Raw genomic sequence first — 115343 nt, forward strand, 5'->3', positions numbered from 1 at the left:
TGCCCCTCGTCCAGTACCATGCTGGCAGCCTTGAGTTTGAACTCACTCGAATAAGATTTACGCATAACCCAACACCTCAGATTTGGGCGCCATCATAGCGCCCGATTGAAGTGTCCAAAATCATTAGGCCAGTTCAGCTTGCTCGCGATAGCGGTGTATCAGTCAACATTTGAGTCGACTGAAACGACGCCATCGCGAGCAAGCTCGCTCCCACAGGTTTTTTCAGTGCTTTTCAGATCGGTTGCAGCGGCATCGTCAGCTCGACCCGCAAGCCGTCAGGCCGGCTATCGAAATGCAACGTGCAGCCGCAACGCTGAACGATGGCCTGGACAATCGCCAGCCCCAGACCACAACCGGTGCTCTGGCCGTTGCGCCAGAAGCGCTGGGTCAGATGTTGCAAATCTTCCTCGGCAATCCCCGGCCCATGGTCGCGCACCACGAACTGCACTCGATTGCCGGTGGTTTCCAGGCTCAACTCCACGGCCTTGTCTGCGGGGGTATGGCGCAGTGCGTTGTCGAGCAAGTTGCGTAGAGCGGCAATCGACAGCACGGCGGGCATTTGTACCGGCGCGGCAGAAACCTTGCCCGGCGCCTGAAACCTGATGCGCTGACGATCGCCGCTCGCCGCGTCCTGGATCGCCAGTTTCGCCACTTGCTCGGCATTGCACTGCACACCGTCGTCAAACGACAGACTGCCCTCGACGCGTGCCAGCAACAGCAATTGTTCGAGGGTCCGGTGCATGCGGTCGGCGCCCTCTTCGGCCCTGGCCAGTGACTGGTCCCGGGCACTACCGTCGGTCATCCGTGCCACTTGCAGGTGGGTCTTGATCGCGGTCAGCGGGCTGCGCAGTTCGTGGGCCGCATCACCGGTCAGGCGACGTTCGCGCTCGATGGTCTTGCCGATGCGCTGGAGCAACTGGTTCTGGGTTTCCAGCAAGGGTTGCAGCTCGCTGGGCAGCGGCTGGATCTGCAAGGGTTCGAGGGAGTCGGCGCTGCGGCGCATCAAGGCATCGCGCATGCGGTTGAGCGGCGCCAGCCCCTGGCCGATGCCCAGCCAGAGCAGGCACAGGCACCCGAGCAAGGCCACGCCCACCGGTACCGAAGCGGCCAGCAGGATCGACATGTTCAACGCCTCACGCTCGATCTGCCGGTCAGCGGTGGTGATGCGCAGGTCACCCCGGGCCAATGTGAAGCTGCGCCACGGCGCGCCGTCGATCATCTGATCGTGAAAACCGAGTTTCTCGGCCTCCAGGGCCTGCTGCGGATCGGTGTGACTGCGGGCGAGGATTTCACCGCGCAACGAGCTGACCTGGCACGCCATGCCACCCGGAATGTTCAGTTGTTCGGCGCTGAAGTGGGTGCCCTCGCCCTTGCTCGGCACAGGCGGCAGTTGCTCCATCAGGCCGGCGACCATGCGCGCCGACGCCACCAGCCGCTGGTCGAGGGAAAACATCATTTGATTGCGCAAATCGCTGAGCATCCAGGCCGCGGCCAGGGCCCAGATCAAGGCAAAGGCGGCGCCGAGCGTCAGGCTCAGGCGCAAACGCAGACTCATCACTTCGATTCTTCTCCGCCATCAGCCGGCCCCAGGCGATAACCCAGGCCGCGCACGGTCTCGACAATACCGTTGCCGAGCTTGCGCCGCAGGTGATGGATATGGACGTTGAGGGCGTTGCTTTCCAGCTCGTCGTTGAAACCGTAGACGCTGTCCTTGAGTTGCTCGGTGGACAGCACCCGGCCACGGTTATGCAGCAAGGCTTGCAGCAATGACTGCTCGCGACGCGACAGGTCCACCGGCTGCCCCGCGAGCGTGGTTTCGCGGCTGCTTGGGTCGTAAGTCAGGGCACCATGCTCGATCAGGTTGACGCTGCGCCCCGCCACCCGCCGCAACAGCGTGTGCAAGCGTGCCGCGAGTTCGCGCAAGTCGAACGGCTTGAGCAGATAGTCGTCGGCGCCGGCTTGCAGGCCATCGACGCGGTCAGTGACCGAGTCCCGCGCAGTGAGGATCAAGACCGGCAACTCCAGGCCTTGATGGCGCAACTGCTGCAGCAGCTTGAGGCCATCTTCGTCCGGCAGGCCAAGGTCGAGCACCATGACATCAAACTCCGCCACCTTGAGCATCGCCCGGGCGGCGGACGCCGTGGCAACGTGCTCCACGGTCAGGCCCTGGGCGGTCAGGCCGGCGACAATGCCGCTGGCGATCAGCTCATCGTCTTCGCAAACCAGTACGTGCATGGGGAGCCTCGTAGAAATAAAGCTGATTAAGCCGTTGACCGATTAAGTCGACATTATGCCGCAAGTACCACCGCCACAAGGCCGGGGCGGTTAATCATCGGTTAATCGCCACCCGCCACTGTGCACCTCATTAGCACAGGGCAAAGGCTTATCCATGCGTCGTCTGTTTGTACTTTTTACCCTCTTGATCGCGGGCCTGGCCCAGGCGGGAACCAATCCGTTCGACACCAAACCTGAATTTCTCCCGGTTGATAAAGCCTTCACGTTTACTTCGGAACGCCTGGAAACCGGTGAAACCCAGCTCTATTGGCAGATCACCGACGGTTATTACCTGTACCAGAAACGCTTGAAGTTCGACGGATTGCCGGTCGGGCAGCATCCCGTGTTGCCGGAAGGTGAAGCCCACAGCGACGAGTTTTTCGGTGAACAGCAAGTCTACCGTCAGGGCCTGGAGCTGAAGATTCCGGCTGGTGCGAACGGTCAGGTCAAGGTCAGTTACCAGGGCTGTGCCGATGCCGGTTTGTGTTATCCGCCGCAGACCAAAGTCGTGGACCTGGGCAATGCCAATGCGCTGAATGCGGCCACTGAAGCACCGGACCAGGCGCTGGCCAGCAGCCTGCAACAACGGGCGCTGGGCTGGAGCCTTTTGCTGTTTTTCGGCCTGGGCCTGCTGCTGGCCTTCACACCATGTTCATTGCCGATGCTGCCGATTCTGGCCGGATTGATCGTCGGCAGCGGCGCCACGCCCAAACGGGGGTTTGCCCTGGCCAGCAGTTACGTGGTCAGCATGGCGCTGGTGTATGCGGCGATGGGTGTCCTGGCCGCCTCCCTCGGGGCGAACCTGCAAGCCTGGTTGCAGAACCCCTGGCTGCTGGGGAGTTTCGCGGCGATTTTCGTGCTGTTGGCGCTGCCGATGTTCGGCTTCTTCGAACTGCAACTGCCGGTGGCCGTGCGTGATCGACTGGAAAACGTCTCGCGCAATCAGCGCGGCGGCAATCTGATCGGCGCCGGGGTGCTGGGGGCGCTATCCGGTCTGCTGGTGGGTCCGTGCATGACCGCACCGCTGGCCGGCGCCCTGCTCTACATCGCGCAAAGCGGTAACGCGTTGCATGGCGGATTGATTCTGTTTGCCATGGGCATCGGCATCGGTGTGCCGCTGCTGTTGCTGGTGACCGTCGGCAATCGCTTCATGCCCAAGCCTGGCGCCTGGATGAACCTGGTCAAAGGCATTTTCGGCTTCCTGTTCCTCGCCACCGCATTGCTGATGCTGCGCCCGGTGCTGGATGAATCCCTGTGGATCGGCTTGTGCGGTGCACTGCTGTTGATCGCGGCCTACAGCGCCTGGAAACAGTCGGAAGGTTTTGACCGTATCGCGCACCTGTTTGGCGCCAGTTCGCTGTTGCTCGGTTTGTGGGGTGGTCTGTTGGTGATCGGTGCGGCCGGTGGCAGCGATGATCCGTTCAAGCCATTGCAGGTCTACCGCGCCTCGAACCAGGCGGTGGCCGCCGTGCCGGTTGGCCACGATGCCTTCACCACCATCAAGGATCCGCAGGCACTGCAACGGGAACTCGACGCCGCGCACGCTCAGGGCCAGTGGGTGCTGCTGGACTACTACGCCGACTGGTGCGTGTCGTGCAAGGTCATGGAAAAACAGGTGTTCGGCAAAGCCAACGTCATGCAAGCCCTGAGCGACGTGCGCTTGCTCCGACTGGACGTGACCGCCGACAATGCCGCCAGCCGCGAACTGCTCGGTCGTTACAAAGTCCCGGGACCACCGAGCCTGCTGTGGATTGGCGCTGATGGCGAGGAGCGTCGCAGCCAGCGCATCACTGGCGAGGTCGATGCCGATACTTTCCTGCAACGCTGGACCACCACCCGAGACGCCCGTTAATGCTGACCTTTACCCTCGGCACCTTTGCCATTGCGCTTAATCACCTGCTGTTGATCAGTGCGCTGGCGCTGGCCACGTTTGTCGGCTGGCGGGTGGCCAAGCGTGGCGGTGACAACCCCGAGTCGGTACTGTTCAGCCTGTTTCTACTGGGCATGCTGGCGGCCCGAATCAGTTTCGTGGCCGTCTATTGGGCCCACTATCGCAATGATCCGTGGCAGGTCATTGACCTGCGCGATGGCGGTTTCCTCGCCTGGCCGGGGGTGATTGTCGTTTTGCTTGCCACGCTGTATCGCGGCTGGCGTCGCCCGGGTTTGCGCCGTCCATTGGGCTTTGGCGTGGCCAGTGGCCTGGCGTTCTGGTTGTTGGCGACGTTCTCCCTGTCGATTTATGAACAAGGCACACGCCTGCCGGAAATCGCCCTGCGCAACGCCGCCGGCGAAACCGTGCAACTGGCCGACTACAAGGGCGGCCCGTTGGTGATCAATCTCTGGGCCACCTGGTGCCCGCCGTGCCGCCGGGAAATGCCGGTACTGGAAAACGCCCAGCAACACCGGCCGGACCTGACGTTCCTGTTCGTCAATCAGGCGGAAAGCATGCAAAGCGTCGCGACCTTTCTGGAAACCCAGGGCCTGAGCCTATCCAACGTGCTGTTCGACGGCGGTGGGCGTCTGAGCCAGGCCGTCGGTTCCATGGCATTGCCGACTACGCTGTTCTACAGCCCCGAAGGTCGCCTGCTGGGCAGCCATCTGGGCGAGTTGTCGGACGCCAGCCTGGCCCGCGCACTGGAAAATTTCGACACCGTACCCGCCACCTCTTCAAGGAAATTGCCATGTCCCGCCTCCGCCACCTGCTGACCCTGAGCCTCGGTGCGGCCCTGATTCACCTGCCAACGGTGCAGGCCGAAGAGTTGCCCGATGCGATCAAGAAAATCGAGGCCAAGGGCGCGAAAATCGTCGGCCAGTTCGACGCCCCCGACGGCTTGCGCGGTTATGCCGCGCAATACCAGAGCCGCGGCATGGCGCTGTACCTGACCCCGGACGGCAAACACGTGTTGCTGGGCAACCTGTATGACGCCGAGGGCAATGACTTGAGCAGCGCGCCATTGCAGAAACTGGTGTATGCCCCGATGGCCAAGGAAGTCTGGGCCAAGTTCGAAACCAGCAACTGGATCGGCGACGGCAAAAAGGACGCGCCACGCGTGGTGTACCTGTTCAGTGACCCGAATTGCCCTTACTGCAACATGTTCTGGGAACAGGCCCGGCCGTGGGTCAAGGCCGGCAAGGTGCAGTTGCGCCACATCATGGTGGGCATCATCCGCGAAGACAGCCCGGGAAAATCCGCCGCACTTCTCGCCGCCAAAGACCCGGAAAAAGCCCTGCAAGACCACGAAGCCGCCGGCAAGGGCAGTTCGCTCAAGGCCTTGAAGGAAGTGCCGCCAGTGATTCAGGCAAAATTCGCGGCCAACATGCAATTGATGGAAGAGCTGGAGTTGCAGGCGACTCCGGCGATTTTCTACATGGACGACAAGGGTAATCTGCAACAGCAGCAAGGCGCGCCGTCGCCGGACAAGTTGGCGAAGATTCTCGGGCCGAAGTAAGCAAGATCAAAAGATCGCAGCCTTCGGCAGCTCCTACAGAGACCATTCGATTCCTGTAGGAGCTGCCGAAGGCTCGGGCCGCGTTCGGACGATCTTTTTCGCAAACCCTACGCCGGATTGCGCCCAGCCAAAAATGCCAGCAGCGCTTGGGTGACAAACTCCGGACTCTCCAGATTGGAAATATGCCCCGCCTCCGGCACCAGCACCCACGGGCAGCCAATCAACTCAGCCATTTCACGGGCCTCACTCGGCGGCCGAGGCTTGTCCTGATCACCGCACATCACCAGTGTATTCGCTGCGTCCAGTTCACCCAGGCGCGACAACAGATCATCCCGCCCAAACGTAATCCGCCCCATCGGGACGATGCTTTCACGCAGGCGATCCGCAGGTAGAGCCGCGAGGGAAGCATGAAAATCCCGGTAGAGCGCCGACTGCGGATCGATGCCCGGACGGAAAAAAATCGGCACCACGATATCCAGCAGCGCTGGTGTGATGTGACCCGCCTCCTCGATCTGCTCCAACAGTGAAAAGTAATACTGGCGAGTCGGCTCCGGTTCGGCGCCGACGTAGGTGTCCATCAACACCAGGCCATTGAGCCGGTGCGCTGCCGACAGCGCCAGGCGCACGCCCCACATGCCGCCGACCGACAAACCGACCAGCGTGACCCGCTCGATGTCCAGATGGTCGAGCAAGACCAGGGCCTGACGCGCCAGGTCATCCAGCGACGTCGTACCGACAGGCAATGGCCCGGATTGGCCATGCCCCCACAGGTCCAGGGCTATCACCCGATACTGTTGCGACAGCGCGGCAATCTGCGGCGCCCACATGGCCTGGTCCCACAGGTAGCTGCCGGCCAGCAGGACTGCCGGGCCGGTGCCTTGATCGAAGTAGTGAAGTGCTTGTCCGTCTATCGTTACGAAGGGCATCGACTGTCTCCGCGAGTAAAAAAGGAGCCGGAAGACTGAGTGGCAGACAGTCCCTCGTCAATCGCGGGAATGTATGCGTTTGTGCCACCGCCTTCGCGGGCAAGTCGGATCGCCGCACCCCCGCTCCCACAGGGATTCATGATGATCACAGATGAGGTGATCGCCACAAACCACTGTGGGAGCGAGCTTGCTCGCGATGGGGCCGGTACTGACGCTAAAGAATCAAAGCTCCTCCAGCTCCGCCATCAGGTCATTCAAGCGATCCACCTTCTCCTCGGTGAGCTCACTGGTCGCCAACCCATCGATGTACCGAGCCAATTCTTCCACCGTGCTGCACTCGAACATCGCCCGCAACGGCACATCCCGTTGCAGGGTTTTCTGCACCCGCGAGGCGATTTGTGTGGCCAGCAGCGAATGCCCGCCCAACTCGAAGAAGTTGTCGCGAACACCCACTTTCTCGACCTTCAATACCTCGGCCCAGATGCCTGCCAGAGTCTGCTCCAGTTCATTGCGTGGCGCCTGGTAATCCTGGATTTGCAGCTGGCCGATCTCCAGCGCCGGCAGGGCCTTGCGGTCCAGCTTGCCGTTGGCGTTGAGCGGCAGCCTCTCCAGCCACAGCCAGTGCAGCGGCACCATGTATTCCGGCAACTCGGCACGCAGGCGTTGCTTGATGCACTCCAGGCGTTCAGCGGGATTGAGCGCAACATCCGCCGCGACCAGATAGCCCACCAGATGCTTGCCGTTCGCCCCTTCCTGCACACCCACCGCCGCATCGCGGACTTGCGGTTGTTCATGCAAGCGAGCCTCGATTTCACCCAGCTCGATGCGGTAACCACGGATCTTCACCTGATGGTCGACCCGGCCGACGTATTCCAGCACACCGTCGCTGCGACGGCGGGCCAGGTCTCCGGTGCGATACAGGCGCTCACCCGGAGCGCCGATCGGGTTCGGCACAAACACCGGGGCGGTGCGCAGCGGATCGCTGACATAGCCGCGGCCGACCCCGGTCCCCGCCACGCACAGCTCACCCACCGCGCCCAGCGGCACCAGTTCCAGCGCTCCATCGAGCAGATACAAACGGTTGTTGTCGGTCGGCGTGCCGATCGGCAGGTAGCTGCCGCGAGTCGACGCCATATCGACGCGGAAGAACGCCACGTCATCCGAGCACTCCGCCGGGCCGTAGGCATTCACCAGGCCGATCTGCGGATAGCGCAGTAACCATTGATGCGCCAGTTCCGGCGGCATCGCCTCACCCGTCGGCAGCATCCAGCGCAAGCCGTCGAGGCTCATGCGCTCTTGGGCGAGCATGCCCTGGATCAGCGACGGCACGCTTTCCAGCACGGTGATACCCTGGCTCTGCACATGGGCCAGCAAGCCCTGGGGATCGTGGGCGATGGTGTTTGGCACGATGTCCACCCGTGCGCCGAACAATGGCGAGGCGAGGAACTGCCAGACTGAAATATCGAAGCTTTGCGACGCGGTTTGCGCGATCACATCGGCGTCGCTCAGATTCAGGTACGGCACCTTGCTCAACTGGTTGTTGAGCATGCCGCGCTGTTCGACCATCACGCCTTTGGGCAATCCGGTGGAGCCGGAGGTATAGATCACGTAGGCGAGGTTGTCCGGGCCGCTGTAGATACCTGGATTGTCCGCCGACAGCGCAAGGGCCTGAGTCTCCTCCCAGACCAGCAGCCGTGGCCGGCTGGAGCAACCGAACTCGTCGAGCAAGGCCTGCGCCTGTTCACGACACGCTTGCGTGCACACCAGCAATGGCGTGCGACTCAGTTCGATGATCCGGCTCAGACGTTGACTCGGCAAACCCGGGTCCAGCGGCAGGTAACCCGCCCCCGCCTTGAAGCTGCCGATGATCATGCCCAGCAAATCGAGGCTGCGTTCAGCCAGCAAGGCTACCGGTTGATCGCGACCGACACCGGCGGCGATCAGCACATGACCGAGACGGTTACTGCGCTGGTTCAGCTCAAGATAGCTGTACTGCCGGTCAAGACAACTGGCGGCGATCCGCTGCGGGTGTCGGGCGACCTGGGTTTCAAACAATGCAACGTAGCTCTGCTCCAGCGGGTAATCCTGTTCGCTCTGGTTGCAGCCATGGATGAGGAAGTCCTGCTCCTCGGCCCCCAGCAACGGCAGGTCGGCCATGTCGCCATGGAAACCTTCCACCAACGCCAGCAGCAGACGCTTGAACTCGCCGAGCATGCGCTCGACCGTGGCTTCATCGAAATAACGCTGGTCGTAAGACAGGTGCAAGCCGAGGTCATCGCCCGGATAGCACACCGCCGTCAGCGGGAAATTGGTGTGTGTGCGGCCCGAATCCGAGGTCGCGTTGAGGCTCTGCGCACGGTCCAGTACCGAGACTTCCACCGGGGCGTTTTCGAACACGAACAGGCTGTCGAACAGCGGCTGGCCCTTGGGCAGTTCGCTTTGCTCCTGAATGTTCACCAGCGGCAGGTATTCGTATTCACGCAGTTGCATGTTGTGGTCGAGCAGCCCGCTGAGCCACTGGCGCACGCTGCAACGCTGGCCGTCCTCGGGCATTTTCACCCGCAGCGCGATGCTGTTGATGAACAGGCCGACGGTGCGCTGCATCTGCGGCATGTCCACTGGTCGCCCGGCCACGGTGACGCCGAACAACACGTCGCGATCACCGCTCAAGCGCCGCAGCACCAGCGCCCATGCCGCCTGGGCGAAGGTATTGATGGTCAACTGATGGGCCTGGGCCAGTTCGCGCAATTGCGCGCCGTCACGGGCATCGAGCCTTGTGTAGCGGTCGCCAACGATCATGCCGCCGCTGTCGCCGGCATGTTCACGCAGGAACGGCCGGTCGCTCGCGATCGGCGTGGTGCGTTCGAAACCTTGCAGGTTGGTTTTCCACCATTGCCGCGCTTCAGCCAGACTCTGGCGTTGCAGCCAGCCGATGTAGTCGCGATACCGCGACACAGGCCCAAGCTGCGCTTCCCGACTTTCGCCGAGGGCGCTGTAGAGCTCGAAGAAATCGTTCATCAGCAGCGAACGGCACCAGGCATCGATGAGGATGTGGTGGTTGCTCATCATGAACCAGTAACGCGCCGCACCGACCCGGATCAGGCGCAAGTGGAACGGTGCCTGGTTGAGCAGATCGAAACCCGCCTCGCGTTCGGTCTTGAGCAGGGTTTGCAGCTTCGGCTCTTGCTCGGTTTCGGCAATGTCGCTCCAGTCCAGGTATTCGATCGGCGTGCTGCCCGATTTGTGGATCACCTGCAGCATGTCTTCACCGACGTTCCAGCAGAACGATGCACGCAACGCTTCGTGGCGGGCGATCACCGCTTGCCAGGCCTGGGCGAAACGCTGCGGGTCGAGCTCGCTGTTGATGCGGTAGCGGTCCTGCATGTAGTACAGGCCGGTGCCCGGCTCCAGCAAGGTGTGCAACAGCATGCCTTCCTGCATCGGGGTCAACGGGTAGACGTCTTCAATGACCGCGGCCGGGACCGGCAGCGCATCCAGTTGCGTCTGATTGAGCTGCGCCAGCGGGAAATCCGACGGCGTCAGGCCACCCGCGTCGTCTCGCAGGCAATGTTCGATCAGGCTTTGCAGTTCGCCAAGGTACGCATCTGCCAGATCGTTGATGGTTTGTGGATCGTAGCGCTCGGCGCTGAAGGTCCAGCGCAGGACCAGCTCCCCCCCGTACACCTGACTGTCGACGCTCAACTCATTGGGCAACGGTGCATTGGCATCGTGGGCCGCGCCAATGGCTTCATCCAGCGGATGGAACAACGCGTCGGCACCAAAGCTCTGGTCGAACTGCCCCAGGTAGTTGAAGGTGATCGGCGCCACCGGCAATGCGGCCATGCTCCGGCGACTCAGGTCATCGGCGAGATAACGCAACACGCCATACCCCAGACCTTTGTGCGGCACGGCGCGCAGTTGCTCCTTGATCGCCTTGATCGAAGCGCCCTGCCCGGCTGCCTCCTCAATGTTCGTCGGCGTCAGGCGCAGCGGGTAAGCGCTGGTGAACCAGCCGACGGTGCGGGTCAGGTCGATCTCGTCGAACAGCGCTTCGCGGCCGTGGCCTTCCAGTTGAATCAGCGCTGATTGGTGACCACTCCAGCGGCACAGCACGCGGGTCAATGCGGTCAGCAGCAGGTCGTTGACCTGAGTGCGATAGGCGCTCGGTGCCTGTTGCAACAGTTGCCGGGTGCGCTCGCTGTCGAGGCGCACGCTGACGGTTTGCGCATGACGATTGTGCCGGCCCCCCTCGGGGCGATCACACGGCAGTTCGGCACTCGGCCCGGCCAGTTGCGCCTGCCACCAGCTCAGTTCCTCGCGCAGGGATTCGCTGCCGGCGTAGGCCTGCAAGCGTGCAGCCCAATCCTTGAAGGCGCTGGTTTTCGCCGGCAGTTTCACCGACTGCTGAGCGTCCAGTTGGCGATACACGGTTTGCAGATCGTTCAGCAGCACGCGCCAGGAAACCCCATCGACCACCAAGTGGTGAATCGCGATGAACAACCGTTGCTGGCCCTCAGGACCATCGACCAGCAGCACACGCATCAACGGCCCCTCTGCGAGGTCGAGGCTGCGTTGGGCGTCGGCGAACAGGGCGGCGCATTTGTCCATGGAAGTCACGCGCACCTGCCACAACACCGGCGCATCGGAAATCGTTTGATGTTCAGCGTGCCATTGGCCCGCCACGTTGCTGAAGCACAGGCGCAACGCATCGTGCTGCTCGATCACCGCCAGCAGCGCTTGCTCCAGGCGATGAGGCTCCAGTGGCGCAGTCGGTTGCAGCAACAACGCCTGGTTCCAGTGCTGGCGTTGCGGGATGTCGGTGTCGAAGAACCAGTGCTGGATCGGCGTCAGACTCGACTCGCCCATGATCAAGCCTTGCTCGGCGCTGACCTGCTCGCTGCGAGTGGCTACGGCGGCGAGGGTCTGCACGGTCTGGTGCTGGAACAGGTCGCGCGGGCTGAAGTGGATGCCCTGCTGCCGCGCCCGGCTGACCACCTGGATCGACAGGATCGAGTCGCCGCCCAGTTCGAAGAAGTTGTCGTTGAGGCCCACCTGTTCGACGTTCAGCACTTCGCACCAGATCTGCGCGAGGGTGACTTCAAGCTCGTTGCTCGGCGCCACGTACTGCTGACGGTTCAGCTCAGGGTCCGGTGCCGGCAGAGCACGGCGGTCGAGCTTGCCGTTGGTGGTCAGCGGCATGCTCGCCAGCAAGATAAGGTGCGTGGGCACCATGTAGTCCGGCAGTTGCGACTTGAGATGCGATTTGAGTGCTTCACGCAGTTCAGACTGCTGCGCCTCGCCAAACTCTGCGACGTCAGTCACCAGATAGCCAACCAGTTGCTTGCCGCTCGGTGCATCGAGGGCCAGCACCACCGCTTCACGGATCGATTCGTGCTCCAGCAAACGGGTTTCGATTTCACCGAGCTCAATGCGGAAGCCGCGAATCTTCACTTGATGGTCGATGCGTCCGAGGTATTCCACCAGGCCGTCGGCGCGCTGGCGCACCAGGTCGCCGGTGCGGTAGATACGCCCGCCGCCGGCGGCAAACGGATCGGCGACAAAGCGCTCCGCGGTCATGCCCGGACGCTGGTGATAACCCTGGGCCAGGCCCGCGCCGCCGACGTACAACTCGCCCGTCGCGCCTTGCGGCACCAACGCCAGGTCGGCGTCGAGAATATAGGCCACACGCTCGCCGATCACGCTGCCGATCGGTACGCTGCCGGCGCCCTCTTCCAGTACTTCAGGGGCAAGACTGGCCAGCGGCATGACCACGGTTTCGGTCGGGCCGTAGGCGTTGAAGAACTGGCTCGGATTGAAGGCCGCGCGAATGCGCGCCAGGTGTTCACCGGTCAGCGCTTCGCCGCCGGTGATGATCATGCGCACCGGCAGGGTTTCATTTTGCGTTGCCAGCCATTGCGCCAACTGGCTGCCGTAGCTCGGCGTGAAGCCGAGGACGTTGATGTGATGACGACGGATCAGGCCACAGATTTCTTCTGCGTCCCACTGCCCTTGAGCCCGCAGCACCACTTGCGCCCCGCTGAGCAATGGCACCAGCAAACGCTCGGTGGCGGCGTCGAAGTTGATCGAATAGAAGTGCAGTTCGCAATCGTCCGGGCGCATGCCAAAACGCTCGATCACCGCGCGGCAGTGCATGGCGATTTCGCCGTGGGACACCACCACGCCTTTCGGCTTGCCGGTCGAACCCGAGGTGTAGATCAGGTAGGCCTGATGCTGCGGCAGGCTGATCAACGGCAGCTCGGTGGCCGGGTAGCTGGCCAGTGCGGCGGTGTCTTCTTCAAGGCACCAGCGGCCGACGGTCGCCGGCAACTCGCCCAAAGCTTTGAACATCGCCGCATCGCTGAGCAGCAATCCGACGCCGCTGTCTTCGATCATATAATGCAAGCGGTCCAGCGGGTATTCCGGATCCAGCGGCACATAGGCGCCGCCGGCCTTGAGGATCGCCAGCAGGCCAACGACCATCTCCAGCGAGCGCTGCAGTGCCAGGCCCACGCGCATCTGCGGCCCGACACCACGTTCGCGCAGCATCCAGGCCAGGCGGTTGGCGCGGCTGTCGAGTTCGGCGTAGCTCAGGGTCTGCCCGGAGAAGGTCAGGGCCGGAGCGTCCTGGCGCATCAAGGCCTGCTCGGCGAACAGGTGATGGATGCACTGGTCCAGCCGATGTTCGCCCGGATCGACGCCGAGGCTGTCGAGCAGATGTTGTTGTTCGCCGCACGCCAGCAGCGGCAGCTCGCTCAAGCGCTGCTGCGGATCGGCAATCAGCACCTCCAGCAGGTTGCGCCAATGCCCGGCCATGCGCGCAATGCGCGGTTCGTCGAACAGATCGGTGCTGTAGGTCAGGCAGCAACCCAGGCGATGGTCGAGGTCGGTGACTTCCAGGTTGAGGTCGAACTTGGTCGCCCGGGCATCGTTGGCCAGATACTCGACCGTCATGCCGGCCAGGGTGCGGCTTTGCTGGAACTCCCAGCGCTGCACGTTGCACATCACCTGGAACAACGGGTTGTAGGCGGCGCTGCGGGGTGGTTGCAAGGCTTCCACCAGATGATCGAACGGCAGGTCCTGATGGGACTGGCCTTCGATCACCGTATGGCGCACCTGCTCGAACAACTCGCCCACGGACATCTGCCCGTCGAGCTGGCAGCGCAGCACTTGCGTGTTGAGGAACGCGCCGATCAGCCCTTCGCTTTCCGGACGAATGCGGTTGGCCACCGGCGCGCCGATGCGCAGATCGGTCTGGCCGCTGTAGCGGTACAACAACGTCGCCAGAGCGGCGGTCATGGTCATGAACAGGGTCAGGCCGTTTTGCGCGTTGAAGGTGCGGACCTTTGCCGCAAGCTCATCACTGAGGTCAAAGCGATACAACTCACCCTGATGGCTTTGCACCGGCGGACGCGGACGGTCGGCCGGCAACTCCAGCAGCGGGTGTTCGCGGCCCAGTTGCGTGGTCCAGTAATCGAGCTGACGCTGACGCTCGCCAGACTCCAGCCACTGACGCTGCCACACGCTGTAATCCAGGTACTGCACCGGCAATGGCGCCAGCGGTGAATCACGATCATCGATGAACGCTTCGTACAGCGCGCTGAGCTCCCGGGCAAAAATGTCCATCGCCCAGCCTTCGGTGACGATGTGGTGCAGGGTCAGAACGAAGTAGTGTTCCTGTTCGGCGGTCTTGACCAGGCAGGCGCGCAGCAACGGTCCGGTTTCCAGATCGAACGGCTGGTGTGCTTCGTCGTCGGCCAGTTGCTGGACCTGCCACTCGCGGACTTCGGCATCCAGCGCGGTGAAATCCTTCCACGCCATGCGCACGCCGGTTTGCGTGTGCACCTGTTGGCGGGCGACGCCGTCGATGCTCGGGAACGTGGTGCGCAGGGTTTCGTGACGCAGGATCAGGGCTTGCAGCGCCGCCTCGAAACGCACCACGTCGAGCACGCCGCGCAGCCGCGCCATGCCACCGACGTTGTAGGCGGGGCTGTCCGGCTCCATCTGCCAGAGGAACCACATGCGCTGCTGGGAATAGGACAGCGGCACCGGTTGGCGGCGGTCGACTTTTTCAATCGGCGGCTGCTTGTTGGTACCGCCGCTGGCCTGGATCAGGCGAACCTGTTCGGCAAACGCACCGAGTTCGCTGTGTTCGAACAGCGCCCGCAGCGGCAACTCGACGTCGCAGGCCTGGCGGGTGCGGGAGATGATTTGCGTGGCCAGCAGCGAGTGGCCGCCGAGGGCAAAGAAATCATCGCGCAAACCGACTTGCGCCAAACCCAGCACTTCGCGCCAGATGCCGGCGATGTGTTGCTCCAGTTCTGTCACTGGCTCGACGTGTTCGCGCACCTGCCACTGCGGCTCCGGCAAGGCGCGGCGGTCGAGTTTGCCGCTCGGGCCGAGGGGCATTTGTTCCAGGCGCATCAGTTGCGCCGGAACCATATATTCCGGCAGTTCGGCGGCCAATGCGCTTTTCAGGCGCGCGGTTTGCTCGGCTTCATCCCCGGCATTGCTCGCTGCGGTGTAGTAACCGATCAACTGCGCCCCGGCCACGGTGTCGCGCACCAGCACCACGGCTTGCGCAACATCTTCCTGAGCCAGCAGTCGTGCCTGGATTTCTTCCGGTTCAACGCGGAACCCGCGCAACTTGACCTGCTGATCGAGACGGCCGAGGTATTCGATCACGCCGTCCGCCGTCCAGCGCGCCCGGTCGCCGGTGCGATACAGGCGCGCGCCCGGATCGCCCAACGGATCGACCACGAAGCGTACGGCGGTCAGCGCCGGGCGACCGAGGTAACCACGGGCCAGGCCAACGCCGCTGATGCACAACTCACCCGGCACACCGACCGGAACGGGATTGAGATCGCTGTCGAGCACTCGGCAGATGACATTGCCCAACGGCCGGCCAATCGGCGAGCGTTCGCCATCGGCGCTGGAGCAATGCCAGTGGGTGACGTTGATCGCGGTTTCGGTCGGGCCGTAGCGGTTGTGCAGTTGCACTGCTGGCAGTTGCGCCAGCACCCGGTTGCGCAGTTCCGCCGGCAATGCCTCGCCCCCGGAGAACACCCGGCGCAGGCTGGTGCATTCAGCGCTGAGCGGTTCTTCGATGAACAACGAAAGCAGCGGCGGCACGAAGTGCAACGTGGTCACGCCGTACGCTTGCACAAGCTGCGCGATGCGATGCGGATCACGGTGTTCGCCGGGACCGGCGATCAACAGGCGTGCGCCTGTGATCAGCGGCCAGAAGCACTCCCACACCGACACGTCGAAACTGATCGGCGCCTTTTGCATCAGCACGTCGGTTTCATTCAGACGATAAGTGTCCTGCATCCATTGCAGGCGCTCGGCCAGCGCTGCATGGGTGTTGCCCACGCCTTTGGGCTGGCCGGTGGAACCGGAGGTGTAAATCACATAGGCGAGATTGTCGCCGTGCAGGTGCAGCCCCGGCGCATGACTCGGCCAGCTGTCCAGGTGCAGGGTGTCCATGGCGATCACGCTGACACCCTCAGTCGCAGGCAGGCGCTCGAGCGATCGGGTTTGCGTCAGCAGCAATTCCACGCCGCTGTCGCTGAGCATGTAGGCGAGGCGTTCGGCCGGGTAATCCGGGTCCAGCGGCACGTAGGCACCACCGGCCTTGATGATCGCCAGCAGGCCGATCAGCAGTTGCGGCGAACGCTCGCAGGCGATGGCCACGCAGACGTCCGGGCCAACGCCTTTGTCGCGCAGGTAATGGGCCAGACGGTTGGCCCGGGTGTGCAGTTCGGCGAAGTCCATCTGACCGCTGTCCCACACCAGCGCGGTGCGTTCAGGTGTCAGCCGGGCCTGTTGGTTGAGCCACTCAGGCAGCCATTGGCTGGCCGCTTCGCAGGGTGCGCTGGCCCAGCCCGATTGCTGACGGTGCTCGGCAGCCGTCAACAGTGGCAGGTCACCGATGGCGGTGTCCGCTTGCCCGCAGACAGCCTGCAGCAGGTTGCTGAAATGCTCGGCCAGGCGCTCGATGGTCGCGGCGTCGAACAATTCGCTGGCGTAGTCGAAGGACAAGCTCAGGCGACCGTTACGGTCTTCTTCGCTGTGCAACTGCAAATCGAACTTGGCTTCGCGGCTATGCCACGGCAGCTCTTCGGCCAACAGCCCCGGCAGGCGCTTCAAGGCGCCGAGGTCCCGTTGCTGATGGTTGAACATGACCTGGAACAGGCCCTGCTCGCGGGCTTGCGGAAAGGCTTCCAGCAGTTGCTCGAACGGCAGGTCCTGATGCGCTTGCGCACCCAACGCCGCCTGACGGGTCTGCGCCAGCAGCTCAACGAATGGCAGGCGTGAGTCCACCTCGGCACGCAGCACCTGGGTATTGATGAAGAAACCGATCAGGCCCTGGGTTTCCAGGCGCGGACGGTTGGCATTGGGCACGCCGATGCGGATATCTCGTTGGCCGCTGTAGCGGTGCAACAGGCACTGGAACGCTGCGAGCAGCACCATGAACGGCGTGGATTCATGGGCTTGGGCGGTCTGGCGGATGGCTTCGCTGAGGGGTGCTTCCAGCCGCACCGTGTGGCGCGCCGCACTGCGCAGTTGTTGTGCTGATCGTGGGTGATCGGAGACCAGGGTCAAGGTCGGGTGTTCGTCGCCCAACTGTGTTTTCCAGTACGCCAGTTGCCGCTCGCTCTCCCCTTGGGCCAGCCACTGGCGCTGCCAGCTGCCGTAATCGGCGTACTGCGTCGGCAATGGCGCCAGCGCCGCCTGCTGCCCCTGCGAAGCGGCCGCATACAGGCGCGAGAATTCGTCGATCAACACGTTCAAAGACCAGCCGTCGGCGATAATGTGGTGCAGTGTCACCAGCAATTGATGATCTTCGTCGTCGAGGCGTACGAGCGTCACCCACAGCAGCGGACCTTGTTCCAGATCGAATTGGGTACGCGCTTCGTCCTCACGGATTTGCATCGCTCGAGCTTCACGCTCGGCAGCCGGCAGGTCGCTGATGTCGATCACTTGCAGGTTGAACTCACCAACCGGATCGATCTGTTGCAACGCCACGCCGTCACGTTCGAAGAATCGCGTGCGCAGGGATTCGTGGCGCTCGATCAACTGCTGGAAACTGGCGCGCAAGGCGTCTTCATCCAGCTCGCCGCGCAGGCGCAAGCCACCAGGAATGTTGTAGGCGCTGCTGTGCGGGTCGAGTTGCCAGGTGATCCACAGGCGGTTTTGGGCCAGGGATTGCGGCATTGGTTGCTGGCGCGACAGCGACGTGATCGCGCCCTGGGCCAGGCCACCATCCTGTTGCAGACGGGTCACGACATCGGCGAATGCGCCGAGGGTTGGCGCTTCGAACAGCAGGCGCAGGTTCAACTCCAGCTCCAGTTCTTCACGCAGACGCGCGACCACTTGCGTTGCCGCAATGGAGTTGCCGCCGAGCAGGAAGAAATGGTCGTCCGCATCCACCTGCGCAACCTGCAACTGCTCGCACCAGATTCGCCCGATCAGGCTTTGCAGTTCCGAACCCGCTTCGATATGGCCTGCGCTTTCAGTGGTGGTCGACGGGAACACCGCGTAGCTGTCGAGGCTGCCGTCCGCCAGTCGATTGCGGCACGCCGAGCGTTGCAATTTGCCGCTGGAGGTCTTGGGCAGCGCGCCTGGATTGAGCAGCACCACCACGCTCGGTGCTTCCTGATACGCCTCGGCGACGGCCTGGCGAATGGCTTTGATCAAGGATTCCGACGGCAGGATTTTCTGCACGCTGCGGCTGATTTCGGCGGCGATGCCGATACCTTCCTGACCCTCAACCGTGACGGCGAAGGCGGCAACGCGTCCCTTGCGCACCACTTCCACTTCACGTTCGACGGTCTGCTCGATGTCCTGCGGGTACAGGTTGTGCCCGCGCACGATCAGCATGTCCTTCAGGCGCCCGGTGATGAACAACTCGCCGTTGCGCAGGAAACCCAGGTCACCGGTGCGCAACCAGGTCTGGCCGGCGTGACGGACGAAGGTCTTGGCAGTCGCCTCGGGGTTGCGCCAGTAGCCCGAGGCGATGCTCGGCCCGTTGGCCCAGACTTCGCCGACGACGTTGTCCGCCTGTTCGGTGAGCGAGACCGGGTCGATGATCAGCACCGCGTGCGCCGGTTGGCTGATACCGCAATTCATGATCGGGCTGCCCTCGCCCGCTTCGACACGGTTCTGCGCCAGGGCCTGATCGTCTACCCGCAGGTTGCCGATGCCTTGGCCGCGCACTGAGCCGGCCACGAACAAAGTGGCTTCGGCCAGACCGTAGGAGGCCATGAAACTGTCCGCGGTGAAGCCGCAGGTCGCGAACTTCCCGGCGAAGCGTTCCAGGGTGTCGAGGCGAATCGGTTCGGAACCGGAATACGCCACACGCCAGCCACTCAGGTCGAGCCGCTCCAGGGCCGACTCGCTGACCCGCTCGCTGCACAAGCGATAGGCAAAATCCGGCCCGCCACTGATGGTGCCGCCGTATTCGCTGATCGCCTCCAGCCAGCGCAACGGCCGGCCGAGGAAGTACGCCGGGGACATCAACACGCAGGGCACGCCACTGAAAATCGGCTGCAACAGGCCGCCGATCAGGCCCATGTCGTGGTACAGCGGCAGCCAGCTGACGATGACGTCGTCGGGGTTCAGGTCAATGCCAAAACCGTGGCGAATCAGCAATTCGTTGGCCACCAGATTGCCGTGGCTGACTTGCACGCCTTTGGGCATCGCGGTGGAGCCGGAGGTGTATTGCAAGAAGGCGATGTGATCGGCCTGCAAGTCCACCGCGACCCAGCACTCGGCCAGTGCACCGTCGAGGGTATCGACACACAGCAGCGGCGGCGCCCCTTCGATTTGCTGCAACCCTTCGCGCAGCCCGGCGCTGGTTAACAGCAAGCGTGGCTGGGCATCGCTGATGATCGACAGCAGGCGTTCCTGGTGATGCCGGCGTGTCAACTCCGGCGGGTAGGCCGGCACCGCGATCACGCCCGCGTACAGGCAACCGAAGAATGCCGCGACATAATCCGGGCCGCTGGGGAACAGCAACACAGCGCGGTCGCCAACATCCGTTTGGGCCTGCAATGCGCCGGCAATCGTCCGCGCCCGCAGGTCCAGTTCGCGATAGCTGAGCACCACAGCCTGATCCGGGGTCTCGGCGAGAAAGCGCAGGGCCACCCGATCCGGCGTCAGGGCCGCGCGGCGCTGAAGGGCTTGGACCATTGTGCTGGGGAGTTCGAACGCGTCGGTCATGAGGTTTCCTGCCTGAATTCGGCTGTAGGAGCGAGCTTGCTCGCGAAAAAAAGGAGAACGCCGCGGAGTGTCAGGCGCCCATCGCCATCGTTGACGACCATCGCGAGCGAGCTCGCTCCTACAGGGTTATGAGGATTGCGCTGTTCCATTCACCAATGAGAACGGATGACGTCTTGAAATAATTAGGTGTCGACAGGAACACAAGGCGCACTGAAGTGAGTCAGCGTGTCGCAGTTCTCACTCTGCACCGCTGTGTCGCATTAGTTCTATTTCTCATTTGACAATCATTATCATTAAGCCTAATTTGTCGCTCGATCTGTAGGACGGTCCCCCCGGTTTTTTCACCGTCCCACTAACCTTTTGGCAGCAGGGTGATTTCCATGATGGAACCAGTATCCACAAGCAGGTGCGATACACCGCTACTTCAGGCATTCGTCGACAATCGACTGATTCTGGTGAAGATCGCAGCCCGAATTACCGGTTGCCGCTCACGTGCCGAAGATGTTGTGCAGGACGCATTCTTCCGGCTGCAATCGGCCCCGCCCATCACCAGTTCGATCAAGGCTCAGCTCAGCTACCTGTTCCAGATCGTGCGCAACCTGGCGATCGACCACTACCGCAAGCAGGCGCTGGAGCAGAAGTATTCCGGCCCTGAAGAGGAAGGGCTGAATGTGGTGATCCAGGGTGCGTCACCGGAAACCTCGCACATCAATTTCTCGACGCTGGAGCACATTGCCGATGCGTTGACCGAGCTGCCGAATCGCACCCGCTACGCCTTCGAGATGTATCGCCTGCACGGCGTACCGCAAAAGGACATCGCCAAGGAACTCGGCGTCTCGCCGACCCTGGTGAACTTCATGATTCGTGATGCGCTCGTGCACTGCCGCAAGGTGTCGGGCAAGCGTGGCGATATGGCTGCTCGCCACTAAGTTCTGAAATCTGCATCGCGCCCATCGCGAGCAAGCTCGCTCCCACATTTGCCCTGTGTTCGCACCATCAACGCCGCGCGCTTGTGCGGGAAGTCGAACTCTTTCTCGCAGTGAAAGCACTGCTCCTGCATGTACCCGATCATCTTCGCGTTATCGGCACGAGGCTCGGCAACCACGCGCTGCGTGCGCGCATCATCGAGAAACAGGTAATGCACCAGCGCCGATAACCAGCTCGCCACCTTGTACGGACCGCGGTGACTTTCTTCGCCCACCAGCATGTGAATGCCACGGTCGTAATCGCCGGCCTCGTAGAACGGCGCGATGCGATCTTCCTTGGCCCAGTAGGCTTCGAAGTAAGCGAACGGCTGATCGTCGAAACACCCGATCAACGTCAGGGTGTGCGGGTCGGCCTCGAGTTTTCTGAGGTATTGGCGATGCTGTTCAAGACTGCCTTCCTCCTGCCAGAAACTCGCGACGCGCGGGCAGTTCTGCCATCGGTTGAAGCGTGCCAGGTCTTGCCCGATTTCCAGCGTGCGCAGGGAAACCCAGGCGCCCAGCCGCACATCGAAGCGTCGATACACTTCACCACGAGGTTTGACCGGCCGCAGCGGATGACGCTTGCCGCCGGTGATAACCATTTGCTGCGGGTAGCTGTCGGTCAGGGAATACCCCAGCCACGGCTGCGGCAACTGCCAGAACAAGGTGCGCTCGCAGAGATACTGGCCGCTGACGGGAGTCCGAATCAGCAGACCGCTGAACACGGCTTCGGTCGGTACGTCTTGCAGTTGCCAGATAAGGCGCTGACAGTCGGGGTCGCGAGCGAACAGCCAGTAACAGGCCGCCCACAACGCCTGCCCTTCAGGGCGACTGAATTGCTCCTCCAATTGCACCTGCAACTCGGGGCCACGCATCAGCCGCAGGGTGAGCAACGGTTGCCCTTCCAGGCTGAGGCTCAGGCGGCTTTGCGTTTCATCAGCGGCAAGACGACTGCCTGTCGGCAGGCACAGGGCAGTCAGGTCATTCAGATTGGACATGGGTCGGGCTCACGATAATCGTCGACAGTTCGACGAGGTGACGTGAGCCACGGCGGGAAATTTAGGCAATGACCGTCATTTGGCGACTTGTGGCACCGGTTCGTTGCGCGGGACCGGCACCAGCGCAATCTTGTACGGCTGGAAAATCCTCAGCATCTGGCCGTTGTCCCGCAAGCCTTGCAATAACTTGCCGAAGGCCTCGCCGCTGATGGGCGCGGTCGGACGCAGAATGGCGTAGTGGTGATAGATCTGGTCGACGCGCTGAGACACCAGCAATTCATCCGCGACTTTTTTATTGCGCAAGAAGTAGTCGCTCAGGTAGGAGCGCGTGACCAGGGCAATGTCGGCCCGGTCGCGTAATACCATCAGCAGATTGCTGTCATGGGAATAGGTCAGCGAGGCGTTGTAGTTTTTCGCGAGGTACTGGGGGTCGGCATTGAAGTTGGCAAACTCGTAGTGATAGCCGCTGAACAGTGCCAGGCGCTTGCCGTTCAGGTCGGAAAAATAGCTTTGCTGTCGATCGGGCAGGCGTTGCGCAACAAAAATCTCGGCGTCCTCCAGCCCCATGTCGACGGCCGTGTGGGGGATATCTTCCCACCCCCAGGCGGGATTTTCGAAGATGGCCATGTCGACCCGGCCCTGCTTGAAGTCACCAAAGCGCCGTGGAATGGACGTGGGAACCAGGACGAACTGGTAGTCACTTTGCAATGCGTTCAGGGCCTCGACCAGTTGCGGCAGCAACCCGGTATCGGCCCCGGATTCCGGGCGCACGGTGTAGGGCGGAAAGTGCGCGGCACCAATGCGCACCAGTTGTGCAGCCTGGGACGGCATCATCGTTGACGCTGCAAGCATCGCCAGCAAAAGCCGCGAGGCTGTCCGAATTGGCGAACCCATCAAAACGCCCCCACTCCCCAATAAAACGGTACCAATGCATTCAAGCTAGGCGGTTTCATCCAATTAGCCAGTTTAATGCTGGCCAATACAACTTTATTGCCGGTCTTCCAGCACCAGAATCAACGCCTCATCGGCCAACTGATCGAGGCTCATGTTGCCGTCGGCGCGAAACCAGGTGGTGGTCCAGGACAATGCGCCGGTCAGGAACCGCCGAGTGATGAACACATCGCCGCGGATAAACCCGGCGGTCTTGGCTTCGCCCAGTACTTGCAGCCAGATGTCTTCGTAGATATCCCGCAGCGCCAGGACCTTGGCCTGGCCCTCTTCGGACAGCGAGCGCCATTCGTAGACCAGCACGGCCATGGCCTCACCGCTGCCGCCCATGATCGACTGCAATTCACAGCGGATCAGTGCCAGCACCCGCTCGCGCACATTGCCGGCCTCGGCGATGGCCGCACGCATCAACGCGGTGTTGTAGCGTATGGTTTCTTCCATCACGGCGCGCAGGATTTCGTCCTTGCTTTTGAAGTGATGGAAAATACTCCCGGACTGAATACCCACGGCGCCGGCCAGGTCGCGCACGGTCGTGCGTTCATAGCCTTTATTGCGGAACAGGTGGGCCGCCACTTGCAGCAGCTTGCCCCGGGCGCTGTCCGGGTCGGTCAATTGGCCGTCGTCCACCAATTGGCGCATGACCCTCAGGGCTTTTTGCTCATCCACCCGTTCTCTCCTACAGTCGATCAATCAATAACGCCGATCCCCCGAAAACACCGGGGTTGCGCGGGCAATTTAAGCTCATGGATGCAACCAAGCAAGCGCTTGGGCAGAAGATAATCAAGCCATTTACAAACCAAGCGCTTGCTTGGTAATGTCGACGCACTTCGGTTGGAGGTGGCTATGGAATGGACTGCGCCTAAAACAATTCGCATCGGTTGCGCCAGCGCCTTCTGGGGCGATACCTCGACCGCTGCCGCGCAACTGGTGGAACACGGGCAGCTGGACTATCTGGTCTTCGATTACCTGGCCGAAATCACCCTGTCGATCATGGCCGGTGCGCGGATGAAAGATCCCCAGGCCGGCTATGCGGGCGACTTCATCGAAGTGCTCGCGCCCTTGCTGCCGCAGCTCGCGCAGCACAACATCCGGGTCATCAGCAATGCCGGCGGGGTCAATCCCCAAGCCTGCGCCGCAGCCCTGCAAGCGGCCTGCGACAAGGCCGGGGTGGCGCTGAAGATCGCCGTGCTGCTGGGCGATGACTTGCAACCGCAATTCAAACAGCTGGGCAAACTGGGCATTCATGAAATGTTCAGCGGCGCGCCCCTGCCCTCGATGTGCGTCTCGACCAATGCCTACCTCGGCGCACCCGGCATCGTCGAAGCCCTGCGTCTGGGGGCGGACATCGTGATCACCGGGCGCGTGGTCGACAGTGCGGTGGTCAGCGCTGCGCTGGTGCATGAGTTCGGCTGGTCGTGGCACGACTACGACAAGCTCGCCCAGGCGGCATTGGCCGGGCACATCATCGAATGCGGCGCCCAGTGCACGGGCGGCAACTTCACCGATTGGCGCGACGTGCCCGACTACGAACACATCGGCTTTCCCATCGTCGAGGTCAGCGCCGACAGCCAGTTCATCGTCAGCAAACCCGAAGGTACCGGCGGGCTGGTCACGCCGCTGACGGTGGGCGAACAGATGTTGTATGAAATTGGTGACCCCCGCGCGTATCTGCTGCCCGATGTGGTGTGCGACTTCACTCAGGTCAAACTGCTGCAACAAGGCAGGAACGCGGTACAGGTGCACGGCGCCAAAGGCCTGCCGCCGACCGCTCAATACAAGGTCAGCGCCACCTACCCAGATGGGTTTCGCTGCACCGCCAGTTGCCTGATCGCCGGCATCGATGCCGTCGACAAGGCGCGGCGAGTCAGCGATGCGATTATCAACAAGACCTCGGAAATGTTCCGCCAGCGCGGCTGGGCGCCCTACAGCGACGTGAATATCGAGTTGCTGGGCAGCGAGGCCACCTACGGCCCCCACGGCCAGCGTCAGGACAGCCGCGAAGTGGTGATCAAACTCGCGGTGCGCCATCCGGACAAGCAGGCATTGATCGTGTTCTCCCGGGAAATCGCCCAGGCCGCCACCGGCATGGCGCCGGGGCTGACCGGGATTGTCGGTGGCCGGCCGACGGTGTATCCGCTGATCCGGCTGTTCTCGTTCCTGATCGACAAAACCGCCTGCACGCTGGACATTGATTGCATGGGCCAGCGTCACCGGTGTGCCCTGCCCGCCCTCGATGTGCTCGACCCGCTGGACCTGCCAGCCCCGCTCGCGCCACCGAAACCGACTGGCCTGGCCGACGCCAGCGTGGCCCTGGTCAAACTGGCGGTCGCCCGTTCCGGCGACAAGGGTAACCACAGCAACATCGGCGTCCTGGCCCGCGAGCCCGAATTCCTGCCATGGATCGCCGAAGCCTTGACCCCGGAAGTGATCGTCGACTGGATGGGCCACGTCCTCGATCCAATTCACGGGCGAGTCGAACGCTGGTACTTGCCCGCCAGCCACAGCCTGAATTTCCTGCTGGAAAACGCCCTTGGCGGCGGCGGTATCGCCAGCCTGCGAATCGATCCGCAAGGCAAAGCCTTCGCCCAGCAACTGCTGGAAATCCAGATCCCGGTGCCGCAGCGCATCGCCGACCAGTTCAACTAGAGGATTGCCGCCATGGCCTACGACTCGATTTTCAAAGCCGATTTGTTTGCCGGTCAAAACATCATCGTCACCGGTGGTGGCAGTGGCATCGGCCGCTGCACCGCCCACGAACTGGCGGCCCTCGGCGCCCATGTGCTGCTAGTCGGGCGCAAGGCCGACAAGCTGAAAACCGTTGCGGCCGAGATCGCCGACGACGGCGGCAAGGCCGATTGGGCGGTTTGCGACATACGCGAGGAAGAACCGGTGCAGCACCTGGTCAGCGAATTGATCCGCAAGCATGGCCCCATTCATGGCCTGGTCAACAATGCAGGCGGGCAGTACCCGTCGCCCTTGGCCTCGATCAATCAGAAGGGTTTCGAAACCGTGATGCGCACCAATCTGGTGGGCGGTTTCCTGATGGCCCGGGAAGTGTTCAACCAGTCCATGAGCGAGCACGGCGGCGCCATCGTCAACATGCTCGCCGACATGTGGGGGGGCATGCCCGGTATGGGTCACTCCGGCGCGGCACGTTCGGGCATGGACAACCTGACCAAGACCGCCGCGTACGAATGGGGTCATGCCGGGGTGCGGGTCAACGCCGTGGCGCCGGGCTGGATTGCCTCCAGCGGCATGGACACCTACGAAGGCGCCTTCAAGGCTGCGATTCCGACGTTGCGCGAACACGTGCCGCTCAAGCGCATCGGTACCGAATCGGAAGTCAGCGCGGCGATTGTTTTCCTGCTCAGCCCGGCAGCGGCGTTCGTCAGCGGCAGCACCTTGCGCATCGACGGCGCCGCCAGCCTCGGCGGGCGCGCCTGGCCAATCCACAAGGCTACCAACAGCAAGTCGTATAACGGCTTCCACCGCGCCTACGTACCAGACGTGTTGAAGGACAAGGAATAACCCATGCCGGTGATTCAGTCGCAACTCGATCCCCACAGCGAGCCGTTCGCCCAGAACCGCGCGGCGATGCTGAACGCCATCGAGCAAGTTCGCGTGCTCGAACAGAACCTGCTGAACAAGGCTGCCGAAGCCAAACCCAGGTTCGAAAAACGCGGCCAACTGCTGCCCCGCGAGCGCCTCAATCTGCTGCTGGACCCCGGCGCGCCGTTTCTCGAACTGGCCAGCCTGGCCGGCTACAAGCTGCACGACGACAAGGACGGTAGCTCCGCCGGTGGCGGTTTGATCGCCGGTATCGGCTACGTGTCCGGCGTGCGCGTGCTGGTGGTGGCGAACAACAGCGCGATCAGGGGCGGGACCATCTCCCCCAGCGGCTTGAAGAAATCCCTGCGCCTGCAACAGATCGCCATGGAAAACAAACTGCCGGTGATCACCCTCGCCGAAAGCGGCGGCGCCAACCTCAATTACGCGGCGGAAATCTTCGTCGAAGGCGCGCGCAGCTTTGCCAATCAGGCGCGAATGTCGGCCATGGGGTTGCCGCAGGTCACCGTGGTGCACGGCTCGGCCACGGCGGGCGGTGCCTATCAGCCGGGGCTGTCGGATTACGTGGTGGTGGTGCGCGGCAAGGCCAAGCTGTTTCTCGCCGGCCCGCCACTGCTCAAGGCCGCCACCGGCGAAGTCGCCACCGATGAAGAGCTGGGCGGCGCCGAGATGCACGCACAAACCGCCGGCACCGCCGAATACCTGGCTGAAAACGACGCCGACGGTGTGCGTCAGGTGCGCGAGATTGTCAGCCTGCTGCCGTGGAATGAGCAGTTGCCCCAACCACCCGAACGTCGCTGGGAGGAGCCGCGCTACCCCATCGACGAACTGCTGGGCCTGATCCCGGATGACCCGAAAAAACCCTACGACGTGCGCGAAATTATCGCTCGTCTCGCCGACGCTTCGAACTTTCTTGAATTCAAAGGCGAGTTCGATCAGCAGACCGTTTGCGGCCACCTGAAAATTCAGGGCCGCGCCTGTGGCTTCATCGGCAACAATGGCCCGATCACGCCAAAAGGCGCGAGCAAGGCCGCCCAGTTCATCCAGCTGTGCGACCAGAGCCAGACGCCGCTGCTGTTTTTCCACAACACCACCGGATTCATGGTCGGCACCGAATCGGAACAACAAGGCGTGATCAAACACGGCGCGAAGATGATTCAAGCGGTGGCCAACGCCCGAGTGCCAAAACTGACCATCGTCGTCGGTGGCTCCTATGGCGCCGGCAACTATGCAATGTGCGGACGCGGCCTCGACCCGCGTTTCATCTTCGCCTGGCCCAACAGCCGCACCGCCGTGATGGGCGGCGCGCAAGCCGGCAAAGTGCTGCGCATCGTCACCGAGGCCAAACAGGCCAAGGACGGCCTGGTGCCCGATCCGAAAATGCTCGACATGCTGGAACAGGTCACCGCGCAGAAACTCGACAGCCAGTCCACAGCGCTCTACGGCAGCGCCAACCTGTGGGACGACGGTTTGATCGACCCGCGCGATACCCGGACCTTGCTGGGTTACTTGCTGGACATCTGCCTGGAGGCCGAAGTGCGGCCGTTGCAAGCCAACAGCTTTGGTGTCGCGCGCTTTTAATCAGCGCGAGAACAATCAGGATCAAAAGGAGAACAATAAAAATGATCTTCACCCAGGAACACGAAGCACTGCGCCGCACCGTGCGCCAATTCGTCGAGCACGAGATCAACCCGCACGTCGAGGAATGGGAAAAGGCCGGGCGCTTCCCCATCCACGACATCTTCCGCAAAGCCGGCGACCTCGGCCTGCTGGGCATTTCCAAACCGGAAAAATTCGGCGGCATGGGCCTCGACTACAGCTATTCGATCGTCGCCGCCGAAGAGTTCGGCACCATTCATTGCGGCGGCATCCCGATGTCCATCGGCGTGCAAACCGACATGTGCACGCCGGCGCTGGCACGTTTCGGCTCCGATGAATTGCGCGACGAATTCCTGCGCCCGGCCATCAGCGGCGAGCAGGTCGGCTGTATCGGCGTCTCCGAAGTCGGCGCCGGCTCTGACGTCGCCGGGCTGAAAACCACGGCGCGCAAGGACGGCGACGACTACGTGATCAACGGCAGCAAGATGTGGATCACCAACTCGCCGAGCGCCGACTTCATCTGCCTGCTGGCTAACACCTCCGACGACAAACCGCACATCAACAAGTCGCTGATCATGGTGCCGATGAACACGCCGGGCATCAGCTTGAGTTCGCATCTGGACAAGCTCGGCATGCGCAGCTCGGAAACCGCCCAGGTGTTTTTCGACAACGTGCGCGTACCGCAGCGCAATCGCATCGGCCATGAAGGTGCGGGGTTCATGATGCAGATGCTGCAGTTCCAGGAGGAACGCCTGTTCGGCGCGGCCAACATGATCAAGGGCCTGGAGTACTGTGTCGACAGCACCATCGAATACTGCAAGGAGCGCAAAACCTTTGGCAACGCGCTGATCGACAATCAGGTGATCCACTTTCGCCTGGCTGAACTGCAAACCGAAATCGAATGCCTGCGGGCGCTGGTCTATCAGGCCACCGAGCAATACGTCAAAGGCCAGGACGTCACGCGCCTGGCGTCCATGGCCAAGCTCAAAGCCGGTCGATTGGGCCGCGAAGTCAGTGACAGTTGCCTGCAATACTGGGGCGGCATGGGCTTCATGTGGGACAACCCGGTGGCCCGCGCCTACCGTGACGTGAGGCTGGTATCGATTGGCGGCGGCGCCGACGAAATCATGCTGGGGATCATCTGCAAACTGATGGGCATCCTGCCGGGGAAAAAGAAATGAGCAGCCTGCCGGTTTGCCAGACCTTGTTGCTGGAACTGCACAACGGCGTGTTGCACGTCACCCTCCATCGCCCGGACAGCCGCAATGCGATGAGCTTGAAGATGGTCACCGAGTTGCGCTCGGTGCTGGCAGCCGTGCGCGACGATCGAGGGGTTCGGGCACTGGTAATCGGCGGTGCCGGTGGCCACTTCTGCGCCGGCGGCGATCTCAAGGACATGGCCAACGCTCGCGCTCAAGGTTCGAGCGCTCACCGTGATTTGAACCGGGTGTTCGGTGCGCTGCTGCAAGAGGTGCAACACGCCCCCCAAGTGGTGATCACTGTGTTGCAAGGTGCGGTGCTCGGCGGCGGTCTCGGCCTGGCCTGTGTCAGCGATATCGCCCTGGCCGATCACCAGGCGCAATTCGGCCTGCCGGAAACCAGCCTCGGCCTGCTGCCGGCGCAGATCGCGCCGTTCGTGGTGCAGCGCATCGGCCTGACCGAGGCCCGAAGACTGGCCCTGACCGCGGCCCGTTTTGATGGCCACCAGGCACGGCGCATGGGGCTGGTGCATTTTGTCGAGCATGATCCGCAGGCCCTGGCCGAGCGTCTCGATGAGGTGTTGGCACATGTGTTGTGTTGTGCGCCCGAGGCGAATGCGATGACCAAGAAACTTTTGCTGGCGAGTGCCGGACAACCGACCGATGCCATGCTCGATCAAGCGGCCGAATGGTTCAGCGAAGCTGTGATCGGGGCAGAAGGCGTCGAGGGAACGATGGCCTTCGTACAAAAACGCAAACCGGGGTGGGCTTCATGAAAAGCATCGCGAGCAAGCTCGCTCCCACATTGGATTTGTGTCGTTCATAAACCCTGTGGGAGCGAGCTTGCTCGCGATGAGTCCCGACCAGACACTGCTAAAAATCAGAGAGCCAACCCATGCCCGGACTCAAAAAAATCCTCATCGCCAACCGCGGTGAAATCGCCTGTCGCATCCAGCGCACGGCCCAGGCGCTGGGCTATCGCACGGTCGCCGTGTTCAGCGATGCCGACGCCGATGCCCTGCATGTGCAGATGGCCGACGAGGCGGTCAACATCGGCTCGGCCGCGGTGCAACAGTCTTATTTGAACATCCCGGCCATCCTCGACGCGGCTCGGCGCACCGGCGCGGACGCGATCCATCCGGGCTACGGCTTCCTCTCGGAAAACGCCGGGTTTGCCCTCGCCTGCCAGGACGCGGGCATCACCTTCATCGGCCCCAGCCCCGAGGCCATCGAACTGATGGGCAGCAAGCGCCTGTCGAAGATCGCCATGCTCGAAGCCGGTGTGCCCTGCATCGAAGGTTATCAAGGCGCCGGACAGGACGACGCGACCCTGAGACGCGAAGCCGAGCGCATCGGCTATCCGTTGATGATCAAGGCCAGCGCTGGCGGCGGTGGACGTGGCATGCGCCTGGTGCACGACGCCAGCGATTTGCTGGAACAGATCCGCACCGCGCGCTCCGAAGCCCTGAACGGTTTTGGCAGCGGCGAACTGATTCTTGAACAGGCACTGGTCGAACCACGTCATGTCGAGGTTCAGCTGTTCGGTGACCGGCATGGCAACCTGATTTACCTCGGTGAGCGCGATTGCTCGGTGCAGCGCCGGCATCAGAAAGTCATCGAGGAAGCACCCTGCCCGGTGATGACGCCTGAACTGCGGCAGGCCATGGGCGAAGCGGCGCTCAAGGCCGGTCGGGCAGTGCAGTACGTCGGCGCGGGCACCGTGGAGTTTTTGCTGGATGCACGCGGGCAGTTCTATTTCCTGGAGATGAACACCCGGTTGCAAGTGGAGCACCCGGTGACCGAACTGATCACCGGGCTGGACCTGGTGGCCTGGCAGTTGAATATCGCCGAAGGGCAGCCGCTGCCCTTGCGCCAGGAGCAGGTGCAACTCCACGGGCACGCCATGGAAGTGCGCCTGTATGCCGAAGATCCGGCCCAGGGTTTCCTGCCGCAAACCGGGCGCGTCGTGGCCTGGGAACCGGGATTGCAGGACGGTGTGCGGATCGACCACGGCCTGATCGAAGGCCAGGTCATCAGTCCCTTCTACGACCCGATGCTCGGCAAGCTCATCGCCCACGGTGCCACCCGCGAAGAAGCCCGACGCAAATTGCTGCGGGCGGTACAAGACAGTGTGCTGCTGGGCGTGCAAAGCAATCAGTGCTTGCTCGCCAGCCTGCTGGAACACCCGCAGTTCGCCCGCGGTGAATTCAGTACCGGGTTCATCGCGCAGCATTTTTCCGAGCATCCTTGCCTGCATTCCCACACCCCTGGCGCGCACCATGTAGCCATCGCCGCCGCCCTGTTCTATCAGGCTGCGGCACAGGCTCATCCGGCCCCGCTTGGCGGTTGGCGCAACAACGCCAGCGTGCCGCTGCACTATCGCATCGGCCTTGAAGATCAGGACTGGCCGGTAGCGTTGCAGGCGACCCCGGGCCAGCCGATGCTCATTCAGGTCGCCAAGCGCAGCCTCGAACTGAAGATCATCCACAACGACGGACGCTGGGCCACCCTTGAGATTGATGGGATCCGCCAGCGCCACGCTTATCGCCTGGAGGCCGGGCAACTCTGGCTGTTTACCCGCCCAGGCAGCCTGCAGTTTGAGGATCGCACCCAGGCACAGGTGACCTGCCAGGCCGGTGCCAGCTCCGGCACCCTCAAGGCACCGATGGACGGGGCGATTGTCGACGTCCTGGTCAATGAAGGCAGCCCCGTGAGCAAGGGCCAGTTGCTGGTAGTACTGGAGGCGATGAAAATGGAACACCCGTTGAAATCGGGCATCGACGGTGTACTGAAACGCCTGCAAGTCAAAATCGGGGATCAGGTGAAAAACCGGCAGATTCTGTTGGAGGTCGAATAAGCCGCTAGGCGGAACCGCCGGGTTTGGCTACGCTCAAACCCTACAGGACGCGGATACCAGGAAACCTGCAATGCCTCACTGGCTGGTCATTGATCTGGAGGCCACCACCGATGAAGGGGGTTGGCCCGTAACGGATATGGAAATCATTGAAATCGGCGCCACCCTGGTGGACCGCAAGGGGCGTGAACTGGACCAGTTCCAGCGCTTCGTCCGCCCTGTGCGGCGGCCGTTGCTGACGCCGTTTTGCCGCGAGCTGACGCACATCACCCAAGCCAACATCGATGCCGCGCAACCGCTGGGCGAAGTCTGGCCGGAATTTGAACGCTGGCTCGGCCAACACCACACGCGACTTGAGGGCTGGGCCAGTTGGGGCGATTACGATCGCAAACAACTGCTTCAGGATTGGCAGCAACTGGGACTCGCCAGCATGCTGGCCAACGTGCCGCACATGAACCTCAAACAACGCTTTGCCAAGGCCCGACGACTGGAACGTCCGCTGGGATTAAACGGCGCGTTGCAACTGGCCGGCTTGCAGTTCAACGGCCAACAACACCGGGCACTGGAAGATGCGCGCAATACCGCACGCCTGCTGCCGCTGGTTCTGCCGCTTTAGACAGGTGACGACGCCAAGGGCCTTGTGCATACTGGCCGGCCCTTTTTAGCCCTTTTCGAGGAATCGCCCATGTTTAAAGTCAACGAGTACTTCGACGGCACCGTCAAGTCGATCGCCTTTGGCACCGCAGAAGGTCCAGCGACCATCGGCGTCATGGCTCCGGGCGAGTACGAATTCGGCACCAGCCAGCGTGAAATCATGCACGTGGTCAGCGGCGCATTGACCGTCAAACTGCCAGACAGCAGCGACTGGGAAACCTTCGCTGCCGGCAGCCAGTTCAACGTGCCGGCCAATAGCAAGTTCCAGCTGAAAGTCGCTGTAGACACCGCTTACCTGTGCGAATACCGCGGCTAAACCCGCGGGGTTTCACAGAAATAAAAATGCCCGTGTTTTTCGACACGGGCATTTTTTATTCTGCGGAAAATTATTCGAGGATCTCCACCGGCATGCCGACTTCGAGTCGACCATTGCCGTCGTTGACCAGGTTCTGGCCGAACATTGCGCCGTCCGCCTGCGAACGATATTTCTGCAAGGTTGCCAGGGGTTCGCGGTCGTCGCTGCGCTCCCCGGTTTGCGGGTCGATGGTGGTCAGGATGCAGCGTGAACAGGACTTGACCACGCGAAACTCGACCTCGCCGATACGGATACGCTTCCAGCCGTCTTCGGCGAACGCTTCACTGCCTTCGATCACCAGGTTTGGTCGGAAACGCAGCATCTCCAACGGACGCCCGACCCGTTGCGACAGGTCCTCGAGGGACGCCTGGCCAATCAGCAACAGCGGATAGCCATCGGCGAACGCCACCTGATCGTCATCCTTGCCGTAACCCGCCTCCGTCATCCGCGCCCGATCAAGCGGCACTTGCACCAGTCGTGTCGGTTTGCCAATGAACTGGCTGACCCAGGCCCCAGCTTCATCGCCTGCATCGGGGACTCGCAAGGTGTCGCGCCAGATCGTCACGCCACGCAGTGCTGCATCGCTGCCGGGCAAGGCAATGTCGATCGACGAATGACCGGGCGCGCTGAGGGTCAAGCCACCCTCGGCATTCCACAACGCCGACAACTGGCTCATCTGCGCCACTGCACGCTGGGTCAGGAAGCGACCGCTGGCCTCGTCCACCAGCATCCAGCGTCGATCGCCGTCCAGCCCGAGTTTATCGAGACCGATCTGTTGCAGCGTCTCGCCCCTGGCGGACTTCAACGGATAACGATACAGCGCGCTCAGACGCAACATGGCCAGCTCCCTGGTAGGCAAAAACGCCACCCTATACGAGCTTGATGATCGAATCAAAGAGCAAAATGTATGGGAGCGCAGGACCCGCTCAGGCCGGTACTTCGTCAAGCATCAGGCGCTGGCGTACCACGTCGACGAGTTTGTCCGGCTGGAACTTGGAGAGGAAATTGTCGCAGCCGACCTTCTTGACCATCGAGTCGTTGAAGCTGCCAGACAGCGAGGTATGCAGCACCACGTACAAGCCGCGCAGGCGCGGATCGTTGCGAATTTCAGTGGTCAGGCGATAGCCATCCATTTCCGGCATTTCCGCATCGGTGAAGACCATCAGCAGTTTGTCGTTCATGTGTACGCCGGTATCAGCCCAGGCCTTGAGCATGTTCAAGGCCTTCAACCCGTCGCTGGCGATGTGCATCTTCACGCCCAATTGCCCAAGGGTATCGCGCAATTGCGCCAGGGCCACGTTCGAGTCATCCACCAGCAGCACCTCACGGCCACGGGCACGCTCCAGCACCGGATCTTCGAGCTTGTCGCGGGAGACTTTGGCGTTGTACGGGACGATTTCGGCCAGGACCTTTTCGACGTCGATGATTTCCACCAGTTGATCATCGACTTTACTGATGGCCGTCAGGTAGTGCTGGCGGCCGGCACTGCTCGGTGGCGGCAGGATGGCTTCCCAGTTCATGTTGACGATCCGGTCCACGCCACCGACCAGGAAGGCCTGAACGGAACGGTTGTATTCGGTGACGATAATCGTGCTGCCAGGCCCCGGCACCAACGGGCGCATGCCAATGGCCTGGGACAGATCGATCACCGGCAGGGTCTGGCCACGCAGGTTGACCACGCCGCACACAAAAGGATGGCGCTGCGGCATCAGCGTCAACTTTGGCAGCTGCAAGACTTCCTGTACTTTAAAGACGTTGATCGCGAACAATTGCCGCCCGGCGAGCCGGAACATGAGAATTTCCAGGCGATTCTCACCCACCAGTTGCGTGCGTTGGTCTACCGTGTCGAGAATGCCGGCCATCAATGACTCCTGGTCTTGTTCGGATGATTTCACTTAAAGAAGGTTATCGGCTGTTTTTGCCGAAGCTTGACCCTCTCTAAAATGCCACGCCCAGGCATTGATGTCACATTAACATCATGCTTTACTGGCGCTGTGATTACATCTGCTGCACTTCTGCGCCACGCGACCCTGGTTCTCGCGAAAGGTTCCCCTGCGTAAGGGATTCCCCTATCAACAATCAGGCGCAACCTGATATTCGCAATATCCAATAGCCATTAATGTGACGCCATTCTCATTGCAGGAACGGAGTCAGGCTTTTGTGTGCGATCGCAAGTAAGTGGCCAACCACCCTCTCGTGTTCCCCAGCCTGCCTCCGGGCCAGCCGCGGCTCGTTCACCCGACGACTCGGCAATGCCGGGGTCCCGACCGCCCTCGTCGACACACACGATATCCCCTCATTTGACATGACGTTGTGGAGATAAGTATGCCGAACGACCGTAAAGAGTGGGCCCAGCGGCTCCCCGGTTTTCTCGTCGAAGCTGAAACACTCCTGGTTAAAACCGAGGAATGCCTGAGTCATCTGCAGCTGATCAGCAATGACAAGGACGCCATCGACTGTCTGCTCAGCATACTGCTCAAGCTAGCCAACAAGGCCGATGCCCTGGCGTTGGCGGCCGTGTCTGAATTCTCTCTGCATATTCATGGCCTGCTCAACCACGCACAGAACACCATGAGCCTGCACGACGACGCGCTGAGTGCCCTGAAAGACTGCCTGACCCTGATTGCCTGGCAGCTCGAACTCATCGACCAGACCACCGGGCAACTCAGCCTCGACGACAGCGAGCAGGTCACCCTGATCGAAGCCTTTGCCTTTCAGGTCGGGCAAAGCCGGTTTCAACCACCGGTCAATTCCAGACCGTTCACTCTCGTGTCCTATTCGGAACGACAGGCCTGAACTAACCCAACTATGCCGTATGGCGTGTCTTGGTTATCAATACCGCGCTGTAAGTTGAGTGCGCACATGTCGCAAATGAATATTTCATAGCTGTAAGCGACATCTTTAAGCAACCACTATTGCCCATCGACAATTGCGCGCCTGCCTTGACCAGGGTATTCGGGGCAATCGGCGTTTTGCGGCGGCAACAACCAACTTGTTCCATTATGGAAGCATTGTCCAAACGACTGGATTCCTGACTTTTCGGACATACATACAGACGCGACCAACGGTATCTTAAGTGCTACCATTCCGCCTGTTAGTTGACGCCAATTAATGGCAGTGTGAATTGCAGCCGGATACAGCTCGCTGTAGTTCGCAGTTGAACTCTCCAACAAAAAAGTACATCCCGTTGAAGTCGGCGCTCCACATGAAAAAACAGGGGCCTGTCAGCCAGCATGACCGGTCAGCCCGCAGCGAACATCCATTGGCTCCATCCGCTATGCACGCCAGCCTCAAGTCAATCGCCAAGTGGCCACCCTCCCGGGAAAATGCACGCACATTCACGCTGTCGCTATGCGCCTGCTCGACCCTCGGCAGTCTACTGGTCTATGGCTTGTCCATCCCGTTGCCCCTGTCATTGCTGGCGCTCAACGTTGCGGCGCTGACCGGTGTTGCCGTGCAGTACTGCCTCTCGCGCAAATCGATCAAATTCCAGCCCCAGGAATTGGCCGACCGGCTGTTGCAGGTCCAGGAAAACGAGCGTCACCGGCTGAGCCGCGAACTGCATGACGACATCGGTCAATTGCTGACCGCTGCAAAACTGCAAAGTGACTGGCTCAAACGCCGGATGCCCGAAGAACTCCAGGGGCAATGCTCGGTCCTCTGCGACACGCTGGAAGAAACCCTGACCAAAGTTCGTGACGTATCCGCCATTCTCAATCCCCGGCAGTTGACCAGCCTCGGGCTGGAAGCCAGTCTGCGCGCACACCTGCTCAAGACCCTGGCCAACACCCCGGTGCACTGGAGCCTGGAATGCCAGCAGCGCCTGACCGGCATACCGGAGGAAATGGCCGTGGCGGCTTTCCGTATTACCCAGGAAGCGGTCACAAACATCCTGCGACATGCCCAGGCCAAGAACCTGCTAGTGTGCCTGCAGCGTCTGCCCCAAGGCCTGAAGTTGCAGATCAGCGATGATGGTCAGGGCTTCGCGCCCGCAACAGACCCTGGTCGTGAAGGGCAACGCGGTATGGCCGGGATGTCGGAACGGATCGATCAACTGGGAGGCACACTGACCATTACCAGCGAGCCGGGCAAAGGCACTCAAATCGAAGCTCTTTTTCCCTGGGCGCCACGTGCGCTCGAACGGGCCAGTTCGAATAAGGTTATGCATTGACTTGTAATTTACTACTGGTGGATGACCACTCGCTGATCAGGGCTGGCGTGCGCGCCCTGGTAATGGATCTGCCCGGCTATGCCGTCATCGGTGAGGCCAGTGACGGCTCACAGTTGCTGGAAATGGTCGGGCATCTGTCCCCGGATATTGTCCTGCTGGATATTTCGATGCGCCACACCGGCGGCCTCGAAGCCTTGCAGCAGCTCAAGCGAGTGCGCCCGCAGAGCAAGGTCCTGATCCTCTCTATGCATACCGACCCGGCCCTGATCATGCAGGCGCTGGAGTCCGGAGCCCATGGCTACCTGCTCAAGGACACCACGGCGACCGAGCTCGAGCACGCGCTGGAGGCCTTGCGCAACAACGAGCGCTATCTGAGCCCGGCGATTGCCCACACGGTGATCAACCAGGCGCTGAACCGAAACCAGAAGCACCAACCCGAACCTGCCGACTCGCACAACCTGACGGCACGTCAGCTGGAAATCCTGCGGTTGATCGTTCGCGGAAAATCCACCCGAGAGATCGCCAACGGCCTGGGGCTGAGCGTCAAGACCGTCGAAACCCACCGCTCGCAGATCATGAAGCGTCTGCAGATCTACGATGTGGCAGGCCTGGTGCTGTTTGCCGTGCGCGAACAAATCATCAGCCTTGATGACTAGGTACTTCTCCAGCACGTAACAGCGGCGAATCGTCAGGCAGATGCACGAGTAACGCCGCTGGGCGAACCGAGAAACGCAGGTTGTCCCCTTCCAGGGCAGGCGCGCACGAATAAACATGCTGTCGACGCCAGAAGCCCCCCGTTAAAAGTCGCAAGAAAACGAATTACTTCCAGTCGGACAGTCTTGATCCCCCCACGCGGCAGGATTTTTCTTACAAAACGTGAGGAATCGGCTCAATTGACCGGAAATGTGAATTGGTAGACTTTGAGGCTACAGCAGGACATCACAAGGAAGTGCCATGCAAAGCCAAAACCTCGCATCACCGGCCATTTCGGTCTTGCCGCTCACAGATAATAAAAATGCAGGCCATCGAGCTGAATGCCGCAACAGCACAAAAACCACGGGAGAAGTCGATATGGAACCTCGCGTCACCGAGCTGGAAACACACCTCAAGCACATACGCAGGGACATGGACGAAGTCCGGGATGACGTCAAATCCATCAAGCACAGGCTTGCCTATTCCGCCTGCGGAACAGCCGTGATCCTCGGCCTGCTTGGCTGGATCGCCAATAGCCGTTTTGAGCAGGTTATTTCATTGCTTCTGGCGCATTAAGTTGCCATCAACACAAGACCCGGTTCAATCAACCGGGTTTTGTGTGACAAAGTCGCTGAAACTATCAGCTCAGGACTTCGCTCAGCGGAATGAAGAAAACGCTATCACCCTGAACCAGCGTGCGATCCTCCAGGACTTCTACCAGCCCATCAGCCCAGGCAGCACTGCGCAGCACACCAGAACTCTGGTTCTTGTAGATCGTCGCCCTGCCGTTTTCCAGCCGTCCGCGCAAATACTCACGCCGATTGCCTGGTTTGAGCCAGTCAAATCCTGCCGGCACCTGCACCTTCAGCGGCTCAACTTTTTTTACACCCTGACGACGCAGGAGATAGGGCCTGGTCAACAAAGCAAAAGTCACGAGGGTCGATGCCGGATTGCCCGGCAAGCCAATCACCGGCACACCGCGAAAATGTCCAAACGTCAGCGGTTTACCGGGCTTGATGGCAAGTTTCCATAACGTCAATTCGCCCTCTTCGCGCAAGGCGATGCCCAGAAAATCGGCTTCTCCTACCGATACGCCACCGGTCGAGAGGATCAGGTCGACATCCTTCAACTCACCCAATCTGGAGCGAGTGGTTTCCAGATTGTCCGGCAGAATTCCCGCGTCGACGACCTCACACCCCAAACGCTGCAACCAGCTACACAACAATACCCGGTTGCTGTTGTAGATTTGTCCCGGCCCCAGCATCTGCCCCGGCTCAATCAGTTCGTCGCCGGTGGACAGCACCGCCACACGCACCTTGCGAACGACTTCCAGCTCAGCGCATCCCAATGAGGCAGCCAATCCTTGCTCGATCGGCCCCAGCCGCGTACCTGCCGGCAGAATCAACTCGCCGACGGTGCTTTCCTGGCCTTGCGGACGGATGTTCTGGCCTTGGGTCAAGGCTTCGGTGAAACGTACTCGCTCATCCGCCTGGACCTCGGCGTTTTCCTGCATCTCAACGCAATCGGCACCAGCGGGAACAGGCGCCCCGGTGAAAATGCGCGCACAGGTTCCTGGCTGCAACGGATCGGGGGCCTGGCCGGCAAACACCTTCTGACTGACCACCAACGGCTCTCCCGTCCAGTCGGACATGCGCAAGGCATAACCGTCCATGGCACTGTTGGGCCAGGGCGGCAGATCAAGCGTCGACACCAGATTTTCAGCCAGTACACGCCCCTGTACCTGCGCCAACGGCAAGCGTTCACGCTCGACAATCCTTGAGGCCTCGGCCATTTCCAGCAAGCGCGCCAACGCCTGCTCGACAGGCATCAGACTGCCAGACTTACCAGGCTTACCCACGGGATTCACAAGGCGCTGCCTGTTTCAAGTGAGGCACAAAATTGCACGGGCGATGCCGCGAATCCAGCTGCTCGGCCAGTATGCCGTCCCAACCGGTGCGCACGGCATTGGTCGAGCCCGGCAAGCAGCAAACCAGCGTGCCGTTGGCCAGACCGGCCAACGCCCGGGACTGAACGGTCGAGGTGCCGATATCGGCAACCGAGATCTGGCGGAACAGTTCACCAAATCCATCAACCTGTTTGTCCAGCAGGCAACCGACGGCTTCCGGCGTGCTATCGCGCCCGGTAAAACCGGTGCCGCCGGTGATCAGCACCACCTGCACGACATCGTCGGCAATCCAGTTGGCGACTTGCGCGCGAATTTTGTAGAGGTCATCTTTGAGCAACACCCGGGCTGCCAGGTAATGACCGGCAGCGGTCAAGCCGTCGACAAAGACCTGACCTGAAGTGTCGGTTTCCAGAGTGCGGGTATCGCTGACAGTCAGCACTGCAATGTTCAGCGGTGCGAAAGGTACATCAGCCTTGGCTTTCATAGGCTCGTCCAGTTGTAGGAGAAACAGCCCGGTGTTATATCACAGCGCTCCGTTTTTTCGCCGCTCCCATGGAGACCTGCCATGACCACGAATTCACAATTGCCGCCCTGCTCCATTCTGCTCCTGGCGGGCGGTCGCGGCCAACGTATGGGCGGTCGGGATAAAGGGTTGCTGGACTGGCACGGCGAACCGCTGATCGCACACTTGCATCGCAAGACCCGTTCGCTGACCGATGACCTGATCATCTCCTGCAATCGTAACCTTGAGAAGTACGAGCCCTACGCCGACCAGCTGGTCCACGATGATGAAGGTGACTTCCCCGGGCCGCTGGCCGGAATTCGCGCAGGCCTGAAAGCGGCTCGCCATACTCATCTGCTGGTCTTGCCCTGTGACGTCCCGGGCATTGATGCGGCGCTGATCGGCAACATGCGCGAGACCGCCAACCTGCATCCGGACAAGCCGCTGATGATACGGCATGACGATCACTGGGAACCGTTGTTGTGCGTGATTCCTGTGCTGCACAGGGCAGCATTTGAAAATGCCTGGAACGAAGGTGAACGCAGCCCTGGCCGGTTGATGCGCAAGCTCGGCGCGACCACGCTGCAATGCCCCGACAAAGACCCTCGGCTGGCCAACCTCAACACGCCGGAACTGTTAAGCGGTCATGACACTGTGTCAGACTGAGATTAATCAGGAACTTGCGCGGACGGTGCACGTCTCAAGCTCAGTAACCAAAGATTTCTTATTCGGAGACACACACTCATGACTCAACGGACCCTCGCCACTTTCATGCTTGCACTCGGCCTCGCCACCCTCGCCGGTTGCGCCTCGCCTACGGTGATCACCTTGAATGACGGTCGCGAAATCCAGGCCGTCGACACGCCACAGTTCGACAAGGATTCCGGTTTCTACGAATTCGAACAGCTCGACGGCAAACAGACCCGCATCAACAAAGACCAGGTTCGTACCGTTAAAGAGCTGTAATCCTGGCGCCGCCGGATACAGAAAAGCCCGCTTGATGCGGGCTTTTTCATGCCTGAAGAACAGCGCTTAAGGGTAGCTACTTGTTCACCATTGCAGGGTGATTTCACTCTCGAACTCTCGCGTCTGGCCCGTGACCGGATCGATAAATTTCAGCCCCTGCGCCAGCAGTTTCAAAGGATTGGCGTAGTCATCCTGCGCATCCTTGAGCACCTCGGGGTAAAACGGGTCGTTGCAGATACCAGCCCCCAACGCCGCCATATGTACCCGCAGTTGATGTTTCTTGCCCGTCACCGGGTAAAGACCATAACGCCAGAGATCCCCCTGTTTCTCCCTGACTTCGACCGCCGTCTCGGTGTTGCTGGCCCCTGGCCCTTCCTGCATGCGGAAGAACGGTTCGCCATCGACCAGTCGGCTTTTATGAACCAACGGGAAAGCAAGGTCAGGCAACGCCTTTGCGATGGCCTCGTAGCGCTTTTCGATCTGCCGGGTTGGAAACAACGACTGATAAGCCGAACGACTCTGCGGATTGGCGGAAAACAGCACCAACCCTGCGGTATGCCGGTCGATGCGATGCAATGGCACCAGATGCGGATTGTCCAGGCGACGGATCAAGCGCCTGAGCAGCGTCTGTTCGACGTATTCGCCAGCCGGCGTCACGGGCAGGAAATGCGGTTTGTCGGCCACCACCAGATGCTCGTCCGCGTACAGAATCGACTCGATCACCGGGATCGGTTTTTCATCCGGCACTTCGCGAAAGTAATGAATCCGCAAACCTTCCCTGTAGGCCAGATCGAGGGCAATCGGCATACCCTGCCCATCGAGGACCCGGCCACGGGCGATTCTGTCCAGCCATTGTTCACGACCGATGGCGCTGAAATGCTCACTCAGGCAATCGACAACGGTCTGCCACGGACCTGGTGGCAAGTAGAGCGTACTGGCCTGGCTGTGTGCCGCGGAAAAAGAAGAAGTGGACATACGAAAGCTCTAACCTCAGTGCAGAGCGGCATTATCCAACAGCAAGGGGAATGAACCTAGGGGGCGTTCTCAATTAGTTTTCCCGTCGCGTTGTCGCCTTAAAGCGGGCCAGGAAAGGCGCAGGCCGCTGGAAATGGTTGTTCCCTTTCCAAGACCTGCAACGCAGCCTGGCCCGTTTTAAGGCACAACCCGAAGGGCCGGGCCTGCTGTTGTGCAGGGCTGCGTTGCTCGAAGCTTATTTGGAATGACCAAACCACGCTTCTCACGCCTTGCCCTGCACAACAGCAGGCCCGGCGCGGCGTGAAAACTAATTGAGAACGCCCCCTAAGATTCCTCAAGCCGGGATCTGCGTGCGCGCCGCCGCTTCGGTGTATTCCTTGAGCCAGCGCAGTACATCGACCGCCTCCCAGCGCGCGGGGTCATACAGGGCGTACAACAATCCCTGATAACCCACGACATCGAGTTGCCGGTGATATCCCGCGCGTTGAAACAAGGCTTCGATTTCTGCGAAACAGGTATTGAAATGCGTTTTGTTGAAGGGCGTTTTCCCCTCGGTCACCAGACCATCCAGACGCAACTCAAGGACGGCCTCGCGCACGACGTCTGCGGACATCCGGTTCACGCTGTTCTTCAACTGTTCGACATTGACCACGATTCATCCCTCTCACGCCCGGGCTTGCCTGCTCACTCCCGAAAATCACGAACGGCAAGGCAGGCACCGCGAATAACTGTATACGCATACAGTATCCGATCAACACTGAATAAGCCAAGGGGATCAATCGCAAAGTTCGACAGGCGGGACATGCCACCAGCGCAAAAGCCGCTCAACGCAGGAACGCCACCACCTGATCGGCACTGAACGGCCAGCCCAGTTCAGCACCGGTATCGACTCGCCGCAACACCGGAATTCGCAGGCTGTAGGCTGCGAACCATGTTTCATCGTCGGCAATGTCCACCAGTTCCACCAGCAGGCCGCGCTCGACGAACTCCATTAACATGGCTTCGGCTACTTCACAGAGATGGCATCCAAGGGTGCCGAACAGCTGACATTCGGGAGGCATGAGCGCTCAACCAGTAAATGAAGTGACCATTCTAGGCCTGCCCCGAAAAACCGTCGAGCCATTGAGGCCCCTGCCCTGATGCCACCGTCGATAAAAGACCCGAATCAGTCCTGGCTCACGGCGCCGATCTTGTGGATCGACAGGTCCGCGCCGTAATACTCCTCTTCCTGACTCAAGCGCAATCCATGCAACGCCTTGATCACGCCATACACGGCAAACCCGCCGGCCAGTGCCACAGTGATGCCCAGCGCAGTGCCGATCAACTGGCTGATCAGACTGACCCCACCCAGCCCGCCCAAAGCGCTCTGGCCGAAAATGCCGCAGGCAATACCGCCCCACACGCCGCACAAGCCATGCAACGGCCACACACCCAAGACATCGTCGATGTGCCATTTACCTTGGGCCGCGGTAAAGCACCAGACAAACAGGCCCCCCGCAATGGCACCGGTGACCAGCGCCCCCACAGGATGCATCAGGTCGGAACCGGCACAGATTGCCACGAGCCCCGCCAACGGGCCGTTGTGCAGAAAGCCGGGGTCGTTGCGCCCGACAATCAGCGCCGCCACCGTACCGCCAACCATGGCCATCAACGAGTTCACCGCCACCAGTCCGCTGACACCTTGCAGGGTTTGCGCGCTCATGACGTTGAAGCCGAACCAGCCAACAATCAGGATCCACGAGCCCAACGCCAGAAACGGGATGCTCGATGGCGCGAACGCGACCAGCCGACCGTCGCGATAGCGGCCATTACGCGGCCCGAGCAACAGCACCGCCGCCAGTGCCAGCCAACCGCCCATGGCATGCACCACCACGGAGCCTGCGAAATCATGGAAACCGGCGCCAAAGCGCTCCAGCAACCAGGCTTGCAAACCCAGGTTGCCGTTCCAGACAATGCCTTCGAAGAACGGATAGATGAACGCGACAATCAACGCGGTTGCACACAGTTGCGGGACAAACYGGGCGCGCTCCGCGATCCCTCCGGAAATGATCGCCGGGATCGCCGCGGCAAAGGTCAGCAGGAAGAAAAACTTCACCAGTCCATAACCATGGTCGGCATTGAGCACGGCCGCTGGCTGCATGAACGTCACGCCATAGGAAATCCAATAGCCTATAAAGAAGTAGGCCAGTGTCGAAACGGCGAAGTCGCTGAGAATTTTCGACAACGCATTGACCTGGTTTTTCTGTCGCACGGTTCCGACTTCGAGAAAGGCAAAACCGGCGTGCATGGCCAGAACCATGACCGCACCGATCAGAATGAACAGCGTGTTGGAGCTATGGACCAGGGTGTCCACAGCGCTTTGCAGATTTTCCATGGGATGGGCAGACCTTATGGCAGAAAAAAGCACCAAAGCAGTTCGCGACGACTGCCCATGCACCAAGTTGCAGCTTAAAGACATCAGCGGGCTGATCTCGTTGAACCACTTTGGCGCACAGACGCCGCCCAGGAAAAACGCGCCCCGGACGTTTACGCGAGTTTTTGATTGTTGGTCCTACGGTTTTACTGAAATCATGCCCGGCTATAGCGCAATGGTGCGGACCGGCGCACCACGACACAGCAAAAGTTGTACCAGTCATTTGTACTGAACCTTCGCCGAAGGCTCATACTCGAACGCATCAGAAAGCCACTTATGGAGATCCCCCATGGCCCGCACCCAGGCAAAGACTGCTCAAGAAATCCTGATAAACGACTTTCAGACGCTGGTCAGTGACACCGAACGGTTGCTGGAGCACACCGCGACCCTGGCCGGTGATCAGGCTGACGAGTTGCGCGAGCAGATTCACGACAGTCTCTTGCGTGCCCGTGAAACCCTGAAGCTGACCGAAGACTCCCTGCGCGAACACGGCAAGGCAGCTGTCACCGCCACGGAAGACTATGTCCAGGCCAACCCTTGGCAATCCGTCGGGATCGCGGCCGGTGTGGGTTTCCTGATCGGCCTGCTGGCTAGCCGGCGCTGATATGTCGATCGGTGAATCCGACCCGTCTGTAGCGGGAACCAGCTCCTCATCGCGGCGCCTGGGCGCTGCCTTCCTTGGATTGCTGCACAGCCATGTCGAACTGTTCGGCATCGAACTGCAGGAACAAAAAGCCCGCACCGTCAGCCTGCTGCTGTTTGCCGGGCTGACGTTGGTGTTTGCGTTGCTGCTGTTGGTAGGGCTGTCGACGCTGGTGCTGATCGTGTTCTGGGACACGTATCGCCTGACCGCCATCATCGGGCTCTGTGTGTTCTACACCCTCGCCGCCATATTCTGTGGAATGCGCTTGAGAGCGGCGATTTTCGATGAGTCCTCGCCCTTCCATGGCACGCTGGAAGAGCTGGCCAACGATCGGGAGCGTCTGCTGCCATGAGCCTGCCTGAATTGCCACACAACAGCTCACGCACGGAAATGCGCAAGGCCCTGATCCGCTTGCGCATGGAAATGCATCGTCAGGAAATCCGCCACGAATCCACGCAACTGCTACAACCCTTGCAACGTGTACGCGGGATCACACAAAACCTGAAGGACGGCTTCGGCATCAAGCACGCTCCACTCTGGGGCGTGGCCGCCGTTACCTTGCTGGGCTTTCTGACCGGCAAGGGTGCAAAAAACGGTGGCGGCCTCAGCAGCCTGACCCGGCTGATCCGCCTCGGCACCACACTCGGGCCGCTGATCACACTGATCATGCAAGGCTCTTCGCGCAAAGACTGATCAGTTTCTTTCTGGCTGCATTCTTGCCACGTCGACGGGATGCGCCCCTCTATCGAGGGGCCTCGATATCGACGCCGCCGGGTTGTAGTTCCGCTTGCAGGTCATGGCGCGAAACGGGAAGCTAGGCCATCAGTCACCTGACGGAGAGACCCCGCCTTGGATTGGCACACTCTGCTTACCCGCGAACGCCTCGGAAAGCCTCTGCACAGCCCTGAAGAACTCGGCCGCAGCCCTTTTCACAAAGACCACGACCGCATCATTTTCTCGGGGGCTTTCCGCCGCCTCGGGCGCAAGACCCAGGTCCATCCGGTGTCCAGCAATGATCACATTCATACGCGCCTGACCCACTCGCTGGAAGTCAGTTGCGTGGGTCGCTCACTGGGCATGCGGGTCGGCGAAACCATCCGCAACGCCCTGCCCGACTGGTGCGAACCCAGTGACCTGGGGATGGTGGTGCAATCGGCCTGCCTGGCACACGACATCGGCAACCCGCCTTTCGGCCACTCCGGTGAAGACGCGATCCGTCACTGGTTCCAGCAAGCCGCCGGCCGTGGCTGGCTGGACGCAATGAGTGAAGCCGAGCGCAATGACTTCCTGAATTTCGAAGGCAATGCCCAGGGCTTTCGGGTACTCACTCAACTGGAGTATCACCAGTTCGACGGCGGCACCCGACTGACCTATGCAACGCTGGGCACATACCTGAAGTATCCATGGACGGCCAAGCACGCCGACTCGCTGGGCTACAAGAAACACAAGTTCGGCTGTTATCAGAGCGAGCTACCGCTACTGGAGCAGATCGCCCATAAACTCGGCCTGCCGCAACTGGAGGAGCAACGCTGGGCGCGGCATCCGCTGGTGTACCTGATGGAGGCCGCCGACGACATCTGCTATGCACTGATCGATCTGGAAGACGGCCTGGAAATGGAGCTGCTGGAATACGCCGAAGTCGAGTCCCTGCTGCTGGGCCTGGTGGGCGATGACCTGCCGGAGACCTATCGCCAGCTCGGTCCCGGCGATTCGCGCCGACGCAAATTGGCGATCCTGCGCGGTAAGGCCATTGAGCACCTGACCAATGCCGCGGCCCGCGCCTTCGTCGAGCAACAGGACGCGCTGTTGGCCGGCACATTGCCCGGCGACTTGGTGGAGCACATGCACGGGCCCGCCAAGCGTTGCGTGTTGAACGCCAAGGACATGGCCCGCAAGAAAATCTTCCAGGACAAGCGCAAGACCCTGCACGAGATCGGCGCCTACACCACACTGGAAATCCTGCTCAACGCCTTTTGCGGCGCAGCGCTGGAGCAGCACAACGGACGTACGCCGTCGTTCAAAAGCCGCCGCATCCTTGATCTGCTGGGCAACAATGCACCCGATCCTCACGGCCCATTACACACTTCGTTTTTGCGCATGATTGATTTCATCGCCGGCATGACCGACAGCTATGCCAGCGACATGGCCTTGGAAATGACCGGACGCGCCAGCCACTGAGGTGTATCGATTGATCAGCCATTACGACATTCGTTATGGCTGATCCCCCCTACAAACTCCAACAGCACTCAAGTTTCGTCGAATCGCCCTACAGCACATGGCGAGCAAACTGATCGCTTCTCCGGCACTCTCGCGAAACAATCGCCCTCCCTTCTGTTCGACAGATGAAGTGCGCCCCATGGCCGAAGACGATCTACGCATCCTCGTGGTGGAAGACCATCCCTTCCAACTAATAGCCACTCAATACCTGTTGGAAAGTTATGGCTTCACCCGACTGACTACCACCGATAGCGCCAAAGGCGCCATGCAGCAAATGCTCGGGGCCGGCCAACCGTTCGACATTCTTTTATGCGATCAATGCCTGCCCGATCTGACGGGACTCGATCTGGTCCGGTTCGCCAGTCAGCGAGGGCTGATCAGACAGGCGATCATTCTGAGTAGCCTGACAACGTCTGAACTGGATGAGCTTGTGAAAACAGCCACTGATTACGGGCTGCCATTACTGGGTTACTTGATAAAACCACTGAAACAATCTGAATTTAGAGACTTGTTGACCTCAGTACCATTATAGAAAAAAGACACATATAAAAGCCGACAAATATACAGCGTAAAACTTACAAACAACTTCCTTCTAAAGTGCACCCAAGCGCTGGACTTTCTCAGCCTTCCTAATAAGAAATCTAGTTAATACGTAGTCCTATTCTTTTTAATTTGTAGGATTTTTCCTATATTGCTGCTACAGCTCGGTCAGTTCATGCGTCCCTTCAAGTATCTGAGCTAAGGTGCGCGCTTTATTTGAGCTCGCATGGGACTTGATTATGAACTCGAATATTTTTGTGGACATGGTAATAACGTCAAAATATTTATCCTCATAGATTTCAATTGGTTAACCAATCGAACGGCCAATTTTTGATACCGTAAATTTGACACCATCTTCAGCCCACCTATATTCAGGCAGAGCATCCTGAGGCTTCAGCCATGATCTCTTTCAAAATAGCCGCTGACGAAATTCTGTTTCAGCTCCCGTGGCCAAATAAGAAGCGCAGCAGAGAAATGGAACTACCAAGGCCGCCCCTAGCATCAGAAAGTAGTCTGAAGTCTATATGCAATGAAACGATTTTGATTTGTCAGAGATTTGCTCGAATTACAAAAACACATCGTATAAATGCACTCAAGAGAATATTAGGTTTCGCGACTGCTGAAGGAAAGGGCTTGCCAGCACTTGGCAGCTCAGAATGGAGAGCATTTGTTAGCGAGCACTACATATATCATCTTTCACACCCTGAAAAGCTGGACAAGAAAGGCGACAAAAAACTCGAAACCATGCGTATGGAATGGCGACAAGTACTCCATCTATATAAAAATCTCAAGCAAAGGCACATTATCCCCCTCGATATTGTCATTCCAACAATGAAGCAGCCCATAATCCCGGATGATGAAACAAGCGCAGATGTGTTGGACTCGGTTGAAGAAACACTATGGTCTTTGACGAATGTTGATGATTTATGGCCTAAGACGTACCTAGTAGACAAAAGCATCAATATCAGTACAGACAAATTCCTTGATAAGCTTCAAAGCGATCTTGAGACACGCACCCAAACGATTGTATTAGCTTGCGAGGGTTACTGGGAAAACGTAGTAATCTGCCAACGCATAGGCGAAAGCTTAATAAAATCTATACCTGTAGAAAAAATTGAAGCAGTTTTAGCATCAGGAAATTTCTACGTTAACCACCGATATATAGCTGACGCTTATAATCCAGACGGCGCCGCTTGGTTTTTAGCGATGATAGAGCATTTTTTTCTCCGGACAGGTGAGTTAGATGCTATTTCCTACAAGGCGATGAAAAAGATTCCATTTTTTCGCCCGTTCTGCAGAAACAGTTATATGCGAGCCAGAATGGATAAGGAGCTTAGAAAGATCGCTGGAGATTATGGTGCTCCAACTAGAAACATCAATGAGACGTTAAACAGACTATTGGGGTACCTTTCAGCGCGAGACTGCGGTGCAGCAGCCGCAATTCTAGCAGCTGAAAATCCGAAATTTAATCCCCACTCACTACGTACTGCAGATTATTTATCAGGGGACGACAAACCCATACATTATTACAATAGTGACCTGGATCGGCTAATGTGGAGTGTTAGTAAACCTCGGGCGATATCTCGAAAAGTCTCCGCGTTACCTCCCCGCAGCCATAAAATCTATGTAGAGCTTGTGAAAGCAACAATGAAAGCTCGAATACGACTAATGCTAGCTGGCGATATCAATTACAGAAAGATGTTTTTAACATCATCATATGAATGGGTTGGTTTAAGCAGCAGTCTTGATCAAATTTTCACTACTAAGTTAGGCGTTAGTCTATATCAAGCTTTGGAAAAAGAGCTTACTACCGGTGACGTATCAAGAAAAATATTTACATTAAAGCGAATTCGTGGAACTCAGGCGCTGATTAGCTTTTTAAAAGAAGGTACCTATCAGGCGGCTGCAAACACTTTAGGTAATTCTATTGCAGTCATCATAGTCAGGTACATTCCAAAGTGGTTGAAGCAGCGATGGAATGTGCGCATCCTCCGTACCTTCCAGACGAAACTGATTGTCTTGGCGACTAAAGGCAAGCCGTGGCATCTGGCAGCGAGCGATTTTCTAACAGAAAATGACTTATTTAACTTTATCATTAGAGAAGCGACAGTAAGTGTCGCTTCTGATCCAGTCTCAATTGATCTTAAACGCTATGCAGCTGAGCTTACGGAGGATGCCTTTCATCACCTGATCGAACGACTAGTGAATCACAAAGTAATTCTGAAACTAGATGCTGCCTCTTTAGCTGCCATATTTTTATTTTCAGAAATTCGTATAAACCCACGCATAAAACAATACGAAGATGTCACCTCGGGAATCACCGAAGAATCGATCACCACATTAGCCCGCCTATTACATTGCGCATACGATATAAGCAAAGACCCGAGCGCCAAAGGCACCATTATTGGGAATATTGCGGGTTTATCTATACCACATTTTCAGGCCGTGTACGTTGAAGCTTTAGACTTAAAATCTGAGCTAGCCAAAAAAGTCGTTAAAGTAGATGCCTTGATAAATGAGCTATAGTCATGCCAAAAATAAATATTAAACCAATGAGCTCCAGAGCAACATTATCTTTGCTTATAGAACAAGCCCGCCAGAACTTAGAAGGCACTATCACCTATTCCGCCTCTTGGCTAAAGGCGGGAGGTATCGGCTCGAGGGAATGGAAAGTAGTCGGCAAGAACAATGTAATAGTAACTATTAATTTTTCTGAATCTCTTCCTGACGGAAGCCTATTAACCGATCCGCATAACAAACTATTACTAGAAACGATTCAGAAGCAAGTTTTCTGCGTTCGAGCAGGATATCTGTCACCGCGAGTCGATCATTCTACATGGATGAAGTACGTACGCTTTTACATCAATATAGCAAGCTGGCAATGCCTATATAAAGAACGATACCAGCCACAGACATTCGGTTTCAAACTAATAAATGAGAACGCCTTTGAAGTGCTCATTGAACAATACTGCGAAGGCGGCTGGGCAGGGATTTTGCAAATAATTCCGAGGCTTTGTGAGTTATTTTGCGAACTGATTGACGAAGAATATCGTGATGAGAAACTCACACAACCCCAAATAGCAAAAATAATTAACCATTTGAAAACTAATAATCTATACGTTAGAAAAGGCAATATTAAAAATTGTGAAATTGGCTTGGTATCTAGAGACTACTTGGCAAAGATATTAGGCATTCACGTCACTGCTTTCAACCACATATATATCCGCACATTTCTACGACAGTTTGAAGTTTCCCTACAGCAGTCGATCTTGATTGAGGGAGTTAGAATAAGAGCACAGCACACATCTCATAAGACCGCCATTTTTGACAAGGACAAGACCGGGGAGATCACTAGGAAATCACTTATCCAGTTCCTGATTCTTCTGAAGTCACTTGCTGAAGGAAACTCAAACTTACCCGACGTCATGCCAAACTTTAAGTTTGACCATAAAGAGCACATGAAGAAATACAATATTAGAATGGATGGCCACACAAAGAAAATACCTTATTCCATTGGCATGTACGCTCTAGACAAAGCAGTACAATGGATTATGGTATATGGAAAAGCCATCGTAGGTGCGACGCTTGAAATCATTAACGCGTTTCATAACATCCCTCCTGGCGAATTAAAAGGGCGGAGCAATCGGCATCTACAAAGGCAAAAAATCTTTGAACAAATTATTTCTTCATATAACACACAACCCTTCGAAGGCCTACCTGCCCAACCATTGACCGACGCATTAAACATTTCTAAACTTACCAGCCAATCACACAGGGAAAGCACGAGCAAAAAAATGACATTTGCAGTTGCGCTTGAGTGCTTTGTAGCTGCGTGTGCGTTAGTAATCGGATTTACGAAACCCATTAGAATTAATGAGCTCGGTGCTATATTACGCGACTCGCTTAGTTATCAAACTAACGACGAGGGTGCTTTTATCAGGCAGCCTATACTTAAGAAGCGCGTTCCCATCGCACCCAACATCCGCCGCCCCATCCCTTACATAGCATCTGTTGCGGTTCAGCTACTAGCCGTGTTAGGCAACGGTCTGAAAGAAATATATCAAGATACGTCACCACACTCCGAACATCTTTTTTATTTCCCTTCTTCTAGAGGTTTTAATCAGCCAAGTGGAAAAAGAGTGGATTCACGAATCAATAATGCAATGAGGTCTTTCTGCGACATCATCGAAATTCCCGTGGATATTTATAAACGCCGTTGGTACATCAAAATCCACGAGATGAGGAAATTCTTCATTGTCACAATGTATAATCACGCAAAAGTATACGCAGACGATGCTATAAGGCATCAAGCCGGACAGGATGACCCACGTTACCTGCATGATTATCTTAGTGGCGACGTGCCAGAAGAAGAAATCATTAAATACAACATTGAAAACATCGAAGACAAACTAATCGAACTTGAACTTGGAAACCTTAATGAGAACGAAAACCAAGGGCTTGTAGCCTTATACAAACAAATATTGTCCACTATGAATATCACATCTTTAAAATCAAGAAACAAATTTGAATTTGACCAATTCCTCCAAGCGCTGCTGGCGAGCGACGGATTGCTCATTTCCACTTACACCATAAGGCTGACCACCTATGAGTCAGAAGTTTTCGATACAGAAATAGCTTTGAAATACGGGGAAGCTCAAGATGAAAAATTCCACCGTTGAAAACATACAAAGAAGACATGATTGGCTGCAGTCAGTTTTGGATGGAAAACTTAGCCTTACAAAATCTCACCAAGAAAAACTGGCCAACATGAAGACTTTTTGCACATTAGAGATCTTGAATGAATTCGATAAAATAAGTTACAACACCCTCAAGAACTTTTGTTTAGAACACACTCTTCCCGGCATCACTCATACTTCAGAGAATCTCTGGGAACACATGCGTTCGTTACGAGCAAAAATCTATTCCACTTACAGTCTAGTCACCCAAGATCTTATTGAGGACAAACCAACGCCTGAAATGATGATTAATGAAGCTTACAACCAAGCTCAGCTAGCTACATATGCCTATCTTGATTTATTTAGGTTTTTTAAAAACCTAGTGGAAACAGATACCAGCCTTAATAATGTAACCAAACTTCAGATAACCAACTTCTTATTCGAGTCAAATCTCAGATTTGAAGGCATTAGTACGAACCCAGCTTTGCCTCCGAAGGCGTGGAGTGTTATACAGGGAGGTAAGGTGGATGCCTAAGTTTCAGCTTTACCAAACAGGCATGGTATTAGAGATACCTTGGAGTGTGGTTTATTCTCGAAAAAAAGAAGCCGCAATCGTCAGAAAAAAAACTCTTTCGAAACAAGTCTATATGTTCTGGCCAAACGGCTCACCTTGCACTCTGATTAATATCTGGTTACAGCATGTAACTGTTCAGGCCACCGGCGACTCAGCCGAAACGTTTGCAATTCACATGACTCACTACATACGTTACTGCTTTAACCATGGTGCTCATTTACTCGCAGTTGACGATACGTTCCTCCTGGGCCTCTCAAATCATTTATTAGAAGGTAAAAAATTAAAAAAATCTGCCCTTACTGATGCTCGCAGTCCAAACCATGTCGCATATACCATTAGAAGAGTGATAGATTTTTTGATTTGGTATCAAGTGAATTATCGGCTCGTCTCGCAACCTAAGCTCATCGGGGAGTTAGGCACTGGTGCACAAGTGACAATTGAATGGAAGACTAACAGGCAAGGCCAGCTGATTCTGTACCACCCAGCGATTCCAACAGCGCGCCCCCCAGTGGGTGATAAAAAGCCCATGCCTGATAACTTCATCGGCAAGATTAGCGACACAATTTATAGGCTGAAAACCAGCCCCAGATATCCGTTCGATGTTACTGCTTCTCAACGGCGTGACGACTATATTGCGAAAAACGAATATTTATACAACCGTCGGCTAGCGACTCTTAAAATCGCGAAAATGACCGGCCTTCGTCCTGACGAGCTAAACAGCATCCCCCTAAACTTGAATCAACATCCGCTAGAAAAGAGAACCCTGTACATTCCAACATTGAAAACACGACAGGTACCTAGACCTATACGTGAATTCCCCCTATCGCTTGAGGAGGCGATCGAAATATCCATATACCTTAAAGCACGTACAACTTTCATAGCATATTTAAATATTGCACCCACAAAAGCCACATCCTTCATGCTTGCGCAAGATGGAAAAGCCATCGAGACACGATCCTTGGCGCGAGACTTCAGAAGGCTTTGTGAGTTATCTGGTCTCACAGATGTGCAAGTCTGCTTGTCCATGTTTAGACATCGTTTTATTACGACCCAGATAGCATATGAGATCGCAAAGGAATTGAAGCGAGATATAGCTCAGAAAGATTTGTGGATGGAGGCCGTCCAAAGAAGAATCTTAGCCAAAGTAGCCAAACTTACAGGCCATCGTGATCCGATGTCGCTGAAAAATTATTTCGATGAGGGATTTGCGATAGCGATAGCTAGTTTATCCGCGCCCTCCCCAAAACAAACAAAAATGCTTATACAACAACTTGAAATCAGGATACATGAATTGTCCAGGCACTCCACTATATATAGCGACCCAAATCTCGCCAAAGGAATTTCTGAGCTAGAACAAATCTTGTCAAAACTAAATTCCATTTAATAACTATTGAGTTATTCCAAGCATCTCTCGTTAATTGGGCTAGGCCACCCATAGCCCGCAGGATCGACTGCAACACCACCAGCTTTGCTTGGCTGACTAAGCCGGGCCTTAGGCTCGAATCAATAGCAGCGATCAACTTCAGCGACCATCGATGAGTGACCGCGCGATGAAGCTCAAGTTAGCGCCCGCTCACCAATCGACCGATAAGATCGAGGCCTGCTCCCGCTCCTAGACTCCTGCATTTCGAAGAGCCGTTTTCCTAGACAGGTCACAAAGCTGTGCTAATTTTAACTAATCGATTTCCTGGATCGAGCGGTCGGTTCGCAAAAGGCCATGGGCCTCAGGTTGTCATGATCTACTCCGTAGGCATTCGACAATAGTCAGAGGGCAGCCGACACCCTGACTATCGGAGAAATGCCATGCGCGTCCCGGTCTTCCCCTCAGATTTAATTCCCAAACGTCGATTCAAACACATTGCAAACGTGCTTCGCCGCCACTGGCCTAGCGCTAACGCCATCAGACTCATGACCGCTCAAGAGATTCTGGCTCAAGGGCTGGGCTATCGCGATTTTCACGATGTCTTGAGGTCATCAGAAAATTGGTTGCCGGATGCACCTGCCCCTACTCTTCCAGAGGTAAGGGACAGCGTCAGCACATCCATTTTTCAGTCTCTCAAGTCAAGCAATGCCGTAGGCATCGACGACCGCGATATCGAGCGTTTGGTCATGCTATTGCCGCTGCACGAACTTTTGGTCTTCCACAGCTTCCGGCAAGGGCAAACGGCCAACATCGGCAGGACAGACAGCCACAGTTCGAAAGTGCGTTCAGGGCAAAAATCCCAAGAAACGGCTCAAGGCGTACCCCATAAAGCATTAAATTCACCGGGTAATATGCCTTGGAAATCCGCGCGGCCCCTCGCATCCAGAAAATATTTGAGTGGGCTTGAGCTTGATGCCATCGCGAAGGTAGTCCACCGCAAAGCCATCCTGCGTGATCAGGTTTTGTGTTCGGTGCTGCTCTCTGGTATCCGTCAGTCTGAACTACTCCGGATCAAAGTCGAAAACCTAAACTACACCAACCATATGGTGATGCTGGACTTGCCAACCATCAAAGTTCGTACGTACCGGCAACGACGCGTTTTGACTGCAACCGAAGAATTGTTGGTTGCTACGTACGTTAAAGAAAGTGGGCTTTCTGACGGGGATTATCTGTTCCCATCCCGCAAGACCACTAGCCACCCAATGAACTCTCATGAGCTGAATAAGATCCTGCGCTCTTGGTTGTTGGAAGCTCAAATCGATCCGACGGGAGTGTCGACTCAAACAATACGGCGTTCTGTGATTTTTCGGTTCATCCAATCAGAGTCCACACAGCTGTCGTTGCTTAATTTGACAGGCCATAACCCGTCTGGATTGTGGCGTTACAACGGCTATTCGCGAAACAAGAAACCCAAAGCGTAAGGCATCGCTGGAAGGGGCCAAACTTCAGTCGGACGAAGCTTGGCCGCTCCTCAGTTGTCTAAATCTGAGTCAACAGCATTCTGACCTACCAAGGGAACCATCTCCATGCGACGTGCTACGACGTCAGTAGCTCTAGGCGCATGGATCCTATCAACTCGAAATACTGTCTCAAGGTGCCGTGCTGGGTAGATCTGCTTGCTTCGTGGATAGGCCCGCTAGAGTTTATTGATCGCCTCCTTCGGCCTGGAAAATTTCGATTAGCTTCTGGTTGTAGTCATCTAGGTAGCTCTGAAGCCCATCGCGGTCGATCAGACGGACGCCCGCTGTGCTGGCTAATTCCTTTGCTGACTTCGTGTAGTAGGAGTTGGTAACGACCATGGCCTCGTCGCACCCATAAAAGGCTTTTGCGGAAATGGCTTGCTGAACCGCCGCGTTGCCTACGGAGCCGGAGTAGTTCTTGGCCTGGATCACCATGTTTTTGCCGAAGCGGCTGACGAATAGATCAGCGCCTTGATCTGCAGTCTTCTTGGTTTCTTTTACGTCGTAGCCGATGGTCTGAAAAATCTCAACCAGGAAGGCTTCGAATTGAAACCCGTCCATGGCATCCACTAGGTACATGGTGATGAATTGGTTCGGATTGAAATGCTCGAGCTGTGATCCCAGCCGCTCAACGAGAATGTCGAAATAAATCTCCTCACAAAGGCTCAAGCCATTTCGAAAAGCCTGTAGCGGAAGGAGTGGTACACCAGATGTGGAGGCTGCTTGGGGATTGAACTGGACATTGGGAAATGGAACGTCATTTTCCCAAAGGTAGTAGTAGAACAAGGCCAAGTCAGACCTGAACGTTGTCCCGGCCTCTTCAATCCAGGAACGTAAGGTGTCGGCCAGATCAGCTCGAATGTGGCGTGTCAGCTCTCTTGAGAAACCCAGGTAGGCAGAGTTGAAGGCTGTGGTCTGCAGCAACTTGTCTAAGAGAGATGGAAGACCTTCAAGCTCGTCAAAGCCTTTGCGGATCAAGACCTCCCTGAAAAGCTCCCTCTCGCTGTACACACCCTCCAATCGCGGGCCGGGCACGCCCGCGTCTTCACTGCCCCCCGCGCTTTCACGAGTGGTATGAATGAAGTTTGTGAAGTAAGGCTGCTTCAGCTCCGCATATTTTCTCAACACGTTGTTCAGAAGGTCGTTGAGCTGAGCTTGCTCCTTCTTTTTACCGAGAAAGTCTTTTATCAGGCCTTTGGATCTGTATTGGAAATCCGGGTAGAACGACGGATCCAGAGGAGTGAGGTGCCGCAAAGTGAGCTCTGAAGACGGCGAAACTTGGGAGCCCATGCACCAAGGGCACGTTGTCTCAAAGGTCGTCCTGTTGCATCCATTGCATTGGTAAATCATCGATTTCCTTCCTGAACTGAAGATAGCGAGTCATGACGAGATAAATTGTTTTTAAGGCAAAAAATTCAAGCGGGCCAGCAGCCGATTGAGCACTCGCTTTAGACCAGTAACTGGAAGGTGTCTTCGTTTACTGAGTCGCTACGGTCGATCCTGGAGATGGGCCTTCGCTAAAGGTGTAGTTGATAACGACGTCATTTCTGATCAGGACATCCAGAGTTTTCTGATTACCTGTTGTCGTAACCTTCATCGTTACGACATAGCTTTGTGCATGAGCAGTGCCGTTCGTGTAGGTGGTCGACCGATCAGATAGAGGACTGCTTCTGTCTCTACTCTCGTGCCCAGCATTTCCAAGGGACACCTCGAACCCAGTCCTTGCACGGGTGACTTCATACTCGCTTATGACCTGAGCCAGATAACCACCTCCAGCTCACGATTTTTGAGGTTTCCACATTACGGATAAACGTAAGCATAGGTATTAATTGGTTTTTTTTGATTTCGTGCTTGACGCCTCGGCCGTAAAAAACGTTTAATTCCGCCGCGGCCCAGATAGCTCAGTCGGTAGAGCAGGGGATTGAAAATCCCCGTGTCGGCGGTTCGATTCCGTCTCTGGGCACCATTACTTCTAAACCCCTGACTCCTTATGGTTTCAGGGGTTTTCTATTTGCGGGCACCGCAGCTGTTTGTAAACACACAATCTATCTACCCCCTTTAAGAGCGCATGCATTTAAGTCTCCGATTCGAGGGCTTAGTGCTAGGCGTCCTGCTACGCTGGCCTCTTCCATGGACGCCGGTTCAACAGGAGGGCTGCAATGGATCTGAAGTTCAGTCACGTAGATGTACTGGTTAATAATCTCGACGAAGCCTGTGCTTACTACGCACAGATACTTAATGCCAGGATCTCCAAAACGCTCGTCTGGGAACGAGGTGGTCTGCACGTGCGCTACGCGATTGCGCTGATCGGCCAAGAGCGTTTCATGCTGGTACAGCCGTTGGCGGGGAACCTGAAAGAGCTATTGGATTCTTCGGGTGAAGGGATGATTTACCGCCACTGCTACTCGACACCGGACATCGAGAAAGCCTATGACAAATTGATGGTCGCCGGTGTTCAGCCAGAAGACGAAAATGGAGAACCATTGGCTCGCGCGAACCTGCAATCTCCGTCCGGGGCACGCATCATCTGGTTGCCCAAGCGCTTCGGGCACTTCTCTATCGAGATACTGGAAGACAAGGCGCTAGAGGCATTTATCGAGGCTGCGTTTATCTGAGAAATGCTGCGATGGGCGTGGGGCATCGTGAGTACAATGCGCCCCCCCTAACTTGCTAATGCTTTCCAATGAAAAAACTGCTGTCCGTAGTAACGCTTGCCCTCTCAGTAATTACCCCCGCCTTCGCAAGTCCTCCATCGACCTTTTCCGAAGCCAAGGTCATAGCCAAGCAAAAAATCTACCTCGACCAGGCGAACAGCTCCATGGGCGAATTGTATTGCGGCTGCAAATGGACTTGGGTTGGCATATCAGGCGGTCGTATCGATGCTGAGTCATGCGGCTATCAAACCAGGAAACAGCAGAGCCGTGCTGAGCGGACTGAGTGGGAACACATTGTTCCTGCCTGGACATTCGGTAATCAACGCCAATGCTGGAAGAATGGCGGTCGAGAGCACTGTGTGGACGATGATCCCGTGTTTCGAGCAATGGAGGCAGACCTGTTCAACCTCTACCCATCTGTTGGGGAGGTGAATGGCGACCGTAGTAATTTCAACTACGGCATGGCCTCCGGGGTAGCGCCGCAGTATGGGCAATGCAAGACGCGGGTTGATTTCGATCAACGAGCTGCGGAACCACGTGACGAGGTCAAAGGGTTAGTCGCCAGGACAACCTTCTACATGTTCGACAGATACAGCCTGAGCATGTCTCGGCAACAGCAACAGCTACTGATGGCCTGGGACAAACAGTACCCGGTTTCGTCTTGGGAGAAGGAGCGAGACCGACGCATTGCAGCAATCATGGGGCACTCCAATCCATTCGTGACTGGCGAGCGTCGATGGTCGCAAGGATACAAGGCAGTTGGTGACGGGGTGGTTAGCGCCGTTCCTGATAGCCCTACGCGAGCCGTAGCCCAAACAACTCTAGCAAGTGCGGCCGGTGTAGGGACGATCATAGGCAATAGGAAAAGCCAGGTGTATCACCTCGCCTTGGGATGCCCTGGCTATGGTCAGGTGTCTGAAAAAAATCAGGTCTCCTTCACGTCAGAATCTGAGGCCCAAGCGGCAGGATATCGAAAGGCAGGCAACTGCAAGTAATTGCTGCTTCTTGAAAGCCGGCCTCGCGAAACCAAGGCCGTCTCCCAGCGGGAGGCTGAGACATGCGATCTGTATTTTCCATTTCACACTTGATAACGTCATTGACCACAGGCGGTTGCTGCTAAGGCTTGGTAGGCTCACACATGCTTGTGTGGCTGTTAATCCATTATTGCAATTCCGCAATCTATATCGACGATTCCGCTCTCATCATCCAGCCAATGAGCCAATCGAACACTCAGTTCCTGACTGCCCACTAGGAGTACCAAATTGCTTAATCGTCCCGACAAAGACGCGCTACGTGCGATGCTGGAATCACAAGTTCAAGAAAAACTACAGCACGACCCAGACGCGGTAACGACTTATGCAGCCAAGCCAGTACCTGAACGAAAGCCGTACATCAGCAAACCCACGGTTCAGGACAAAGCATTTCACAGAGAACTCGAGCAAATGCGTACAGATGCAGAAACAGGAGTGATACACACGCCTAAGCGCAAGCCAGAGGACGGGGGTACTCCTAGCCTTAGGCTTGATGATTATCCGGATCTGTAAAACGTGCCACTGAGAATCTACAGGCAGGAGCGGCTTGCCGGTTCAAAGCAATGGAGACCACACGTGAGAAAGCCACCTATGAAAATCACCATCGAAGAATGGGACGGCGACGGCGCAATACGGATTCCTGATGAAGCACTACAGGAGCTGGAGCTTGATGTTGGCGACTCGCTGTATTTGATTGAGGAATTTGTCGGCAATACGCGATGCCTAGTTCTTTCAAAAACGGCTCATATCGCAGATCGAATAGATGAGCTCACTGAAACCTGGGATAGCGGACAGCTTGGCAACGCCGAGGTGAAATAAGGCAGTCGTAATGCGCTTCCGTGACTCGCCCAGGGCGTGAGAAGACTTGGGGTCGAGCCGGGCTTAAGCCCGAAGGAGCGATAGGCAAATTAGCTTTAGCTCCGCAGCCCAACAAGTCGCCTTTCCGTCTGCGTTTCAGCACGCCCCCTTACCCGCCCAGCTCAAGGCTTCCTTTTGCAATGTGATTCGCGCGCACCATATCCCCAAGTGATTATCGTCTCGGACTGATGCTCCCAAAGGGACTCATTGCGCCCAAGGTACTTGATGCTACTGCCACTTGGCTGCTGGTACATCAGCGATACGCTATCTCCACGCTCGGCGATTAATGTCGGCGGATCGGTTTTGAAGAACATGGCAGTAACCTCGTTAGCAGGGTTGCCGTCGCACTCGTAATAAACAGGCCCTGTGCCCGATACCAGTCGATACCGTGCCTGCAACTCGGCGATGCGGCGCTGGTATTCCATGCGTACGCATGCGCGGACGTCATCGTTCTTCCAGCAGTCGTCGCGCCCCTTGATCCATCCACGTTGCTCAGCTTTGAGCGTGGGAGGATGCTCGTTGCCGGCCTTGATACTCGCACTGGCATAAACTTCCGACAGCTTGCGATCAAGTGCGGATAAGGCCTTGTCCTTACATATCATCGCTTCGATACCACCGGGCTCCACCTTGCCGCAATCGTAAGAAGGGCCAGATTTCACACTGGCCGTCAGCGATTTTTCGGTGCCGCTCCCAGTCGGCTGCATCGCCTGGGTCTGCTGATCAATGTACTGGCACCACTTTTCAGAGCTTCGTTCAGGAACGTTTGCCCCACCGCGAATTCCTAACTTGAATTCGATCACCGATTTCCATTCGTCGGAGCCTACATCCGGCCCGTGTCCTTGCGCATCGGCAGCCGGCAGTTTCTTGTCGATCGCCTGGTACCATGCGTCAGAGCATATGGATTGCGCCTGAACAAAACCTGCGGTACCAACAAACAACAAGATCAGATACTTACTCATGTGAAGTCCTTTTTGATCTCAACAGTCGCCAAAGATCTGGGCATGAGTCGTTCCTTCAGAAGTGCGGGATGTCTCTATGAACCTTAGACCCTCTTGACGATGCGGGTTACGTGTCGCCTATTCAGGTGCAGAAGCAAGACTCACCCGCCGCCCAACAAGCACAAATCCAGCACAGGCAGTGGTTTGCGTGGAGTCAGACTGGGTCAGTGACATCTCGGCAACTGTGTGTATTCGGCATCGGCATGCCCTCTCCTTTCCCCTCTGCAACGCCCCCAGTCCACATACGATCCAACCGGGTATCGCGTCCTCCCTTGAAAGCCTACCATCTAGATGGTAGATTGCACTCAAGTTCACAACTTCCTCCCGTAAACCTACAGGGCGCCACGCCCAAGTGAGTATCCCATGCAAGATTGGAATCAAACTCGTAAAGACATCAACGCCCGCCTGGTACAGCTGAATGGCCTGTCTCCAGAGACCATGAAAGGTGTGGCTTCCCTAGGGGGCGCCGGCGCAAAAACAAACCACCTGGATGCCAAAACGCGGGAGCTGATTTCGTTAGCTGTAGCAGTGACTACTCGCTGCGATGGCTGCATCGCATTCCACGCTGCTGAGGCCAAGAAAATTGGCGTAACTGCTGAAGAGGTTGCTGAAGCCTTGGGTGTAGCAATCAACATGAACGCCGGCGCGGCTCTGGTTTACAGCACTCACGTGCTGGACGCCTTCGACAAAGAGTAATTGGGAGCGCTTATCTGAAGATAGGCTCTTACTGAGGCAGTCCGTCCGCTGTTCAAACCTGAGGATTGGCTGCCACGACCGAGAGCGTCTGACATGAGAAAGTCGCAAAATCCGATTCAAATTTATGTGTGTTCAGATTTCGTCTGCCCTTTATGCTGGATTGCTAAGCGGCGCTTTTAAGCAGCCCTTGAGCAGGTGTGTGCACAAGCATCTGGCAGAGAAAATCCTGCGCCTACCGGTTCACAGACCAAGTAGTAGAGCCGTTCAAGGAAAATTCATCATGAGCAAACAAAAGATAACGTTCCGAAACCCCCAGGGCATAAGCCTGTCAGGTCTGCTTGAAACGCCGGAGTCGCCCAGAGCCTACGCATTGTTCGCTCACTGCTTCACCTGTGGAAAGGATATTAAAGCTGCCGCCAGAATTGCTAAAGCGCTAGTCGACAATAATATCGCTGTGCTCCGGTTTGATTTCACAGGCCTAGGCAGCAGTGATGGCGACTTCTCCAACAGCAATTTTTCCTCCAACGTTGCCGACCTGGTAGCGGCAGCGGAGTATTTGCGTGATACATATCAGTCTCCATCCATCTTGATTGGCCATAGTTTGGGTGGAGCCGCAGTCATAGCGGCGGCGAAGCACATTCCAGAGGCAAAGGGCGTGGTGACAATCGGTGCCCCTGCTGAAGCGGCCCATGTAATGAAGCAGTTCAAAGGTCACGTAGAAGCGATCAGAGACATTGGTGAATATAAAGTAATGCTGGCCGGAAGAGAGTTTACTATAAAAAGACAGTTTCTCGATGATATTGAAGCCCAACAGCAGGATACAAATATCGGTAACCTACGACGCGCACTGCTCGTTTTTCACTCCCCGGTGGACAGCGTTGTTTCAATAGAGCAAGCCAAAAAAATTTACCTGACAGCTAAACACCCAAAAAGCTTCATTTCTCTCGACTCGGCAGACCACTTGCTTACTAACAATCAGGATGCGGATTATGTAGCGTCATGCATTACCGCCTGGAGCTCTAGATATCTGTAATCCTAGGTTTTGCTTCCCGCTGAAAATGCCATTACCAGGTCTACTCACATGTTAAATATTGACATCAAAAGGAGCCAGAGAACAAGAAAGAGAGATACCACTTTCCTGCGATAGTGAATCGACACAACGATGAGAGAAAGTTGCGACCAAAAGAAGTTCAAGGTCGATAATGCTCTTGATAATTATGAGTACAAGTTTCTCTCGGAGGTTGAGGTTTATCGACGATGGCATCGGCTAACGTTGTTAAAGTTGAGCGTCGCCATGCTGGGATCGGATTGAGGAACATACGCGAGCGCCTCGAGCACTTTGGTGCCGGATTTCATATGGCATCAGCACCTGGCCGGAGCAAGCTGGATGTCGTGATATCCATGAGTATTCCCTGTAAGAAAATCTGACTTATCTACATCGATAACGGTGGGCACCCTTAATGAACTTATCAACACAAGTCCGTTTAGCCTTGGTCGATGATCACACCTTAGTGCGCGATGGGATCAGGGCTCTACTATCCGTCATTCCGACTGTAACCGTGGTTGGTGAGGCTGAAAATGGCGAGGATGCTATGGTGATGGTTGAGCACTGCAATCCAGATCTTCTGCTGGTCGACATCAACCTTCCCGACATGAACGGTCTTGAGCTGACGCGACAAATACGCGACAAGTACCCCACCCTGAAGGTGCTCATACTCAGCATGTATGACAGCAAAGAGTATGTAAGTGAATCCCTACGCTCCGGCGCGAGTGGCTATGTATTGAAAAATGCACCCTCAAGAGAGATTGTCGCTGCGATTGAAGCAATTAAAAATGGAGGTACCTTCTACAGTCCTGAAATCGCACAAAAGTTCCTTCTAGATGATGGTACTACCAACACACTAACGCCCCGGGAAAACCAAGTTTTATATAAAATTATCCAAGGGTTGAACAACAAGGAAATAGCACGAGTACTGGATATCAGCGTCAGGACTGTAGAAACCCATCGTGTGAGTATTCGACGCAAACTCAACATAGACAAACCTGCTGCATTGATAAAGTATGCAATAGACCATGGAATAATTCCGAAATAAGGAATTTTAGCCCGTGGTTGTGGCGTGTTATTCAACTCATGCTTATGACTTCCCATCGGAACTGTATCGCTCATCCGGGACAGAAGCCACCTAACATATCCACCTGATGTGGGCGTCACTGCTCATGCTAGTGTTCGATATAAATGTCGACGAGAGTTGGCGAATTTGAGTGCTAATTGGTTTCTAAGTTCGCAGCCCGCCCCCTCTCCTCCCCCCCCATACCCCTCATACGATGAAACAAATCGGCTAGTCATTGCCAGCATACCAACCGAATGGTAGGTTTCGATCAACCTCTGGAAATTTCCAGGTAACCCTACGCGGCCTGTACTCGATGAGTTGCTGACTTCCTACGACAGTCAGGCCCGCTATTAGCCAACCAAGTCATCACTCTGGTTGCCTGCCACGGAGATTGAAAATGCCCTATGATTTTGACCTTTATGTAATTGGTGCAGGTTCCGGCGGTGTGCGGGCTGCACGTTTCTCCGCCGGTTTTGGCGCGAAAGTGGCTGTGGCCGAAAGTCGCTACCTGGGTGGTACGTGTGTGAACGTTGGCTGCGTGCCGAAAAAACTGCTGGTCTACGGAGCGCATTTCGCCGAAGACTTCGAGCAGTCGCAAGGTTTTGGCTGGACTTCGGGCGAGGCGAAGTTCGATTGGGCGACGCTGATTGCCAACAAGGATCGCGAGATCAATCGCCTGAACGACATCTATCGCAATCTGCTGATCAACAGCGGTGTCACCTTGCATGAGGGCCACGCGAAAATCGTCGATCCGCATACCGTCGAGATCAATGGCGAGCGCTACACCGCCAACAACATTCTGATCACTACCGGTGGCTGGCCGCAGATCCCCGAGATTCCGGGGCACGAACATGCGATCAGTTCCAATCAGGCATTCTTCCTTAAAGAGCTGCCCAAGCGCGTTCTCGTGGTCGGTGGTGGTTACATTGCCGTGGAGTTCGCCGGGATCTTCCACGGCCTAGGTGCCAAGACCACGCTGCTGTATCGCGGTGATCTGTTCCTGCGCGGCTTCGACGGTGCGGTACGCAAACATTTGCAGGAAGAGTTGACCAAGCGTGGTATGGATCTGCAGTTCAACGCCGACATCGAGCGCATCGACAAACAAGCCGATGGCAGCCTGAGAACAACCCTCAAGGATGGTCGTCAGCTTGAGGTGGACTGCGTGTTCTACGCTACCGGTCGACGTCCGATGCTCGACAACCTGGGCTTGGAAAACACTGGCGTCAAATTCGACAAGAAAGGTTTTGTCGAGGTCGATCAACAGTATCAAACCGCTGAACCGTCGATCCTGGCCCTGGGCGATGTGATTGGTCGCGTGCAGCTCACGCCGGTCGCACTTGCTGAAGGCATGGCCGTTGCTCGGCGCTTGTTCAAACCTGAGCAGTATCGCCCGGTGGATTACAAGATGATTCCGACGGCAGTGTTCAGCCAGCCTAACATCGGCACCGTCGGGTTGACCGAAGAAGAGGCGCGAGAGGCCGGGCGCGAAGTGGTGATCTTTGAAACCCATTTCCGGCCGATGAAATTGTCGCTGACCGAATGCCAGGAGCGCACTTTGATGAAGCTGGTGGTGGACGCCAAGACCGACAAGGTCTTGGGCTGTCACATGGTCGGGCCGGATGCCGGCGAGATCGTCCAGGGCTTGGCGATTGCCTTGAAGGCAGGCGCGACCAAGCGCGATTTCGACGAAACCATCGCCGTGCATCCGACGTCCGCCGAAGAGTTCGTCACCATGCGCACGCCGGTAGCGAGCTAATCGCTCTTCGGTATATCTAGTGCGTCCGGCTCAGTCGCAACGACAGCAGCCAGACGCACGCTTTAATCCTGGTGTACCTGCTGTGGAGATATTCCTCCCTGTTTACCTCTGAACGACTACGGTCAGAAACACCCATGTAGTAGGCGCGCAATCGTACCAGACGCATCGATTAAATAATTTTTTTACAAACCGCATAATTTTTGGAAACAAATTCTAAATTCGAGCCTCTTCTTGAAAAATACGGAAAATTTTTCGTTGGGAGATGCCCTATATTTTATTGAAGCCCATGTGTCGTTGATAGCTTGTAGCTGAGCACCACAATGAGTTTTTAGCCAAGCCGTGGGACGTTGAAACCATTAGCAACTATGAGAGGTGATCATGGAACAAATACCATTGTTTATTGGCGGTGTATGGCGTAACACGCATCCCAATGAATCGATCCCCGTAATCAATCCGGCAACAGAAGAGCAGATCGGACTCATTGCGAAAGCTAGCTTGGCTGACATCGAGGATGCGGCAATCGCTGCCGAAAAAGGTTTTGCCACTTGGAAGCAAGTATCTGCACTTGATCGCGCAACGATTATGCACAAGGCAGCAAACCTGATTCGGGAACGCGCAGAAAATATTGCTCTTGTTCTCACGACTGAGCATGGAAAGCCCTTGGCAGAGGCGATGGGTGAAGTCGCCGCGACCGCAGACACAATCGATTGGCATGCTGAAGAAGGCAGACGCGCATACGGTCGTGTCATCCCTTCCCGTGCATTAGGGATTCATCAGTTTACTTTGATGGAGCCTATCGGGCCTGTTGTGGGTTTCGCCCCATGGAATTTCCCGCTCATTCAAGCTGTGAAAAAGGTCGCAGGTGCTCTGGCCGCCGGGTGCTCAATCATTCTGAAGGGCGCAACCGAAGCACCAACGTGTGCTGTCGAACTCGTTAAAGCATTTGCGGATGCAGGTGTTTCGCCTGGCGCAGTTAACCTGCTGTTTGGCGATTCAGGGCAGATTTCCGAGTGTCTGATAGCTCATCCCTCGATCCGGAAAGTCACCTTCACCGGATCGACTCCAGTGGGCAAAAAGCTTGCGAGCCTCGCGGGGCTTCATATGAAGCGATCTACTATGGAGCTCGGCGGTCACGCACCGGTGATCGTTATGGACGACGCGGACATCGCTACAGCTGTGAAGATTTCCGTCGCTGCCAAATACCGAAACGCGGGGCAGGTCTGTGTATCCCCTACCCGCTTCCTGGTTCACTCAAAAGTGTTCGACGAGTTTGTCACCCGCTTCGTAGACGGCGCACGAGCAATCAAGGTAGGCGACGGTCTCGATCCGCAGGTAAATATGGGCCCTATGGCTCACCGTGGCCGCCTTAAGGCGACTGAGGAACTCGTGGCGGATGCTGTGTCGCGTGGAGCGACGCTAGAAACAGGCGGCAACCGCATCGGCGATAGAGGTTACTTTTTCGAACCTACTGTTCTGACAAACGTACCGGTGTCCGCCCTCGCCATGGTTGATGAACCCTTCGGCCCGATTGCAATAATCAACTCGTTCGATGACATCGACGAAGCCATCAAGGAAGCGAACAGACTGCCATACGGTCTTTCTGCGTACGCCTATACGCGATCGCTTAGCTCAGCCAACAAGCTGTTCAACGGTATCGAATCTGGTGCTATCTCGATCAACCATCACAGCGTTGCTCTGCCCGAGCATCCTTTTGGCGGGGTCAAGGATTCAGGATACGGAACCGAAGGTGGGCCTGGCGCACTGGACGCTTTCATGACCACGAAATTCGTTTCGCTCGCGAGCGTTCTTTAAGTTTTGGCAAATACGATTTTTTAGTTTTGTTACCGAGAATTGCTGCACTCAAGAAATAACGCGTCGCTAACTATCGGAACTTATATGCTGACTCCAAATATCATCGAGCGTCTTGTCGGCGCTAACGAAAATTCTCCCCTAGCGCTGGCGATTGCTGAGCGGGCAGAGATCATGGCACTCAGTCAAGCGAGCCATGATGCCGTGATCATTCCAAAGGAACCAGGCGGCCTCTCGCATGCGGAACGCGCAGCCCTTGCTGAACGAATCGCCCGGCTGAGCAACTCTGAGGAACTGGCTGATCATTACCATGCGTGCCTTGAGACCGCAGGCGGTGATGAAAACCTGTATGTCGCCGCCAATCCTGAGCAGGCTGCATTCGGGGACGAGCGCTTCATGGAGATCATCCGATTCACAGATCTGGTCACCAGAAAACCGCGAGAAGCTACTAAGCAAGATATCGATGCGTTGAAGGCAGTCGGGATCTCAGAGCCGGATATCGTCAGGCTAACTGAGGTGCTCGCGTTCGTTAACTACCAGCTTCGCGTCGTAGCAGGATTCAAACTCGCAGGAGACATGCAATGAGCCAGGTCGTGCATAATTTCACCGTATCAGTGCCTCACTGGTCGCCGTACATCAAACCAGTAGAGTTGGAAACCGCTAGTCAAGAACAGCTCGATGCGATGAAGGTGACCCCATCGAGCAAAAAGATTTCGGAATATGTGCTCACCCTTGCTCATGATCCCGAATCGCTTGCGGTACGCTCTCCTTTGTTCAACGCCATCATGTATGGCCGCGCCGGACTTCCTCCTGCTGAACGGGAACTTGGGGCAATTGGCTCTTCGATCGTTAACCGTTGCGTTTACTGCGCTGCAGTACACGGTGCCCGATACAATCAGCTGACTAAAAGTACAGAGCTGGTTGCAAAAATCTTTGCTGATGAAGCCGAGGCACAGTTGGACGAGCGCTCCCAAGCGTTGTTCGACTTTGCAGTGGAATTGGCCAAGTCACCTCCATCGCTAAAAGCCCAACATACCAATGCATTGAAGGAGCTTGGCTTTGACACGCTCGGGGTTGTTGACCTGGTACTGGCAACGGCCATCTTCGGATGGGCGAATCGTCTGATGCACGTTTTAGGTGAACCCGTAAAAATCTGATCCGCACATCAACCACTAACGGGCAGCCACGAACTGCCCGTTAGCAAAACACTTTGTCGCTGCACTCCCGCCATGCAACTCATCCCCCTTCGCCTCCCCTAGATCACCGACTCACTCCGTTTCGAAAGGCGTCCACGATAGCCGTGGAATATCCGCATCAGTCGTGCTAAATAATCATCGTATTACTTTGCTGAACTCGAATTCACAGTAGCAATACTGCGCCCGTACAGCGGCGTGTCTCTTCCAAACCACGCATAGCGCGTCGGCTAACGGGCATAAAATGACTCGACCTCTCACCGTCAGTGCCACTTGGCTTGTAGGGGTCATCGAGGAACTTTCTCGGCAAGGTATCGATCCTTCCCGTTTGGGAGCGCCTTGGGCTCAACACTTAGAAGACGTAGCGTCTACGCGACAGCTTCAACTCGTACAGGTGAGAAGGCTTTGGCAACGTGCCATGTACCTTTCGCAGGATCCACTACTCGGTTTGAAGGTTGGCATTGCACTCCCGTTGCAATCGATGAACGTCGTTGCCCTGGTCTTGATGCACAGCAGTTCATTACGTCAGGCGCTCGCCCACACTGTCAGACTGCAGCAACTGGTCAGCAACTCTGGTCGTTTTTTTACTGAACCGGCTTCCAACGATGGCGTTCAGCTGGTTTACCACGTAACACCTAGCCCAGTCGCGATGCATCCCGCCCAACTAGATTCGCTGTTTGCCGCGTATATGCGTCTTCTCTATAACTGTATGCCGGCTGACCGCAGGCCAACCCGAATTGAGCTACCTGGCACTGCCCCATATTTAGCCGAGCGCTATCGGCCCTATTTTGAATGTCCCGTCGCTCTTGGAGTAGAGCACGCTCGTATCGTATTTGACGCTGAACTGCTGGACTCACCCTGGCAGGCTGCCGATCCAACCCTGCTTCGCATCGTACTCGGTCGCGCAGAGGCGATGCTTAAAACCCAGGGTCGCTCCGACACGCTCGTTGATTACGTGACTGCTGCCATCGCCGCGCAGGGATTTTCGGAAGCGAATTGCGACAGCGTAGCGCGCTCGCTGGATCTCAGCAGGCGTACTCTTCAGCGCCGATTGGCTGAGCGCGGTTCATCCTTCCGCCAATTACTGGAAGCGGTGCGTATGAGCGAGGCATTGGAGGGCCTGGCTGATCCTGATCTGCCGCTTGTGATGCTGGCAGAACGGCTGGGCTATGCTGAGCCCAGCGCATTTTCGCATGCTGTGCGAGGTCACTTCGGTAAGGCACCTAGTGCACTGCGGCATGAGTTGGTAGGTAGCTTATTTGCTGAAGGAAAGGCTCTTGCAATCAACAGTACTAAGAGCTCCGATCATCAAAATACGACCTGTGAAGCCAAGTCGACCCGGTGCGAACTCGAGGGCTAAAGCTCCCGAAAAAGGTCACGTTCAAGAACGGCACTCGCCGCAACCAGCCCACTGACCATCGCGCCACTGACTCCGGCAGCCGTCACATCCTGTCCGCCGAAGTACAGCCCTTTAACAGGGCCGTGTGCGCGCATCCAGCGTTGTGCAAAACGAAGCGGTGTTTGCTCATATCCCATGAAATTACCGTGGCTACGGTTTAGAAAGTGATTGAAGGTTAGAGGTGTAGCCAACTCGGCATGAGCAATGCTTCTGCCGATCTGAGGATAATGTTTTAACGCTACGGCCATGAGGTCTTCGCTCAGTCTTGCCGTCATATCCTCGTACTCTGCACCTCTGTGCTTCCACTTCGTGCCAGTGAAACGCTCGAACACTGACCAATCAGTCAGGCCACATATATCCATCGTGCTCTGCTTAGGATGACGGTCAGGCCAACTCGGATCCCGCAGTGATGGGTGGGCTATGAAATGCAGAGGCATGGGCTGCCCCTCTGGATCGGCCTTGTACCGTGCGAGGTTCGCTGGAAGATCGTTGCTTGGATGCACCCAAAGATTGGCTGGATGAATTTTCAGATCAGCGTTTGCGATGTCGATGCCAAGGTTAAGCACAGCAAAACATTGAGTGGTACCAATGCTCTTACTTACCTCGCCCAAAGGCTGGCTCAGTTCAGGATCAGCATGAGCCAGAAGCGGTACTGTTTGAGAGATACCAATCGCACTGACGACTCTGTCCGCGCGAATCTGGCTTCCATCAGCGGTTTGTACACCCACCACACAACCATTACATATTTCGATGCTCACAACTTCTGCCGCCACCAGGCAAGCTCCTCCTGCAGCACGGACAGTGTCGGCCATTGCTGTGGCGATGCGTTGCGAGCCGCCAACGGGGTAGCTAGCACCATCGATGTAATGGCTGAAGACCATGGCATGGATCGCAAAAGAGGCCTCCGCTGGGGAATTGCAGTAGTCCCCGTAGTTCCCACACCAGACAGCCTTGAGGTCAGCGTTGTCAGTCAATTCGTCCAGAACATCCTGCACCGTGCGCTGTGCAAGTGGCATGAATGCAGTCTGAGCCCTGCTGAACGCTGCCTCAGAAGCTGAACGTGGCAATGCCCGCTCTCCGAAGAAGGATTTCGCAGCCCGGCTTGCTTCACCCACTAGCTCTACGTAACGATCGATCGCGCGCGCCTCCTTCGGAAAGTAGTCCTTGAGTCGATCCTTGTAGGCTTCTGCACCGGCCATATGATCGTAGCTATTGGCACCTACGATGATGCGATTGTAGTTTTCGGGCATGGACGCCCATTCAAGTTGCCCGCCTGAGACTTTGTCAAAAAGGCGATAGAGGCCACTCGTTTTGCGATGTACCTCACCCATATAGTGCAGGCCTACGTCCCATTCGAAGCCTTGGCGTTTGAAGGATTGCAAGCAACCGCCCAACACCGCGTGGCGCTCTAGCACCAAAACGCGCTGGCCTTCGAGAGCCAACAATGCGGCTGTGCTTAGACCGCCTGCGCCAGAACCTATAACGATCGTGTCGAACCTGCCGTCTAAATCACCACGGGCCAACGCACGCTTAAAACTCAGATCGTAATCACTCATCGCTCGTCCCCTTCCCTGCCCTTTCCGGGATTTTTATTGATCATTTGCGGCGCATTCGCTGCGCAGCTTGGCCCAGTGTGGGTGGGTGGGGAATTTGCGTGAATGGCACCACGCGCCAAAGATTTGTTACGACACGACAGTTCAAAAGGGGGAAACCACCGCTAAAGGTATTGGCATCTCAGATCAATTCTCTGTCGCACGGTAGCAACGACAGCACAGGACTGACATTAGAGAATCGCTCCACGGTCATCCTGTGATTTGTTTATAAAAACGAGAGAAGGGACTGCGATGATAGACAGCAACTTTAGGCATATTCAGGTGGAACCCGAGGCTCACGGTTTTGGAGCCAGGGTTACTGGTATTTCGATTGATAAGCCACTCACGGCGGCTGTGCTTGAAGAGGTTAAGAAAGCGTGGGCCAGGCATTCAGTAATTTTCTTCCCGGATCAGCCGCTCTCCCACGCACAACTAGAGGCGTTCACGCTTCAGTTTGGTGAGTTCGGAGTAGACCCATATATCGTTCCGATGGAGGCCCACCCACATATTCTAGAACTCAGGCGCGAGCCTGATGAAAAGGCGGTCAATTTCGGTGCGCAGTGGCACTCAGACTGGAGCTTTCAAGAACATCCACCGGCGGGCACCATCCTGCATTCCAAGATCACTCCACCAGTGGGTGGCGATACGCTTTTTGCAGATGGCTACCGTGCCTACGATGACCTTTCTGAGACCATGAAGGGACTTCTGAATCATCTCGTCGCGATACATTCTGCGAGCATGCCCTATGGTAAAAACGGCCTGTTCGCAAAAGAGACTGAAGCACGCTCAATGAAGATTGTGGTCAGTGAAGACGCCGACAAAACCTGGCCACACCCGCTGGTACGTGTACATCCCGTAACGGGTCGCAAATCCCTCTACGTGAGCCCTGTCTACACGCAGGGTATACAGGGTTTGACTCATGGAGAATCAACGGCGCTGCTGAGTTATTTGTATCAGCACATGGTGCAGGACACATATGTCTACCGTCACCGGTGGGCGCCGAACATGCTTACCCTGTGGGACAACCGCTGTACGCTGCACAATGCAGACGGTGGATACGATGGTCATTTACGCGTAATGCATCGAACAACCATCTCAGGCGAACGCCCTGTTGGTACTACCGCCATTAAATCACTGAACCAGGAATACGCCCTATGATCGACGTAAGCATTTTTTACCCGAATGAAGCTGGCTGCACCTTCGACTTTGATTACTATCGTGATCATCATATGACAATGATTCACGAGAAGATGGCCGGAGCCTGCAGTCACTTCACCATTGAAAAAGGCCTTCAGGGCCCAATACCTGAAAGCGATCCGGCCTACATTGCGATAGGCCATCTATTCTTCGAATCGCTCGACGCATTTGCCGTCGCATTTGGGCCGCATGCCAAGGCTATAGGGGCGGACATAGCTAATTACACCAGCATTAAGCCCATCATTCAGATCAGCGAAGTGCTCGTGGGTTAACACGTTGTGGGCATCTGGAATCAAAGCGCCAGATGCCTATCTCTGAAACACTGCATAAGAGACACCAGCATAAATAAATATGGATCAATTGATACCTAACTAATCGCTCCGTACATTTTTGCAAAGACTGATCAACGATTTGTCTAAACTCTTTCCATCAAGGAAATTATTCAAATATTCCTCGTATGGTTTTATGTCAATATTGGCTTCTTTAAGCCAGTCAGTATCGTAATAGGTGGAAGCATAGCGATCACCTGAATCGCAAATAACCGAGACGATTGATCCCGTTTGCTTCTGAGAGCGCATTTGTTCGGCTATGCAACATACGCCGAAGAAATTCGTTCCGGTAGAGCCACCAACGCGACGCGATAGCCGCTCTGAAAGCACATGCATCGCAGCAAGTGAGGCTGCATCAGGAATCTTGATCATGTGATCAATTACATCGGGGATGAACGAAGGCTCAACTCTAGGTCGACCGATACCTTCGATCCTGGACGGAGTCACACACGTGCTGCCCTTATTTCCACTCTCGTAGGATTCGTAAAAGGCGGAGTGTTCAACGTCAACGACGCAAAGTCGAGTATTCAGGTGTTTATACTTGATATACCTTCCGATTGTGGCAGAAGTACCTCCAGTACCGGCACTCATGACCACCCAAGTCGGCTCTGGATCCTGCTCCATCGCCATTTGGGAAAATATGCTTTCTGCGATGTTATTATTGCCGCGCCAGTCCGTAGCTCGCTCCGCGTTCGTGAACTGATCTAAATAATGGCCGTCAGTGTCACGAGCTAGTTGCTCGGCAACCATGTAAATCGATGCAGGATTGTCAACAAAGTGGCATTCTCCTCCTAGTCGGATGATAGCGTCGATCTTCTGGCAGCTTGTGGAACGCTGCATTACTGCAGTAAAAGGCAATTTTAATAGTTTAGCAAAATACGCTTCGCTAACCGCTGTTGAACCAGAAGATGCCTCAATCAAATGAGTACCTTTCTTGATCCAGCCATTGCAGATGCCATACAGGAAAAGCGACCTTGCCAACCGGTGCTTCAAGCTACCTGTAGGGTGAGTAGACTCATCCTTCAGATAAATCGATATCCCAGGTAGGCCGTTAAAATCTAGAGGAATCAGATGTGTATCGGCAGAACGATTGGCGTCCCCATGCAACACGCCGATTGCCCAGCGTGTCCAGTCTTTATCCTGATTTCCGAGATTAAGATTCATAAATATCCTGTATTTGGCTACTGATTCAACATTCAGTCCAGCGCGACAATCGCGTCTACTGCTACGAGGGCTCCTTTTGGTAGTGCGGAAACCTCGAATGTGGCACGAGCAGGGAATGGAGAAGAAAAATAGGTAGCATATACGTCATTTAACTTCGCAAAATCACTTAAGTTTGTGACCATTATTGTTGTTTTGATTGTCTTTGAAATATCGGTACCCGCTGCCTCAGCAATTGCTGAAATATTACTCAGGCACTGCTTCATCTGAAGCAAGGCATCCTCCGCCACTAGCTCTCCCTTGGAAGGGTCAATGCCGAGCTGTCCCGAAACAAATAGATACTCGCCATGACAGACTGCCTGGGAATATGGGCCAACTGCTGCAGGAGCCAACAAAGTGGAAATATTTTTCATAAAAGCCCACTATCCTTTGTTAAGAATAACAACAATTAAAAATTCTTTATTAGTAAAGGTATCGATTGCCGATACCTTTGACAAGGTAACCAACGACACCTAATTCAATCAGCGAAAGCTTTGCTAATTTGAGTTGAATTATTGAAGGGGACGACTCCCACCATCTCAAACTCGGCATAATCGGTGAACTTATTATAAATTTCTTCAGCATCCTCAAGGTATAGCGACTTTGTAATACCACGTACCGCACGAGGAACTGAATATCTAAAGCCGCTGATGGCCGAGCCGGAAAGTCCCATACTTACAAGTGCACTGTAGGTAAAATTGAATACCCGTGAAATGTATGGAGCTTCCCCGGGCCGTTTTTCGACGAACTCAAAATTTTCGCCTAAATAAGGATGACTGGAAATCTGAGCATCCTCCTCCCCATGAGCTGGATTATATTTGTCTTCCCAGAGCGCAATGTCATTAGCAATACTTGAAAGCTCTGGGCGTAGAGAAAAGTCATTAACAAAGCCGACGGCAACTATCAAGTAGTCAACCTTTAGCTTATCTCCAGACGCCAGGGTGACTTCAACTTGCTCCTTTCCGCCATCAACTACGAGCTTGACCCCTTCCCAAGCTGCATTAGTACGAACGCCTGCGCCCTCTAAACCTGACAAGCGATTATAGGCGTCTTGGGGAGCTGGAATGTTGTACCTGAACATATGCCGCATGTATTTCCACTTCAGGCAATCATCCATATCAGCGTAATGATTGAGAAATCCTGCTTTCGCCATCCATATCTGGGGATTGATTCGCTGTATATCCTTACGTCGAATACAGACGGTCGCTTCTAAAGCACCAGCCTCCAGCGCGGTAGAAGCGTTGTCGAATGCAGATGCACCAGCACCAAGAACAGCGATTTTCTTCCCTTCGAGCTTTGAAAAATCGATATGCTCTCCTGAAGACGCGTATCGATCTTTAGGCAATGCCGATGAGATGAATTTAGGTACATGCCATGCGCCACTGCCATCAACACCTGTTGCAACAACCACTCTGCGAGCATAAACAACATCATGAGCCTGTGCTTGCCCTTGCTCGTTGAATCTGGTTAGTTCCAGTCGAAACAGTTTGTCCTCGGGAATGACCTTCGATACCCCAGTAAGATTCTCGACTGGAATTTTCAAAGTATCCCGACACCAGGTGAGATATTCTTGCCAGTCCTCTTTCGGAATTTTGTTCAACAGCTCCCAAGCCTCTTCGCCGTACTTGGCTGTGTACCACGCTTGAGGTGCAAGACTGGTTAATGTTGCATCAATACCAGGCAAGTGCTTTACAGTACGCAAAGTACGCATACGCGCGGTATTGTTCCACGGGCCTTCAAGGCCCTTGGGCTGACGATCAAAAACAACGATATTATCAACCCGCTCGCGCATTAGGCCCGCAGCGATTGCCAAGCCGCCTTGACCTCCCCCGATGATGGCAACGTCATAGACATGCTCGCCGCTAGAGTGCGTTTTAGGCAGCACCCAGGGATCATGGGGAAAACGCAAAACGTGGAGATCGGCTTGCACCCTGGAAGCCAACTCATCTAGAGCACGGTACTCTGTTGATTTCACACTCATTTTTCTTCACCTATCTACATAGATCCGAAATATAGGTCATCTCGTTGCAAGCGGCCGACTGGAGGCACGCATATCGCTATTTCGCCAATTGGTTCGATAAAGTCAGTGTATTCTTCCTTTACCAAAATCAGTTTCCATTCTTCAATGCTTAGCGCATAAAAAACTAAAAAAACTTCTAAGAAACTCAAGAATGTTAGAATAAATTTCCTACATCTAAGCTGGCTGTGACTTCAGCGCCTCAGGAGACCGCCAAAGCCACGATTTTTTTCCGTTACTGATTACGTAAAAAGCAATGTATTACGATAGAAACGAATGCCAGCGTCATATGCCTCTAATGCAATTTCCCGCATAGGGTACTTAGCGGACTGTTTCAGTGGCAGCGGTGTGACTACATCCTCGCCGAGTGCGATTTTAGCCAGCATTTTTCCGAAATAAGCATTTGGCGCAATGCCTCGCCCGTTACATCCGATGGTTGCAAAGATGCCCGGGCGCGGTTCAACGAGATGCGGCAATCTGTCGACCGTTTGGCCAAGCGTGCCTGACCACCGATAGCCCCATTTGAATGTAGGCGCGAATGGGTAGACAAACTTCATTGCACGGTTTACCCAGTTATCCCCTTCCGAATGAATGGGAAGGAATCCAATAGATCCAACATGAAGACGCCCTACCGGGTCATATCTGAACCAAAGCGGTATCTTATGGGTGTCCCACATGGCGATGTAGTGAGGCAAAATTCGCTCTCTCCACTCAGGAGGTAGCGGATCTGCAGTGGCGATACCAAAAGCACCAAGAGGCATAATTTCCTCTTTAAAGCCTGGTACCAGATCGTTGCTGTATGCGTTGGTTGAGAGAATGACCTTGTCGGCTGTTATTGTCGTATTGCCGGTGGTAGCAACCCATCCGTTACCTGAAGGCTCCAGGGATGTCACTTTAGAGCCGGTGGATATTCTAAGACCTCTGGCAACTGCGGCTCGCGCTAACCCGCGAACGTAGGCAAGCGGTTGAAGGGTAAATCCGCGATGATCGATCAGCGCAGCTTTGTATCGGGTCGATCCGTTCATCTCTTCGAGTTCAGAGCCATAGACCATCTGAACATTTGCGCCCAAGGCTTGCCAATCCGAGGCCTGGGTTTCGAGTTCTCGTGTTTTCTGAGGAGACGTTGAACAGCGGATGATAGGCCTTTCGTCAGCAGCACAATCAATATCGTAATCGCGTATCAACTGACGGACGACGTCTGGGGCGCTACCCAATTCCTTCAAGAAGAGCTGGCCATAATCGGGGCCTAACGCGCGGAGGATTTGTTCGGGCGAGAGGAACTGGCCAGGATTCACTTGCCCAGCGTTCCGACCGCTCGCACCAGAACCAATTTCTTGGGCCTCAACCAATATCGTCTTAGCACCGCGCTCCGCACAGTGGAGTCCTGCCGTCACACCGTTAAAGCCGCCACCGATGATCAACACATCGCACGACTCTTGCCGTGCAAGGATCACGCTTTCTGGCTTTGCCCCACCAGTCGCAGACCACATTGAATGGTCGATCTCAGATTCTTGTCCGCTAATGAAAGGTCTATCGCCATTAAACATAGTCATCCTACTTCGCTACGAGCGCTTAAATTATTAACTGTTATCAATCGTTACAAAGTGTTTATTTCTTGCTCAACTAAATAGCCATGGTATGCAGAATTTTCCGCTCCAAGGCAGTAACTGCCCGGGTAATAGGAAATGCAATAACAAAATAGATTACTGCCGCTGCTGTCAAAAGCTCCACTGGGTGCCCTGTACGGTTAGATATGTTTTGACTGACAAACATTAAATCGGCCATACCAACTGCGGATACGAGCGCACTTTCCTTGAACAGGCTGGTGCAATTAGACAAGAGCGTTGGTGCAGCTCTGAGCATCGCCTGTGGAAGAAGGACGTACAACGTATGCACACGGTAAGTCAGCCCCAGGGCGATACCGGCATCATGCTGTTCTTTACTAACGAAGCTGAACGATGCACGGAACGTCTCACTTGTGATGGCGGCCATATACAATGTCAGCGCAATAACCCCGCAAGTCAGATTCGATAATTCTATACCCAGCACTAAAGGCAGGCAGAAGAACATCCAAAACAACTGGATCAAAACCGGTGTCCCACGAAACAGAGCGACATAGACGGTGCTGACCCCATAGAGGATCTTATTTTTTGAGCTCCTCGCAATCGCGACCAAAAAACCTAAAGCGCATCCCAACACAACGCAGATCGCTGTGAGCTTTAGAGTTAACAAAAGGCCGAAAAGCAACGCAGCCTTGTAATCGAAGATTACTGAAAAATCTAGTTCCATGGCCGCATCCTCACGAGTTTTCCGCTTTACGGCGGCGCTCTATGTATTCTACGAGCTGAGATATAGGAAACGATATTGCGAAGTATATAAGAGCGATAACGGTAAACACCTCGATAGGTCGATAAGTGTCGGTGGCTAGTATTTTTCCCATATACATAAGATCTTGCAAGGCGACGATTGCGACCAGCGCAGTTTGCTGGAATGCACCAATGCCATTTGCAACCAAAACAGGTAACGCCGAACGGAATGCTTGCGGAAGCACCACATACACAGTTCGTTGAAACGGAGAAAGTCCCAGAGCAACAGTTGCATCGTATTGATTGCTTTGAACTCCCTGGATGGCCGCCCTGTACGCTTCCGCGTTGAACGCAGCAAGGTTGAGTCCAATCGCCAAAATCCCCATCGTCAGTGCGTCTATGTAAACATCGAAGATGATTGGTATGCAGTAGAAAAACCATACGATCTGGACAAGCGCAGGGGTACAGCGGAAAAACTCGATGAACAGGGTAAACGGCCAGCGAAGAATTGGATTGGGGCTCATAACCAATAGCGCAATTACGAAACCCAGGGTCAATCCGATGATATTCGCCGCTACGGTGAGTTCAAGGGTTACGACTAACCCTTTGAGCAGCGGCCAGAGCCCATTCGCGATGAAGAACAAATCAAATTGATAGTTCACGTCCGACTCCTTCAGTCTCGCCAATATGAAAGACTCGCTGAATGAACTCTCTCGTTCGAGCTTCCTTCGGCCTACCGAGTACCTGCTCAGGAGGCCCATCTTCGACCACTACGCCGCCAGCGCAGAAGATCACCCGGGAGGCGATGTTTTTGGCAAAGTGCATATCGTGAGTCACTATCACCATAGGCATAGCCTGTTCAGCTAAATGCATAATGACTTGCTCTACCTCAGCAACCAACTCGGGATCGAGAGCTGAAGTAACTTCATCAAACAGCATTAGCTTTGGATCAAGCATCAAAGCTCTGGCGATGGCGACCCGTTGCTTCTGCCCGCCAGACAGGTGAGCTGGATAGGCTTTTTCCTTTGCCTCCAACCCGAATCTCGTCAACAAACCGCGCGCTCGAAGTTCTGCCGACTGCTTTGATTCACCTCTTACCTTGATCGGTGCGAGTGTCAGGTTCTGAAGGATATTGAGGTGGGGGAACAATGTGTAATGCTGGAAAACCATTCCAATATTACGACGGATCTCCTTATCAATTACGGTTTTTCCGTACTTGTCCGTCGTAATATAGTTTTTGCCCTGGAACAATAACTGGCCTTTATCAATATCCTCCAACCCCATCAATACGCGTAGCAGCGTGCTTTTTCCTCCACCACTCGGCCCAATCACGACAACACGGTCACCAGGGCACATGCTAATGTCCAAACCTTGCAGCACCGGCTTTACGCCGCCTGCATAGCTCTTGTGCAGCCCCTTCATCTCTACAAGATACTTTGTATTTGCCATTAGCTTCTACTCCAAGTTCAGACAGCCTCTAACACTCACTAAGACAAATTACTTAGTTTCGTGCGCGATCGCTTTATTGATTAGCTCATCCATATGACCGGTCGCGACGGCGTCATTGATATAAAGGTCTAATACTTGAAGATCAGCGTATGAGGTATCACGCCGTAGGCCGAACGAAACACCTTTTTTATCGATCGCTGGTACAGGTCTAAGAACTACCGCCCAGTCGCGGTGAGAAGCGGCGAAAAGGTCATTAGCTGCCGATGTATCGAAAATCACATCAGCTCGTTTGGACATAACAGCCAAACGGATTTCGTCCGGGCCAGGCAGACGCATGATCGATGCGTTTTTGATGATGGCCGTTAAAGACTTATCCTGAGCCGTGCCAGATGACACCGCGATGGTGACTCCCGGTTGGTCGATATCAGCAACTCCCTTAGGCTGATTCGTCTTGGGATTTTTCTGGTTGTAAATAAAGGTCGATTCGGTAGCTGAAAGGTTTTTAGAGAACACGATAGAGAGCGCACGTTGCGGGGTAGCCGTAAGTGCCGGTGCCAAATCCCATTTTCTGGATTGCAAGCCAGCGATCATGTTGTCCCAACTGGTGTCCACAAAGACCGGTTTGACCTTCAGTATTTCAGCGAACTCTCTGCATGCGTCGACAAAGAAACCTGAATACTCCCCGGTCGCCGGGTCTTTCATGATGTAGGGCGGAGCCTCTGCCGTGCCACATCGAATAGATCCAGATTTTTGGGCTGCGGCCCATATGCCATCCCCCTCACCCTCGGCGTAAACACCTGATGATCCGGTAACCACTCCTACTAGAACCAATGCCGGTAACAGACGCATGCCCATACGTTTGAAAATCATATCGGTATCTCCTAGTGATGCGCCGGCCATGCGCAGATTTGAGGGAATGGCCCTCTAAGCCTTTGTTGTTTTCAGTGCCTAGGCTCTCGGCTGGAAGGCACCTCTTTTTTTGTCCCTGGTGGAGCACTCCGCTCGATCCGTCTCGCTGTTGAAAAAAGACTACCATTTGACATTAGGTAAACAATTGCAAAGTTTCCACACCTCAGACCCTTGACATGGAAGCAACTTCCAAGGTTTTCTCTATCTGTGCAATATTTTTTCGAGGCTGTGTAAATGACCAGTTCTTCAAAGCTACCGGATCGATCCTCCCGCCTAGACCGAATCGATCGTCGGATCTTGGCGTGCCTTCAGCGCGACGCTACCCAGCCTGTAACGGAGCTCGCAGAGCAGGTCGGCCTCTCCATGACGCCTTGCTGGCGCAGAATTCAGCGCTTGGAACAACAAGGCTTCATCAAAAAGCGTGTGGCTATCCTCGACAGAACGACGCTCAATGCCAAAGTGACAGTGTTCATCATGATCAAAACAAGAGAGCACTCCATTGAATGGATAGATCGCTTCTATCAAGCGACCCGCGACATGACAGAAATTGTCGACATTTATCGGATGAGTGGTGAGGTTGATTATCTGATTCGCGCTTTCTTGCCTGATATCCAGGCTTATGACGTTCTCTATAAGAAAATCATTGGGCAGCTACCCGTGTCGAACATCACGTCTATGTTTGCAATGGAGGAAATAAAATCAACGAGCGAAGTGCCACTTGATTTCATTCCTGACTAAATCAGTGTTAGTGCCGGCTGGTTTGTTTCATGCCGGCTGCTGAGTCAACCGTTTACCACCTGAGGTGGCAGTGTTTTTCCTATTTCCAAACTTGGTTGAGCGTACTGCCATAGCATTGGGTAAAACTCTTGAAAGTCTGCACTCAGCGGCTCGTATAGCTCTGTCAGCTCTTCATAGGCACCACGCAAGCCTTCTGGTTGCGATAGCCGCTGGGAAATGACTTCAAGCCCATGCCCGATCATTGAAAAATCCCGATACGCACCAAGCCAGTCTTCCGAGATGATCAACGGTAAGACTCGAGCCAGACGTTCCGGTAATGCGGGCTCGCTCTCTAAAAGTTGATAGACGTTTTGAGAATAAACATCTAGGGGTACATCGGCGTACCGCTCCCAATCTCGCGCTAGGCAATGATCGAAAAACATATCCAGCGCGATTCCCGCATAACGACGCCTTGCTAACGGGAACCGACCGAGCGCCCGCTTCACCAGGGGGTGAGAATCCGTGAAAGCATCAATTCGGCGATGCAACCTGATCGCTTCTTCAGTTTGTGCAGAAAAATTTCCTGAAAGCGTCCCTTTTACAAAATCCCCATAGAGACTCCCCAGCAGCTGCTGCGGCTCCTGACCGCCCAAATGAAGGTGTGCAAGGTAGTTCATCAGAGATTCCTACTAGCTATATGGCTTTCTGAATGGTCGTCCGCCGGACTGATAAAACGGGCGCCTCCTGCTCGAAAGCGGCCCTCCTTAGCAAGGCTACCATTCACTAGGTAGGTCATCAATACCAGATTTTTAGCTGCTCAGCCAGCTTGGCGGGGCAGCTAAGGTCAACCGCCATCCTTCCCTAAAAATGACAAAATCACGCCGAATGTCGGATCATTCATTGCAAGCCTACCAACTAGATGGTAGCGTATGTCCAGATTAAAAATTAACCCCGTGAACCTGCAGGGCGTTAACGCCCACGTGAGTACCCTATGCAAGATTGGAAGCAAACTCGTCAAGACATCAATGCCCGTCTGGTACAGCTGAATAGCCTGTCCCCTGAAACACTGAAAGGCATGGCATCGCTAGGGAATGCCGGCGCGAAAACAAATCACCTGGACGCCAAAACTCGCGAACTGATTTCGCTGGCTGTCGCTGTCACAACCCGCTGTGATGGATGCATCGCCTTCCACGCTGCTGAGGCCAAAAAGCTCGGTGTAACAACTGAAGAGGTTGCAGAAGCTTTGGGCGTAGCGATCAACATGAACGCTGGGGCAGCGCTTGTGTACAGCACTCATGTTTTGGATGCGTTCGATAAGCCTTAACTCAAGGTATCGCTAGGACATCGTTACGAAGACTTGCCAAGTTTATCGCCCAGTATTTACTACGAGATTTTTTCATGAATAAGCTATTCACCCCTTACGATCTGTCAGGCATTGCGCTGAAAAACCGTGTTGTCATGGCGCCAATGACCCGCACCCGAACCCTGGATAACATTCCAAATGAGTCCAACGCGCTGTATTACGCGCAACGTGCTTCTGCTGGTTTGTTGATCACCGAAGGCCTGCCGATTTCCGACGAAGCTCGTGGCTATCTTTTCACCCCTGGCATTTACGCTGATGAACATTTGCCAGGCTGGCGTAAAGTCACCGACGCCGTGCATGCCAAGGGCGGGAAAATTTTTGCGCAACTCTGGCACGTTGGCCGCATGTCTCACCTCTCGGTGCATGGCATGGTGCCGGTATCTTCGGGTACGCAGCCAGCAGTTGATACCACGGTGTATGCCTGGATCGATCCTGGCAAATCCGGCCCGGTTCAACCCAGCGCCCCACGTGCATTGGAAACTGACGAAGTGAAACGCGTTATCGCGGACTTCGTGAAATCTGCGCGCATGGCGATGGACGCCGGTTTTGACGGTATCGAAATCATGGCTGCCAATGGGTTCCTGTTCGATCAGTTCCTGAGCAGCGCCCTGAATACTCGTACCGACCAATACGGTGGCTCCATCGCCAATCGCCAGCGTTTCTTGCTGGAAACCATTGACGCAATTGCTGCCGAAATCGGTGGTTCGAAGATTGGTGTACGGTTCTCGCCGTTTGGCCGCCTGTATGACTTCGGTGTTTACGAAGGCGAAGAAGAAACTTGGATGAGCATGGCGGCCGCCCTTAATGACCGCGAACTGGCGTTCGTTCACCTTAACTACCAACCGACCATCCTCGCTGCGCAAACACCTCCGGGTTTCGGCGCCGCATTCCGCGAAGCCTACAAAGGCACCTTGATGGCTGCCGGCGGCTTCACCAAAGAGATCGCAGAGTCTGAATTGGCCAAAGGTGAACTCGACCTGATCGCTTTCGGCACCGCCTACATTGCCAACCCTGATCTGGTAGAGCGTCTGCAGAACGACTGGCCATTGGCGGAAGGCGATCGCGCAACCTACTACGGCGTCAGCGATTCGATTGACAAAGGCTATACCGATTACCCGAACTACGTTAACGCTGCTGTTCCGGCTGAAGCGTAATTACGTTAAGGCACAGCCTACGTTCAGTTATGCGTGGGCTGGCCTGCTCTGAACCTTAACTAGGCTTTAAATATTAATTTGAAAAGTGTTAGGGAGAGAAGTTATGAACCGTAAGATTGTTTCCGGGTTATTTTTATCAGCCATTGGAATATACGTCTTGGGGCCTCAATCTCCGTTACGTGCCGAAGCGCAAGACCCGTCCTCCGCAAGCTCTGTGTTTGTCGTTGATAGCCAAGCCACACCTACCGCAGTCGCGTCTGATGGTTCGGATCATGTCGGTGCAGGCGCATTGGCTCGGAGCGGTGCTGAGCGTGACAAAGGCCAGGTGGCCGCCGACGGTGCTGATCATGTCGGGGCAAAAGGCGTCGCCGCTGATGGCGCTGATCATGTCGGCGCAAAAGGTATTGCCGCTGATGGCGCTGATCATGTCGGGGCAAAAGGTATCGCCGCTGATGGTGCTGATCATGTCGGCGCAAAAGGTATTGCCGCTGATGGCGCTGATCATGTCGGCGCAAAAGGTATTGCCGCTGATGGCGCCGATCATGTCGGCGCAAAAGGTGTCGCCGCTGATGGTGCTGATCATGTCGGCGCAAAAGGTGTCGCCGCTGATGGTGCCGATCATGTCGGGGCAAAAGGTGTCGCCGCTGATGGCGCTGATCATGTCGGCGCAAAAGGTATTGCCGCTGATGGCGCTGATCATGTCGGCGCAAAAGGTGTCGCCGCTGATGGCGCCGATCATGTCGGCGCAAAAGGTCTCGCCGCTGATGGTGCTGATCATGTCGGCGCAAAAGGTCTCGCCGCTGACGGCGCCGATCATGTCGGGGCCAAAGGTATGGCTGCCGACGGCGCCGACCATGTCGGGGCCAAAGGTATGGCCGCCGACGGCGCCGACCATGTCGGGGCAAAAGGTGTGGCCGCCGACGGCGCCGATCATGTCGGGGCAAAAGGTGTGGCCGCCGACGGCGCCGATCATGTCGGGGCCAAAGGTATGGCTGCCGACGGCGCCGATCATGTCGGGGCCAAAGGTATGGCCGCTGACGGCGCCGACCATGTCGGGGCCAAAGGTATGGCCGCTGACGGCGCCGATCATGTCGGGGCCAAAGGTATGGCTGCCGACGGTTCGGATCGTACGGGTGGAAATCAAGTTGCTTCCACTGAACCTAGAATTCGGGTCGGTGGTATTGGTTCCGATGCGGTGGCTTCATCTAGGTAGTTTTTTACCCAAACTATGTCAGCGCTGACCGAACCGTTCCGGCTGAAGCGTAATTACGTTAAACACGAAGCCTTCGATCAGTTATGCGTGGGATAGCCGGTCGTAATGCGCGCCTCGCCTGTCTGTGTGTATGTGAAAAAACTGGTATTGCAACCCGCTTTTCCAAAGTCACGAAGATATGGGCGTCTTCGAAACTGACCTATAGCCCTCATTGAAATGGAGCACACCATGCCGTTAGTAATTATTAAAGGTATCGAAGGCGTTTTCACGGAAGAGCAAAAAGCCGAAGTGATTCATAAAGTTACTGAGGCAATGGTCTCAGTTGAGGGTGAAAACATGCGCGCCCTCACTTGGGTTCTTTTTGAGGAAGTTAAAAGTGGTAGCTGGGGTATTGCCGGCGAGCAGATCACTGCTGAAAAGGTGCTGAAAATCCAAGCAGGTGGATAAAGCGCTAACATGATTACTCAGCCCTTCCTGGTTTTGGTGCATCAGGTCTTTCGAGACTCGTCCCCCACCTCCAAGGAGGGCTTTTTCATTGAAGGTGCTCCTATTGTCCTCATAGATTTGAATGGAAACCACCCGTTATGTGAATACTTTATTACTCATCGAACTAACGGACATCCTGGAGGCCATCATTGATTCTTATCATTTACGCCCACCCCTACCCAGAAAAATCACTTGTCAATCAAGCAATGCTCAAACGAGCATCCAGCAATCCCGACGTAGTCATACGCTCCCTGTACGACCTTTATCCAGACTTCAATATCGACGTTGAAGCCGAACAGCGAGCAGTCGAACAAGCACAGCTGCTCGTATTGCAACATCCGATGTTCTGGTACAGCTCCCCGCCCCTTCTGAAATTGTGGATCGATAAAGTTTTCACTCGCGGTTGGGCATACGGTAAAGACTCTGTCGCCCTCAAAGATAAGAGACTGTTGTGGGCCGTCACGACGGGTGGCGAACACGACCATTTCCAAATAGGCGACCACCCTGGTTTCTCAGTGCTGGCCCAACCTCTTCACGCAACGGCAATCTATTGCAACATGCGCTGGCTGAACCCGGTCGTGGTACACGGCGCGTATGCCGCTGTACCCGACTCCCTGCACTCACAAATCGAGCACTATTACGCGCGTTTGACCTCCTGGAAGGAAGATTGATATGGAGACTCATAGTCTGATTGAAATGCTCATTTACCTGGGCTCAGCAGCCTTGATAGTGCCAATCGCCGTCCGGTTAGGGCTGGGCCCAGTATTGGGCTACTTGCTTGCGGGCTGTCTAATCGGCCCATGGGGGCTGAAGCTCGTTACAGACGTCAAGACCATTTTGGAGTTTGCTGAAATCGGCGTCGTACTGATGCTGTTTATCATCGGACTTGAACTCGATCCCAAACGACTGTGGGCCATGCGCCGAATGGTATTTGGTGGAGGCTCACTTCAGATGCTGGCTTGTGGCGCCGCTATCGCGTTGTTCTGCGCTTTGCTTGGTCTGAACTGGACAGCAGCTCTGCTGGTGGGGCTTACACTAAGCCTTTCGTCCACTGCGATTGCTATGCAAGCGATGAATGAACGCAATCTGACCTCGACTGCCGTTGGACGCAGCAGCTTCGCCGTGCTGCTGTTTCAGGACATTGCAGCCATTCCCTTGGTCGCCATGATTCCGCTGCTGGCTGCCAATGGTGGTACCCCTTCTGGTGCAGCCCTGGCGCTATCTATCGCCAAAATCGTGGCAGCGATAGGTGCCGTCGTGATTCTGGGCCAATACGTTTCTCGACCCGTACTGCGTTTCGTTGCACGATCTGGCTTGCGGGAGATTTTCAGCGCCGTGGCGCTTTTTTTGGTATTCGGGTTCGGCTTTCTCCTAGAGGAAGCAGGATTGTCGATGGCCATGGGAGCATTCCTCGCGGGCGTACTGCTAGCCAGCTCTGAATACAGACATGCTTTGGAAAGTGACATTGAGCCTTTTAAAGGGCTGCTGCTGGGACTTTTCTTCATCGGCGTCGGCATGTCGATTGACTTCGGCACATTGATCAATTCGCCTTTGAAGGTTATGACCCTTACCTTTGGTTTCATACTGATCAAGCTCTTGGTGATCAAATCTGTGGGCCGATTTCTGAACGTGCCTACCGGTCAGCGCTCATGGCAGGCAGTGTTTTTAGGCCAAGGGAGCGAGTTTGCATTTGTCGTTTTCGGTGCTGCAACGGTTGCTGGTCTACTGACCGATCAGTGGGGAAAAAGCCTGACTCTGGCAGTTGCGCTATCCATGTGTTTAACGCCCTTGCTTATCCTCCTGCTCGACCGACTTGAGTCCGCAGCAAAAAAAGACAGCCAGGAACCCGACATTATCGACCAACAAAATCCGCTGGTAATCATTGCGGGATTTGGCCGTTTTGGTCAGATCGCCGGGCGCCTCTTAATATCCTGCGGAGTCGAAGTGGTGGTACTGGATCACGACCCCGACCACATTGAGACACTACGTAAATTCGGGGTGAAAGTTTTTTATGGGGACGCCACGCGTCTTGACTTGCTGGAAGCTGCCGGCGCGGCCCAGGCAGTTGTGCTGATCAATGCAATTGACGACCAGGAAGACAACTTAAAGCTGACCAGGCTGGCCCAAGAGCACTTTCCAGCGTTGAAGCTCGTGGTGCGCGCTCGCGACATGGGGCACATCATCACCCTTCGGCAAATGGGGGTGGATGCGGTCGAGCGAGAAACCTTTGAAAGCGCACTGTCCCTGGGACGAACTGCGCTGGAGTATATGGGGGTAGGACGTTACGAGGCCCGGGAAAGAGCTGATCGGTTCCGACGCCTGAATCTGGAGATGCTGGAAGAAATGGCTGCTCAGTCAGCGGAAGATTCTGAGTTTAAGTACGATGCCTACAAACGAGCGAACGCACTCCTAACGGAAATATTCAACGAAGATCGGGCTCATCCGATCAATGATTGGCCAGAACGGCATCGAACCAAGGAGTAAGCATTCGGGGAATCGCAGCTTTCGAAGACATGTGGGGCGTGCGATTGACCGACAGGAAAGTGTAGCTCACGCAGTGATGGAAGTATTGGTCGGACATGTCACCTCCAACTCCTCAAGGAGTTCAGTCAACATTGCTGACAGTTGCTGGTCTTGACGCTTGTAATAAGTCCACTTACCTACTTTCGTCGCCACAACGAGGCCTTGATCACTGAGAGCCTTCAGGCAAAGCGAAGTGGCCGGCTGCGACAGCCCGGCCTTTTCCTGAATGAGACTGGCACAAACGCCATAGACGTCGAAGGCGTATAACTGCGTCTGGTCATGGAACGCCGTAAAAGGGTCTTTCAGCCACACCAATACCTTTCTGCGCACTGGACTGGAGAGTATTTTCAGCGTCTCATTCAAATCCCGCATTTGGACTGGTTCCTACGCACGCAGAGTATCCCCGCTACAAACGGATTATCTTAAGCGTTGCAGAATGGATAGTCGATGTAACCTTCCTCTCCTCCGCCATAGAGCGTAGCCGCGTTAACCGGATTCAGTTCGAGCCCGTTCCTGAGGCGATGAGGGAGGTCTGGATTTGCGATGAAGGTGCGGCCAAATCCGAACAAGTCTCCGTAACCTTTGGCGAGAATCTCTTTTGCTTTCGCTTCTGTATAGCGGCCGGAATACATGATCGGCGCAGAATATACCTGGCGCAGCGCCTCGCGAAATGAAGCTGGTAAGTCAGGGGCATTCTCCCAGTCAGCCTCGGCAATCGACAAGTAGCCCACTCCCAGCTCCTCAAGAATCTTGGCCGCCTCGATATAGGTATGGTGAGGATCTTGCTCCACGAGGCCTAAGTAGACGCGCTCCTCTTCTGTCGTCTCGAACAACGGAGCGAACCGCACCCCTACCCGGCCACCACCGAAGACACTGATCACTGCTTCGCAGATTTGACGAAGGAACCTAAGGCGGTTATCCAGCGAGCCACCATATTCATCGGTTCGGCGGTTGGTGTGCTCGGAAATGAACTGATTAACCAGATAGCCGTTGGCGCAATGAAGTTCGACGCCGTCGAAACCAGCTTTTTTAGCATTCAATGCGGCTGCGCGATAAAAACCAACCAGCTCTTTGACTTCCTCGGTCGTCAACTCGATCGGCTCACTTGGTTCAGCAAGTGCACCAGCTTGCGGGCCTGTTTCGATAAAGACTTTCACTGCTGTGGCACGGATGGCGGATGGCGCGATGGGGGGACGGTTATCGGGTTGGAGACTGGTGTGTGAAACCCGGCCAACATGCCAAAGCTGGCAGAAAATAACGGATCCTTCTTCATGGACAGCATCGATGACTTTGCGCCAGCCTTCTACTTGGGCATCACTGTGAATTCCCGGAGTCCAGGCGTAGCCCTGCCCGCGTGGTTCAATCTGGGTTCCCTCTGTGACCATGAAGCCTGCAGTTGCCCGCTGCCGATAATAGGTGGCCATTAGGTTGTTGGGGATATTACCCGGTTGAGAAGTTCTGGATCGGGTCAGCGGCGGAAGAACAATCCGGTTTTTAAGCTTCAGGTCGCCTAGGGCAAGAGGTTGAAACAGGCTGAGGTCAGTCATGATGACTCTACTAGAATGAGCGGACACACACATTAACACATTCGAATGTGTGAATGTGTTTGCTTGCTTCTACAGCCTATTCGCTGACCGTATGCATCCGGCATCTAGGCCAAGGCACAGTGCGCACCCGAATTTCATGGGCCTCATAGCCGCACGCCGATAACCAGTTGATCTGTATTCTCCTAGAAGACATCCTTCAGCTCAGAAACGATTGCCTTTTTCAATGCGGCAACCGAACGAGAGCCGGCCATAACCAAGCGTAACCGCCCTTCGTGAAAAATCGCCAAGGATGGCACTGACCGGATGCCATACATTTGGGAAATCGTCGGCGAAACAGCCACATCAATCCTTCCAAACACGGCGCGAGAATGCAGCTTTTCTGCTAGGGCGTGAAAGACCGGCTTCATTTCCTGGCAAGGCTTGCACCAAGAAGCCGAAAACATCACGACACTGCTTCCTTTTGCGATGAATCGGGCGAATTTTTCAGCGCTCAAATCTACAATAGGGCTCACGTGTACCTTATCCATAACGCCACTCCGAAATCAGAGATTGCGGCACCAACAGGTACCGCACAGTCTCACCAGCATTAATTACATCCATCAATACCGCAGACCTGACCGCTGAACGATTCATCCTCGCCATTGGATTCTAAATACATTTTATTCAATGCTTGGAGGAAAGCCTCTTGAGGCTGAGCCCCCGAAACAGAAAAGGAATCGTTGAAAACAAAAAACGGAACGCCTGAGCCGAATTGGGCGACTGCGCGCTCGTCTTCCTGCATCTGAAGGCGTAATTCCTTGGATGACCAGGCGAGTCGAATCGACTCATCAGATACCCCTACAGATTTTGCTATCGACTCTAAACTGCCTCGGTCGAACAGTGACTTACCCTGGGTGGTACTTTGCTCATAGAGCGCTTCCACCAGGTTCTTCTTCACCGCTTCATCTTCAACCGCTTTGACCAACACATGCGCATCTGCAGTATCGCCAAACAGCATGGTTTCGAAACGGTAATCAAGCCCCGAAGACTGGCCATATTGCTTCACTGTACTCATCATGCTTACAGCAGCGGCTGGACTACCCAATTTACGTTTGAGGGCCCCTACCATAGGTTCAGCAACGTGGTTCGGGGCAAGACGGTACGCTCTAACGTTGACTTGAACACTGTCCTTGTAAGGGAAGCTTTCAAGCGCTTTTTCAAAACGACGCTTAGCTACCCAACACCAAGGACAGACGTAATCAGACCAAATATCCACTACGAATTTTTTCGAAACACTACTCATAAATCACTCTGTATTTAAGGAAATGAAAGACGGCACAGCTGATTGAGCGAAGACTAAAAGCGACTGTTAACAACTCAGTTGATGACCACTGGCATGTTTGATCTCCCGAGAAGACATTGCAGCTGATCGCTCTAGCGATTCGAGTAAGCAGTCGAACCCTGTCAATGGATCTGCTGATCTACCTAATGTCCAATCAATGAGACTCGCCCCCTCTAATGTGCTCAATAGCATGAATGCATAGGCTTGAGCGGGTTTGGCCAATAACCACCCTTTCTGAATAGCTGCCTCACTGATGGTTCTCTGGAGCCAGTCAAGTTGCGTCTCGAAAAATAGCCTAGTAAGCACCTGAAGCGATAAAGGTAGTGCAGCCATTTCTGCCGCCAATGCGCCACACAATGGTAGAAGCCCTTCATTCGCACTGATGAGGAAAAGACGGGAAAACGCTCGAAGCCGCATCATAGGATCCCGATCAGCGTCTTCGATTGACCTCATGGTCGTTTCGAAGCGATTGATAGAGTCCTTGATCAACTCTTGACCGAGACACTCTTTGGTCGGGAAGTGATGATGAATGCTAGCTTTTCTAATACCAATCGTCGCGGCTAGATCAGCATAACTAAATGCTGAGTAGCCCCTCGACCTCATCTGGTTTTCCGCGACTTTTAACAACGCTACTTTTGTCGAAACTGACATTGAAAACTCCTGCGGCCAGGTTTCAGCCGCCCTACACCAAAAGCTGGCAAGCTGCTGCCGGCTGGGCCAGTTGTATGGCCTTTGATAAACGTTCGAGCCATTTCACCTCCCAGCACTCTTGGTGATGGAATGGAAGTCGTCAAAGACGACCTCCATCAGATAGCGATATCTGAAATCAGGCCCGAACAGCCATAATTCCAGCATCCACGTCCCAGATAGCGCCGGTCACCCAGGACGTCTTGTCCGACAGCAGGAACACGATGGTGTTGGCCACATCTTCCGGAACGCCGACACGCCCCAGTGGGTGGAAATCGTTCAGCGACTTCATCGCTTCCGGGATCGCCTCTTTGTCCATGAACCCTTCATAGATCGAGGTGTGAACGATCCCTGGCGAGACGGCGTTGACGCGGATACCCGAGTGAGCCAATTCAATTGCCAGGTTGCGTGTCAGTGCATGCAGACCTGCCTTCGCCATGGAGTAGGCGGAGGCCGGCGAACCTGCCAAAGCAGCCTGTGCACCGATGGAGCCGACGTTGACAATTGACCCTTCACGCTTGGCAGCGAGCATGTTCTTGACTACTGCCTGGGTGATGAAGAACGTCGCACGGTTGAGAGACAGGTACATGTCGTACTCAGCTTCGTCGTGCTCGGTGAAGGCTTTGGGAATGAATATGCCAGCGGAGTTCACCATCAGGCTGATATCGCTATGCTTGGCATTGATTTCGTTGCGGACGAAATTCATGCCCTCTTCAGTCATGAGGTTTGCGACAATCACGGACACTTGGCCAAGCGCACTGAGCTCGCTACGGACGGCCTCTGCCTTGTCTTGTTTACTGCCTGTCAACACCACACTGCCGCCTGCTTTGAGCACCATGCGGGCAGTTTCCAGACCCATACCACTGGTACCACCTACAACAAGCAGTTTTTTACCTTTGAAAAAATCGCTCATTTCATACTCCAGTCAATTACGTTTCCGAAAGTTGTAATGCCAGGGTTTTTCGTCTCCTGGCGATCCTCGGGTTTGGAAAGTCACAAACCCAATGAAAATTAGTCCTCACGAACCTCGAGGGTTGGCACCATGCGGATGGCTTTCGAGAAATTGGCGTAGTTGACCGAAGTCTTGAGCACATTCTTGTGCAACTCTTCCACGCGCTCACGGGGTGCGTCGGTGTGCAGGCGAACTACAAAGCTCACTTCGTCGTAACCCGGGTTAACGCTCTCGTCGAGGCCCAGGAAACCACGCAGATCAAGGGTACCGTCCGTCTCGATTTCCAGGCTGTGGATCTTGATGCCCATCATGGCGGCGTTGGCTGCATAGCCAACCGACATACAGGCGTTGAGCGCCGCCATCAGAAGTTCTTGGGGGTTCGGTGCCGAGTTCTGGCCCAACAACTCATTTGGCTCATCGGCGACGATTTCGAAATCACGGGAGTAGGTTTCACCGGCCAAGCTGTAGCGGCTGACTTTCGCCACAGAGCGAGTCTGGCCTTTCCACTGGGTCTTGACGTTAAAGCTCGCGTGACGCTTGGTCGCATCCTCAGCAACACCTTGGGCAAACTGCTGCAGGGCGGCTACGTCAATACCATTCAGGTTATTTGTCATTAGGTAAGTCCTCGGTGGAACGCATTTTTTGCGTGTGGGTTGATGTTCGACGAAAGAACTCTACCAACTGGTAGGTTGGCTTGCAATAAATTTTTTCCGAACGGCGGAACCAACCAAATCACTAATGAGGCAATCGGCGCTCAAGCCTCATTAAACGTAGCGCACAGCAAAGCACCGCTTGTCCGAACGGACAGACGGAGGAAGCGTCTGAATAGGAAAGCAAACCTAAAATTTTTGTGCTTGAGCGGAGAAATACTGCTTAGTAGAGAAAACCTACTGTGCTCTGGAGGGATAACGAGGATGGGCCCACCTAAAAAGATGGGCGGAAACGATAACCTGAAAAGAGATTTGCAAGCTAAATAATAACAAAAGGTTATAAGTGTAAGTTACGACACGATAATATTTTTCAGAATTAAATCAAACCCGGACTGATCGACCACCTTGTCGTTGAGTGCCCAAGAAACAAAACTACTACCTTCAAGCAAGCTCAAAATAGCTCGTGAAATCTCTTTAGGATTTAGATCATCTTTTATAACTTTCTGGGATTGACCTATTACTAGGTTACTTTCCAACCAGGCGATATGTATTTCGAAGAATTTTTTGGTCAGCTCTTTAAGGCTGTCAGGTAGAGCAGAAAGTTCAGCCGCAAGCGCACCGCAAAGAGGTAGCATTCCATTTTTTGAGCTATCGACAAACAGCGCTGAAAACTCTTTCAATCGAACGATTGCATCGGAGCTTTCTTCGTTTATTAGCTCCAAATTCTTGGCAAACCTAAAAAGATAGCTCTCAATAACGGCAATTCCGAGCCCTTCTTTTGTAGGAAAGTGATGATGAATACTCGCCTTTTTTATACCAATTTCGTCAGCCAAATCAGCGTAGCTAAATGCAGCATAGCCTTTGGTGCGCAGCAACATCTCGGCGGTGGTTAAAAGGTCGGAACGCGTACTCATAAAGCCTACCTAGATTTTTTGATAAAAACATATTAACCGCCTTAGGGAAATCGTTCAACTCAGGGCGATGGGAGCGTGTCATAAACACGCTCCCATCGCTGTTAAGCTAGACCCCTACCTGACTGGAATTACCCTCAATTTCTTCCGAGCCCTTTGCTTTGGAACGGACGGCTTTCGACCAGCCCAGCATCAGCGCTCCAGCGACTAACGGTATAGAAAGAACGGTGTATGTTCCGTTGGGATAATCGAAGCCCAAGAGAACCAATACCAAGAGCAAAAAACCAAGAGTTAGCCAAGAGGTGAACGGTGCGCCAGGCATCCTAAATGAGACCATCTCGACCTCACCTCTTTTCACAGCGCGACGGTAATTTATTTGAGATAAGACAATAAAGGCCCACGTAGAGAGAATCCCCAACGTTACCAGATTTAACAACAGTTCAAATAACTGAGATGGGATCAAGAAATTTAAAAGCACACCAAAAACGTTAATCCCCATGGTAACCAAGATCCCCATATAGGGTACCCCTTGGGTGCTCATACGTTTAAATAGTTTTGGCGCTGACCCACCCATGGCGAGCGACCTCAACACGCGCCCAGTTGCGTACAAACCAGAGTTGAGACTTGAGAGCGCGGCCGTCATGACAACGATATTCATAACGGAGCCGATGCCAGGAATACCAAGCGCTTCAAAGAAAGTCACAAACGGACTGACGTTAGCGCTATAGGCTGTCCAAGGCAGCACAGTAACAAGCAAAAATACCGACCCCACATAAAACAGACCTATCCTCCAAACCACACCATTGATTGCTTTAGGGATAACACTCTTAGCATCCGCCGTCTCACCGGCAGCGGTTCCCACCAGCTCTATGCTCGCATAAGCAAAGACGACGCCTTGCACAATGATGATTGCTGGCAGAAGCCCATGAGGAAATATGCCCCCGTTATCTGTGATCAAATGTAAGCCAGGAATATGCCCCGCAACCTCATGGCCCGTCGCAAAGAAAAACGATCCGATCACCAAAAATATACTGATAGCCGCGACTTTTATGACGGCAAACCAGAATTCCATTTCGCCAAACCATTTGACACCGACCATATTCATCAATGTCACTACGCCCAAAGCGCTTAGCGCGAACACCCACTGTGGAACATCCGAAAACACACTCCAGTATTTCATATAAATAGCAATCGCTGTTATATCAACAACACCTGTTAACGCCCAAACCACGAAATACATCCAACCCGCAACGAAAGAAGCACGCTCCCCCATAAACTCCCTTGTATAGGATACAAAACTCCCACTACTTGGACGGTGCATCACGAGCTCGCCCAGTGCTCTCAAAATGAAAAAAGCAAACACCCCACAAACCAAATACACCAACGCAAGTGCAGGCCCTGCAATTTGCAATCTAGCCCCAGCACCCAAGAACAAACCAGTACCGATGGCTCCACCTAGCGCCATCATTTGCACATGACGTTTCTTTAAATGCTTTGAGTATCCGCTTTCATGGGAATCAAGCCAGTTCGACCTATCTTTTAGTTCGCTACTGCACTGAACTGCTGATAGGGATTGTATTTTTTGTTTTTTCATGTTTCACCCAAGCGATTAATTTGCAGTTTTTTTTCTTATCCATTGCAAACTTAACTTCTTCCTCCCATTCCAAACGGGAAGTGCGAGAGAAGCCTTGAGCTCACAGTGCCGTGAAGGCACTAAACCTCTCCCGCCCAATTCCATTGCGCGCTCAGATCATCGCCATTAGGTCGACCAGGTAGCAAAATCTTGAGACACAAAAAACCTACCATCCACATGGTAGCCATGCAATCCATATTTTCATCTATTTTTAAATCATTGTTTTTCAACGAATTTAAACAACATGCCAACCTTGTGGTAGACATTTAATAGAAATGGCATTTTAATCTTGAATCTGCGGTAGCTAGCACGCAACCAAACCTCAGCAACGCAAGAACTGGAAGCCGGTATGAAAAAATACAAAACCGTACAAACCCTACTTGCCCACGCCTCTATCGAGCCTGAGCAGCATCATGGCTTCGTGAATACACCGGTTTACCGGGGCTCTACCGTAGCTTTCCCTACGTGTGAAGCAATGCGCGAAGGACGCCAAAAATACACGTATGGCCGGTGGAACAACCCTTCGACGGAGGCATTGACTCAAGCCCTCCAGCAGTTGGAGGGAGCGGAAGGCACGGTTCTTTGCCCTTCAGGGCTCTCCGCATGTACGACCGCCATACTGTCCGTGGTCGGGGCCGGGGATCACCTGCTAGTTGCCGACAACGTGTATTCGCCGATCAGGGCTTTTTGTGAGCAAGTTGGTCACCGCCTTGGAATCGAGGTCTCGTTTTACGACCCGACAATCGGTGCCGGCATCGTAGATTTCCTCAAGCCAAACACTAAAGCCATCTATACCGAATCTCCTGGCTCCTTGACTCTGGAAATACAAGATATCCCTGCCATAGCCAAGATTGCCCATGATAATAACATCCTGGTTATCGCAGATAATACTTGGGGTACACCGCTTTACTTTCCATCACTCGAACTTGGCGTGGATCTTTCCATCATGGCCGCGACGAAATATATCGTCGGTCATTCCGACGCTGTTCTTGGTACTGTTTCGGCCTCAAAGCGTGCGTGGGATAGTCTCAAGCGATTCCATTTCAACATGGGCTTGTTTGCCAGCCCGGATGACGTGACGCTGGCACTTCGGGGGCTGAGAACGCTAGATGTACGACTTGAACGCCATTATAAAAATGCGACGATTGTGGCTAAGTGGCTGGAGACACGGGAGGAAGTTGAGGCGGTTTATTATCCTGCATTAGAGTCCCACCCCCAGCACAACCTATGGAAAAGGGATTTCAACGGAGCATCAGGTCTACTATCCTTCGTTACCAAACCCTCCAAGCAAGCAGCGGCAGACGCTCTCCTAGACAGCTTATCCTTGTTTTCAATCGGCTACTCTTGGGGTGGCTTTGAGAGCCTGGCAATGATCGCAGATCCGAAATCCGTGAGAAGTGCCACGTCCTGGGAGATAGATGGGCACCTTGTGAGGCTTCATATTGGTCTCGAAGACCCGTCTGATCTTATCGACGACCTAGAAAAAGGCTTTGCGAAATTCAACATGCTACGTGGTTAGACTTCAGTCGGCTAACTATAAGCACGGCCCTTTACTGGGCTGTGCTTGCATGGACGCCATAATATCTAACCGCACATAAATCATACTTCGATACTACTGACCGTTAAGGCTTATTTACCTACTTCCAATAGCTGTAGCCGCCGATAAAGCGTTCGCTCACTAATTCCCAATTCCTTGGCTAAATCTGCTCGCGACCCCTCAAATCCATTAAGAATATGAGCCATGCTTTTGATGGACTTGCTATTTCTATTAGTTTTTTTGTGCTGCGAGGCGTGGCCAGTCACATACGAAGGTAAATCTTTTTCCCTAACAACACCGTCATCGCTGAATAGGCGGGCTCGCTCCAGGATATTTTTCAGCTCCCTAATATTCCCGGGAAATGGATAAAACATGAGACGCTTTAATGCTGCATCGTCAATTTCAGCCCGACTGCCAGGTGCGATTCGTTGTAGATGACTCTCTATGAGCAGCGGTAAATCGTCGATGCGCTCCCTCAATGGCGGAAGCAGGATTGGAAATGCACTAATTCTGTAATAGAGATCTTCGCGAAAAGTGCCTAGTTCAACCATTTCCTTCAAAGGCTTATGAGTTGCGACTACAAGACGAAAATCAGAATGAATCGTCCGCAGACCACCCACAGGTCTAAAACTGCCCGACTCAATCAGACGCAACAATTTGACTTGCATTGAGAGAGGCACATCGCCGATTTCGTCTAGAAAAAGCGTACCGCCATGTGCTGCCTCCGCTAGCCCAATTTTTTTACTCAGCGCGCCAGTGAATGCTCCTTTTTCATGGCCAAATAATTCACTCTCGAACAACGACTCTGAAAGGCCGGTGCAGTCGACGACAACCAGAGGTGCCTTTGAGCGCGGACTCCCCATATGGAGTGCCCTGGCAAACAGCTCCTTACCTGTACCCGACTCACCTTGCAAAAGAACGGGAATCGACGAAGGTGCTGCTCGCTGAAGCGCACTCAACGCTTGTTTAAATGACGGCGACACGCCCACTAGCCCCTGCTTTTGCGGCTGCGCAGAAGCTAAGTCAACGGTGATCAATCTTTCAACATAAGCCACCACTTGTCCTTGCCCATCCAAAATAGGGCGTAGCTCCACATCAACGTGCTCGGGCCCCCGGGGAGTATGGTGGATGTGCAATACCCTTTCCGCAGCATGGGTATCAAAGGCCTTACGCATTGGACAAAGCTCACCCGCCTGATCGCAGGGAACCGCATAGCCATGCGAAACCTTGAAGCACTTGGAACCAACGTGTTGTTTACCCTCAACACCAAAATGCCGTTGATAGGCGTTGTTAGAGGCAATGATGTTGTACTCAACATCTAGCACGATGGTGGGTCGGTCATCGTGCTCAAGATACGAAACCAACGCCTGAACATCGACATGGTTAGTAGCGATTAGCTCTCCGTTCATCATCTTCTCACCCAGGCACATACATTCTCTGCTGCCAAATACTGCCACACACTGCCAGATGACTGCCAAAAAAAATGGCAGAGGAGAATTTCTTACGCTAGGAAAACGTGAAAACCAACGGTTTAGAGCGGTCGTTGGAAGTTTCAGATCTGGCATGGATATTGAAATAGCTGACAGAGCAGCCATTCAGGAACTATCCAATGCATTTCGGCGAAAAAATACTGGTAGAAGAATTCTTTGACGAAGCGACATCAACCTTTAGCTACCTGTTGCTTGATCGCTCAACCCTGCAGTGTGCGCTCATCGATAGCGTGCTTGATTACGATCCGAAATCGGGCAGTACAAAAACTGAATCAGCTGACAAAATCGTAGCGCGTGTGGCGGAGTTAGGTGCATCCGTTGAATGGATCCTTGAGACACATTTACATGCCGATCATCTGACTGCCGCACAATATTTGAAACAACGCCTAGGCGGAAAGATAGGCATTGGAAACAGAATAAAAGACGTTCAAAAAGTCTTTAGCCACTTGTTCCATACGGAAGAGGAGCTTAGAAGCGGTTCCGATCAGTTTGATACTTTGTTTGATGACAATGATACGTTTCATATCGGCAGCTTAACCGCCCAAGCATTGCATACGCCTGGGCACACACCTGCCTGTATGACCTATCTTATCCAGGAGGAAGGAACAGGACTCGCGTTTGTCGGCGATACGTTGTTCATGCCCGATTACGGCACAGCAAGGTGCGACTTCCCTGGCGGGGACGCTAGAACACTCTTTCAATCAATAAATAAGATTTTAGCGCTTCCTGAATCAACCAACATTTTCATGTGCCACGATTATCGCCCCAATGGTCGACCTCTTGCGTTTATTACCAGTGTAAAAGCACAAAAGCAGGAAAACATTCATGTTCGAGTAGGTACAAGCGAAGAAACGTTTGTGAGCATGCGAGAAAAACGAGATGCAACACTGGATATGCCAGTTCTAATATTGCCATCCGTCCAAGTTAATATGCGAGGCGGCAACATGCCAGAGCCAGAGACGAATGGCATCCGCTATCTAAAGATACCGCTCAACACGCTTTAACCTTGCGTAGTAACCCACGGAAAATAACACTATGAATACTTATAAATTAAGTTCGGATTTTTCTATTGCGCCGCAACTGACCGTGGTCGATGTGAAGCAACTGGCTGAGCTCGGGGTTCGTACTCTCATCTGCAACAGGCCGGATGGCGAGGCACCCGACCAGCCAACACATGTAACGATCCGCAAAGCAGCCGAAGCAGAAGGCATGACGTTTCACTACCTGCCCACCCAAGCATCGGCCATCGCTGATGAAACGGTAGATTCCTTCGTCGCAATTTTAAAGGAAGCGTCGAGACCTATGGTTGCCTACTGTAGAACTGGCACCCGGTCAGCGATGCTGTGGGCGCTCTCTGAGGCAGGCAAGCAGAGTCTGTCCGCCATTCTCGAAAAAACCAAGAGCGCACAGGTGGATATTTCTTCACTTGTACGCAGAATCAGCAATGGTGGACGCACCGTTAAAACCATGGCTACAACTCACCACCAGATCGTCATTGTTGGTGCCGGTTCTGCAGGCATTGCCACCGCAGCCAGTCTGAAGTCACGAGAACCGAATCTGGATATCGCACTAATCGACCCTGCCGACGCGCACTACTATCAACCTGGATGGACTATGGTTGGAGGAGGCATCTTCGAGGCTGAATCTACCGTAAGGACTATGGCATCTGTCATGCCTCGTGGTGTGACCTGGATCAAAGCAGCGGTAACTGCTTTCGACCCACACGCCAATGCCGTCATCCTCGATGGCGGTAGAGTTATTCAGTACGACCAGCTTGTCGTCTGCCCTGGCTTGAAGCTCGATTGGTCGGCTATCAAAGGACTGACTGAGACATTAGGCTCCAACGGCGTAACTTCTAATTATCGCTACGATCTTGCGCCTTATACCTGGAAACTTGTCCAGGAACTCAAATCAGGCAAGGCCCTCTTTACACAGCCGCCAATGCCAATCAAGTGTGCGGGTGCGCCTCAGAAAGCGCTCTATCTCTCATGCGATCACTGGTTGAAAAACGATCGTCAGCAGATAAAAACGCAATTTTTCAATTCCGGCGGCGTGCTATTCGGCGTTGCCGACTACGTCCCTGCCCTCATGTCGTACATGAAAAAATATGCAGTCGACTTGAAATTCAGCCACAAGCTGGTTGCCGTGGATGGCCCCAACAAACAAGCGACTTTCGAACGCACCAATAAAGATGGGAGTACCGAGACCGTCTTGGAGTCGTTTGACCTCCTCCACGTCGTGCCTCCGCAGGTTGCTCCTGACTTTATTCGCTTAAGCCCGCTAGTCGATGAGGCGGGATGGGTCGACGTTGATCCGACGACCTTGGCTCACCGCAAATTTTCCAATGTTTGGGCATTAGGAGATGTGGTGAATACCACGAATGCGAAAACCATGGCGGCCGCACGTAAACAAGCTCCTGTCGTAGCGCACAACGTCTTGGTTAACCTGGGAATGAAGCAGCATCAAGCTGCGTATAACGGCTATGGCTCCTGCCCTCTGACGGTTGAGCGCGGGAAAGTTGTTTTGGCCGAATTTCTCTATGGCGGAAAACTAGCGCCAACGTTTTCCAACTGGATCCTGGATGGGCGCAAACCCTCTCGCTTGAGTTGGTTTCTGAAAGAGAGAATTCTCCCGCCGTTCTACTGGCACTGCATGCTGAAAGGGCGTGAATGGTTCGCTGACTCGGAAGTAAGTCAGGCGGAGCATTAAATATGGATGAGCACAGCATGCTGACCGTCGTTCTTGGCGCGGTCATTGGAGGTGTTTTGGCCATGACTGGTGCAGGCGGGGGAATCCTCGCCATTCCTGTATTGGTTTTCGGTCTAGGTTTATCCATGACTCAGGCGGCCCCCGTCGGGCTGCTAGCAGTGGCTTTAGCTTCCGGCGTCGGAGCTGTGCTCGGATTGAAGCAAGGCGTCGTTCGATATAAAGCAGCAGCCTTCATCTCGTCGATTGGAATCGTGGCTGCGCCGCTAGGCTTACACCTGGCTCAACGCATTCCCAACAAGCCTCTCGCGTTGGTTTTTTCGTTAGTCCTCGTGTACGCAAGCGTGCGCATGTTGCGCAATGCAAGTCGGGAAATCCGTAATGGCGGTGCCGCTCCACGACGCGAGGTGTTGCCCTGCGTACTCAATCCCGCAAAGGGGCGGTTACGCTGGACGCTGCCCTGTGCTCGAGTATTGGCGTTTACCGGTTTCACGTCGGGCCTACTGTCAGGCCTACTGGGTGTCGGAGGAGGATTTGTCATCATTCCGGCCCTGACGCGATACACCAATCTGGAAATGAAAAGTATTGTCGCTACTTCTCTAGCGGTGATCGCCTCGGTTTCAATCGGCGGAGTGATTGCAGCCGCTATCAGCGGCGTTATGTATTGGCAAGCAGCGGTACCGTTTGCCGCCGGTGCGGTTTTAGGGTTGATCGCGGGAAGGCTGCTAGCGCACAAGCTGGCCGTTCCTCGTTTACAACAGGCGTTCTCAATCGTCGGTATTCTCGCGGCCATCATGCTGGCAGCCAGCGTATTCGGTTCAGGTTCGGGATCGTGACATGCCAGAGCAATTCTTGTACCAGCAAGCGCCTCCACTCAGAGGCGCTCATACACTGAGTTATGAATCAACTTGCCGGCACAACCTTCTGCCGCTGCTCTCCCAGGCCGTCAATCCACACATGTACCTGATCGCCCGGGTTTAACCGCTGGGGCTCCGGTTTCATCCCTATGCCAACCCCCGGTAGAGAACCTGCGCAAATTACGTCACCTGGCTGCAATGTCATGTACCGACTGCGATCAGAGGACATCGACGAGATATTCTTTGATGATTGCTGATCATTTCTGGCAGTTGACCATAGCGCATGGTCAATTCCCTTCCCCGTATTGAAAACATTGGTTCGGGCATCGTCAGCTTCCTTGGGAAGTGAGGCCTTTAATAACGATGGTCATCCATTGCGCCAATAACCGTTCCATCAACTCCGGAGTTGTCGGAGCTGAATCCGCTCGCCACATTAAGCTCAGGACGCCATTGGCTGCTGCCCACATCGAGGTAGTGGCAAGATATGGGTCTACGGTCGGATCAATCGAACCGTCAGAAATGCCATCGGCAATGGCGGCTTCCATTTTGCTGTTTTGGTGCCTTACCAACTCGCTCACACGCGATAAAGCTTCTGGCTCATTAGGAGGATCCGCTAGCAACCGGAACTCATTTGGGCGTTCAAAAGCGAACCGAAAGTAACCTTTAGCAGCCATTTCAAGTCGCTCTAAAGGCGTCCCAGCTGCCGCATAAGCGGCATCCATGTAGGCCTTGTTTTCCTCAAAGGCCCTTTCAGCAACTGCCATAAGCAACGCTGACCGTCCGCCAATTCGGTTGTAGATGGTCTGCACAGCAACGTCTGCTCGTTCCGCAACGGCTTCGAGCGTCAAGGCGACTGCTCCGCCCTCCAAAATCAGGGCTTCGGCGTTTTCGATAATTGCTAATCGCGTGGCTTCAGCCTTGCGTTGGGTGCGTGTGGGAGAGGTGATTTTTGTCATGGCGCGAGTATACATGAAGAAATTTATTGTAAGGCATTCCAATTTTGGAATAGCATCAAAAAAAAAACAACAAGGACTCCACCATGCCCCAACGTCTAGATGTGTCGTTTTTGTCCAAGGGCGCAAGCTGCGCCGCCTGGCTGTACTTACCAAAAGAGCCCTCCCCGCACCCGGTGATCGTGATGGCTCACGGTCTTGGTGGAGTGCGAGAAATGCGCTTGGATGCGTTTGCTGAGCGGTTCCGCGAGGCTGGGTATGCCTGTCTGGTATTCGACTACCGAAACTTTGGGGCGAGTGAAGGTGAACCTCGGCAACTCCTAGATATAGCGAGTCAACAGGAGGACTGGCGATCAGCTGTCGCCTATGCCCGCGCTCATAAGGAGTTGGATTCTACAAAGGTAATACTGTGGGGATCTTCTTTCAGCGGAGGACATGTGATCCACACTGCCGTTGCTGACGGAAAAATCGCAGCGGTAATTGCCCAGTGTCCTTTCACCGACGGCCTAGCGTCATTTTTCAAAGTCAATCTGCTGACTTCGCTCAAATTGACCATGCTAGGCGCAGCAGATATGGCTTGCTCGATACTTGGTATTGCGCCAGTACCGGTCAAAATTGCGGGGCCAAAAGGCTCTGCTGCACTTATGACGGCCAAGGATGCCGAATCTGGTTACCTCGGATTGGTACCAGGCAAATTCCCTTTCAAAAATTACGTAGCCGCGCGTTTTGCGCTGTCCATCGCGTTTTATCGACCGGGAAAGAAAACACCAAAGCTTTATTGTCCCATTTTGTTCTGCATCTGCGAGACGGATACCGTTGCCCCTGCTGGCCCCACACTGCACTACGCCAAACGAGCTATGGATGCTGAGATTCACATTTTCCAAGAAGGCCACTTCGATATCTATGTCGGCGGGGCCTTTGAGCGAGTTATCGAGAAGGAAATTGCATTTCTCAAACGCCGTGTCTCACGTGGCGCGGCAAGATTTCACCCCGCATAACGGAGTAAACGCATCCCCTAAAAAAAGAAAACGGCCAAGTACGTTTTTCCAAGATAACTAACAGTCGCCAAATTAAGATTAGGTAACTGGCTTATGAATTTTCATATGAAGGGATAATAATGAATAACAAACCCACTGTATTCATCACTGGCGCAGCCAAAGGCATTGGCGCGGAAACGGCTTTAATGTTTTCCAAGCAGGGATACCGTGTAGCCGCAACCGACGCCAACGAAAAAGATCTGGAAAAGCTAAAGAAAACTTTAGGAAACGAGCATTTTTATCGTCGGCTGGACGTAACCAATTCTGAGGACTTTGCTGCGATTCTGAAAGAGTTTGCGGTAGAAAACGGCGGAGCAATTGACGTACTGATCAATAATGCGGGGATAGCTTTTATTGATGACTTTGAAAAGATATCACTTGAAAAACATCTTGCATTAACAGACGTGAATATTAAAGGGGTGCAAATCGGAACCTTTCACGCGCTTCAATACTTAAAGAAAAGTTCACAACCGTCAATGATCAGCATGTGCTCTCTTAGCTCAGAGTATGGAGTACCGAGTGAGGCCTCATATTCAGCGAGTAAGTTTTGGGTAAAGGGATTTACTGAGGCGATCAACATCGAATGGGATCGCCATGGCATTTACGTATGCGATGTAATGCCCAATTTTGTTGCAACCCCTATGATGCAAGAATTAGACGGAAAAATTGTAAAATCAATTGGCATTAAGCTTAACGCTGATGATGTAAGCGCTACCATCTGGAAAGCAGTACAGAACCGCAAACGCATCCACTGGGAAGTAGACACATGGCGCCCTCGCCTACTCCGCGCCATTAATAAACTGCTACCAAAAAACGTTCGCAGAGCTGCTATGAAACACCTAAGTGGCTACTAATTAACCATAAAGCCAAGACACCTCATCACGCTGCAAACTTGTGTGCCTCGTAAAAGATTTTCGGCGCGTGCAGCTGCCTGACTGTACTCACCGCATACTATGTTCCTGCAACAAACGATTGTTAGTCACCCCAAAAATAAATCCAATAAAAGGCTATTCCAACTAGCCTGGGAGATAACTATGACCAGCAAAAATAAAAATAATATCTTGGTGACCCTGCTCTTTATTATATTTTTCTGTTCAAGAGCCCACGCGGAATCCGATCAGCCTATGAATGCTGTGAAATTAGGGTTTGCTGACATTCACTTTCACACCAGCACAAGCGATTTAGAAGGCCCAGCTGGCACGACACCATCAGGAATTACAGCGAACATCAACAACACCCAAACGCTAGCAATAATCTATGAGCGTCAAATTTCCGGGCCTTGGTCTATAGTCTTACAAGGTGGCGCACCTCCAACCTTGAAAGTTGATGCTACCGGCACGGCAAAGTCGATTGGTAAAATCGCGACTGCGAAAGCTTGGTTCCCAGCTGTGATTCTGAAATACACCTTTCGCGATGTTTTTGGTCTTCGCCCCTATATTGGAGCTGGAGTGAATTATACATTCTATACCGATAAGCATATGACCGATGCTTATACAAATGGATTCGGTGGCACATCGAGCTCAGCCAAGCTGGATGATACCTGGGGCGGTGTGATGAAATTTGGTGCGGAGTTTCCTCTTTCCGACAATTGGGTATTTGACGTAGGGTACTCTCATTACTGGATAAAAACGAAGGCCACTATTGCCACAGAAACACCGGGCGCCGGCACGATTGAAAGAACTATCCAAGCCAAGGCTAATCCAGATGCATTTGGTTTGTTGATCGGATACAAGTTCTAAGTACACTCTAAGTTAATACCAAAAAAATGATACTCAATAAGCTCAAGATACCTCCTTATCCTTCCCCTTACTCTGTACCGGTCAATCGACGTTGCGTGCCGGTTGATTGGTATAGGTAAATCCACCACGCATAAAATGCGTCAACGACTGAGTCTAGAGCTCTCGGCAAGGCGGAACGAATCTCAGTTTACAACCTACCTACTGGATGGTATATTGCGTTTGAAAAAATCTAAGGTGATGCTTGAATCTTAGGTAAACCACACATACACGCCACCGGAAGTGGACAGTTAAAAGAAATTCCTATTTTTGGAGGCGCCTGGTGATACGAAAAATATTCGCTCCGTCAAACTTAAAAAGCACTAGAAAAGTGGTGGTACTTACTGCTTTAGCGATGCTGGCATTCGCAGCCAATTCGGTGCTTTGCCGACTTGCACTTCGTCATACAGAAATTGACCCTACTTCCTTCACACTAATACGCCTGGTGAGCGGAGCTTTCATGCTTTGGGGGCTCCTAGCAATTAAAAGTATTACTTCTCGCCCCTCAGGTAGCTGGCTTGGTGCTTTCACGCTGTTCGCCTACGCGTTTGCTTTTTCATATGCATATTTGAACCTGGAAACTGGAACTGGCGCACTATTATTGTTTGGCGCAGTGCAACTTACCATGCTTGGTTACGGATATTGCAAAGGAGAGAGGATGCAAGGAGTCGCAATTGTGGGGTTACTCCTTGCTATTGGAGGTCTTGTAGCCTTGTTATTGCCCGGGACAAGTGCACCTGCGCTTGGTAGCGCTGGAATTATGCTGTTATCAGGCATTGCATGGGCCGGATACTCATTAATCGGCAAGCAATCGAACGACCCACTCGCATCGACTACGGGAAATTTCTTGCGAGCCGTCCCTATGATGCTTTTAGCTTCGATCCCCTTCGTTAATGACTTTTCGATCGATTTTTTGGGGGCTCTTTGCGCCATTGCGTCTGGGACAATTGCCTCAGGTGTTGGTTATGCAATCTGGTACGCGGCGATACGTTCGCTTTCATCATTTCGAGCAGCAACCATCCAATTGAGTGTTCCCGTCTTAGCGTCTCTCGCTGGAGTACTCATCCTGGGTGAGCACCTCACAGTTCGTTTAGCACTGACATCGCTAGCAGTGTTAGGAGGAATTGGGTTGGTGCTCAGCGACAAACGCTTAGCAAATGCCACTAACTGATCTCACGAATCCCATCGCCACCAGCCGGTGGGTATTGGCATCTACGACGAACTCTTTGCTCTCCATACAGTAAAAAAGGCCCTCTCGGGCCCTTTTGTACTCAAACCAAATTCACTTGGTCAGCCAGGACTCGACTGTGTCGGAGCCGTATTCAGCTTTCCACTCTTTCAGCGTTTTGTGGTTGCCGCCTTTGGTTTCGACGACTTCACCACTGTTTGGATTTTTGTAGATTTTGATCTGGCGCGGTTTGCGGTTGCCAGCTTTGGAGTTGGCGGCTGGAGCGCGACGACCGGATTGCGGATCAAGCAGGTTGATCACGTTCGGCAGGCTGTAGCCGTACTCGGCAAGCAGCGCGCGCAGCTTGGATTCAAATTCGATTTCTTTCTTGAGGCCAGCGTCGCCTTTCAGCGCCTCGAGAGCTTGGAGTTGTTCGGCGAGGTGTTTTTCGAGCTGACGGAATTCTGCGAGTTTGGACATGAGAGATCTCTTTTCAGTAGTTACCTAACAGTATATTGCAAATCGACCAGTGCAATACGGACTGCTGGCGACAACTGAGCCATCAGCCGAAAATTATGGCTCAGCAATAATTATGGCTGAGCCATAATTTGGAATAATCCAGTTTTGCCGGTTCCTCGAACTTCTCTGTCGATGGCGCCGAATCACTCTGCTGGGTGGACTGATCTGTCATGGTTAAAGGCAGTTTGGTACGCTTCCCTGACATTCCACCTAGATTCGAGCCAATGCTGGAAGAGCTACGAAGAATCGACCTAAATCTATTGCTGACCCTTCATGCATTGTTGTTGGAGCGGCACGTGACTCGGGCATCGGTTCGTCTGCATAAAAGCCAGCCTGCTGTCAGCCATGCCCTGGCTCAACTTCGAGCGCACTTTGACGATCAGTTGCTGATCCGCCGCGACGGGCAATTGGTGCTCACCGCCAGAGCTCAAAGCTTGCTAGGGCCTCTTGAACAGGCGTTAAGGCACCTCAATGACTTGCTGGGGGCTTCTGACTTCGACCCCAGCAGCTCTCAAGCACGGTTCCGGCTATCGCTGTCCGACTATGCCACTCGCCGGGTACTGCCTGGCTTGGTACGGCATGTTCGCAATGTAGCGCCTGGAGTGGATCTGGCTGTCAGCCAAGCGAGTCGTGAAACCATGATGGCCCAATTAGCTGATGGTGAGCTCGATGTGGCGCTTGGTATCTTTCCGGAGTATCCGGATGGCATCCATGTGCAGGAGCTTTTCCCGGAACATTTTGTCAGCCTCGCCGACGAAAGCGCCCTACCGGAACGTGGCTGCCTGACGCTAGAGGAATGGCTGGAGCGTCCGCATGTGATGCTTGCCCTTCGGCCTGATGCGAACGACGAGATCGAAAGGGTGCTGGCAAGCATGGGACTGCGTCGAAGAATCGCAGTGGCACTTCCTCATTGGAGCGCCGCAATCGAGCTCGTTGCCGGCACAGATCTTATCCTGACCGTTGCGAGCTGGGCCGTCAGTGGACTTGATAGATTTCCAACGCTCCGAACGTTCGATGCTCCTCTAGATCTTCCCGTCCTGTCCTATCAACAAGCATGGCATGCCCGTAAAGAAGCAGACCCTGCCAACAGGTGGATCAGGGAAGCCATCTTGAAGTGCAGCCAGAGCACCTGAATCTTGGCTTAAGCAGCTCCCGACTCAGGGGGGCCTTTGAGCTCAACTTGATTACCGTCAGGATCGAAGCAGTAAATCGATAGGCCAACGCCTTCGGCCCCGTACCTAGTCACCGCCTTATCAGCAACGATGCCAAAAGCTTGCAAGTGGGCAAGAATCTCCTGCTCATCGAAGGGTTCGACTCGAAGGCAGAAATGATCGACATTACGTCGTTCTTTCCCTGGCGCCCCGCCACCCATGGCACCCAGAGGGCCATTAACGTCCACCAGATCGATCATCGAGCTTCCTGCTCCGAGGTGGATCATTCCGTATTGTTCGTTGCGCTTTTTGATCGCGCCCCCAAGAACCTGAGTATAGAAATCGACACTCCGCTCCATGTCCGCCGCTCGCAGGACAACGTGGTCGATGTGCTGGACTCTGAAAATAGACATTTGATCGACTCCTGAAGTGAAAACGAACCCCCATTCCTCAAGGGTATGGAGGTTCGTGAACGGAAGGCTTAGTGGATTTTGTCGAACAGGGTGGGCATGCCGCCGGAAAAATCCACCCAGGGATTGGTGTTCAACAGATTCGCATGGGGCGCAGTAGGCTCATCGTAGTGGACTACGAACTCTTCGGGGCCGTGAGCATATGCCACGATCAAACCCTGTTTCGCATCCATGTATCCGGCGTGAATGCCCATGCCTGGATAACTCAAGCGAATCGCTGTTTCCTCACTGGCTGGGCCAACGGTGAGCCGTACTACAACTCCTTCGGGCAACACGAACATCCAGGTAAAGGGGCCGCCCGATACGACGGTCATCACTTCATCGATACCTACACCGTTCTCGGCCATGTTGACGTGAAAGCGACCGAAGCTCTCCAGAACGCCGGCACGGTGTTCTTTAGGGATGGCCAGCATGTCGTAGACCTTGGGATAGGGGGCAACGCCAGGCTGACGGGTGGAAAGAAGGCCGCCACGTGGCGTCTCGGGCACACGGCCAGCCAGTTCGATCTGCTCAAGCAACTCTGCCCGGTTCAGGCTGAAGAGCTTGATCAGGTCTTCTTGCTCGGCCTCGGTGACAGTGCGGGACTGCGATGCTTTCAAAATGGGTTTGGCTGCGTCCGGAATGCTCACGGTGCTTGCACGAACACCTACGCTCCGAAGCACGGCGTTTACTTCTTCAAGGCCAACAGCGTTCGGACGGCCATCACTGAATTGCAGTTTCACGATATTCATAAATAACACTCCGATCTTTCTACGAAAATATAGTGCTGAACTTCCGTTCATATGCACCTCATGTCAGCCGAGAAAGATTTCTCGGCTATTCGCACGCAAGCCGCGTGCGTTGGTTCGACTAGAGGGTCGACCTGAATAAAAAGGGCTGGCTACCAAGAGCGACAACCAGCCGAAAGGGAGGCTCTGGTTTATTTGAGGTTCGCGTTGACCGTTGCGGTCTGAATCAACTTTCCGGAATTAGCGGGCTCTTTGTTTGAGCCCACTTGAACCACGATCAATCCGAAGAAGATGATCAGCACCCCTGCAACTCGAACTAGATTGATTGGCTTCGCGGTCAGGCCGAGGAGACCGAAGTGGTCGATTAGCATCGCGGCTATGACCTGACCCACCATGACGAACAAGATGTAGTTCGAAGCGCCAAGCTTAGGGGGCAGGAAGGTGGCCATTGCGACGTAAAAGGCCCCGCTGAATCCGCCTATCCAGAGCCACCAAGGCCCCTGCAACGCTCCCGCAATGTTTGGCAGCGGTATGCGAAGAGCCACGATGGTGGCGATCAGAACAGCTGAGCTGACGATCAGCGAAGCAAGGGCGGCCCAGAGTGGATGTCCAAGCTCACGGCCAAGAGCGCCGTTGCTGGAGGCTTGTAGAGGAATCAAGGCGCCGGCAATCAGAGCCAGGCCCATTGGAACAGATACAAGAATCGATATTTTCCCAAACATGACCGTAACCTCTTGTGTTTCGGTGTCGATGGAAAAATATTGAGGTATAGATACTTTGAATGGAAATCGAAAATTAGCACACGCCATATTCGCCAAACGAATGATATTTTCTTTATGCGTTTAGCCGGTTGCGAGAGACCGCTATGGCCGTTTTCTGCCGGTTACGGCCAGAGAATGCCTAGCTGCCGAGAGACATGCCTGCGCTACTCGGCTGATCGAAAGCCAAGGCGAGCGTTCTGCCTGCGATTCCTGACTCGCGGCGATCGGCCAGTCAACTCACCAGCAGTAAAGCAATCGCTTCTTCGCGTAAGCGCCTAGCCTTTACCGCGTAATACGTTCAATCAAGACATTGGTTCGCAGTAAACCCACCAGCAACAGGCGATTAAGTGTGCGCATGATAGCCTCGGCTCAGACATCACTGTTCTGAGAATCCATCTTGAGCACAACCAGCGTATCCAGCGATTTCAACGCACTGATCAGCGCACCAAAATTTTCGGACGACCCGATTGGACGGCGTCAACTGAAGCGGTGGCAGCTCCTCGCTGAAGACATCTACAAAAGCACATCCCATGAGGCGTTGCTGGAGGCAAGGGGCAAAGCCGAAGGCTACATCCATGGTCTTGTGGACGCTGGGCATTTGTCGACGAGAGACACCGACCGCGACTATCTCATTTTGAGCATTGTCCAACGGCGGCGTGAGTTTTTGCAGAAACTGCTGAACGAGTACGGTTACTGAGCCAAGGCGAGCTGTGAATCCGTCCGCCGGGAAAATAAGCATCACAGGATAGAGGCAGTTTGAAGCGCTCCGCACGGCTAACTCGGAGCGCTGCTGATTAAAACCGTAAGAAGCCTAGCAAGCGATTTTTCAGAGGTCTGACGGAGCTCGAGAAATGAGCTTGGCCTGAATCGACTCCCATTCCACCATTGAAATGAGCACCGCAGTTCTGCGCTGCCCATCGATGAAAACTGGTTTACGAGTCGTGATCACCTGGTCGAGCAACTCGTCAAAATGGGCTATTGCCCGAGCAACTGACCGTCGTTCATCTGCCATGTGCCAGGCCCTATCTCGAGATAAAAAAGTGGATTTCTCACCACCATTCAGAAACGGTCGGCGGACTCGAGAAGCTTGAGAAAGCTTGCTCTGCCAAGGCCTCGCTTGAAGCTAGCTATGACGTAATTACCGTCCTGAGTTTCGAGCAGCCAAAACCGCCCTTCTTTCCTCGCTGACTGAATTTTACCTGTCCGAAGAATAGAACCATCTGCTCTATGGTAGGCATCGTCCTTCTCAGAGTGATCGAAAGATACCCCGAGGCAAGTGTCCTCGGCGATCAGTGCATCGCTGATAAACGCTGTAATGGGCACGGTGTATTTGCGAAGACTCGCCCGCACCAGGCGACTTAGCTGAAAGTCACTCAATTCCTTACTATGGAATTCCAGTTCAATTACTTCAGGCATCCAACCCAAGCTCCAAAAAGACTCTGTAAAAATTGTCGGCGAGCATTGCTTACCCTGCCTTCATCGAAAAAGCAGCGCCAATGCTAGCCTCTTTTTTCAGTCCTGACCCAAAGAGGAGGTAAACCGTACTCTTGGTTTCAAACATGCAGCCTTCACTGAAAGACACGCCGAAATTACTGCGTACCCACATGCCGGGCTGAAATCGATTTCGACTATCGAAAACGACTTCATGCGCGTACAGAGTCGCGGGCAGTAGACCAAGCCCGGTTAGCTTTTCTTTTTCATCTGAGTTGACCGTGAGGTCGATCAGAATCCACTGCTTCACCACGCAGAATGCTTTGCCTGGGAACGCTTTTGCTGCCAAAGAAATCAAGTCTTCTTGTGAGCCTTCCCAGCCGGCTACCTCTTTCCCGGCGCCGTAAAAGAGTTGCGAGATTTCTTCCAACGTCACCATCAAAAATCCTCCATCCCGTTGAGCGCGGCCAGCCACGCGAGCGTGCCCATTTACTAATCACTAGCAATCAAAGCTCGATCAATAAATCAGGATCAAAACCGGTGTCCTGGCCTGGGTACCCACGCGGATTTGAAACCACGCGGCATCCACACTTGGTGAAGTTTGCTGCTACGTGGGTGTGCCCGTAGACCCAAAGATCAGCCTTCCCCAGCAGCTCCGACCAGTCGTTCGCATAGGCAGCCGCGAGGTGACCGGCATGGTCTTCAGAGAGATAGTCCGCCACTGGTGCGTGATGAGTGACTACCACGGTTTTGCCATCAAAGGGCGTTCCTAATTCCTGAGCCAACCAGTTGTATGCTGTCCTTGATTTGGCGATCAGATCAGCAGGACGTAAGCGTCGATAGCTCACGTCAGTTCTGATCACGCGGAAGTCAGCCATCCACTCCCAGGCAGTACGGGTTGCTGCCTCGACATCTCCAGTCGAGGTGTAATCTGTCCAACCTGTGGTAACCAGAAAACGCGTCCGATCCAAAATTAGCGTCTCATTTTCCAGTACGTGCACGTGCGGAAATGCCGCCTCTTTCATCTTACGCAGCGTGTGCTCAAGATGACCGCCGTAGTACTCGTGGTTTCCGCATACGTAGATCACCGGGCACTGGAATACTTCGTTTGCCCATCTCACTCCTCTCGATTTCAGATCGATGTCACCTGCAAGGATGACCACGTCTGCATCGCTTGGGGCGGGCTCGAACCGAGCGAACTCGAGGTGCAGATCTGAATAGATTTGGATCTTCATGGATTAACCATCTGGTGCGGTTGTCGTGGCAGAGCGATTCACTTGTCTCTATCACAGCGTCACTGTGGTCGGGGTCTGATAGTTGGTGCTATGGAAATGCTTCCCGGCGGCAGTCGTGGCGTCGTAAATCATTCGAAATTTGCTGAGCAAGCCTGCCTCGGTCACACCGGGAGAGCTACTGTAGATTGCTCCGCTATCGACTTTATGAAGCAGTACGCACTCACCGTTTTTGTCGTAGCCGACCATCACACTGATCAACTTTTCCATTCGTTCTAAAGAACTCCCGTTCATGCAAGGGGGAGTCACAATCTGAACCGCCTCAATCGTGTGCTCTTTGCTCCGCTGAGAGAGTAGGTGGGCCAGCATAGAAGGGTCTGTTGGCATCAATTTTTTGAACCGAGCCCTTGCTCCTTCACAAATGCGAAAGCGAACGTGATACCAGAAATCCTCGCGGTCTCGCTCGATCATCCGCCAAGCCGTGCGGCCAGGCCCAGGGAAGCCCGGTAGGCCGACCATACAAGACTCATCTGAAATAAACATGGTGCAGGTTTCCTGGTTTTGCGGTGCGGCGAGTCGACCGACGTTGGCAGAGATCTAGCTCAAACATTTTGGCAATACATAACTATTGTTTGTATGAGGTAGTGGTTCCGGCTGAGAGGCTATGAGTCGTGTCCAGATCCGTTTGCCCCGAATCAT

General features: G+C 54.8%; 105 protein-coding genes, 1 tRNA gene and 3 pseudogenes. 61 read left to right on the plus strand and 48 right to left on the minus strand.

Features of this window, described 5'->3' with window-relative positions; translation table 11 throughout:
• Positions 1 to 232: 232 nt before the first annotated feature.
• Both AC1D1M_RS06245 and AC1D1M_RS06250 read right to left on the minus strand, forming a co-directional pair.
• Positions 233 to 1558 carry an ATP-binding protein gene (locus AC1D1M_RS06245; RefSeq protein WP_477774955.1) on the minus strand — a complete coding sequence of 442 codons (1326 nt, stop codon included), beginning with the start codon at positions 1556 to 1558 and terminating at the stop codon, positions 233 to 235.
• Positions 1555 to 2235: a response regulator gene (locus AC1D1M_RS06250; protein ID WP_008020398.1), complete on the minus strand. Its 681-nt coding sequence runs from the start codon at positions 2233 to 2235 to the stop codon at positions 1555 to 1557. Before AC1D1M_RS06250 ends, AC1D1M_RS06245 begins: the two co-directional genes overlap by 4 nt.
• A gap of 154 nt (positions 2236 to 2389) precedes the next feature.
• Here AC1D1M_RS06250 and dsbD point away from each other — a divergent pair, with 154 nt between their 5' ends.
• Genes dsbD through dsbG form a run of 3 tightly spaced genes read left to right on the plus strand, consistent with a single transcriptional unit; the run spans position 2390 to position 5723 of the window.
• A complete protein-coding gene (dsbD, locus tag AC1D1M_RS06255; protein WP_477774956.1) occupies positions 2390 to 4126 on the plus strand; it encodes a protein-disulfide reductase DsbD in 1737 nt (578 codons plus the stop codon).
• Positions 4126 to 4980 (plus strand): TlpA family protein disulfide reductase, encoded by an 855-nt coding sequence (locus AC1D1M_RS06260; protein WP_477774957.1) that lies wholly within the window; start codon positions 4126 to 4128, stop codon positions 4978 to 4980. The genes dsbD and AC1D1M_RS06260 overlap by 1 nt, the downstream gene beginning before the upstream one ends.
• Positions 4956 to 5723, plus strand: coding sequence for a thiol:disulfide interchange protein DsbG (gene dsbG / locus AC1D1M_RS06265; RefSeq protein WP_477774958.1), 768 nt, complete (start codon positions 4956 to 4958; stop codon positions 5721 to 5723). The genes AC1D1M_RS06260 and dsbG overlap by 25 nt, the downstream gene beginning before the upstream one ends.
• A 107-nt stretch (positions 5724 to 5830) precedes the next feature.
• Here dsbG and AC1D1M_RS06270 read toward each other — a convergent pair whose 3' ends face one another.
• Both AC1D1M_RS06270 and AC1D1M_RS06275 read right to left on the minus strand, forming a co-directional pair.
• Positions 5831 to 6649: an alpha/beta fold hydrolase gene (locus tag AC1D1M_RS06270; protein ID WP_477774959.1), complete on the minus strand. Its 819-nt coding sequence runs from the start codon at positions 6647 to 6649 to the stop codon at positions 5831 to 5833.
• A gap of 222 nt (positions 6650 to 6871) precedes the next feature.
• Positions 6872 to 19870, minus strand: a complete 12999-nt coding sequence (locus AC1D1M_RS06275) for a non-ribosomal peptide synthetase (RefSeq protein WP_477774960.1) — start codon at positions 19868 to 19870, stop codon at positions 6872 to 6874.
• A gap of 380 nt (positions 19871 to 20250) precedes the next feature.
• Here AC1D1M_RS06275 and AC1D1M_RS06280 point away from each other — a divergent pair, with 380 nt between their 5' ends.
• The gene (locus tag AC1D1M_RS06280; protein ID WP_477774961.1) at positions 20251 to 20799 is read left to right on the plus strand and encodes an RNA polymerase factor sigma-70; all 549 of its coding nucleotides are present in this window, start codon (positions 20251 to 20253) and stop codon (positions 20797 to 20799) included.
• On the opposite strand, the gene AC1D1M_RS06285 is transcribed toward AC1D1M_RS06280, so the two are convergent.
• The 3 genes from AC1D1M_RS06285 to AC1D1M_RS06295 all read right to left on the minus strand — a co-directional run bounded on the left by AC1D1M_RS06285 (position 20796) and on the right by AC1D1M_RS06295 (position 23447).
• Positions 20796 to 21833: a GNAT family N-acetyltransferase gene (locus AC1D1M_RS06285; protein WP_477774962.1), complete on the minus strand. Its 1038-nt coding sequence runs from the start codon at positions 21831 to 21833 to the stop codon at positions 20796 to 20798. The genes AC1D1M_RS06280 and AC1D1M_RS06285 overlap by 4 nt on opposite strands.
• Before the next feature lie 75 nt (positions 21834 to 21908).
• Positions 21909 to 22727, minus strand: coding sequence for a substrate-binding periplasmic protein (locus AC1D1M_RS06290; protein ID WP_477774963.1), 819 nt, complete (start codon positions 22725 to 22727; stop codon positions 21909 to 21911).
• A 93-nt stretch (positions 22728 to 22820) separates the two neighbouring features.
• Positions 22821 to 23447, minus strand: coding sequence for a TetR/AcrR family transcriptional regulator (locus tag AC1D1M_RS06295; RefSeq protein WP_477774964.1), 627 nt, complete (start codon positions 23445 to 23447; stop codon positions 22821 to 22823).
• 177 nt (positions 23448 to 23624) lie between these two features.
• Between AC1D1M_RS06295 and AC1D1M_RS06300 the strand changes: the two genes are divergently transcribed.
• From AC1D1M_RS06300 to ppnP, 8 genes are all read left to right on the plus strand, one after another.
• The gene (locus tag AC1D1M_RS06300) at positions 23625 to 25427 is read left to right on the plus strand and encodes an acyclic terpene utilization AtuA family protein (protein WP_477774965.1); all 1803 of its coding nucleotides are present in this window, start codon (positions 23625 to 23627) and stop codon (positions 25425 to 25427) included.
• Between the two features lie 12 nt (positions 25428 to 25439).
• Positions 25440 to 26309 carry an SDR family oxidoreductase gene (locus AC1D1M_RS06305; RefSeq protein WP_477774966.1) on the plus strand — a complete coding sequence of 290 codons (870 nt, stop codon included), beginning with the start codon at positions 25440 to 25442 and terminating at the stop codon, positions 26307 to 26309.
• Between the two features lie 3 nt (positions 26310 to 26312).
• Entirely contained in the window at positions 26313 to 27929 is a 1617-nt protein-coding gene (atuC, locus tag AC1D1M_RS06310) for a geranyl-CoA carboxylase subunit beta (protein WP_477774967.1), read from the plus strand.
• 41 nt (positions 27930 to 27970) lie between these two features.
• Positions 27971 to 29128 (plus strand): citronellyl-CoA dehydrogenase, encoded by a 1158-nt coding sequence (gene atuD / locus AC1D1M_RS06315; protein WP_223550733.1) that lies wholly within the window; start codon positions 27971 to 27973, stop codon positions 29126 to 29128.
• The gene (locus AC1D1M_RS06320; protein WP_477774968.1) at positions 29125 to 29922 is read left to right on the plus strand and encodes an enoyl-CoA hydratase/isomerase family protein; all 798 of its coding nucleotides are present in this window, start codon (positions 29125 to 29127) and stop codon (positions 29920 to 29922) included. Before atuD ends, AC1D1M_RS06320 begins: the two co-directional genes overlap by 4 nt.
• 119 nt (positions 29923 to 30041) lie before the next feature.
• Positions 30042 to 32003, plus strand: a complete 1962-nt coding sequence (locus tag AC1D1M_RS06325; protein ID WP_477774969.1) for an acetyl/propionyl/methylcrotonyl-CoA carboxylase subunit alpha — start codon at positions 30042 to 30044, stop codon at positions 32001 to 32003.
• A gap of 70 nt (positions 32004 to 32073) precedes the next feature.
• Entirely contained in the window at positions 32074 to 32616 is a 543-nt protein-coding gene (locus AC1D1M_RS06330; RefSeq protein WP_477774970.1) for a 3'-5' exonuclease, read from the plus strand.
• Between the two features lie 69 nt (positions 32617 to 32685).
• Complete coding sequence (gene ppnP / locus AC1D1M_RS06335; protein ID WP_007940055.1) at positions 32686 to 32970, plus strand: pyrimidine/purine nucleoside phosphorylase; 285 nt, start codon at positions 32686 to 32688, stop codon at positions 32968 to 32970.
• A gap of 70 nt (positions 32971 to 33040) precedes the next feature.
• On the opposite strand, the gene AC1D1M_RS06340 is transcribed toward ppnP, so the two are convergent.
• Complete coding sequence (locus tag AC1D1M_RS06340; RefSeq protein WP_477774971.1) at positions 33041 to 33847, minus strand: MOSC domain-containing protein; 807 nt, start codon at positions 33845 to 33847, stop codon at positions 33041 to 33043.
• Positions 33848 to 33935: 88 nt separating this feature from the next.
• Positions 33936 to 34871 carry a chemotaxis protein CheV gene (locus AC1D1M_RS06345; protein WP_477774972.1) on the minus strand — a complete coding sequence of 312 codons (936 nt, stop codon included), beginning with the start codon at positions 34869 to 34871 and terminating at the stop codon, positions 33936 to 33938.
• A gap of 463 nt (positions 34872 to 35334) precedes the next feature.
• On the opposite strand from AC1D1M_RS06345, the gene AC1D1M_RS06350 reads away from it, so the two are divergent.
• The 3 genes from AC1D1M_RS06350 (at position 35335) to AC1D1M_RS06360 (ending at position 37836) form a co-directional block, all read left to right on the plus strand.
• Positions 35335 to 35805 (plus strand): hypothetical protein, encoded by a 471-nt coding sequence (locus AC1D1M_RS06350; protein WP_477774973.1) that lies wholly within the window; start codon positions 35335 to 35337, stop codon positions 35803 to 35805.
• A 481-nt stretch (positions 35806 to 36286) separates the two neighbouring features.
• Entirely contained in the window at positions 36287 to 37180 is an 894-nt protein-coding gene (locus AC1D1M_RS06355; protein ID WP_477775268.1) for a sensor histidine kinase, read from the plus strand.
• Positions 37177 to 37836 (plus strand): response regulator, encoded by a 660-nt coding sequence (locus tag AC1D1M_RS06360; protein ID WP_477774974.1) that lies wholly within the window; start codon positions 37177 to 37179, stop codon positions 37834 to 37836. Before AC1D1M_RS06355 ends, AC1D1M_RS06360 begins: the two co-directional genes overlap by 4 nt.
• Here the strand turns inward: AC1D1M_RS06360 and AC1D1M_RS06365 are convergent.
• Positions 37820 to 37965: pseudogene (locus tag AC1D1M_RS06365) on the minus strand (lipid kinase YegS); the annotation flags it as partial. The gene AC1D1M_RS06360 and the pseudogene AC1D1M_RS06365 sit on opposite strands and share 17 nt — an antisense overlap.
• A 169-nt stretch (positions 37966 to 38134) precedes the next feature.
• On the opposite strand from AC1D1M_RS06365, the gene AC1D1M_RS06370 reads away from it, so the two are divergent.
• A complete protein-coding gene (locus tag AC1D1M_RS06370) occupies positions 38135 to 38449 on the plus strand; it encodes a hypothetical protein (RefSeq protein WP_477774975.1) in 315 nt (104 codons plus the stop codon).
• Positions 38450 to 38513: 64 nt separating this feature from the next.
• Here the strand turns inward: AC1D1M_RS06370 and AC1D1M_RS06375 are convergent, their stop codons facing one another.
• The gene (locus tag AC1D1M_RS06375) at positions 38514 to 39740 is read right to left on the minus strand and encodes a molybdopterin molybdotransferase MoeA (protein WP_477774976.1); all 1227 of its coding nucleotides are present in this window, start codon (positions 39738 to 39740) and stop codon (positions 38514 to 38516) included.
• Entirely contained in the window at positions 39724 to 40263 is a 540-nt protein-coding gene (moaB, locus tag AC1D1M_RS06380; protein WP_223456911.1) for a molybdenum cofactor biosynthesis protein B, read from the minus strand. Before moaB ends, AC1D1M_RS06375 begins: the two co-directional genes overlap by 17 nt.
• An 81-nt stretch (positions 40264 to 40344) precedes the next feature.
• Here moaB and mobA point away from each other — a divergent pair, with 81 nt between their 5' ends.
• Positions 40345 to 40947: a molybdenum cofactor guanylyltransferase MobA gene (gene mobA / locus AC1D1M_RS06385; protein WP_477774977.1), complete on the plus strand. Its 603-nt coding sequence runs from the start codon at positions 40345 to 40347 to the stop codon at positions 40945 to 40947.
• Between the two features lie 78 nt (positions 40948 to 41025).
• Positions 41026 to 41247, plus strand: coding sequence for a YgdI/YgdR family lipoprotein (locus AC1D1M_RS06390; protein WP_007994800.1), 222 nt, complete (start codon positions 41026 to 41028; stop codon positions 41245 to 41247).
• Positions 41248 to 41331: 84 nt separating this feature from the next.
• Here the strand turns inward: AC1D1M_RS06390 and AC1D1M_RS06395 are convergent, their stop codons facing one another.
• From AC1D1M_RS06395 to AC1D1M_RS06410, 4 genes are all read right to left on the minus strand, one after another.
• Entirely contained in the window at positions 41332 to 42222 is an 891-nt protein-coding gene (locus AC1D1M_RS06395; protein ID WP_477774978.1) for a pseudouridine synthase, read from the minus strand.
• A 334-nt stretch (positions 42223 to 42556) separates the two neighbouring features.
• Positions 42557 to 42874: a hypothetical protein gene (locus tag AC1D1M_RS06400; protein WP_008020364.1), complete on the minus strand. Its 318-nt coding sequence runs from the start codon at positions 42872 to 42874 to the stop codon at positions 42557 to 42559.
• Between the two features lie 172 nt (positions 42875 to 43046).
• The gene (locus tag AC1D1M_RS06405) at positions 43047 to 43283 is read right to left on the minus strand and encodes a glutaredoxin family protein (RefSeq protein ID WP_150726312.1); all 237 of its coding nucleotides are present in this window, start codon (positions 43281 to 43283) and stop codon (positions 43047 to 43049) included.
• A gap of 104 nt (positions 43284 to 43387) precedes the next feature.
• A complete protein-coding gene (locus AC1D1M_RS06410) occupies positions 43388 to 44596 on the minus strand; it encodes an ammonium transporter (RefSeq protein WP_477774979.1) in 1209 nt (402 codons plus the stop codon).
• A gap of 328 nt (positions 44597 to 44924) precedes the next feature.
• Here AC1D1M_RS06410 and AC1D1M_RS06415 point away from each other — a divergent pair, with 328 nt between their 5' ends.
• The 10 genes from AC1D1M_RS06415 (at position 44925) to AC1D1M_RS06460 (ending at position 56129) form a co-directional block, all read left to right on the plus strand.
• Entirely contained in the window at positions 44925 to 45239 is a 315-nt protein-coding gene (locus tag AC1D1M_RS06415) for an ElaB/YgaM/YqjD family protein (protein ID WP_477774980.1), read from the plus strand.
• A 1-nt stretch (position 45240) separates the two neighbouring features.
• On the plus strand, positions 45241 to 45630 hold the full coding sequence (locus tag AC1D1M_RS06420) for a phage holin family protein (RefSeq protein WP_477774981.1): 390 nt from the start codon (positions 45241 to 45243) through the stop codon (positions 45628 to 45630).
• Positions 45627 to 45971, plus strand: a complete 345-nt coding sequence (locus AC1D1M_RS06425; protein ID WP_477774982.1) for a hypothetical protein — start codon at positions 45627 to 45629, stop codon at positions 45969 to 45971. The genes AC1D1M_RS06420 and AC1D1M_RS06425 overlap by 4 nt, the downstream gene beginning before the upstream one ends.
• A 156-nt stretch (positions 45972 to 46127) precedes the next feature.
• A complete protein-coding gene (locus tag AC1D1M_RS06430) occupies positions 46128 to 47456 on the plus strand; it encodes a deoxyguanosinetriphosphate triphosphohydrolase (protein ID WP_008020358.1) in 1329 nt (442 codons plus the stop codon).
• A gap of 178 nt (positions 47457 to 47634) precedes the next feature.
• Positions 47635 to 48027 carry a response regulator gene (locus tag AC1D1M_RS06435; RefSeq protein ID WP_477774983.1) on the plus strand — a complete coding sequence of 131 codons (393 nt, stop codon included), beginning with the start codon at positions 47635 to 47637 and terminating at the stop codon, positions 48025 to 48027.
• 407 nt (positions 48028 to 48434) lie between these two features.
• Positions 48435 to 50561, plus strand: a complete 2127-nt coding sequence (locus tag AC1D1M_RS06440; protein ID WP_477774984.1) for a hypothetical protein — start codon at positions 48435 to 48437, stop codon at positions 50559 to 50561.
• Positions 50562 to 50563: 2 nt separating this feature from the next.
• Entirely contained in the window at positions 50564 to 52714 is a 2151-nt protein-coding gene (locus tag AC1D1M_RS06445; protein ID WP_477774985.1) for a hypothetical protein, read from the plus strand.
• Positions 52695 to 53246 (plus strand): hypothetical protein, encoded by a 552-nt coding sequence (locus AC1D1M_RS06450; RefSeq protein ID WP_477774986.1) that lies wholly within the window; start codon positions 52695 to 52697, stop codon positions 53244 to 53246. The genes AC1D1M_RS06445 and AC1D1M_RS06450 overlap by 20 nt, the downstream gene beginning before the upstream one ends.
• On the plus strand, positions 53239 to 54669 hold the full coding sequence (locus AC1D1M_RS06455) for a site-specific integrase (protein ID WP_477774987.1): 1431 nt from the start codon (positions 53239 to 53241) through the stop codon (positions 54667 to 54669). The genes AC1D1M_RS06450 and AC1D1M_RS06455 overlap by 8 nt, the downstream gene beginning before the upstream one ends.
• Positions 54670 to 55088: 419 nt before the next feature.
• A complete protein-coding gene (locus AC1D1M_RS06460; RefSeq protein WP_477774988.1) occupies positions 55089 to 56129 on the plus strand; it encodes a tyrosine-type recombinase/integrase in 1041 nt (346 codons plus the stop codon).
• 222 nt (positions 56130 to 56351) lie between these two features.
• Here the strand turns inward: AC1D1M_RS06460 and AC1D1M_RS06465 are convergent, their stop codons facing one another.
• Complete coding sequence (locus tag AC1D1M_RS06465) at positions 56352 to 57518, minus strand: restriction endonuclease (protein WP_477774989.1); 1167 nt, start codon at positions 57516 to 57518, stop codon at positions 56352 to 56354.
• Between the two features lie 540 nt (positions 57519 to 58058).
• Here AC1D1M_RS06465 and AC1D1M_RS06470 point away from each other — a divergent pair.
• The 5 genes from AC1D1M_RS06470 (at position 58059) to AC1D1M_RS06490 (ending at position 60672) form a co-directional block, all read left to right on the plus strand.
• A tRNA-Phe gene (locus AC1D1M_RS06470) sits at positions 58059 to 58134 on the plus strand.
• 193 nt (positions 58135 to 58327) lie between these two features.
• Positions 58328 to 58783, plus strand: a complete 456-nt coding sequence (locus AC1D1M_RS06475) for a VOC family protein (protein ID WP_477774990.1) — start codon at positions 58328 to 58330, stop codon at positions 58781 to 58783.
• A 68-nt stretch (positions 58784 to 58851) separates the two neighbouring features.
• Positions 58852 to 59817, plus strand: a complete 966-nt coding sequence (locus AC1D1M_RS06480) for an endonuclease (RefSeq protein WP_477774991.1) — start codon at positions 58852 to 58854, stop codon at positions 59815 to 59817.
• A 267-nt stretch (positions 59818 to 60084) separates the two neighbouring features.
• Positions 60085 to 60366, plus strand: a complete 282-nt coding sequence (locus AC1D1M_RS06485) for a hypothetical protein (RefSeq protein WP_477774992.1) — start codon at positions 60085 to 60087, stop codon at positions 60364 to 60366.
• Positions 60367 to 60444: 78 nt separating this feature from the next.
• The gene (locus tag AC1D1M_RS06490) at positions 60445 to 60672 is read left to right on the plus strand and encodes an AbrB/MazE/SpoVT family DNA-binding domain-containing protein (protein WP_477774993.1); all 228 of its coding nucleotides are present in this window, start codon (positions 60445 to 60447) and stop codon (positions 60670 to 60672) included.
• Positions 60673 to 60833: 161 nt separating this feature from the next.
• Here AC1D1M_RS06490 and AC1D1M_RS06495 read toward each other — a convergent pair whose 3' ends face one another.
• A complete protein-coding gene (locus tag AC1D1M_RS06495) occupies positions 60834 to 61670 on the minus strand; it encodes an MliC family protein (protein WP_477774994.1) in 837 nt (278 codons plus the stop codon).
• A gap of 402 nt (positions 61671 to 62072) precedes the next feature.
• Here AC1D1M_RS06495 and AC1D1M_RS06500 point away from each other — a divergent pair, with 402 nt between their 5' ends.
• The 9 genes and pseudogenes from AC1D1M_RS06500 to AC1D1M_RS06540 all read left to right on the plus strand — a co-directional run bounded on the left by AC1D1M_RS06500 (position 62073) and on the right by AC1D1M_RS06540 (position 70634).
• A complete protein-coding gene (locus AC1D1M_RS06500) occupies positions 62073 to 62405 on the plus strand; it encodes a carboxymuconolactone decarboxylase family protein (protein ID WP_226299699.1) in 333 nt (110 codons plus the stop codon).
• A 280-nt stretch (positions 62406 to 62685) separates the two neighbouring features.
• A complete protein-coding gene (locus AC1D1M_RS06505) occupies positions 62686 to 63438 on the plus strand; it encodes an alpha/beta hydrolase family protein (RefSeq protein ID WP_477774995.1) in 753 nt (250 codons plus the stop codon).
• A 199-nt stretch (positions 63439 to 63637) separates the two neighbouring features.
• Positions 63638 to 63833, plus strand: a pseudogene (locus tag AC1D1M_RS06510) (cache domain-containing protein); the annotation flags it as partial.
• Between the two features lie 32 nt (positions 63834 to 63865).
• Complete coding sequence (locus AC1D1M_RS06515) at positions 63866 to 64498, plus strand: response regulator (protein ID WP_477774996.1); 633 nt, start codon at positions 63866 to 63868, stop codon at positions 64496 to 64498.
• Positions 64499 to 64913: 415 nt separating this feature from the next.
• Positions 64914 to 66272 carry a glutathione-disulfide reductase gene (gene gorA / locus AC1D1M_RS06520; protein ID WP_477774997.1) on the plus strand — a complete coding sequence of 453 codons (1359 nt, stop codon included), beginning with the start codon at positions 64914 to 64916 and terminating at the stop codon, positions 66270 to 66272.
• Between the two features lie 378 nt (positions 66273 to 66650).
• Positions 66651 to 68084 carry an NAD-dependent succinate-semialdehyde dehydrogenase gene (locus tag AC1D1M_RS06525; RefSeq protein ID WP_477774998.1) on the plus strand — a complete coding sequence of 478 codons (1434 nt, stop codon included), beginning with the start codon at positions 66651 to 66653 and terminating at the stop codon, positions 68082 to 68084.
• Between the two features lie 84 nt (positions 68085 to 68168).
• Positions 68169 to 68666, plus strand: a complete 498-nt coding sequence (locus tag AC1D1M_RS06530) for a CMD domain-containing protein (RefSeq protein WP_477774999.1) — start codon at positions 68169 to 68171, stop codon at positions 68664 to 68666.
• The gene (locus AC1D1M_RS06535; RefSeq protein WP_477775000.1) at positions 68663 to 69238 is read left to right on the plus strand and encodes a peroxidase-related enzyme; all 576 of its coding nucleotides are present in this window, start codon (positions 68663 to 68665) and stop codon (positions 69236 to 69238) included. Before AC1D1M_RS06530 ends, AC1D1M_RS06535 begins: the two co-directional genes overlap by 4 nt.
• A 280-nt stretch (positions 69239 to 69518) precedes the next feature.
• Positions 69519 to 70634, plus strand: coding sequence for an AraC family transcriptional regulator (locus AC1D1M_RS06540; protein ID WP_477775001.1), 1116 nt, complete (start codon positions 69519 to 69521; stop codon positions 70632 to 70634).
• Here AC1D1M_RS06540 and AC1D1M_RS06545 read toward each other — a convergent pair.
• Positions 70631 to 72229 carry a phytoene desaturase family protein gene (locus AC1D1M_RS06545; protein ID WP_477775002.1) on the minus strand — a complete coding sequence of 533 codons (1599 nt, stop codon included), beginning with the start codon at positions 72227 to 72229 and terminating at the stop codon, positions 70631 to 70633. The two genes, AC1D1M_RS06540 and AC1D1M_RS06545, sit on opposite strands and share 4 nt — an antisense overlap.
• Positions 72230 to 72517: 288 nt before the next feature.
• On the opposite strand from AC1D1M_RS06545, the gene AC1D1M_RS06550 reads away from it, so the two are divergent.
• Together AC1D1M_RS06550 and AC1D1M_RS06555 are read left to right on the plus strand one after the other, a co-directional pair.
• The gene (locus AC1D1M_RS06550) at positions 72518 to 73423 is read left to right on the plus strand and encodes a TauD/TfdA dioxygenase family protein (protein ID WP_477775003.1); all 906 of its coding nucleotides are present in this window, start codon (positions 72518 to 72520) and stop codon (positions 73421 to 73423) included.
• Entirely contained in the window at positions 73420 to 73734 is a 315-nt protein-coding gene (locus AC1D1M_RS06555) for an EthD family reductase (protein ID WP_477775004.1), read from the plus strand. Before AC1D1M_RS06550 ends, AC1D1M_RS06555 begins: the two co-directional genes overlap by 4 nt.
• 99 nt (positions 73735 to 73833) lie before the next feature.
• On the opposite strand, the gene AC1D1M_RS06560 is transcribed toward AC1D1M_RS06555, so the two are convergent.
• The 8 genes from AC1D1M_RS06560 to AC1D1M_RS06595 all read right to left on the minus strand — a co-directional run bounded on the left by AC1D1M_RS06560 (position 73834) and on the right by AC1D1M_RS06595 (position 81633).
• Positions 73834 to 74955, minus strand: a complete 1122-nt coding sequence (locus tag AC1D1M_RS06560; protein ID WP_477775005.1) for a PLP-dependent cysteine synthase family protein — start codon at positions 74953 to 74955, stop codon at positions 73834 to 73836.
• A 32-nt stretch (positions 74956 to 74987) separates the two neighbouring features.
• Complete coding sequence (locus tag AC1D1M_RS06565; RefSeq protein ID WP_477775006.1) at positions 74988 to 75365, minus strand: Rid family detoxifying hydrolase; 378 nt, start codon at positions 75363 to 75365, stop codon at positions 74988 to 74990.
• 104 nt (positions 75366 to 75469) lie between these two features.
• Complete coding sequence (locus tag AC1D1M_RS06570; RefSeq protein WP_477775007.1) at positions 75470 to 76972, minus strand: FAD-dependent oxidoreductase; 1503 nt, start codon at positions 76970 to 76972, stop codon at positions 75470 to 75472.
• A 278-nt stretch (positions 76973 to 77250) separates the two neighbouring features.
• Positions 77251 to 78561, minus strand: a complete 1311-nt coding sequence (locus AC1D1M_RS06575) for an NAD(P)/FAD-dependent oxidoreductase (protein WP_477775008.1) — start codon at positions 78559 to 78561, stop codon at positions 77251 to 77253.
• 70 nt (positions 78562 to 78631) lie between these two features.
• The gene (locus AC1D1M_RS06580) at positions 78632 to 79297 is read right to left on the minus strand and encodes an amino acid ABC transporter permease (protein ID WP_477775009.1); all 666 of its coding nucleotides are present in this window, start codon (positions 79295 to 79297) and stop codon (positions 78632 to 78634) included.
• Positions 79298 to 79307: 10 nt separating this feature from the next.
• Positions 79308 to 79976, minus strand: coding sequence for an amino acid ABC transporter permease (locus tag AC1D1M_RS06585; protein ID WP_477775010.1), 669 nt, complete (start codon positions 79974 to 79976; stop codon positions 79308 to 79310).
• Entirely contained in the window at positions 79960 to 80763 is an 804-nt protein-coding gene (locus AC1D1M_RS06590; RefSeq protein ID WP_477775011.1) for an amino acid ABC transporter ATP-binding protein, read from the minus strand. Before AC1D1M_RS06590 ends, AC1D1M_RS06585 begins: the two co-directional genes overlap by 17 nt.
• Positions 80764 to 80811: 48 nt before the next feature.
• A complete protein-coding gene (locus tag AC1D1M_RS06595; RefSeq protein ID WP_477775012.1) occupies positions 80812 to 81633 on the minus strand; it encodes a substrate-binding periplasmic protein in 822 nt (273 codons plus the stop codon).
• A gap of 273 nt (positions 81634 to 81906) precedes the next feature.
• Here AC1D1M_RS06595 and AC1D1M_RS06600 point away from each other — a divergent pair, with 273 nt between their 5' ends.
• Positions 81907 to 82410, plus strand: a complete 504-nt coding sequence (locus AC1D1M_RS06600) for an Lrp/AsnC family transcriptional regulator (protein WP_477775013.1) — start codon at positions 81907 to 81909, stop codon at positions 82408 to 82410.
• Between the two features lie 44 nt (positions 82411 to 82454).
• Here the strand turns inward: AC1D1M_RS06600 and AC1D1M_RS06605 are convergent, their stop codons facing one another.
• Positions 82455 to 83066 (minus strand): acyl carrier protein phosphodiesterase, encoded by a 612-nt coding sequence (locus AC1D1M_RS06605; protein ID WP_477775014.1) that lies wholly within the window; start codon positions 83064 to 83066, stop codon positions 82455 to 82457.
• 314 nt (positions 83067 to 83380) lie between these two features.
• Between AC1D1M_RS06605 and AC1D1M_RS06610 the strand changes: the two genes are divergently transcribed.
• From AC1D1M_RS06610 to kefC, 6 genes and pseudogenes are all read left to right on the plus strand, one after another.
• Complete coding sequence (locus AC1D1M_RS06610) at positions 83381 to 83713, plus strand: carboxymuconolactone decarboxylase family protein (RefSeq protein ID WP_030128763.1); 333 nt, start codon at positions 83381 to 83383, stop codon at positions 83711 to 83713.
• Between the two features lie 74 nt (positions 83714 to 83787).
• Positions 83788 to 84906: an alkene reductase gene (locus tag AC1D1M_RS06615; protein ID WP_477775015.1), complete on the plus strand. Its 1119-nt coding sequence runs from the start codon at positions 83788 to 83790 to the stop codon at positions 84904 to 84906.
• 520 nt (positions 84907 to 85426) lie between these two features.
• Positions 85427 to 85810 (plus strand): annotated as a pseudogene (locus AC1D1M_RS06620) (phage infection protein); the annotation flags it as partial.
• A 537-nt stretch (positions 85811 to 86347) separates the two neighbouring features.
• The gene (locus AC1D1M_RS06625; RefSeq protein ID WP_223507970.1) at positions 86348 to 86566 is read left to right on the plus strand and encodes a tautomerase family protein; all 219 of its coding nucleotides are present in this window, start codon (positions 86348 to 86350) and stop codon (positions 86564 to 86566) included.
• Between the two features lie 188 nt (positions 86567 to 86754).
• On the plus strand, positions 86755 to 87276 hold the full coding sequence (gene kefF, locus AC1D1M_RS06630; protein ID WP_223507971.1) for a glutathione-regulated potassium-efflux system oxidoreductase KefF: 522 nt from the start codon (positions 86755 to 86757) through the stop codon (positions 87274 to 87276).
• 1 nt (position 87277) lies between these two features.
• Entirely contained in the window at positions 87278 to 89089 is a 1812-nt protein-coding gene (kefC, locus tag AC1D1M_RS06635; protein ID WP_477775016.1) for a glutathione-regulated potassium-efflux system protein KefC, read from the plus strand.
• A gap of 66 nt (positions 89090 to 89155) precedes the next feature.
• Here kefC and AC1D1M_RS06640 read toward each other — a convergent pair whose 3' ends face one another.
• The 9 genes from AC1D1M_RS06640 to AC1D1M_RS06680 form a co-directional block, all read right to left on the minus strand.
• Positions 89156 to 89500: an ArsR/SmtB family transcription factor gene (locus AC1D1M_RS06640; protein WP_477775017.1), complete on the minus strand. Its 345-nt coding sequence runs from the start codon at positions 89498 to 89500 to the stop codon at positions 89156 to 89158.
• 50 nt (positions 89501 to 89550) lie between these two features.
• On the minus strand, positions 89551 to 90675 hold the full coding sequence (locus tag AC1D1M_RS06645) for an alkene reductase (protein ID WP_477775018.1): 1125 nt from the start codon (positions 90673 to 90675) through the stop codon (positions 89551 to 89553).
• A gap of 182 nt (positions 90676 to 90857) precedes the next feature.
• Complete coding sequence (locus AC1D1M_RS06650) at positions 90858 to 91187, minus strand: thioredoxin family protein (protein ID WP_477775269.1); 330 nt, start codon at positions 91185 to 91187, stop codon at positions 90858 to 90860.
• Between the two features lie 74 nt (positions 91188 to 91261).
• Positions 91262 to 91957 carry a DsbA family oxidoreductase gene (locus AC1D1M_RS06655; RefSeq protein ID WP_477775019.1) on the minus strand — a complete coding sequence of 232 codons (696 nt, stop codon included), beginning with the start codon at positions 91955 to 91957 and terminating at the stop codon, positions 91262 to 91264.
• 66 nt (positions 91958 to 92023) lie between these two features.
• Positions 92024 to 92647, minus strand: a complete 624-nt coding sequence (locus tag AC1D1M_RS06660; RefSeq protein ID WP_477775020.1) for a TetR/AcrR family transcriptional regulator — start codon at positions 92645 to 92647, stop codon at positions 92024 to 92026.
• 175 nt (positions 92648 to 92822) lie between these two features.
• The gene (locus tag AC1D1M_RS06665) at positions 92823 to 93596 is read right to left on the minus strand and encodes an SDR family NAD(P)-dependent oxidoreductase (RefSeq protein WP_223507978.1); all 774 of its coding nucleotides are present in this window, start codon (positions 93594 to 93596) and stop codon (positions 92823 to 92825) included.
• A 98-nt stretch (positions 93597 to 93694) separates the two neighbouring features.
• Positions 93695 to 94249: an OsmC family protein gene (locus AC1D1M_RS06670; RefSeq protein WP_223507979.1), complete on the minus strand. Its 555-nt coding sequence runs from the start codon at positions 94247 to 94249 to the stop codon at positions 93695 to 93697.
• 386 nt (positions 94250 to 94635) lie between these two features.
• Positions 94636 to 95199, minus strand: a complete 564-nt coding sequence (locus AC1D1M_RS06675; RefSeq protein ID WP_477775021.1) for a TetR/AcrR family transcriptional regulator — start codon at positions 95197 to 95199, stop codon at positions 94636 to 94638.
• Positions 95200 to 95305: 106 nt separating this feature from the next.
• Entirely contained in the window at positions 95306 to 96790 is a 1485-nt protein-coding gene (locus tag AC1D1M_RS06680; RefSeq protein ID WP_477775022.1) for an amino acid permease, read from the minus strand.
• A gap of 388 nt (positions 96791 to 97178) precedes the next feature.
• On the opposite strand from AC1D1M_RS06680, the gene metC reads away from it, so the two are divergent.
• A complete protein-coding gene (gene metC / locus AC1D1M_RS06685; RefSeq protein ID WP_477775023.1) occupies positions 97179 to 98348 on the plus strand; it encodes a cystathionine beta-lyase in 1170 nt (389 codons plus the stop codon).
• Positions 98349 to 98458: 110 nt separating this feature from the next.
• On the opposite strand, the gene AC1D1M_RS06690 is transcribed toward metC, so the two are convergent.
• On the minus strand, positions 98459 to 99775 hold the full coding sequence (locus tag AC1D1M_RS06690; RefSeq protein WP_477775270.1) for a sigma-54 interaction domain-containing protein: 1317 nt from the start codon (positions 99773 to 99775) through the stop codon (positions 98459 to 98461).
• A 200-nt stretch (positions 99776 to 99975) separates the two neighbouring features.
• Here AC1D1M_RS06690 and AC1D1M_RS06695 point away from each other — a divergent pair, with 200 nt between their 5' ends.
• The 3 genes from AC1D1M_RS06695 to AC1D1M_RS06705 are packed head-to-tail and all read left to right on the plus strand — an operon-like array spanning position 99976 to position 103398.
• Positions 99976 to 100860, plus strand: coding sequence for an MBL fold metallo-hydrolase (locus AC1D1M_RS06695; protein ID WP_477775024.1), 885 nt, complete (start codon positions 99976 to 99978; stop codon positions 100858 to 100860).
• Between the two features lie 31 nt (positions 100861 to 100891).
• Positions 100892 to 102565 carry a bifunctional protein tyrosine phosphatase family protein/NAD(P)/FAD-dependent oxidoreductase gene (locus AC1D1M_RS06700; RefSeq protein WP_477775025.1) on the plus strand — a complete coding sequence of 558 codons (1674 nt, stop codon included), beginning with the start codon at positions 100892 to 100894 and terminating at the stop codon, positions 102563 to 102565.
• Between the two features lie 2 nt (positions 102566 to 102567).
• Positions 102568 to 103398, plus strand: a complete 831-nt coding sequence (locus AC1D1M_RS06705; RefSeq protein ID WP_477775026.1) for a sulfite exporter TauE/SafE family protein — start codon at positions 102568 to 102570, stop codon at positions 103396 to 103398.
• Between the two features lie 67 nt (positions 103399 to 103465).
• Here AC1D1M_RS06705 and AC1D1M_RS06710 read toward each other — a convergent pair whose 3' ends face one another.
• Both AC1D1M_RS06710 and AC1D1M_RS06715 read right to left on the minus strand, forming a co-directional pair.
• Positions 103466 to 103648: a fumarylacetoacetate hydrolase family protein gene (locus AC1D1M_RS06710; protein ID WP_477775027.1), complete on the minus strand. Its 183-nt coding sequence runs from the start codon at positions 103646 to 103648 to the stop codon at positions 103466 to 103468.
• 100 nt (positions 103649 to 103748) lie between these two features.
• The gene (locus AC1D1M_RS06715; protein ID WP_477775028.1) at positions 103749 to 104375 is read right to left on the minus strand and encodes a TetR/AcrR family transcriptional regulator; all 627 of its coding nucleotides are present in this window, start codon (positions 104373 to 104375) and stop codon (positions 103749 to 103751) included.
• Between the two features lie 83 nt (positions 104376 to 104458).
• On the opposite strand from AC1D1M_RS06715, the gene AC1D1M_RS06720 reads away from it, so the two are divergent.
• The 4 genes from AC1D1M_RS06720 to AC1D1M_RS06735 all read left to right on the plus strand — a co-directional run bounded on the left by AC1D1M_RS06720 (position 104459) and on the right by AC1D1M_RS06735 (position 108355).
• Entirely contained in the window at positions 104459 to 105370 is a 912-nt protein-coding gene (locus AC1D1M_RS06720; protein WP_477775029.1) for an alpha/beta hydrolase, read from the plus strand.
• A gap of 119 nt (positions 105371 to 105489) precedes the next feature.
• Positions 105490 to 106263 (plus strand): SDR family oxidoreductase, encoded by a 774-nt coding sequence (locus tag AC1D1M_RS06725; RefSeq protein WP_477775030.1) that lies wholly within the window; start codon positions 105490 to 105492, stop codon positions 106261 to 106263.
• 180 nt (positions 106264 to 106443) lie between these two features.
• On the plus strand, positions 106444 to 107148 hold the full coding sequence (locus AC1D1M_RS06730; RefSeq protein ID WP_477775031.1) for an OmpW/AlkL family protein: 705 nt from the start codon (positions 106444 to 106446) through the stop codon (positions 107146 to 107148).
• Between the two features lie 319 nt (positions 107149 to 107467).
• Positions 107468 to 108355, plus strand: coding sequence for a DMT family transporter (locus AC1D1M_RS06735; protein WP_477775032.1), 888 nt, complete (start codon positions 107468 to 107470; stop codon positions 108353 to 108355).
• Between the two features lie 111 nt (positions 108356 to 108466).
• Here AC1D1M_RS06735 and AC1D1M_RS06740 read toward each other — a convergent pair whose 3' ends face one another.
• On the minus strand, positions 108467 to 108832 hold the full coding sequence (locus tag AC1D1M_RS06740; RefSeq protein ID WP_477775033.1) for a histone-like nucleoid-structuring protein, MvaT/MvaU family: 366 nt from the start codon (positions 108830 to 108832) through the stop codon (positions 108467 to 108469).
• A gap of 266 nt (positions 108833 to 109098) precedes the next feature.
• On the opposite strand from AC1D1M_RS06740, the gene AC1D1M_RS06745 reads away from it, so the two are divergent.
• On the plus strand, positions 109099 to 110004 hold the full coding sequence (locus AC1D1M_RS06745) for a LysR family transcriptional regulator (RefSeq protein ID WP_477775271.1): 906 nt from the start codon (positions 109099 to 109101) through the stop codon (positions 110002 to 110004).
• 8 nt (positions 110005 to 110012) lie between these two features.
• Here the strand turns inward: AC1D1M_RS06745 and AC1D1M_RS06750 are convergent, their stop codons facing one another.
• The 3 genes from AC1D1M_RS06750 to AC1D1M_RS06760 form a co-directional block, all read right to left on the minus strand.
• Positions 110013 to 110435 carry a VOC family protein gene (locus AC1D1M_RS06750; protein ID WP_477775034.1) on the minus strand — a complete coding sequence of 141 codons (423 nt, stop codon included), beginning with the start codon at positions 110433 to 110435 and terminating at the stop codon, positions 110013 to 110015.
• 68 nt (positions 110436 to 110503) lie between these two features.
• The gene (locus tag AC1D1M_RS06755) at positions 110504 to 111223 is read right to left on the minus strand and encodes a hypothetical protein (RefSeq protein ID WP_477775035.1); all 720 of its coding nucleotides are present in this window, start codon (positions 111221 to 111223) and stop codon (positions 110504 to 110506) included.
• A gap of 188 nt (positions 111224 to 111411) precedes the next feature.
• On the minus strand, positions 111412 to 111942 hold the full coding sequence (locus AC1D1M_RS06760; RefSeq protein WP_477775036.1) for a DMT family transporter: 531 nt from the start codon (positions 111940 to 111942) through the stop codon (positions 111412 to 111414).
• A gap of 436 nt (positions 111943 to 112378) precedes the next feature.
• Here AC1D1M_RS06760 and AC1D1M_RS06765 point away from each other — a divergent pair, with 436 nt between their 5' ends.
• A complete protein-coding gene (locus tag AC1D1M_RS06765) occupies positions 112379 to 112678 on the plus strand; it encodes a hypothetical protein (RefSeq protein WP_477775037.1) in 300 nt (99 codons plus the stop codon).
• A 362-nt stretch (positions 112679 to 113040) separates the two neighbouring features.
• Here the strand turns inward: AC1D1M_RS06765 and AC1D1M_RS06770 are convergent, their stop codons facing one another.
• The 4 genes from AC1D1M_RS06770 to AC1D1M_RS06785 form a co-directional block, all read right to left on the minus strand.
• Positions 113041 to 113397, minus strand: coding sequence for a hypothetical protein (locus AC1D1M_RS06770; RefSeq protein ID WP_477775038.1), 357 nt, complete (start codon positions 113395 to 113397; stop codon positions 113041 to 113043).
• A gap of 49 nt (positions 113398 to 113446) precedes the next feature.
• Complete coding sequence (locus AC1D1M_RS06775; protein ID WP_477775039.1) at positions 113447 to 113851, minus strand: DUF6957 family protein; 405 nt, start codon at positions 113849 to 113851, stop codon at positions 113447 to 113449.
• A 67-nt stretch (positions 113852 to 113918) separates the two neighbouring features.
• Complete coding sequence (locus AC1D1M_RS06780; protein WP_477775040.1) at positions 113919 to 114647, minus strand: metallophosphoesterase family protein; 729 nt, start codon at positions 114645 to 114647, stop codon at positions 113919 to 113921.
• Positions 114648 to 114698: 51 nt separating this feature from the next.
• The gene (locus AC1D1M_RS06785) at positions 114699 to 115187 is read right to left on the minus strand and encodes a hypothetical protein (protein ID WP_477775041.1); all 489 of its coding nucleotides are present in this window, start codon (positions 115185 to 115187) and stop codon (positions 114699 to 114701) included.
• Between the last annotated feature and the right edge of the window lie 156 nt (positions 115188 to 115343).

The organism is Pseudomonas sp. P1_F7 (assembly GCF_056405655.1).

Bases quoted from the DNA above. Each gene is read 5' to 3' on its own strand.
- AC1D1M_RS06250 (WP_008020398.1), bottom strand. From the start codon at position 2,235: ATGCACGTACTGGTTTGCGAAGACGATGAGCTGATCGCCAGCGGCATT.
- dsbD (WP_477774956.1), top strand. From the start codon at position 2,390: ATGCGTCGTCTGTTTGTACTTTTTACCCTCTTGATCGCGGGCCTGGCC.
- AC1D1M_RS06260 (WP_477774957.1), top strand. From the start codon at position 4,126: ATGCTGACCTTTACCCTCGGCACCTTTGCCATTGCGCTTAATCACCTG.
- dsbG (WP_477774958.1), top strand. From the start codon at position 4,956: ATGTCCCGCCTCCGCCACCTGCTGACCCTGAGCCTCGGTGCGGCCCTG.
- AC1D1M_RS06270 (WP_477774959.1), bottom strand. From the start codon at position 6,649: ATGCCCTTCGTAACGATAGACGGACAAGCACTTCACTACTTCGATCAA.
- AC1D1M_RS06275 (WP_477774960.1), bottom strand. From the start codon at position 19,870: ATGACCGACGCGTTCGAACTCCCCAGCACAATGGTCCAAGCCCTTCAG.
- AC1D1M_RS06280 (WP_477774961.1), top strand. From the start codon at position 20,251: ATGATGGAACCAGTATCCACAAGCAGGTGCGATACACCGCTACTTCAG.
- AC1D1M_RS06285 (WP_477774962.1), bottom strand. From the start codon at position 21,833: ATGTCCAATCTGAATGACCTGACTGCCCTGTGCCTGCCGACAGGCAGT.
- AC1D1M_RS06290 (WP_477774963.1), bottom strand. From the start codon at position 22,727: ATGGGTTCGCCAATTCGGACAGCCTCGCGGCTTTTGCTGGCGATGCTT.
- AC1D1M_RS06300 (WP_477774965.1), top strand. From the start codon at position 23,625: ATGGAATGGACTGCGCCTAAAACAATTCGCATCGGTTGCGCCAGCGCC.
- AC1D1M_RS06305 (WP_477774966.1), top strand. From the start codon at position 25,440: ATGGCCTACGACTCGATTTTCAAAGCCGATTTGTTTGCCGGTCAAAAC.
- atuC (WP_477774967.1), top strand. From the start codon at position 26,313: ATGCCGGTGATTCAGTCGCAACTCGATCCCCACAGCGAGCCGTTCGCC.
- atuD (WP_223550733.1), top strand. From the start codon at position 27,971: ATGATCTTCACCCAGGAACACGAAGCACTGCGCCGCACCGTGCGCCAA.
- AC1D1M_RS06320 (WP_477774968.1), top strand. From the start codon at position 29,125: ATGAGCAGCCTGCCGGTTTGCCAGACCTTGTTGCTGGAACTGCACAAC.
- AC1D1M_RS06325 (WP_477774969.1), top strand. From the start codon at position 30,042: ATGCCCGGACTCAAAAAAATCCTCATCGCCAACCGCGGTGAAATCGCC.
- AC1D1M_RS06330 (WP_477774970.1), top strand. From the start codon at position 32,074: ATGCCTCACTGGCTGGTCATTGATCTGGAGGCCACCACCGATGAAGGG.
- ppnP (WP_007940055.1), top strand. From the start codon at position 32,686: ATGTTTAAAGTCAACGAGTACTTCGACGGCACCGTCAAGTCGATCGCC.
- AC1D1M_RS06340 (WP_477774971.1), bottom strand. From the start codon at position 33,847: ATGTTGCGTCTGAGCGCGCTGTATCGTTATCCGTTGAAGTCCGCCAGG.
- AC1D1M_RS06345 (WP_477774972.1), bottom strand. From the start codon at position 34,871: ATGGCCGGCATTCTCGACACGGTAGACCAACGCACGCAACTGGTGGGT.
- AC1D1M_RS06350 (WP_477774973.1), top strand. From the start codon at position 35,335: ATGCCGAACGACCGTAAAGAGTGGGCCCAGCGGCTCCCCGGTTTTCTC.
- AC1D1M_RS06355 (WP_477775268.1), top strand. From the start codon at position 36,287: ATGCACGCCAGCCTCAAGTCAATCGCCAAGTGGCCACCCTCCCGGGAA.
- AC1D1M_RS06370 (WP_477774975.1), top strand. From the start codon at position 38,135: ATGCAAAGCCAAAACCTCGCATCACCGGCCATTTCGGTCTTGCCGCTC.
- moaB (WP_223456911.1), bottom strand. From the start codon at position 40,263: ATGAAAGCCAAGGCTGATGTACCTTTCGCACCGCTGAACATTGCAGTG.
- mobA (WP_477774977.1), top strand. From the start codon at position 40,345: ATGACCACGAATTCACAATTGCCGCCCTGCTCCATTCTGCTCCTGGCG.
- AC1D1M_RS06390 (WP_007994800.1), top strand. From the start codon at position 41,026: ATGACTCAACGGACCCTCGCCACTTTCATGCTTGCACTCGGCCTCGCC.
- AC1D1M_RS06395 (WP_477774978.1), bottom strand. From the start codon at position 42,222: ATGTCCACTTCTTCTTTTTCCGCGGCACACAGCCAGGCCAGTACGCTC.
- AC1D1M_RS06405 (WP_150726312.1), bottom strand. From the start codon at position 43,283: ATGCCTCCCGAATGTCAGCTGTTCGGCACCCTTGGATGCCATCTCTGT.
- AC1D1M_RS06415 (WP_477774980.1), top strand. From the start codon at position 44,925: ATGGCCCGCACCCAGGCAAAGACTGCTCAAGAAATCCTGATAAACGAC.
- AC1D1M_RS06420 (WP_477774981.1), top strand. From the start codon at position 45,241: ATGTCGATCGGTGAATCCGACCCGTCTGTAGCGGGAACCAGCTCCTCA.
- AC1D1M_RS06425 (WP_477774982.1), top strand. From the start codon at position 45,627: ATGAGCCTGCCTGAATTGCCACACAACAGCTCACGCACGGAAATGCGC.
- AC1D1M_RS06435 (WP_477774983.1), top strand. From the start codon at position 47,635: ATGGCCGAAGACGATCTACGCATCCTCGTGGTGGAAGACCATCCCTTC.
- AC1D1M_RS06440 (WP_477774984.1), top strand. From the start codon at position 48,435: ATGATCTCTTTCAAAATAGCCGCTGACGAAATTCTGTTTCAGCTCCCG.
- AC1D1M_RS06445 (WP_477774985.1), top strand. From the start codon at position 50,564: ATGCCAAAAATAAATATTAAACCAATGAGCTCCAGAGCAACATTATCT.
- AC1D1M_RS06450 (WP_477774986.1), top strand. From the start codon at position 52,695: ATGAAAAATTCCACCGTTGAAAACATACAAAGAAGACATGATTGGCTG.
- AC1D1M_RS06455 (WP_477774987.1), top strand. From the start codon at position 53,239: ATGCCTAAGTTTCAGCTTTACCAAACAGGCATGGTATTAGAGATACCT.
- AC1D1M_RS06460 (WP_477774988.1), top strand. From the start codon at position 55,089: ATGCGCGTCCCGGTCTTCCCCTCAGATTTAATTCCCAAACGTCGATTC.
- AC1D1M_RS06465 (WP_477774989.1), bottom strand. From the start codon at position 57,518: ATGATTTACCAATGCAATGGATGCAACAGGACGACCTTTGAGACAACG.
- AC1D1M_RS06475 (WP_477774990.1), top strand. From the start codon at position 58,328: ATGGATCTGAAGTTCAGTCACGTAGATGTACTGGTTAATAATCTCGAC.
- AC1D1M_RS06480 (WP_477774991.1), top strand. From the start codon at position 58,852: ATGAAAAAACTGCTGTCCGTAGTAACGCTTGCCCTCTCAGTAATTACC.
- AC1D1M_RS06490 (WP_477774993.1), top strand. From the start codon at position 60,445: ATGAAAATCACCATCGAAGAATGGGACGGCGACGGCGCAATACGGATT.
- AC1D1M_RS06495 (WP_477774994.1), bottom strand. From the start codon at position 61,670: ATGAGTAAGTATCTGATCTTGTTGTTTGTTGGTACCGCAGGTTTTGTT.
- AC1D1M_RS06500 (WP_226299699.1), top strand. From the start codon at position 62,073: ATGCAAGATTGGAATCAAACTCGTAAAGACATCAACGCCCGCCTGGTA.
- AC1D1M_RS06505 (WP_477774995.1), top strand. From the start codon at position 62,686: ATGAGCAAACAAAAGATAACGTTCCGAAACCCCCAGGGCATAAGCCTG.
- AC1D1M_RS06515 (WP_477774996.1), top strand. From the start codon at position 63,866: ATGAACTTATCAACACAAGTCCGTTTAGCCTTGGTCGATGATCACACC.
- gorA (WP_477774997.1), top strand. From the start codon at position 64,914: ATGCCCTATGATTTTGACCTTTATGTAATTGGTGCAGGTTCCGGCGGT.
- AC1D1M_RS06525 (WP_477774998.1), top strand. From the start codon at position 66,651: ATGGAACAAATACCATTGTTTATTGGCGGTGTATGGCGTAACACGCAT.
- AC1D1M_RS06530 (WP_477774999.1), top strand. From the start codon at position 68,169: ATGCTGACTCCAAATATCATCGAGCGTCTTGTCGGCGCTAACGAAAAT.
- AC1D1M_RS06535 (WP_477775000.1), top strand. From the start codon at position 68,663: ATGAGCCAGGTCGTGCATAATTTCACCGTATCAGTGCCTCACTGGTCG.
- AC1D1M_RS06540 (WP_477775001.1), top strand. From the start codon at position 69,519: ATGACTCGACCTCTCACCGTCAGTGCCACTTGGCTTGTAGGGGTCATC.
- AC1D1M_RS06545 (WP_477775002.1), bottom strand. From the start codon at position 72,229: ATGAGTGATTACGATCTGAGTTTTAAGCGTGCGTTGGCCCGTGGTGAT.
- AC1D1M_RS06550 (WP_477775003.1), top strand. From the start codon at position 72,518: ATGATAGACAGCAACTTTAGGCATATTCAGGTGGAACCCGAGGCTCAC.
- AC1D1M_RS06555 (WP_477775004.1), top strand. From the start codon at position 73,420: ATGATCGACGTAAGCATTTTTTACCCGAATGAAGCTGGCTGCACCTTC.
- AC1D1M_RS06560 (WP_477775005.1), bottom strand. From the start codon at position 74,955: ATGAATCTTAATCTCGGAAATCAGGATAAAGACTGGACACGCTGGGCA.
- AC1D1M_RS06565 (WP_477775006.1), bottom strand. From the start codon at position 75,365: ATGAAAAATATTTCCACTTTGTTGGCTCCTGCAGCAGTTGGCCCATAT.
- AC1D1M_RS06570 (WP_477775007.1), bottom strand. From the start codon at position 76,972: ATGAGTGTGAAATCAACAGAGTACCGTGCTCTAGATGAGTTGGCTTCC.
- AC1D1M_RS06575 (WP_477775008.1), bottom strand. From the start codon at position 78,561: ATGACTATGTTTAATGGCGATAGACCTTTCATTAGCGGACAAGAATCT.
- AC1D1M_RS06580 (WP_477775009.1), bottom strand. From the start codon at position 79,297: ATGGAACTAGATTTTTCAGTAATCTTCGATTACAAGGCTGCGTTGCTT.
- AC1D1M_RS06590 (WP_477775011.1), bottom strand. From the start codon at position 80,763: ATGGCAAATACAAAGTATCTTGTAGAGATGAAGGGGCTGCACAAGAGC.
- AC1D1M_RS06595 (WP_477775012.1), bottom strand. From the start codon at position 81,633: ATGATTTTCAAACGTATGGGCATGCGTCTGTTACCGGCATTGGTTCTA.
- AC1D1M_RS06600 (WP_477775013.1), top strand. From the start codon at position 81,907: ATGACCAGTTCTTCAAAGCTACCGGATCGATCCTCCCGCCTAGACCGA.
- AC1D1M_RS06605 (WP_477775014.1), bottom strand. From the start codon at position 83,066: ATGAACTACCTTGCACACCTTCATTTGGGCGGTCAGGAGCCGCAGCAG.
- AC1D1M_RS06610 (WP_030128763.1), top strand. From the start codon at position 83,381: ATGCAAGATTGGAAGCAAACTCGTCAAGACATCAATGCCCGTCTGGTA.
- AC1D1M_RS06615 (WP_477775015.1), top strand. From the start codon at position 83,788: ATGAATAAGCTATTCACCCCTTACGATCTGTCAGGCATTGCGCTGAAA.
- AC1D1M_RS06625 (WP_223507970.1), top strand. From the start codon at position 86,348: ATGCCGTTAGTAATTATTAAAGGTATCGAAGGCGTTTTCACGGAAGAG.
- kefC (WP_477775016.1), top strand. From the start codon at position 87,278: ATGGAGACTCATAGTCTGATTGAAATGCTCATTTACCTGGGCTCAGCA.
- AC1D1M_RS06640 (WP_477775017.1), bottom strand. From the start codon at position 89,500: ATGCGGGATTTGAATGAGACGCTGAAAATACTCTCCAGTCCAGTGCGC.
- AC1D1M_RS06645 (WP_477775018.1), bottom strand. From the start codon at position 90,675: ATGACTGACCTCAGCCTGTTTCAACCTCTTGCCCTAGGCGACCTGAAG.
- AC1D1M_RS06655 (WP_477775019.1), bottom strand. From the start codon at position 91,957: ATGAGTAGTGTTTCGAAAAAATTCGTAGTGGATATTTGGTCTGATTAC.
- AC1D1M_RS06660 (WP_477775020.1), bottom strand. From the start codon at position 92,647: ATGTCAGTTTCGACAAAAGTAGCGTTGTTAAAAGTCGCGGAAAACCAG.
- AC1D1M_RS06665 (WP_223507978.1), bottom strand. From the start codon at position 93,596: ATGAGCGATTTTTTCAAAGGTAAAAAACTGCTTGTTGTAGGTGGTACC.
- AC1D1M_RS06670 (WP_223507979.1), bottom strand. From the start codon at position 94,249: ATGACAAATAACCTGAATGGTATTGACGTAGCCGCCCTGCAGCAGTTT.
- AC1D1M_RS06675 (WP_477775021.1), bottom strand. From the start codon at position 95,199: ATGAGTACGCGTTCCGACCTTTTAACCACCGCCGAGATGTTGCTGCGC.
- AC1D1M_RS06680 (WP_477775022.1), bottom strand. From the start codon at position 96,790: ATGAAAAAACAAAAAATACAATCCCTATCAGCAGTTCAGTGCAGTAGC.
- metC (WP_477775023.1), top strand. From the start codon at position 97,179: ATGAAAAAATACAAAACCGTACAAACCCTACTTGCCCACGCCTCTATC.
- AC1D1M_RS06690 (WP_477775270.1), bottom strand. From the start codon at position 99,775: ATGAACGGAGAGCTAATCGCTACTAACCATGTCGATGTTCAGGCGTTG.
- AC1D1M_RS06695 (WP_477775024.1), top strand. From the start codon at position 99,976: ATGCATTTCGGCGAAAAAATACTGGTAGAAGAATTCTTTGACGAAGCG.
- AC1D1M_RS06700 (WP_477775025.1), top strand. From the start codon at position 100,892: ATGAATACTTATAAATTAAGTTCGGATTTTTCTATTGCGCCGCAACTG.
- AC1D1M_RS06705 (WP_477775026.1), top strand. From the start codon at position 102,568: ATGGATGAGCACAGCATGCTGACCGTCGTTCTTGGCGCGGTCATTGGA.
- AC1D1M_RS06710 (WP_477775027.1), bottom strand. From the start codon at position 103,648: ATGTCCTCTGATCGCAGTCGGTACATGACATTGCAGCCAGGTGACGTA.
- AC1D1M_RS06715 (WP_477775028.1), bottom strand. From the start codon at position 104,375: ATGACAAAAATCACCTCTCCCACACGCACCCAACGCAAGGCTGAAGCC.
- AC1D1M_RS06720 (WP_477775029.1), top strand. From the start codon at position 104,459: ATGCCCCAACGTCTAGATGTGTCGTTTTTGTCCAAGGGCGCAAGCTGC.
- AC1D1M_RS06725 (WP_477775030.1), top strand. From the start codon at position 105,490: ATGAATAACAAACCCACTGTATTCATCACTGGCGCAGCCAAAGGCATT.
- AC1D1M_RS06730 (WP_477775031.1), top strand. From the start codon at position 106,444: ATGACCAGCAAAAATAAAAATAATATCTTGGTGACCCTGCTCTTTATT.
- AC1D1M_RS06740 (WP_477775033.1), bottom strand. From the start codon at position 108,832: ATGTCCAAACTCGCAGAATTCCGTCAGCTCGAAAAACACCTCGCCGAA.
- AC1D1M_RS06750 (WP_477775034.1), bottom strand. From the start codon at position 110,435: ATGTCTATTTTCAGAGTCCAGCACATCGACCACGTTGTCCTGCGAGCG.
- AC1D1M_RS06755 (WP_477775035.1), bottom strand. From the start codon at position 111,223: ATGAATATCGTGAAACTGCAATTCAGTGATGGCCGTCCGAACGCTGTT.
- AC1D1M_RS06760 (WP_477775036.1), bottom strand. From the start codon at position 111,942: ATGTTTGGGAAAATATCGATTCTTGTATCTGTTCCAATGGGCCTGGCT.
- AC1D1M_RS06770 (WP_477775038.1), bottom strand. From the start codon at position 113,397: ATGCCTGAAGTAATTGAACTGGAATTCCATAGTAAGGAATTGAGTGAC.
- AC1D1M_RS06775 (WP_477775039.1), bottom strand. From the start codon at position 113,851: ATGGTGACGTTGGAAGAAATCTCGCAACTCTTTTACGGCGCCGGGAAA.
- AC1D1M_RS06780 (WP_477775040.1), bottom strand. From the start codon at position 114,647: ATGAAGATCCAAATCTATTCAGATCTGCACCTCGAGTTCGCTCGGTTC.
- AC1D1M_RS06785 (WP_477775041.1), bottom strand. From the start codon at position 115,187: ATGTTTATTTCAGATGAGTCTTGTATGGTCGGCCTACCGGGCTTCCCT.